This window comes from Streptomyces sp. MUSC 14 (genome assembly GCF_001866675.1).
Taxonomy (GTDB): domain Bacteria; phylum Actinomycetota; class Actinomycetes; order Streptomycetales; family Streptomycetaceae; genus Streptomyces.
In genome coordinates, this window is sequence record NZ_MLYN01000078.1 from 1 (window position 1) to 100,938 (window position 100,938).

At 72.5% G+C, this 100,938-nt stretch carries 97 protein-coding genes, 7 tRNA genes and 4 pseudogenes; 37 read left to right on the forward strand and 71 right to left on the reverse strand.

Annotation, left to right across the window (positions count from 1 at the left end; translation table 11 throughout):
• From BIV25_RS40130 to pgsA, 3 genes are all read right to left on the reverse strand, one after another.
• On the reverse strand, positions 1–1,107 hold a 1,107-nt coding region (locus BIV25_RS40130), incomplete at its 3' end, for a glycosyltransferase family 4 protein (RefSeq protein ID WP_071377508.1).
• Positions 1,104–2,012 carry a phosphatidylinositol mannoside acyltransferase gene (locus BIV25_RS40135; RefSeq protein ID WP_071377509.1) on the reverse strand — a complete coding sequence of 303 codons (909 nt, stop codon included), beginning with the start codon at positions 2,010–2,012 and terminating at the stop codon, positions 1,104–1,106. The genes BIV25_RS40130 and BIV25_RS40135, both read right to left, overlap by 4 nt.
• Positions 2,009–2,728: a phosphatidylinositol phosphate synthase gene (gene pgsA / locus BIV25_RS40140; protein WP_079177198.1), complete on the reverse strand. Its 720-nt coding sequence runs from the start codon at positions 2,726–2,728 to the stop codon at positions 2,009–2,011. The genes BIV25_RS40135 and pgsA overlap by 4 nt, the downstream gene beginning before the upstream one ends.
• A 240-nt stretch (positions 2,729–2,968) precedes the next feature.
• Between pgsA and BIV25_RS40150 the strand changes: the two genes are divergently transcribed.
• Positions 2,969–5,170 (forward strand): elongation factor G-like protein EF-G2, encoded by a 2,202-nt coding sequence (locus BIV25_RS40150; RefSeq protein WP_071377512.1) that lies wholly within the window; start codon positions 2,969–2,971, stop codon positions 5,168–5,170.
• A gap of 156 nt (positions 5,171–5,326) precedes the next feature.
• Positions 5,327–6,979 (forward strand): hypothetical protein, encoded by a 1,653-nt coding sequence (locus BIV25_RS40155; RefSeq protein WP_071377513.1) that lies wholly within the window; start codon positions 5,327–5,329, stop codon positions 6,977–6,979.
• Positions 6,980–7,031: 52 nt separating this feature from the next.
• Here the strand turns inward: BIV25_RS40155 and BIV25_RS40160 are convergent, their stop codons facing one another.
• A complete protein-coding gene (locus BIV25_RS40160; protein ID WP_071377514.1) occupies positions 7,032–7,592 on the reverse strand; it encodes an HIT domain-containing protein in 561 nt (186 codons plus the stop codon).
• Positions 7,593–7,659: 67 nt separating this feature from the next.
• On the opposite strand from BIV25_RS40160, the gene BIV25_RS40165 reads away from it, so the two are divergent.
• Entirely contained in the window at positions 7,660–8,316 is a 657-nt protein-coding gene (locus tag BIV25_RS40165; RefSeq protein ID WP_071377515.1) for a potassium channel family protein, read from the forward strand.
• A 37-nt stretch (positions 8,317–8,353) separates the two neighbouring features.
• Here the strand turns inward: BIV25_RS40165 and thrS are convergent, their stop codons facing one another.
• The 3 genes from thrS to BIV25_RS40180 form a co-directional block, all read right to left on the reverse strand.
• Positions 8,354–10,330 carry a threonine--tRNA ligase gene (thrS, locus tag BIV25_RS40170; protein WP_071377516.1) on the reverse strand — a complete coding sequence of 659 codons (1,977 nt, stop codon included), beginning with the start codon at positions 10,328–10,330 and terminating at the stop codon, positions 8,354–8,356.
• Positions 10,331–10,428: 98 nt separating this feature from the next.
• Positions 10,429–11,673 (reverse strand): hypothetical protein, encoded by a 1,245-nt coding sequence (locus tag BIV25_RS40175; RefSeq protein ID WP_071377517.1) that lies wholly within the window; start codon positions 11,671–11,673, stop codon positions 10,429–10,431.
• Positions 11,670–12,236, reverse strand: a complete 567-nt coding sequence (locus BIV25_RS40180) for a DUF4365 domain-containing protein (RefSeq protein WP_071377518.1) — start codon at positions 12,234–12,236, stop codon at positions 11,670–11,672. Before BIV25_RS40180 ends, BIV25_RS40175 begins: the two co-directional genes overlap by 4 nt.
• A 168-nt stretch (positions 12,237–12,404) precedes the next feature.
• On the opposite strand from BIV25_RS40180, the gene BIV25_RS40185 reads away from it, so the two are divergent.
• Positions 12,405–13,130 (forward strand): 3'-5' exonuclease, encoded by a 726-nt coding sequence (locus tag BIV25_RS40185; RefSeq protein ID WP_071377519.1) that lies wholly within the window; start codon positions 12,405–12,407, stop codon positions 13,128–13,130.
• Positions 13,131–13,184: 54 nt separating this feature from the next.
• Here BIV25_RS40185 and BIV25_RS40190 read toward each other — a convergent pair.
• The 8 genes and pseudogenes from BIV25_RS40190 to BIV25_RS40220 all read right to left on the reverse strand — a co-directional run bounded on the left by BIV25_RS40190 (position 13,185) and on the right by BIV25_RS40220 (position 17,596).
• Positions 13,185–13,256 (reverse strand) — tRNA-Val (locus tag BIV25_RS40190).
• A 39-nt stretch (positions 13,257–13,295) separates the two neighbouring features.
• Positions 13,296–13,742, reverse strand: a complete 447-nt coding sequence (locus BIV25_RS40195; RefSeq protein WP_071377520.1) for an SRPBCC family protein — start codon at positions 13,740–13,742, stop codon at positions 13,296–13,298.
• Between the two features lie 123 nt (positions 13,743–13,865).
• Positions 13,866–14,105 (reverse strand): hypothetical protein, encoded by a 240-nt coding sequence (locus BIV25_RS53740; RefSeq protein WP_256257125.1) that lies wholly within the window; start codon positions 14,103–14,105, stop codon positions 13,866–13,868.
• Positions 14,079–14,562: pseudogene (locus tag BIV25_RS53745) on the reverse strand (Tat pathway signal sequence domain protein); the annotation flags it as partial. The gene BIV25_RS53740 and the pseudogene BIV25_RS53745, both read right to left, overlap by 27 nt.
• Positions 14,561–15,060, reverse strand: a pseudogene (locus BIV25_RS40200) (ABC transporter substrate-binding protein); the annotation flags it as partial. The pseudogenes BIV25_RS53745 and BIV25_RS40200, both read right to left, overlap by 2 nt.
• 223 nt (positions 15,061–15,283) lie before the next feature.
• Positions 15,284–16,648, reverse strand: a complete 1,365-nt coding sequence (locus BIV25_RS54785; protein WP_371273127.1) for an alpha/beta fold hydrolase — start codon at positions 16,646–16,648, stop codon at positions 15,284–15,286.
• A 315-nt stretch (positions 16,649–16,963) separates the two neighbouring features.
• Positions 16,964–17,035, reverse strand: a tRNA-Val gene (locus tag BIV25_RS40215).
• Positions 17,036–17,119: 84 nt separating this feature from the next.
• Complete coding sequence (locus tag BIV25_RS40220; protein WP_071377521.1) at positions 17,120–17,596, reverse strand: TIGR02611 family protein; 477 nt, start codon at positions 17,594–17,596, stop codon at positions 17,120–17,122.
• 191 nt (positions 17,597–17,787) lie between these two features.
• Here BIV25_RS40220 and BIV25_RS40225 point away from each other — a divergent pair, with 191 nt between their 5' ends.
• Together BIV25_RS40225 and BIV25_RS40230 are read left to right on the forward strand one after the other, a co-directional pair.
• Positions 17,788–18,201, forward strand: coding sequence for an SsgA family sporulation/cell division regulator (locus BIV25_RS40225; protein WP_004002642.1), 414 nt, complete (start codon positions 17,788–17,790; stop codon positions 18,199–18,201).
• Between the two features lie 323 nt (positions 18,202–18,524).
• Entirely contained in the window at positions 18,525–19,085 is a 561-nt protein-coding gene (locus BIV25_RS40230) for a CGNR zinc finger domain-containing protein (protein ID WP_071377522.1), read from the forward strand.
• Between the two features lie 102 nt (positions 19,086–19,187).
• Here BIV25_RS40230 and BIV25_RS51740 read toward each other — a convergent pair whose 3' ends face one another.
• Positions 19,188–19,343: a hypothetical protein gene (locus tag BIV25_RS51740; RefSeq protein ID WP_177235594.1), complete on the reverse strand. Its 156-nt coding sequence runs from the start codon at positions 19,341–19,343 to the stop codon at positions 19,188–19,190.
• 199 nt (positions 19,344–19,542) lie between these two features.
• The gene (locus BIV25_RS40235) at positions 19,543–19,992 is read right to left on the reverse strand and encodes a hypothetical protein (protein WP_071377523.1); all 450 of its coding nucleotides are present in this window, start codon (positions 19,990–19,992) and stop codon (positions 19,543–19,545) included.
• A 293-nt stretch (positions 19,993–20,285) separates the two neighbouring features.
• Between BIV25_RS40235 and BIV25_RS40240 the strand changes: the two genes are divergently transcribed.
• Positions 20,286–20,813, forward strand: a complete 528-nt coding sequence (locus BIV25_RS40240) for a DsbA family protein (protein WP_071377524.1) — start codon at positions 20,286–20,288, stop codon at positions 20,811–20,813.
• A 15-nt stretch (positions 20,814–20,828) separates the two neighbouring features.
• On the opposite strand, the gene BIV25_RS40245 is transcribed toward BIV25_RS40240, so the two are convergent.
• From BIV25_RS40245 to BIV25_RS40255, 3 genes are all read right to left on the reverse strand, one after another.
• Positions 20,829–21,653, reverse strand: a complete 825-nt coding sequence (locus BIV25_RS40245) for a GNAT family N-acetyltransferase (protein ID WP_071377525.1) — start codon at positions 21,651–21,653, stop codon at positions 20,829–20,831.
• A gap of 85 nt (positions 21,654–21,738) precedes the next feature.
• Positions 21,739–22,560 carry an aminotransferase class IV gene (locus BIV25_RS40250; protein ID WP_071377526.1) on the reverse strand — a complete coding sequence of 274 codons (822 nt, stop codon included), beginning with the start codon at positions 22,558–22,560 and terminating at the stop codon, positions 21,739–21,741.
• Complete coding sequence (locus tag BIV25_RS40255; protein WP_071377527.1) at positions 22,557–23,621, reverse strand: chorismate-binding protein; 1,065 nt, start codon at positions 23,619–23,621, stop codon at positions 22,557–22,559. The genes BIV25_RS40250 and BIV25_RS40255 overlap by 4 nt, the downstream gene beginning before the upstream one ends.
• Before the next feature lie 178 nt (positions 23,622–23,799).
• Here BIV25_RS40255 and BIV25_RS40260 point away from each other — a divergent pair.
• The 5 genes from BIV25_RS40260 to BIV25_RS40280 all read left to right on the forward strand — a co-directional run bounded on the left by BIV25_RS40260 (position 23,800) and on the right by BIV25_RS40280 (position 24,276).
• A tRNA-Gly gene (locus BIV25_RS40260) sits at positions 23,800–23,872 on the forward strand.
• Positions 23,873–23,910: 38 nt separating this feature from the next.
• A tRNA-Cys gene (locus BIV25_RS40265) sits at positions 23,911–23,984 on the forward strand.
• Position 23,985: 1 nt separating this feature from the next.
• A tRNA-Val gene (locus BIV25_RS40270) sits at positions 23,986–24,057 on the forward strand.
• Positions 24,058–24,103: 46 nt separating this feature from the next.
• Positions 24,104–24,175, forward strand: a tRNA-Val gene (locus BIV25_RS40275).
• Positions 24,176–24,204: 29 nt separating this feature from the next.
• Positions 24,205–24,276, forward strand: a tRNA-Val gene (locus tag BIV25_RS40280).
• A gap of 62 nt (positions 24,277–24,338) precedes the next feature.
• Here the strand turns inward: BIV25_RS40280 and BIV25_RS40285 are convergent.
• The 3 genes from BIV25_RS40285 to BIV25_RS51745 all read right to left on the reverse strand — a co-directional run bounded on the left by BIV25_RS40285 (position 24,339) and on the right by BIV25_RS51745 (position 26,223).
• Complete coding sequence (locus BIV25_RS40285) at positions 24,339–24,647, reverse strand: zf-TFIIB domain-containing protein (protein WP_079177199.1); 309 nt, start codon at positions 24,645–24,647, stop codon at positions 24,339–24,341.
• Positions 24,648–24,727: 80 nt separating this feature from the next.
• Entirely contained in the window at positions 24,728–25,711 is a 984-nt protein-coding gene (locus BIV25_RS40290; RefSeq protein WP_071377529.1) for a phosphotransferase family protein, read from the reverse strand.
• 335 nt (positions 25,712–26,046) lie between these two features.
• Positions 26,047–26,223 (reverse strand): hypothetical protein, encoded by a 177-nt coding sequence (locus BIV25_RS51745; protein ID WP_177235595.1) that lies wholly within the window; start codon positions 26,221–26,223, stop codon positions 26,047–26,049.
• A gap of 601 nt (positions 26,224–26,824) precedes the next feature.
• Between BIV25_RS51745 and BIV25_RS40295 the strand changes: the two genes are divergently transcribed.
• Complete coding sequence (locus BIV25_RS40295) at positions 26,825–28,246, forward strand: serine/threonine protein kinase (protein ID WP_071377530.1); 1,422 nt, start codon at positions 26,825–26,827, stop codon at positions 28,244–28,246.
• A gap of 47 nt (positions 28,247–28,293) precedes the next feature.
• Here the strand turns inward: BIV25_RS40295 and BIV25_RS40300 are convergent, their stop codons facing one another.
• The 9 genes from BIV25_RS40300 to BIV25_RS40340 all read right to left on the reverse strand — a co-directional run bounded on the left by BIV25_RS40300 (position 28,294) and on the right by BIV25_RS40340 (position 40,645).
• Complete coding sequence (locus BIV25_RS40300) at positions 28,294–29,112, reverse strand: RNA methyltransferase (protein ID WP_071377531.1); 819 nt, start codon at positions 29,110–29,112, stop codon at positions 28,294–28,296.
• A gap of 88 nt (positions 29,113–29,200) precedes the next feature.
• Positions 29,201–30,433 carry a uroporphyrinogen-III C-methyltransferase gene (gene cobA / locus BIV25_RS40305; RefSeq protein ID WP_071377532.1) on the reverse strand — a complete coding sequence of 411 codons (1,233 nt, stop codon included), beginning with the start codon at positions 30,431–30,433 and terminating at the stop codon, positions 29,201–29,203.
• A gap of 141 nt (positions 30,434–30,574) precedes the next feature.
• Positions 30,575–34,405 (reverse strand): nicotinate-nucleotide--dimethylbenzimidazole phosphoribosyltransferase, encoded by a 3,831-nt coding sequence (cobT, locus tag BIV25_RS40310; protein ID WP_071377533.1) that lies wholly within the window; start codon positions 34,403–34,405, stop codon positions 30,575–30,577.
• 346 nt (positions 34,406–34,751) lie between these two features.
• On the reverse strand, positions 34,752–36,020 hold the full coding sequence (cbiE, locus tag BIV25_RS40315) for a precorrin-6y C5,15-methyltransferase (decarboxylating) subunit CbiE (RefSeq protein WP_071377534.1): 1,269 nt from the start codon (positions 36,018–36,020) through the stop codon (positions 34,752–34,754).
• Positions 36,021–36,141: 121 nt separating this feature from the next.
• Entirely contained in the window at positions 36,142–36,780 is a 639-nt protein-coding gene (locus BIV25_RS40320; protein WP_071377535.1) for a GNAT family N-acetyltransferase, read from the reverse strand.
• Positions 36,781–36,950: 170 nt separating this feature from the next.
• Complete coding sequence (locus BIV25_RS40325) at positions 36,951–37,787, reverse strand: MetQ/NlpA family ABC transporter substrate-binding protein (protein ID WP_071377536.1); 837 nt, start codon at positions 37,785–37,787, stop codon at positions 36,951–36,953.
• Between the two features lie 79 nt (positions 37,788–37,866).
• On the reverse strand, positions 37,867–38,604 hold the full coding sequence (locus BIV25_RS40330) for a methionine ABC transporter permease (RefSeq protein ID WP_071377537.1): 738 nt from the start codon (positions 38,602–38,604) through the stop codon (positions 37,867–37,869).
• A complete protein-coding gene (locus BIV25_RS40335) occupies positions 38,601–39,650 on the reverse strand; it encodes a methionine ABC transporter ATP-binding protein (protein WP_071377538.1) in 1,050 nt (349 codons plus the stop codon). Before BIV25_RS40335 ends, BIV25_RS40330 begins: the two co-directional genes overlap by 4 nt.
• Positions 39,651–39,994: 344 nt before the next feature.
• Positions 39,995–40,645, reverse strand: a complete 651-nt coding sequence (locus BIV25_RS40340) for an HAD family hydrolase (RefSeq protein WP_071377539.1) — start codon at positions 40,643–40,645, stop codon at positions 39,995–39,997.
• A gap of 69 nt (positions 40,646–40,714) precedes the next feature.
• Between BIV25_RS40340 and BIV25_RS40345 the strand changes: the two genes are divergently transcribed.
• A complete protein-coding gene (locus tag BIV25_RS40345; RefSeq protein WP_071377540.1) occupies positions 40,715–41,074 on the forward strand; it encodes a hypothetical protein in 360 nt (119 codons plus the stop codon).
• On the forward strand, positions 41,055–41,495 hold the full coding sequence (locus BIV25_RS40350; protein ID WP_177235596.1) for a hypothetical protein: 441 nt from the start codon (positions 41,055–41,057) through the stop codon (positions 41,493–41,495). The genes BIV25_RS40345 and BIV25_RS40350 overlap by 20 nt, the downstream gene beginning before the upstream one ends.
• On the opposite strand, the gene BIV25_RS40355 is transcribed toward BIV25_RS40350, so the two are convergent.
• The 3 genes from BIV25_RS40355 to BIV25_RS40365 form a co-directional block, all read right to left on the reverse strand.
• A complete protein-coding gene (locus tag BIV25_RS40355; protein WP_071377542.1) occupies positions 41,485–41,982 on the reverse strand; it encodes a GNAT family N-acetyltransferase in 498 nt (165 codons plus the stop codon). The genes BIV25_RS40350 and BIV25_RS40355 overlap by 11 nt on opposite strands.
• 44 nt (positions 41,983–42,026) lie before the next feature.
• A complete protein-coding gene (locus BIV25_RS40360) occupies positions 42,027–42,533 on the reverse strand; it encodes an RNA polymerase sigma factor (protein WP_071377543.1) in 507 nt (168 codons plus the stop codon).
• Positions 42,534–42,653: 120 nt separating this feature from the next.
• On the reverse strand, positions 42,654–43,844 hold the full coding sequence (locus BIV25_RS40365) for a glycerophosphodiester phosphodiesterase (RefSeq protein WP_071377544.1): 1,191 nt from the start codon (positions 43,842–43,844) through the stop codon (positions 42,654–42,656).
• Positions 43,845–44,160: 316 nt separating this feature from the next.
• Here BIV25_RS40365 and BIV25_RS40370 point away from each other — a divergent pair, with 316 nt between their 5' ends.
• Positions 44,161–44,832 (forward strand): 1-acyl-sn-glycerol-3-phosphate acyltransferase, encoded by a 672-nt coding sequence (locus BIV25_RS40370; protein ID WP_071377545.1) that lies wholly within the window; start codon positions 44,161–44,163, stop codon positions 44,830–44,832.
• A gap of 85 nt (positions 44,833–44,917) precedes the next feature.
• On the opposite strand, the gene BIV25_RS40375 is transcribed toward BIV25_RS40370, so the two are convergent.
• The 5 genes and pseudogenes from BIV25_RS40375 to BIV25_RS40395 form a co-directional block, all read right to left on the reverse strand.
• Positions 44,918–46,441 (reverse strand): MFS transporter, encoded by a 1,524-nt coding sequence (locus BIV25_RS40375; RefSeq protein ID WP_071377546.1) that lies wholly within the window; start codon positions 46,439–46,441, stop codon positions 44,918–44,920.
• Positions 46,438–46,989 carry a TetR/AcrR family transcriptional regulator gene (locus tag BIV25_RS40380; protein ID WP_071377547.1) on the reverse strand — a complete coding sequence of 184 codons (552 nt, stop codon included), beginning with the start codon at positions 46,987–46,989 and terminating at the stop codon, positions 46,438–46,440. The genes BIV25_RS40375 and BIV25_RS40380 overlap by 4 nt, the downstream gene beginning before the upstream one ends.
• 84 nt (positions 46,990–47,073) lie before the next feature.
• Complete coding sequence (locus BIV25_RS40385) at positions 47,074–48,045, reverse strand: aldo/keto reductase (RefSeq protein ID WP_071377548.1); 972 nt, start codon at positions 48,043–48,045, stop codon at positions 47,074–47,076.
• Positions 48,046–48,102: 57 nt separating this feature from the next.
• The gene (gene argH / locus BIV25_RS40390) at positions 48,103–49,530 is read right to left on the reverse strand and encodes an argininosuccinate lyase (RefSeq protein WP_071377549.1); all 1,428 of its coding nucleotides are present in this window, start codon (positions 49,528–49,530) and stop codon (positions 48,103–48,105) included.
• A 90-nt stretch (positions 49,531–49,620) separates the two neighbouring features.
• A pseudogene (locus BIV25_RS40395) lies at positions 49,621–49,998 on the reverse strand (argininosuccinate synthase domain-containing protein); the annotation flags it as partial.
• Between the two features lie 175 nt (positions 49,999–50,173).
• Between BIV25_RS40395 and BIV25_RS40400 the strand changes: the two are divergent.
• The 3 genes from BIV25_RS40400 to BIV25_RS40410 all read left to right on the forward strand — a co-directional run bounded on the left by BIV25_RS40400 (position 50,174) and on the right by BIV25_RS40410 (position 52,463).
• On the forward strand, positions 50,174–51,016 hold the full coding sequence (locus tag BIV25_RS40400; protein WP_177235597.1) for a hypothetical protein: 843 nt from the start codon (positions 50,174–50,176) through the stop codon (positions 51,014–51,016).
• A 133-nt stretch (positions 51,017–51,149) separates the two neighbouring features.
• Positions 51,150–51,737: a pyridoxamine 5'-phosphate oxidase family protein gene (locus tag BIV25_RS40405; protein WP_071377551.1), complete on the forward strand. Its 588-nt coding sequence runs from the start codon at positions 51,150–51,152 to the stop codon at positions 51,735–51,737.
• 3 nt (positions 51,738–51,740) lie between these two features.
• Positions 51,741–52,463: a L,D-transpeptidase gene (locus BIV25_RS40410; protein WP_071377552.1), complete on the forward strand. Its 723-nt coding sequence runs from the start codon at positions 51,741–51,743 to the stop codon at positions 52,461–52,463.
• A gap of 13 nt (positions 52,464–52,476) precedes the next feature.
• Here the strand turns inward: BIV25_RS40410 and BIV25_RS40415 are convergent, their stop codons facing one another.
• Positions 52,477–53,958, reverse strand: a complete 1,482-nt coding sequence (locus tag BIV25_RS40415; protein WP_071377553.1) for a cell wall metabolism sensor histidine kinase WalK — start codon at positions 53,956–53,958, stop codon at positions 52,477–52,479.
• Positions 53,958–54,698, reverse strand: a complete 741-nt coding sequence (locus BIV25_RS40420; RefSeq protein ID WP_071377554.1) for a response regulator transcription factor — start codon at positions 54,696–54,698, stop codon at positions 53,958–53,960. The genes BIV25_RS40415 and BIV25_RS40420 overlap by 1 nt, the downstream gene beginning before the upstream one ends.
• Positions 54,699–54,933: 235 nt before the next feature.
• Between BIV25_RS40420 and BIV25_RS40425 the strand changes: the two genes are divergently transcribed.
• The 5 genes from BIV25_RS40425 (at position 54,934) to BIV25_RS40445 (ending at position 59,877) form a co-directional block, all read left to right on the forward strand.
• Positions 54,934–56,286, forward strand: coding sequence for a ferric reductase-like transmembrane domain-containing protein (locus tag BIV25_RS40425; RefSeq protein WP_071377555.1), 1,353 nt, complete (start codon positions 54,934–54,936; stop codon positions 56,284–56,286).
• 10 nt (positions 56,287–56,296) lie between these two features.
• Positions 56,297–56,776 carry an FMN-binding protein gene (locus BIV25_RS40430; RefSeq protein ID WP_071377556.1) on the forward strand — a complete coding sequence of 160 codons (480 nt, stop codon included), beginning with the start codon at positions 56,297–56,299 and terminating at the stop codon, positions 56,774–56,776.
• 80 nt (positions 56,777–56,856) lie between these two features.
• A complete protein-coding gene (locus tag BIV25_RS40435) occupies positions 56,857–58,239 on the forward strand; it encodes a ferric reductase-like transmembrane domain-containing protein (protein WP_071377557.1) in 1,383 nt (460 codons plus the stop codon).
• 17 nt (positions 58,240–58,256) lie between these two features.
• Positions 58,257–59,081, forward strand: coding sequence for an FMN-binding protein (locus tag BIV25_RS40440; protein WP_177235598.1), 825 nt, complete (start codon positions 58,257–58,259; stop codon positions 59,079–59,081).
• 4 nt (positions 59,082–59,085) lie between these two features.
• A complete protein-coding gene (locus tag BIV25_RS40445) occupies positions 59,086–59,877 on the forward strand; it encodes an FAD:protein FMN transferase (RefSeq protein ID WP_071377592.1) in 792 nt (263 codons plus the stop codon).
• A gap of 66 nt (positions 59,878–59,943) precedes the next feature.
• Here the strand turns inward: BIV25_RS40445 and BIV25_RS40450 are convergent, their stop codons facing one another.
• The 6 genes from BIV25_RS40450 to BIV25_RS40475 all read right to left on the reverse strand — a co-directional run bounded on the left by BIV25_RS40450 (position 59,944) and on the right by BIV25_RS40475 (position 65,499).
• The gene (locus BIV25_RS40450) at positions 59,944–60,489 is read right to left on the reverse strand and encodes an arginine repressor (protein WP_071377558.1); all 546 of its coding nucleotides are present in this window, start codon (positions 60,487–60,489) and stop codon (positions 59,944–59,946) included.
• Positions 60,490–60,496: 7 nt separating this feature from the next.
• Positions 60,497–61,702: an acetylornithine transaminase gene (locus BIV25_RS40455; RefSeq protein WP_071377559.1), complete on the reverse strand. Its 1,206-nt coding sequence runs from the start codon at positions 61,700–61,702 to the stop codon at positions 60,497–60,499.
• Entirely contained in the window at positions 61,699–62,601 is a 903-nt protein-coding gene (gene argB, locus BIV25_RS40460) for an acetylglutamate kinase (RefSeq protein WP_071377560.1), read from the reverse strand. Before argB ends, BIV25_RS40455 begins: the two co-directional genes overlap by 4 nt.
• Entirely contained in the window at positions 62,598–63,776 is a 1,179-nt protein-coding gene (argJ, locus tag BIV25_RS40465) for a bifunctional glutamate N-acetyltransferase/amino-acid acetyltransferase ArgJ (RefSeq protein WP_071377561.1), read from the reverse strand. Before argJ ends, argB begins: the two co-directional genes overlap by 4 nt.
• Complete coding sequence (gene argC / locus BIV25_RS40470) at positions 63,773–64,801, reverse strand: N-acetyl-gamma-glutamyl-phosphate reductase (RefSeq protein ID WP_071377593.1); 1,029 nt, start codon at positions 64,799–64,801, stop codon at positions 63,773–63,775. Before argC ends, argJ begins: the two co-directional genes overlap by 4 nt.
• A 95-nt stretch (positions 64,802–64,896) precedes the next feature.
• The gene (locus tag BIV25_RS40475; protein WP_256257123.1) at positions 64,897–65,499 is read right to left on the reverse strand and encodes an ABATE domain-containing protein; all 603 of its coding nucleotides are present in this window, start codon (positions 65,497–65,499) and stop codon (positions 64,897–64,899) included.
• 98 nt (positions 65,500–65,597) lie between these two features.
• On the opposite strand from BIV25_RS40475, the gene BIV25_RS40480 reads away from it, so the two are divergent.
• Both BIV25_RS40480 and BIV25_RS54790 read left to right on the forward strand, forming a co-directional pair.
• Positions 65,598–66,830 (forward strand): cysteine desulfurase, encoded by a 1,233-nt coding sequence (locus tag BIV25_RS40480; RefSeq protein ID WP_071377562.1) that lies wholly within the window; start codon positions 65,598–65,600, stop codon positions 66,828–66,830.
• A complete protein-coding gene (locus BIV25_RS54790; RefSeq protein WP_371273128.1) occupies positions 66,827–67,150 on the forward strand; it encodes a hypothetical protein in 324 nt (107 codons plus the stop codon). Before BIV25_RS40480 ends, BIV25_RS54790 begins: the two co-directional genes overlap by 4 nt.
• A gap of 90 nt (positions 67,151–67,240) precedes the next feature.
• On the opposite strand, the pseudogene BIV25_RS54795 reads toward BIV25_RS54790, so the two are convergent.
• A pseudogene (locus tag BIV25_RS54795) lies at positions 67,241–67,747 on the reverse strand (alpha-N-arabinofuranosidase); the annotation flags it as partial.
• Between the two features lie 71 nt (positions 67,748–67,818).
• Here BIV25_RS54795 and BIV25_RS40490 point away from each other — a divergent pair.
• Entirely contained in the window at positions 67,819–68,274 is a 456-nt protein-coding gene (locus tag BIV25_RS40490; protein ID WP_071377564.1) for a DUF6314 family protein, read from the forward strand.
• On the opposite strand, the gene BIV25_RS40495 is transcribed toward BIV25_RS40490, so the two are convergent.
• Together BIV25_RS40495 and BIV25_RS40500 are read right to left on the reverse strand one after the other, a co-directional pair.
• A complete protein-coding gene (locus BIV25_RS40495; protein ID WP_071377565.1) occupies positions 68,256–68,849 on the reverse strand; it encodes a histidine phosphatase family protein in 594 nt (197 codons plus the stop codon). The two genes, BIV25_RS40490 and BIV25_RS40495, sit on opposite strands and share 19 nt — an antisense overlap.
• Before the next feature lie 114 nt (positions 68,850–68,963).
• Positions 68,964–69,401 carry a GNAT family N-acetyltransferase gene (locus BIV25_RS40500; RefSeq protein WP_071377566.1) on the reverse strand — a complete coding sequence of 146 codons (438 nt, stop codon included), beginning with the start codon at positions 69,399–69,401 and terminating at the stop codon, positions 68,964–68,966.
• Positions 69,402–69,450: 49 nt separating this feature from the next.
• Here BIV25_RS40500 and BIV25_RS40505 point away from each other — a divergent pair, with 49 nt between their 5' ends.
• On the forward strand, positions 69,451–70,062 hold the full coding sequence (locus BIV25_RS40505; RefSeq protein ID WP_071377567.1) for a DUF6461 domain-containing protein: 612 nt from the start codon (positions 69,451–69,453) through the stop codon (positions 70,060–70,062).
• Positions 70,063–70,071: 9 nt separating this feature from the next.
• Here the strand turns inward: BIV25_RS40505 and BIV25_RS40510 are convergent, their stop codons facing one another.
• Positions 70,072–71,508, reverse strand: a complete 1,437-nt coding sequence (locus BIV25_RS40510; protein ID WP_071377568.1) for a PLP-dependent aminotransferase family protein — start codon at positions 71,506–71,508, stop codon at positions 70,072–70,074.
• Here BIV25_RS40510 and BIV25_RS40515 point away from each other — a divergent pair.
• Both BIV25_RS40515 and BIV25_RS40520 read left to right on the forward strand, forming a co-directional pair.
• Positions 71,507–72,418, forward strand: coding sequence for a DMT family transporter (locus BIV25_RS40515; protein WP_079177200.1), 912 nt, complete (start codon positions 71,507–71,509; stop codon positions 72,416–72,418). The genes BIV25_RS40510 and BIV25_RS40515 overlap by 2 nt on opposite strands.
• Positions 72,419–72,436: 18 nt before the next feature.
• Positions 72,437–72,637: a DUF1918 domain-containing protein gene (locus BIV25_RS40520; protein ID WP_071377569.1), complete on the forward strand. Its 201-nt coding sequence runs from the start codon at positions 72,437–72,439 to the stop codon at positions 72,635–72,637.
• A 1-nt stretch (position 72,638) separates the two neighbouring features.
• Here the strand turns inward: BIV25_RS40520 and BIV25_RS40525 are convergent, their stop codons facing one another.
• Entirely contained in the window at positions 72,639–73,880 is a 1,242-nt protein-coding gene (locus BIV25_RS40525) for a glycoside hydrolase family 10 protein (protein WP_177235599.1), read from the reverse strand.
• Between the two features lie 169 nt (positions 73,881–74,049).
• Between BIV25_RS40525 and BIV25_RS40530 the strand changes: the two genes are divergently transcribed.
• Positions 74,050–74,925: a 3-hydroxybutyryl-CoA dehydrogenase gene (locus BIV25_RS40530; protein ID WP_079177201.1), complete on the forward strand. Its 876-nt coding sequence runs from the start codon at positions 74,050–74,052 to the stop codon at positions 74,923–74,925.
• Positions 74,926–75,117: 192 nt separating this feature from the next.
• Positions 75,118–75,375, forward strand: a complete 258-nt coding sequence (locus BIV25_RS40535; RefSeq protein ID WP_071377572.1) for a hypothetical protein — start codon at positions 75,118–75,120, stop codon at positions 75,373–75,375.
• Here the strand turns inward: BIV25_RS40535 and BIV25_RS40540 are convergent.
• The 10 genes from BIV25_RS40540 to infC form a co-directional block, all read right to left on the reverse strand.
• Complete coding sequence (locus BIV25_RS40540; protein WP_071377573.1) at positions 75,372–75,908, reverse strand: NUDIX hydrolase; 537 nt, start codon at positions 75,906–75,908, stop codon at positions 75,372–75,374. The two genes, BIV25_RS40535 and BIV25_RS40540, sit on opposite strands and share 4 nt — an antisense overlap.
• Before the next feature lie 76 nt (positions 75,909–75,984).
• On the reverse strand, positions 75,985–77,325 hold the full coding sequence (locus BIV25_RS40545) for a transcriptional regulator (RefSeq protein ID WP_071377574.1): 1,341 nt from the start codon (positions 77,323–77,325) through the stop codon (positions 75,985–75,987).
• Between the two features lie 101 nt (positions 77,326–77,426).
• Positions 77,427–78,497 (reverse strand): PP2C family protein-serine/threonine phosphatase, encoded by a 1,071-nt coding sequence (locus BIV25_RS40550; protein ID WP_071377575.1) that lies wholly within the window; start codon positions 78,495–78,497, stop codon positions 77,427–77,429.
• Positions 78,498–78,665: 168 nt separating this feature from the next.
• Positions 78,666–81,188, reverse strand: coding sequence for a phenylalanine--tRNA ligase subunit beta (gene pheT / locus BIV25_RS40555; RefSeq protein WP_071377576.1), 2,523 nt, complete (start codon positions 81,186–81,188; stop codon positions 78,666–78,668).
• Positions 81,188–82,309, reverse strand: a complete 1,122-nt coding sequence (pheS, locus tag BIV25_RS40560) for a phenylalanine--tRNA ligase subunit alpha (RefSeq protein WP_071377577.1) — start codon at positions 82,307–82,309, stop codon at positions 81,188–81,190. The genes pheT and pheS overlap by 1 nt, the downstream gene beginning before the upstream one ends.
• 138 nt (positions 82,310–82,447) lie before the next feature.
• Positions 82,448–83,590 carry an ATP-binding protein gene (locus BIV25_RS40565; RefSeq protein ID WP_071377578.1) on the reverse strand — a complete coding sequence of 381 codons (1,143 nt, stop codon included), beginning with the start codon at positions 83,588–83,590 and terminating at the stop codon, positions 82,448–82,450.
• A 50-nt stretch (positions 83,591–83,640) separates the two neighbouring features.
• On the reverse strand, positions 83,641–84,495 hold the full coding sequence (locus tag BIV25_RS40570) for an RNA methyltransferase (RefSeq protein WP_071377596.1): 855 nt from the start codon (positions 84,493–84,495) through the stop codon (positions 83,641–83,643).
• 192 nt (positions 84,496–84,687) lie between these two features.
• The gene (rplT, locus tag BIV25_RS40575) at positions 84,688–85,071 is read right to left on the reverse strand and encodes a 50S ribosomal protein L20 (protein ID WP_071377579.1); all 384 of its coding nucleotides are present in this window, start codon (positions 85,069–85,071) and stop codon (positions 84,688–84,690) included.
• Positions 85,072–85,176: 105 nt separating this feature from the next.
• Complete coding sequence (rpmI, locus tag BIV25_RS40580) at positions 85,177–85,371, reverse strand: 50S ribosomal protein L35 (RefSeq protein WP_071377580.1); 195 nt, start codon at positions 85,369–85,371, stop codon at positions 85,177–85,179.
• A 112-nt stretch (positions 85,372–85,483) separates the two neighbouring features.
• Positions 85,484–86,146 carry a translation initiation factor IF-3 gene (gene infC, locus BIV25_RS40585; RefSeq protein WP_030654735.1) on the reverse strand — a complete coding sequence of 221 codons (663 nt, stop codon included), beginning with the start codon at positions 86,144–86,146 and terminating at the stop codon, positions 85,484–85,486.
• Positions 86,147–86,519: 373 nt separating this feature from the next.
• On the opposite strand from infC, the gene BIV25_RS40590 reads away from it, so the two are divergent.
• Positions 86,520–86,876 (forward strand): DUF1844 domain-containing protein, encoded by a 357-nt coding sequence (locus tag BIV25_RS40590; RefSeq protein ID WP_071377581.1) that lies wholly within the window; start codon positions 86,520–86,522, stop codon positions 86,874–86,876.
• A gap of 157 nt (positions 86,877–87,033) precedes the next feature.
• On the opposite strand, the gene BIV25_RS40595 is transcribed toward BIV25_RS40590, so the two are convergent.
• Entirely contained in the window at positions 87,034–87,765 is a 732-nt protein-coding gene (locus BIV25_RS40595; RefSeq protein ID WP_071377597.1) for an SseB family protein, read from the reverse strand.
• A gap of 132 nt (positions 87,766–87,897) precedes the next feature.
• Between BIV25_RS40595 and BIV25_RS40600 the strand changes: the two genes are divergently transcribed.
• The gene (locus BIV25_RS40600) at positions 87,898–88,848 is read left to right on the forward strand and encodes a serine hydrolase (protein ID WP_071377582.1); all 951 of its coding nucleotides are present in this window, start codon (positions 87,898–87,900) and stop codon (positions 88,846–88,848) included.
• Between the two features lie 79 nt (positions 88,849–88,927).
• Here BIV25_RS40600 and mycP read toward each other — a convergent pair whose 3' ends face one another.
• Both mycP and BIV25_RS53750 read right to left on the reverse strand, forming a co-directional pair.
• On the reverse strand, positions 88,928–90,139 hold the full coding sequence (gene mycP, locus BIV25_RS40605) for a type VII secretion-associated serine protease mycosin (RefSeq protein WP_079177202.1): 1,212 nt from the start codon (positions 90,137–90,139) through the stop codon (positions 88,928–88,930).
• Positions 90,136–91,524: a hypothetical protein gene (locus BIV25_RS53750; RefSeq protein ID WP_256257124.1), complete on the reverse strand. Its 1,389-nt coding sequence runs from the start codon at positions 91,522–91,524 to the stop codon at positions 90,136–90,138. Before BIV25_RS53750 ends, mycP begins: the two co-directional genes overlap by 4 nt.
• 944 nt (positions 91,525–92,468) lie before the next feature.
• Between BIV25_RS53750 and BIV25_RS40615 the strand changes: the two genes are divergently transcribed.
• Positions 92,469–93,671, forward strand: coding sequence for an amino acid deaminase/aldolase (locus BIV25_RS40615; RefSeq protein WP_071377583.1), 1,203 nt, complete (start codon positions 92,469–92,471; stop codon positions 93,669–93,671).
• A gap of 7 nt (positions 93,672–93,678) precedes the next feature.
• On the opposite strand, the gene BIV25_RS40620 is transcribed toward BIV25_RS40615, so the two are convergent.
• The 3 genes from BIV25_RS40620 to BIV25_RS40630 are packed head-to-tail and all read right to left on the reverse strand — an operon-like array spanning position 93,679 to position 97,219.
• Positions 93,679–94,461 carry a 3-oxoacyl-ACP reductase gene (locus BIV25_RS40620; protein WP_071377584.1) on the reverse strand — a complete coding sequence of 261 codons (783 nt, stop codon included), beginning with the start codon at positions 94,459–94,461 and terminating at the stop codon, positions 93,679–93,681.
• Positions 94,458–95,831, reverse strand: coding sequence for an aldehyde dehydrogenase (locus tag BIV25_RS40625; RefSeq protein ID WP_071377585.1), 1,374 nt, complete (start codon positions 95,829–95,831; stop codon positions 94,458–94,460). The genes BIV25_RS40620 and BIV25_RS40625 overlap by 4 nt, the downstream gene beginning before the upstream one ends.
• 23 nt (positions 95,832–95,854) lie before the next feature.
• Positions 95,855–97,219, reverse strand: coding sequence for a glutamine synthetase family protein (locus BIV25_RS40630; RefSeq protein ID WP_071377586.1), 1,365 nt, complete (start codon positions 97,217–97,219; stop codon positions 95,855–95,857).
• Positions 97,220–97,326: 107 nt separating this feature from the next.
• On the opposite strand from BIV25_RS40630, the gene BIV25_RS40635 reads away from it, so the two are divergent.
• Both BIV25_RS40635 and BIV25_RS40640 read left to right on the forward strand, forming a co-directional pair.
• Positions 97,327–98,064, forward strand: coding sequence for a FadR/GntR family transcriptional regulator (locus tag BIV25_RS40635; protein ID WP_071377587.1), 738 nt, complete (start codon positions 97,327–97,329; stop codon positions 98,062–98,064).
• Positions 98,065–98,118: 54 nt separating this feature from the next.
• Positions 98,119–98,817, forward strand: a complete 699-nt coding sequence (locus BIV25_RS40640; protein ID WP_071377588.1) for a gamma-glutamyl-gamma-aminobutyrate hydrolase family protein — start codon at positions 98,119–98,121, stop codon at positions 98,815–98,817.
• On the opposite strand, the gene BIV25_RS40645 is transcribed toward BIV25_RS40640, so the two are convergent.
• Positions 98,792–99,763, reverse strand: coding sequence for an aminoglycoside phosphotransferase (locus BIV25_RS40645; protein WP_071377600.1), 972 nt, complete (start codon positions 99,761–99,763; stop codon positions 98,792–98,794). The genes BIV25_RS40640 and BIV25_RS40645 overlap by 26 nt on opposite strands.
• Before the next feature lie 82 nt (positions 99,764–99,845).
• Positions 99,846–100,769 (reverse strand): LysR family transcriptional regulator, encoded by a 924-nt coding sequence (locus BIV25_RS40650; protein WP_071377589.1) that lies wholly within the window; start codon positions 100,767–100,769, stop codon positions 99,846–99,848.
• Positions 100,770–100,938: the final 169 nt, after the last annotated feature.

Sequence of the window (100,938 nt, forward strand, 5' to 3'; positions counted from 1 at the left end):
AACCGCAGCCGCACCGGCCGCCACGGTCTCGTACACCGACAGGATGTCCGCACCGACCGTCGACCAGTCGAAACGCCGGACGTGGGCGCTGCCCCGCGCGCGCAGCTCCGCCAGCCTGGCCGGGTCCGACAGCAGCCGTACCGCCGTCTCGGCGAGCGCGCCGGCGTTCTCGTTGGCGAAGACCTCGCCCGCCGCGCCCTGGTCGAGGACCTGGACGAAGGCGTCCAGGTCGGAGGCGAGGACGGGGGCGCCCGCCGACATCGCCTCGACCAGGATGATGCCGAAGCTCTCACCCCCGGTGTTCGGCGCGACGTACAGGTCGACACTGCGCAGGAGACGCGCCTTGTCCACGTCGCTGACCATGCCGAGGAACTCCACGCGCGCGCGTGCCTCCTTCGGGAGGTCCGCAACGGCCGCTTCCTCGTCGCCCCGCCCGGCGACGAGCAGGCGGGTCTGCGGGCGGGCCGCCAGGATGCCCGGCAGGGCCTTCATCAGGACCGGCAGGCCCTTGCGGGGCTCGTCGATGCGGCCGATGAAGCCGATCGTGTCGCCCTGCCACTCCGGTTTCGGCTCGGCCTTGGCGAAGAAGTCCACGTCGACGCCGTTCGGGATGACCACCGCGTCCCCGCCGAGGTGCTCGACCAGGGTGCGCCGGGCGTACTCGCTGACCGCGATGCGCGCGCTGATCTTCTCCAGCGCGGCCTGCAGGATGGAGTACGCGGCGATCATCGCGCGCGAGCGCGGGTTGGAGGTGTGGAAGGTCGCGACGATCGGGCCCTGCGCCGCCCAGCAGGTCAGCAGCCCGAGCGAGGGCGAGGTCGGTTCGTGGATGTGGACCACGTCGAAGTTGCCCTCGTGCAGCCAGCGCCGTACGCGCGCCGCCGACAGGAAACCGAAGTTCAGCCGGGCCACGGAGCCGTTGTACGGCACCGGGACCGCGCGGCCGGCCGAGACGACGTACGGCGGCAGCGGGGTGTCGTCGTCGGCCGGGGCGAGGACGGACACCTCGTGGCCGAGCCGGATGAAGTACTCGGCGAGGTCGCGGATGTGGAACTGGACGCCCCCGGGCACGTCCCAGGAGTACGGGCAGACGATCCCGATTCTCACGACGGCCCCTTCGCCGGGTCGAGGTCGGCGAGCCACAAGCGCTGGAGCATGTGCCAGTCCTCCGGATGGTCGGCGATCCCGGTGGCGAAGGCGTCGGCCAGCGCCTGTGTCATCACAGACGTCTTCTCCGCGCGCGTGCCTGACTCGGGTACCTCTATCGGGGGATGCACCTGCCCCTTCATGATCGGCGAGTCGTCGTACCAGAGGGTGACCGGCAGCAGCAGCGCGCCGGTCTGCTGGGCGAGCAGGGCCGGGCCCGCGGGCATCCGGGTCCGCTCGCCGAAGAAGTCGACCTCGACGCCGGAGGCGGACAGGTCACGGTCGGCGACCAGGCAGACCAGGCCGCCGTCGCGCAGCCGCCGGGCCAGGGTGCCGAAGGCCGAGCCGCCGCTGTGCGGCAGGACCTCCATGCCGAGGCCCTCGCGGTAGGCGACGAAACGGTCGTAGAGCGTCTCGGGCTTCAGCCGCTCGGCGACCGTCGTGAACGGCGTCTCCAGCTTTGTGGTGACCCAGGCGCCGGCCAGGTCGTAGTTGGCCATGTGCGGCAGCGCGAGGACCACGCCCTGGCCGGAGGCGAGGCCGTCGGTGAGGTGGTGGATGTCCTTGGGGTCGAACCCGCTGCGCACCCGCTCGCGGCTCCAGGCCGGCAGCCGGAAGGACTCCATCCAGTAGCGCAGGTACGAACGCATGCCCGCGCGGGACAGCTCGGCGAGGCGCTCGGGCGAGGCGCCGGGCACCACGCGCGCGTAGTTGCTCTCCAGCCGCTGGACGCCCTTGCCGCGCCGCTTCCAGGTGAGGTCGGCGATGGCGCGGCCGAGCCGGACCGCGGCCGGTTCGGGGAGCTTCTTGACGGTGCTCCAGCCGAGGCCGTACAGCGCGTCGCTGAGCCGGTCGGCGGTGCTCACTTCGCCGCCTCGCTGGTGTCGCGCCCGGCCGCCGCCTCCGCCTCGGCGGACTCGCGGCGGACGGTGACGACCCGCTGGATCAGGGTGACCAGGCTGCCGGCGGCGACGATCCACAGGGCGACCGGCAGCAGCCACTGGATGCCCGGCACACCGAACGTGTGCAGGCCCGCGAGACCGGCCGCGACCAGCGAGATCACCAGCCGCTCGGCGCGCTCGACCAGCCCGTTGACGGCGACCGGCAGCCCGATCGACTCGCCGCGCGCCTTGGTGTACGACACCACCTGGCCGCTGGCCAGGCAGAAGATCGAGACGGCGCACAGGACGTTGTTGTTCCCGTTGCCCGCGTACCAGAGCGCGAAGCCGCCGAAGATCGCGCCGTCGGCGACCCGGTCCAGGGTGGAGTCCAGGAAGGCGCCCCAGCGGCTGGTGCGGCCCAGCTGGCGGGCCATGTTCCCGTCGACCAGGTCGGAGAAGACGAACAGGGTGATGACGACCGTGCCCCAGAAGAACTCGCCCCTGGGGTAGAAGACCAGCGCGCCCGCCACCACGCCGGCCGTGCCGATGAGCGTGACCGTGTCGGGGCTCACCCCCCGCCGGATGAGAAACGCGGCGAACGGTGTGAGGACACGCGTGAAGAATGCACGCGCGTACTTGTTCAGCATGGCCTTCCCGACGGTCGGTGTCGCCGCGGCCCTGGTGGCCTCCGGCTGGCCCATCGTAGTCACGCGCGCGCGTGCGTGGCGGGCGGGCACCCGCAGCCCGTGGCGTGAACCGGCGTACGCCGCCGCGCGCGGGCGTGCGTGGCGCGAACGGCGGCCGCGGCCGTCCTTCGTATGGACGCAGCGTGACGGGAGTGGAAAGCTCGAATAACCGCGGGCGTCGCCGGAGCCGCCACCACACGCGGATCCCGCGTGTCCGCGCCCACAGTGACCTCACCGTGCACGGGAGGCAGGATCATGGGCGACAAGGCACAAGCACACCACCCCGGGGCCGCCGGCAGGGCTCTTGAGGCCGACCGGCCCGCGTCTGTACGGAACGTGGTGCTGGTCGGCCACTCCGGTTCGGGGAAGACGACCCTGGTGGAGGCCCTCGCACTGACCGCGGGGGCGGTGAACCGGGCGGGCCGCGTCGAGGACGGCGGCACCGTCTCGGACTACGACGAGATCGAGCACCGGCAGCAACGCTCCGTACAGCTCTCGCTGGTGCCCGTCGAATGGAACGGCATCAAGATCAACCTCCTCGACACCCCCGGGTACGCCGACTTCGTCGGGGAGCTGCGGGCCGGTCTGCGGGCGGCGGACGCGGCCCTCTTCGTCGTCTCGGCCTCGGACGGGGTGGACGGCGCGACCCGGATGGTCTGGGAGGAGTGTGCGGCCGTCGGCATGCCCCGCGCGATCGTGATCACGCACCTGGAGTCCGCGCGCGCGGACTTCGAGGACATGACCCGGACCTGCGCGGAGGCCTTCGGCGGGGACGACCCCGACGCCGTGCTCCCGCTCTACACGCCGCTGCGCGGCCCGGAGGGACCCGACGGGCACGCGCCCGTGACCGGGCTGGTCGGGCTGCTGACGCAGAAGCTGTTCGACTACACGACCGGGGAGCGCAAGGAGTCCGAACCCGGCGCGGACCAGCTGCCGGACATCGAGGAGGCCCGCAACCGGCTCATCGAGGGGATCATCGCCGAGAGCGAGGACGAGACCCTCATGGACCGCTATCTCGGCGGTGAGCGGATCGACGTCAAGACCCTGATCGAGGACCTGGAGCGGGCCGTCGCCCGCGGCTCGTTCTTCCCCGTCCTGGCGGCCGCCCCCGCCGCCGAGGGCGCGAAGCAGGGACTGGGCACGGTCGAGCTGCTGGAGCTGGTCACCGGCGGCTGTCCGACTCCGTTCGAGCACGCGCTGCCCGAGGTCAGCAGCATCGACGGCAAACGACGCGAGCTGAAGCCGTGCGACACCGACGGCCCCCTGGTCGCCGAGGTCGTCAAGACCGCCTCCGACCCCTACGTCGGCCGCGTCTCCCTCGTCCGCGTCTTCTCCGGCACCCTGCGCCCCGACCAGACGGTGCACGTCTCCGGGCACGGGCTGGCTGACCGCGGGCACGAGGACCACGATGTCGACGAGAAGGTCGGCGCCCTGTCCATGCCCTTCGGCAAGCAGCAGCGACCGGTGACCCACGCCGTCGCCGGTGACCTGGTGTGCGTGGCCAAGCTGGGCCGCGCCGAGACCGGGGACACGCTCTCCGCGAAGGACGACCCGCTGCTGATGGAGCCCTGGCGGATGCCCGACCCGCTGCTGCCGCTCGCCATCCAGGCACACAGCAAGCCCGACGAGGACAAGCTCTCCCAGGGCCTTTCCCGGCTGGTCGCCGAGGATCCGACGATGCGTCTGGAGCAGAACCAGGACACCCACCAGGTGGTCCTGTGGTGCTTGGGCGAGGCCCACGCGGACGTGGCCCTGGAGCGGCTGCGCAACCGCTACGGCGTCCAGGTCGACGTCGTCCCGCACCGGGTCTCCCTCCGGGAGACGTTCGCGCACAAGGCGTCCGGGCGCGGCCGGCACGTGAAGCAGTCCGGCGGGCACGGGCAGTACGCGATCTGCGAGATCGAGGTGGAGCCGCTGCCCGGCGGCTCGGGCATCGAGTTCGTGGACAAGGTGGTCGGCGGTGCCGTACCGCGCCAGTTCATCCCGTCCGTCGAGAAGGGCGTACGGGCGCAGGCCGCCAAGGGCGTCGCCGCCGGATATCCGCTGGTGGACGTGCGGATCACGCTGCTGGACGGCAAGGCGCACTCGGTGGACTCCTCCGACGCCGCCTTCCAGACGGCGGGCGCGCTCGCGCTGCGGGAGGCCGCGGCCGACACCAGGATCCATCTGCTGGAGCCGGTGGCCGAGGTGTCGGTGCTGGTCGGCGACGACTACGTGGGCGCGGTGATGAGCGACCTGTCGAGCCGGCGCGGCCGGGTGCTCGGCACCGAGCAGGTCGGCGCCGGGCGGACCCTGATCCGGGCCGAGGTGCCCGAGTTCGAGATCGGCCGGTACGCCGTCGACCTGCGCTCGCTCTCCCACGGCACGGCCCGCTTCGACCGGAGCTACGTCCGGCACGAGCCGATGCCGCCGCAGGTCGCCGAGCGGATCCGCGAACTGGCGGACGAGACGGTGTAGTTCACGGCGGGACGCACCCCGATCGGGCGGACGGCTTCGGCCGTCCGCCCCCGTATGTCGGTGGCTGGGGATACGCTGATGACCTGATCAACAGGTGTGCGGAGTACGGAAGTCGGGAAGGCCGCAGGAGCGGGGCGGCGGCAAGTGGGGGCGGGAATGAGCTTCGAGGACTTCTTCGGGCCACAGGTGCCCAGGCCGGGCGGCGGTGAGCAGGCTCCGACCTTCGCCCTGGCCTCGGCGGCGTACCGGGACACGCCGATGGAGGAGATCAAGAAGGCCGACAACGAATGGCACCAGTCGACGGTCACCGAGCACCGCTCATGGGCGAAGATCTTCCGGCCCAACTTCGGTGAGGCGTACGCCCAGGCGGTGATCGACCGCATGCTGGGCGTCGACAGGAAGCCGCTCATCCAGTCCTTCGGCTGCGAGCCGCAGGTGGTCGTCGAGCACTGCCTCGCGGCCAACCGCATCCGCCGGGAGCGGGACACGAAGCTGACCGCCCTCATGGTGCTGTGCGGCCTGCTCTTCCTGCCCGGCCTGCTGGTGTGGCTGCTCGTCTTCCAGCTCCGGGCCCTGATGCTGAAGAACGACGACAAGCGGGTCTCGGGCCTCGGCACGCTCCTGCTGGCCGTCGTCGGTATCGGCACGGTGATCTTCCTGATCCGGACGCCGTTCACCGGCTTCTGGCAGTGGTACGCGCGCGGCTGCGCCGTGATCCCCGTCGCCGGCTGGTTCCTGGCCAAGCGGATCTGCGAGGGGACCGCGCAGGATCTGCGCGAGCGCTGGGGCGATCTGCTCTCCGGCGGCAGCGTCGGCGCGAAGGTCCCCGAGGCGGTGCCGACCAGCCCGGACCAGGCCGCGGCCGAGCAGCTGCGGCAGTCCCTGGCCCGGCTCAGCGCCGAGCAGCAGTCCAACTCGGTCTTCTACGCCGGTCCGAAGGGCATCCTCGGCATGGGCACCCGCTGGGGCTCCTGGCATCTCGCGGAGGAGCTGGTCCCCCTCGACGCGGTCAAGGGCATCCACGAGTTCCGCAGCTGGACGGTCGTCCGGGCGATCCACGACGAGCTGAGCGTGCTGGACCGGCAGCACCTGAAGACCGGCGGCTTCCCCAAGCCGCAGGTGAAGCACTGGATCGTCACGCACGTCGGCGAGGGCGCCAAGGCGGTGTCCCGGCCCGAGGGGACGGACGTCGAGGCCTACCAGGTCAAGCCGAAGGCCGTCGAGGACATCTGCAACAACCAGCAGTTCGACAGCGGCGACCGCCACTACCTGGGCATACAGTGGCCCCATCTGTGGAGCGGCGACCTGATCCTCACCATGATGATCACGGTGACCGTGCTGAAGGAGACCCTGCGGATCGAGGTCACCGGACACGCTCTCGGCCCGGTCAACGGCCTGTTCAGGGGCAAGCCCGAGGCGCCCGTCAAGAAGGTCGCGAAGACCGTGAAGTTCTGGGAGACCCGGACGATCAAGCTGCCGCTGGTCACCGCCGACGAGGTGGTGCGGCTCGCCGCGCGGGCCGCCATCGGCTGGTACCCGCCGCTGCTGAAGTGGCTCGGCGGCTCCATCGGTCTGCCGGAGCCCTTCGGTCTGCGGCACGCCTGGGCCGATCAGCCCTGGCGGCACCGCTTCATGGCCGACGACGCCCTGCGCGCGGCCACCCCGATCCTCCGCGCGGTGCACCGGGCCGTGATCAGGGTGCTCGCGGAACATGACGTCGACGTCGACAAGTTCAGCTCCAGGGCGGGCGCCCTGAGCGGGTCGGTGCAGGATGCCTCGCCCAAGAAGGCCGACACGTACGACGCGTGAGGATGCGCCCCTTCTCCGCCGTGCGGAGGCCGGAGGAGGGGCACCCGCAGGGTCAGACCGTCGGCCAGGCCTCCGCCAGCATCTTCCTGGTGTCGGCGAGCAGCTGCGGCAGCACCTTCGTGTGGCCGACGACCGGCATGAAGTTCGTGTCGCCGCCCCAGCGCGGGACGATGTGCTGGTGCAGGTGGGCGGCGATACCGGCGCCCGCGACCGTGCCCTGGTTCATACCGATGTTGAAGCCGTGCGCGCCGGACGCGGTGCGCAGCGCCGTCATCGCCTGCTTGGTCAGCTCGGCCAGCTCGGCGGTCTCCGCGCCGGTCAGCTCGGTGTAGTCGGCCACGTGCCGGTACGGCACGGTCATCAGATGGCCGCCGTTGTACGGGTAGAGGTTGAGCACGGCGTACACGTGCTCACCGCGCCGGACGATCAGCCCGTCCTCGTCGGACTTCGCCGGGAGCGAGCAGAACGGGCAGCCGTCGCCCTCCCCCGGGCCGGTCGGCTTGTTCTCGCCCTGGATGTACGCCATCCGGTGGGGCGTCCACAAACGCTGGAACGCGTCCTGCGTCCCCACCCCGATCTGCAGCTCCGGCTCACTCGTCATGCCATGCAGCATATGGCTTCGCCCGTTCCCGGCGTGTCGCCGGGGCAGCCGGGAGACGCCGTCCGGCCAAGCTGGGCCGGTGGACGACGACAGCCGTGCGGCGCGCTGGGAGCAGCGCACCGAGATCCCTCTCTTCGTGGCGGCGCTGGTCTTCCTGGCCCTGTACGCCACGCGCGTCCTGGCCACGGACCTGCCCGTGTTCTGGCGGCACCTGAGCACGTACCTGCTGCTCGCGCTCTGGGCGGTGTCCGCCGTGGACTACGCGGTGCACTGGCGGCTCAGCGGGCAGGGACTGCGCTTCGTGCCGGCGCATGTGCTGCACACTCTGGTGCTCGTCCTGCCGCTGTTGCGCCCGCTGCGGATCGTCCCGCTGTACGAAGCGGTCCTGCACCGGTCGGGACAGCCGCGGCTCTCGCTGTACGCGCGGGTGATCTCGTACGCCGGGCTGTCCGCCCTGCTGCTCGGCTTCGCCGGTGCCCTCGCGGTCTACCAGGTGGAACGCGGGAAGCCCGGCACCACCATGCACACCTTCGGGGACGCCGTCTGGTGGGCCGCCTCGACGCTCAGCACGGTCGGCTACGGCGACGTGGTGCCGGTGACCTTCTTCGGCCGGCTGATCGCGATGGTGATGATGGCCGGCGGCCTCGCCCTGCTCGGCGCGGTGACAGGGTCGTTCTCGTCCTGGCTGATGCGGTCCTTCTCCCGGGAGGGCGACGAAAGGCCCCCGGGGCGGTGAAGCTCCCCGGGGGCCTTCGTGCGCGGCGGATGCCGGATCAGACCTGAGCCCGCTCCTCGACGACCTGGGCGATCTTCGCGATGGCCTCGTCGAACGGGATGCCGTTCTCCTGCGAGCCGTCGCGGTAGCGGAAGGACACCGAGTTGTTCGACATGTCCTCGTCGCCCGCGATGACCATGAAGGGCACCTTCTGCTTCTGGGCGTTGCGGATTTTCTTCTGCATCCGGTCCGAGGAGGAGTCCACCTCGACGCGCAGACCCTTCCTGCGGGCCGCCGCCGCGAACTTCTCCAGGTACTCGACGTGGGCGTCACCGATCGGGATGCCGAGCGCCTGGACCGGGGCCAGCCACGCCGGGAAGGCGCCCGCGTAGTGCTCCAGGAGCACCGCGAAGAACCGCTCGATGGAGCCGAACAGGGCGCGGTGGATCATGACCGGGCGCTGCTTGGAGCCGTCCGGGCCCGTGTACTCCAGGTTGAAGCGCTCGGGCAGGTTGAAGTCGAGCTGGATGGTCGACATCTGCCAGGTCCGGCCGATCGCGTCCTTGGCCTGGACGGAGATCTTCGGGCCGTAGAAGGCGGCGCCGCCCGGGTCGGGGACGAGGGGCAGGCCCTGCTTCTCGGCGACCTGGCGCAGCGTCTCGGTCGCCTCCTCCCAGACCTCGTCGGTGCCGACGAACTTCTCCGGGTCCTTGGTGGACAGCTCCAGGTAGAAGTCGGTCAGGCCGTAGTCGCGCAGCAGGCCGAGGACGAAGGTGAGCGTCTTGTCCAGTTCCTCGGACATCTGCTCACGGGTGCAGTAGATGTGCGCGTCGTCCTGCGTGAAGCCGCGGGCACGGGTGAGGCCGTGCACGACGCCCGACTTCTCGTACCGGTACACGGTCCCGAACTCGAAGAGGCGCAGCGGCAGTTCGCGGTAGGAGCGGCCGCGCGCGTCGAAGATCAGGTTGTGCATCGGGCAGTTCATGGGCTTGAGGTAGTAGTCCACGCCCTCGTCGAGCTGCATGGGGGGGTACATGCCCTCGGCGTACCAGTCCAGGTGTCCGGACGTCTCGAAGAGCTTCCCCTTCGTGGCATGCGGGGTGTAGACGAACTCGTAGCCCTCCTCCTCGTGGCGGCGGCGCGAGTAGTCCTCCATCGTGCGGCGGACGATGCCGCCCTTGGGGTGGAAGACGGCGAGGCCGGAGCCGATCTGCTCGGGGATGGAGAAGAGGTCCAGCTCGGAGCCGAGCTTGCGGTGGTCGCGCTTCTCGGCCTCGGCGAGGAAGTCCAGGTACGCCTTCAGCTCGTCCTTGGACGGCCAGGCGGTGCCGTAGATGCGCTGGAGCATCGGGTTCTTCTCGCTGCCGCGCCAGTAGGCGGCCGCGTTGCGCATCAGCTTGAACGCCGGGATGAGGCGGGTGGAGGGCAGGTGCGGACCGCGGCAGAGGTCCTTCCAGCACAGCTCGCCGGTCTTGGCGTCCAGGTTGTCGTAGATCGTCAGCTCACCGGCGCCGACCTCGACGTCCGCGCCGTCGTCGCTGGACGCGGAGCCCTTGAGGCCGATCAGCTCCAGCTTGTACGGCTCGTGCGCCAGCTCCTCGCGGGCGGCCTCGTCGGTCACCACGCGGCGGGCGAACTTCTGCCCGCGCTTCTGGATCTCCTGCATCTTCTTCTCGATGGCCTTGAGATCCTCGGGCGTGAACGGCTTCTCGACGTCGAAGTCGTAGTAGAAGCCGTCCTTGACGGGCGGGCCGATGCCCAGCTTCGCCTCGGGGAAGATCTCCTGCACGGCCTGCGCCATGACGTGCGCGGTCGAGTGGCGCAGGATGTTCAGACCGTCCTCGGAGGCGATCTCGACGGCCTCGACGGTCTCGCCGTCCTGGACCGCGTAGGCGAGATCCTTCAGCTCGCCGGCCACGCGCGCGGCGATGATCGAGCGCTCGCCCGCGAAGAGGTCGGCGGCCGTAGTGCCCGTCGTCACCACGCGTTCTTCCCGCTCGGAATCGCGTTGGATGATCACACGGACGTCTGACACCGGTCTCTCCTGACTGAAGGTGGGTGCGGCGCCATACCAGGAGCGCGCGCACAGGCGATCGTACCGACCCGACCGTACCGACCGCTAAACGGTCACCCTCAGTCCCCGTCCCCGTACTCTCCCGGTCCCCCCTCCCCGCAGGCCTCCTCGAAGAAGTCGAGATTCTCCTGGAGGGCCTTCATCAGCCGGTCGCGCTCGGCCTCGTCGACCTGGACGGGGACGACCCCCGAGGCTCCGGTGAGCCGGCGGAAGCCGCCCCGGCGCTCCAGCCGCCCGTGCACGCGCACCGGCAGGCCGACGAGATGGGCGTGGCCGGCGATGCGGTAGTCCTCCTCGTCCAGCGTGACGCGGAGGTGCGGGACCTCGGCGCCGGCGAGGACGCGCAGCCGTACGGTGCCCTCGCCGCCGGGGCCGGAGCGGCGCATGCGGACCACGGCCCCGGTGATCCGGACCGGCACGGAGGGTTCCTCGCGCAGATAGCGGGCGGCGGCCTCGCGCAGCACGGGCAGATCGCCCGGGGAGAACTCGACGGGTTCGGCGGCGGGGGCGCAGCCCTCCGGGACACCGGCGCCCGGCGACCAGGCGACGGCGATCCGGGCGCCCTCGGTGCCCCGGACCAGCATGGCGAGCGCCTCGGTCAGCTCGCGGCTGACCCCGGCCTCGACGGCGCCGTCGAAGGCGTCCATGCCGCCGGTGGCCCGCTGGTAGTCGATGGCCTCGCGGGCGGCGTACAGCGCCTGGTGGAGGCGGACGGCAAGGGGCCGGCCGGCCGGGACGGGCGCGAAGGCGGTGAGGGTGCGGCCCTCGGCGGCGGGCCCGACGAGGACGTGTTCCAGCAGGGCGGCGGCCGCGCGGCGGTGACGGGCGCCGTGATAGCCGGCACGCGCGCGCGTGGCGAGCGCGGCGGCGAGCAGCATCTGCCGTGCGGCGCCGCGCAGTTGCTCGTCGGCGTTCCAGGGCGCGGCGCCGGCCGGCCCGGCCGGGGCGTCGCGCCACCAGCGGATCTCGTCGCTGGGCAGGGCGAGGGAGATCAGCACCTCGCGCGCCGCAGGCGTCTCGCTGCGGGCGAGCGCGTCGAGGGCCTCGCCGAGCAGGTCGTCGCTGTCGGGGAAGGCGCGGCTCTCCGGCACCAGCAGGCTGGTCGCGCCGGCGCCCGGTCCGGGCGGGGTCCAGCGGCCGTAGCGCCCCGGTGCTCCGCCGCGCCGCTGCCAGCCGTGCCGGCGCAGCAACGCGCCGAGCACCGCCGGGTCGACCCGGGCGGGGTCGGGTGGCTGCTGCCGGGCGAGGTCGTCGGGATGCGGCCGGACCTGGCGCGGCAGCTCCTCGTACGGACGGCTCCTCATGGTCTGCCTCCCGTCCCGACCCGCGTCATGATCTCGCACAGCGCCCGGTCGTCGAAGATGCGCGAAGTCGGGATCCGCACGGTGGTCCGGTGCCGGCCGGTGACCGGGTGGCCGGCGAGGTTGACCCAGTAGCAGCAGTGCCGCAGGTCGAGCCGGTCGTGACTGGCGCGCAGCCAGTCGTCCTGGGAGCGCGGGACGAGCATCACGACCAGGATCTTGTGCACCGAGACGGGTGTGCGGGCGAGCTTGCGCAGATGGTCGTTGTCGAGGGTGAAGGAGAAGGAGCGGCCCGGCGGGTTCGGCGGGATCTGGTAGGTGCACTTCAGCTGCACCTTGATGGTGACCTCGTCGTCGACGGTGTGTCCGGGCGCGCTGTGGCTGACGTGCCAGTCGATGCCGTTGTCCGGGAAGGGCTGGGACAGCGAGCATCCCGCCGCGGCGGCGACCGCGTGCAGATAGCCGACCTGCAGGGTCTCCATGCAGGCGGTGGTGGCGAGCGTGCCGCGGACGGTGCCCGGGCGATCGGGCAGCAGCCCGCCCCGCTCGGGCTGCGCTATGGCCATGACCAACAGCCTTCCAAGCAATGAGTGTCTCCGCTGCGGGCCGCTGAACTGCAAAGACCCGTACTCCTGTTGTCTCCTCGCGGCGTACGGCGCAAACAGCCCGGGTATCACCAAACAGGCAGAAGACGGAACGTCATCTGCGGTAGGTGAACGAGGAGTTGGGTTCGGATGACGACCTGGTACGAAGGGCCCCTCGCGGCCTTCGACACGGAGACGACGGGTGTGGACGTCGAGACCGACCGGATCGTGTCGGCCGCAGTCGTCGTCCAGGACGCCCCGGGCACCCGGCCCCGGATGTCCCGGTGGCTGGTGAACCCGGGGGTGCCGGTCCCGGAGGCGGCGACGGCGGTGCACGGGCTGACGGAGGAGCACCTCCAGCGCAACGGCCGCTGGCCGGCGCCGGTGATGTACGAGATAGCCGAGCAGCTGGCGGAGCACGCGGCGATGGGCCGTCCGCTGGTGGTGATGAACGCGCCCTTCGATCTGACGCTGCTGGACCGGGAGTTGCGCCGGCACCGGGCGTCGTCGCTGGACCGCTGGTTCGAGTCGGTGCCGCTCAGGGTCCTGGACCCACGGGTGCTGGACAAGCACCTGGACCGGTACCGCAAGGGCCGCCGCACGCTGACCGACCTGTGCGCGCACTACGACGTGACGCTGGAGGGCGCGCACGACGCGGCGGCGGACGCACTGGCCGCGCTGGACGTCGTACGGGCGGTGGGCCGCCGTTTCGCGACCCGGCTGGAGCGCCTGTCCCCCGCCGAGCTGCACACCCTCCAGGCCAACTGGCACGCGGCCCAGGCCCGTGGCCTCCAGGCGTGGTTCGCGCGCAGCGGCTCGCCGGAGATCGTCAGTACGGACTGGCCCCTGCGGCCGGAGCTGCCGGCGGCGGCATGAGCGCCCGGAGCACGCGAAAGACCGGTCCGCTGCTGCGGACCGGCCTTCTCCCGGTGGGCGATACTGGGTTCGAACCAGTGACCTCTTCGGTGTGAACGAAGCGCTCTCCCACTGAGCTAATCGCCCGGGAACGCACTGAACAATACAGGCCGAGACGCGGATCCTTCAAACCGCTTCGAGATACCTCAGCAGTCCCCGTCGTCCGGCGGCCATCATCAGCCGGTGGTTGACGCGGAAGACCGGGCGGCCGGGGACGGCGAGGCGCCGCAGCAGGGGCTTGTTCACGCCGACCACCTGGTCGTAGCGGGCGAGCGTGCCGGAGCCGTCGGCGGTGAGCGTCCAGCGGGCCCAGCCGTCGAGGTCGCCGGACATCGCGATCTCCAGGACCCCGGCGGCCTGGTCACGGCGTGTCTCGCGTGCGGTGACGTTCATGGCGTACGGCAGCACGGACCGGATGGTGAACACGCCGGTACGGTCGTCGAGCCGAGCCACCGTCCGTACCTGCGGCCACCAGCGGGGATAGTCCTCGGGCCGCTCCAGCACGGCGTAGACGGCCGCCGGCGGGGCGGGCAGGGACCACAGGGTGAGGAAGCGGTAGCGGTTCCAGTCCATGGGGGGAGTCTGCCCGCCGGGGCGCTCCGGTCCGAGTACGCGTACTCATGCGCCGCCTCGTGCGGCGGGGCAGACTCGGGGGGCGAGCGCCGCCGCCCGTGCGACGGCGCTCACCCAGCCCTGTTATCCGGGCATCCTGTCCCCGAGCAGCGCCGGGTTCTCGATGGCCGCGAGGCCGTAGAGCGCCACGTCGTTGCCGGACACCCGGACCGCTTCGCTCCCCTCCACCAGGGTGACCGGCCCGGTCAGCTTCTCGGTCCGCCACGGCGAGGACTCGGTGCAGCCGTCGGAGCCGTAGCACTTGCTCCAGGCACGCCGGGCGAGGGCCGCGTCCCCGGTCTGTACGGCGGCGTAGGCGTCCAGGCGGAGGGAGAACCAGCCAACTGCGCTTTCCCTTGAGGTGGTTGCCGTCGGCGGGGACGACGGCTCGGACGGGGCCGTCCTGCTCGACGGTGACCTCGCCGATGGTGCCGGCGAACCGCTCGGTCCGCACGGTGCCCTGGTCCTCGTCCTCGTCCTCGCCCTCGTCCCCGGGCCGGCGGAGGAGGACGAGGCGCCCGTCGCGGGCGATCTCCGTCGCACCCCGGGTGACGGACTTGATCAGGGTCGAGCCGTTCCTGCCGATCCTCGCGGTGGCCTTCTGGCCGGGGGCGGCGGGCGTCCCGGTGGTCAGCATGAGCTTGCCGCTGCCCCAACTCACTGCGTGGGCCGTCCACGTGAGCGAACCGTCGGGCCAGTAGGCGAGCGGCCAGGTCTGGACGGGGACGTCCTTTCCCGCGGCGTCCGTGAGCGCGAACGTCCGGTCCTCCCGGTGGGCGCCACTCTGTCAGATCGGCCCGGTCGAAGCCGAGTCCGTCCTTGGTGTGGAAGGCCTTGCCGTTCTGCCGGAGGTGGAGGTCGTACAGGTACATGATGGTGAAGCAGCCGGCGCCCCCGGAATCCTCGTCCTGTCGTGGATCGTCTTCAAGGCCTTGAAGTAGTCGTCCCAGGTCCAGCCGGCGTGCGGTTCGACGCCCGCCTTCCGGAACACCTTCTCGTCGACGACGAGCGCCATGGTGTTGGAACCGACTGGAATTCCGAGCCGCTTGCCGTCGCCCTGGCCGACCTTCGTGTCGCCGTGCCGGAAGTGAACCAGGCTCAGATTGCCAGCTTTCGCCTGGGAGTTGAGGTCGAGAAGAATTCCGCGCTTGTCGTACTTCCGAAGAAAATTGACGGCGTTCTGGAATACGTCCGGTGGATTTCCGCCGGCGGTCTGGGCCTGGAACTTCTCCCAGAAGTACGCATACGTCTGAAAGTCCGTCTTGACCTTGATCTTCGGGCGGGGTGGCGGGGCGGCCCGACCGGGAGCCGGCACGGCCGGGAGACAGCGGGACTGGGAGGGCGTCGGGGTGGCTGGGCGGGAGGCAGCCCTGCCGGGCGATGGCCCGGCGAAGAGGCGGCACGGGCGGGAGACGACGGGCCGAGAACTGGCCCGATCGGGAGGCGTCCTCGTCTCCCCCCTCCCCCTCCCCTCCCCCCGGCTCCCCCGGCGCGGCGTGGGATCAGACGGGCAGGGCCGCGAGCCAGTCGAGGAGGATGCGGTTGGTCTCCTCGGGGCGCTCCTGCTGGACGAAGTGGCCGCACCCGTCGAGGATGTGCGAGCCGAGCAGGCCGGGCAGGGTCTCGGGGTACGCCGTGACCGCGTCCGCCAGCCAGGCGAGCGAGGCGTCCAGGGCACCGCCGATGAACAGCGACGGCTGAGTGATCGGCGCACCCGCGTAACCGGCCAGGTCGGCCCAGTCCCGGTCCATGTTCCGGTATCGGTTCAGCGCCCCGGTCAGCCCCGTCCGCTCGAACTCCCCGGCCAGGACGTCGAGATCACGCTCGCGCAGCCAGGCCGGCCGCCGACCTGCGGGGAAGCGCTCGCGCAGGGTGCCGCCACGGGTGACGAAGTGCGGGTCGGGAGCGCCGGGTCCGGGCATGCTGTCGGCGGACAGGGCCGTGTAGAAACCCGCGAGCCACCCGCGCACATCGGGCTCGATCTCCGATTCCGCCCGGCCGGGCCGCTGGAAGTACGAGACGTAGAACTCGTCGTGCGGCACCAACTCACCTGCGGGGCCTGCCGATTGCGCAGGCCTCCCGGTCTCGTCGGCTCCGGCGCCCGGCCGCCCAGCCGCGCCGTCGCGCGCGCCGCCCTTCTCGACCCCGGTGCCACGGTCAGCGCCGGTTCCCGGGCCGATGCCGGTCGTTGCACGGTCGCCGCTCGCGGCACGACGGGTACCGGTCGCCGCACGGTCACCCGTCGACACGAGGTCGAGGTCACCGCTGGCGCCACCGACGCCACCCCGGTCGCCCACGGCGAGGGCGCCGGTACCGCCGCCCTCGCCGTCCCCGCCGGAACCCTTGTCGCCACCGCTCCCGATACCGACTTCGTGACCGCCGCTGTCACCGTCACCGACACCGCCACCGTTCCCGGCCATCCGCGCGAAGACCTCGCTGGGGCGTGGACCGCCGGGCGGGGTGTACGGCACTCCCAGCAGGGCCACGGCACGGAACACATCGGGCCTGGTCAGGGCGGAGGTTGCGGCGATCGTCGCGCCCCAGTCGTGGCCGACGACCACGGCGGACCGCTCCCCCAGGGCCTCCACCACGGCGACGTTGTCCGCGACCAGGTCGAGCATCCGGTACGCGTCCACGGCCGCCGGTGCGGAGGAGCGGCCATAGCCGCGGACGTCGACGGCCACGGCGCGGTAGCCCGCGGCGGCCAGCGCCGGCAGCTGGTGGCGCCAGGAGTACCAGGACTCCGGGAACCCGTGCACCAGCAGCACCAGTGGCCCTCGCCCCTGCTCCACGAGGTGAACGCGGCCCGCCGGTGAGGAGACGAGGCGGTGGGTCGGAGCGGAGGCGGGGACGGGGAGTTGGGGCATGACGGCTCCGGGAGGCTAGGGGTCAGCGGGGTGGGGCGAGGCCCGTCGCGGCGCCTCGGTCGCCGTTGTGGCGCCTCCCCCGATGCTCCTGTGAACCTCCTGCCGCGCACGAGGCTTGTTGCCGGTCCGGCAAAACGCGCCGGTCCTCGACCCTTCCTTTCCCCGTCCCCGCCTCATCGCCTCTCCGCCTCCCCGGCCGCAGCGCACCGGTCCCCGCCGGGCGTGGGAACAGACGCCGACACAGGCGTGGGCACAGACGTGGGTGCATACGCCGACGGCCCACCTGCTGTTCGGCAGGTGGGCCGTCGGTCCGGGTGGGCGATACTGGGTTCGAACCAGTGACCTCTTCGGTGTGAACGAAGCGCTCTCCCACTGAGCTAATCGCCCGGGCGCAGGAAGAACATTACCCCATGTCAGGGGGTGCCTCCGACCAGGGGACGGGCCGGCGGACGCCCGGGGCGACGAGCCCGCTCACTCCTGGTCGATCTTCCATGGCACGACGAGGCCGCACTTCCCCAGGTAGACGCCGGCCAGCGCGACGACGATCGAGAGTCCCACCGCGGTCAGCGTGATGTTGCGACGGCGCACCCTGGGGTCGAGGGCCCGCTGGGCCGCCTCGGTGACCTTGCGTTTGGTCCAGCGGAGCACGAGCTGGGCCCAGACGAACTCGGTCGCCCAGATCGCCATGCCGGCGAAGATCACCACCCAGCCGGGTCCTGGCAGCGGCAGCATGACGACGCCGGCCACGACGACCGCGAGGCCGATCACGAAGACGCCGACCTGCCAGCTCACATGCAGGACCGGGCGGGCCTTGACGAATTCCGGCGCCCGGGATCCGAGCCCGTCGCCGACCGGCTCTCCGGCGCCCCGCCCCGTCGTCCGCGGGCCGGTGCGCACCTCATCCGGTGCCACAGAGGTCTCGGCCGACTCGTCACTCCCCGTATTCATACGGACAAACCCTACCCGAGTGAATCCCGTCACTGAAATGGTCGTAGGTCAGGTAAGAGTTCTCGGCCGGAAGAGTTACGTAAAGACACGCAAAACGCTCAGAGGGGTTTACAACGGCACCGTAGGTGGCATGTCGATTTCGCCGACGTGCGAATCCCCGAGCGCACACTGAGCGAAAGGCCCTGGCGCTTATGAACACCACGGTCAGCTGCGAGCTGCACCTGCGCCTCGTTGTGTCGAGCGAGTCCTCCCTGCCTGTCCCCGCAGGCCTGCGGTACGACACGGCCGACCCCTACGCCGTGCACGCCACCTTCCACACCGGAGCCGAGGAAACCGTCGAGTGGGTGTTCGCCCGCGACCTCCTCGCCGAAGGGTTGCACCGGCCCACCGGGACCGGCGACGTCCGCGTCTGGCCATCGCGCAGTCATGGTCAGGGCGTCGTGTGCATCGCCCTCAGCTCCCCGGAGGGGGAGGCCCTGCTAGAAGCCCCGGCGCGGGCCCTGGAGTCCTTCCTGAAGCGAACCGACGCCGCCGTGCCGCCCGGCACGGAACACCGGCACTTCGACCTGGATCAGGAGCTGTCGCACATCCTGGCGGAAAGCTAGGCCGCGGCCATCGAAAGCAGCCCGGCGCCGTCCACTCGGGGAGACGGCTCGGGCCAGGACAACCGCATACGGCACAGCCCGGCGCCGTCACCGTGAGCGTTCACGGGGCGGCGTCGGCGCGTGTGTCCGCCCCCGCCCCCCGCTCCTCCTGCCCCCCTCGCCCCACTCGGACAGGGCGGGCCGGGGCCGGGAACCCTGTCGGGCGCGCGGGCGTTGTCCCGGCATGCCGAATCGGGCGGGGGCCGGTGCGCGTGGCACGGATGTCGCTACCATCGGCCAGCATCGGCGGGCGTCACCCGACCCCCCAGGCCAGGGAGCGAAACGTGCTGATCACCCACGACACCCGGCGGGCCCTCGACACCGCGGTCGATCTGGTGAACACCGCGCCGGAGGACGACGCGGCGGCGGACGGACTGCCCGATGTCGCGGCTCTCGCCGACTTCGTACGAAACCACGAAATCAGCGATGTCGGTGTGCTGTCGGACTTCGATCTGTCGGCGGTGCGCCGGGTGCGCGGGCGCTTCGCGGCGATCTTCGCAGCCCCGGATCCCCGGTCCGCCGCAGGTTTGATCAACGACCTGGTCGCAGCGGCCGGCACCACCCCGCGCCTGACGGACCACGACGGCTACGACTGGCATGTGCACTACTTCGCGCCGGGCGCCTCCGTGTCCGACCATCTCGCCGCCGACTGCGGGATGGCGTTCGCCTTCTTCGTGGTGGCCGGGGAGCAGGAGCGACTGCGGCGCTGTGAGGCGCCGGACTGCCGGCGCGCCTTCGTCGACCTGTCCCGCAACCGCTCGCGCCGCTACTGCGACAGCCGCACCTGCGGAAACCGGCTGCACGTGGCCGCCTACCGCGCCCGGCGCAAGGAGGCGACGGGCTGACACCAGCCGCGAGGCACCCGCTCGCCGTGCGCAGGCGAGATGCCCGGCGGGTCCGGGGCGACGTCGGTCCCGGCGGGTGGCGCCGGGACGGACGCGTACGGCTCACAGCAACAGCAGGTCGTGCAGCGCAGCCATGAGGATCAGACACCCGATCACCGCAAGGAAGATCATCAGCGGTGGCTGGGATAGGGCGAAGAGGCACCCGCGCGGCTCGTCCTTCGGTGGCGGCGCGGCCTCGCTCTGTGTCGTGTCCAGCATCTCGCGGCAGATCATGGCGCAGGAGAGGCACCGCACGCGATCAACATGCCACCTGGATGCGGGAGTTGCCGCATTCCGCGCCGTCCCGGCCGACTTGCTTCGTTTTGTGAACGGATCCGGACGCGGCCACGCCGCACTGTGTCATTTCGGTCCCGGCGGCCCGACGTGCCCTTATGCCGCCACGACCGTCATGCGGCCGTCATATGCCGTGCTTCTTGAGGATGGCCTCGATGTCGCTGAAGTCCTCGGCGGAGCCGGTGGCGCGCGAGGCGGTGGCTGATCCGGTCGCCTGCCGGGTCCCCTGGCCCAGGGACGGGGCGGAGGCCGCAGGGGCGACCGCGTCCGTCGCGCCGCCGCGGGCCGCTCTGCGCTCGGCCCGGGTGGCACCACCGCCGCGCCGGCGCTCGACGGCGCGCGTGCCCGCGAAGATCACCCAGGCGGCACCCAGCACCCCGAAGCCCGCCCAGGCGACAGGGCTGAAGGCGGTGTCGGCGAGCCAGCCGACGATCCCGGTCATCACCAGGCCGATCGGCACCAGTGAGTAGGCCGCGATGCGCGCCGCCGCCAGGAAGCGCTTGCGATAGGCCGTGACCACGGCGATGCCCAGGCCCGCCGCGGACGCGGCGGAGCAGACGGTCTCGGCAATCATCCGGTCCTCCTGGCGGGCTCGGTCGGGTGGAAGGCTCGACGCTGCCGGTGCCGACAGCTCAGTCGACGCGGACCCACGACGAACGCGAGGTACGCGAAGAACGCGGCACGCCGGGCCGGCGCGCTTCGTCCCTTCCATCCTGCACCGTCCCGTGCCCCCGATGCCATGCCCGCAGTGGACATCAGGGACATCTCCGGGTCGTCTCCTCCTGGGGTGCCGCACAGCCCGGCTCCCCTGAGGCGCCGTACGGTCCCGATTGGGTCGGCCGGGCCCGGCCTGGAAGACTGGGCGGCATGAGCGACTCCTCCCCCGCACGCGCCGACGCCGTCATCCTCGACGTCTGGTGCGAGCTTCAGTGCCCCGACTGCCGTACCGCCCTGGACGACGTCCGCGCCCTGCGCGCCCGCTACGGCGACCGGCTGGAACTGCGGCTGCGGCACTTCCCGCTGGAGAAGCACAAGCACTCCTTCGCCGCGGCCCAGGCCGCCGAGGAGGCGCTGGCGCAGGGTCAGGGCTGGCCGTACGTGGAGGCCGTGCTGGGACGGGTCGAGGAGCTGGACCGTGGGGGAGAACCCTTCCTGGTCGAGGTGGCCGGTGAACTCGGGCTGGACGCCGAGGAGTTCGACACGGCGCTGATCGACGGCCGGCACATCCTGATCGTGGACGCCGACCAGGCCGAGGGCAAGGCGATCGGGGTGACCGGCACCCCGACGTACGTCATCGGCGGCGAACGCCTCGACGGCGGCAAGAGCCAGGAAGGCCTGCGCGAGCGCATCGAGGAGATCGCCGACCGGCTGCTGGACGGGGGCGAGCAGGGCTAGAGCCCCCGGCATCTCCTACAGCAGAGGCTTGGCCAGGGCGCTGGACGTCGTCTCGTAGCCGAGCGACTCGTACAGCCGCTCCGCCGGGGTGTTGCCCGCGAACACGTTGAGGCCGAGGACCGGCCGGCCGGCCTCGATCGCCTGGCGCTCCGCCACCAGCATGAGCGTACGGCCGTGGCCCCGGCCGCGGTGGGCCGCCTCGGTCTCGACGCCGTACACGAACGCGCCGTCGTCCGTGAGCGCCAGCCACAGCATGCCCACCCGGGCCCCTTCGTGCTCCAGGACGCTGAAGCGCATGCCGTCGGTGGCGAGCCCGTGGGGCAGCAGCTGCTCGTGGTCGCGGCGCGCCTTGTCGCGGGCGACGGCCTCGGGGACGCCACGCTCGCTCCACGTGCGCGCGTACCGCTCCCTCTCGGGCTCCTGCCACGCCGCGAACTCGCCCTCCGTCATGGGCCGCGCGGCGCTGCCCGGCGGCAGCCCGGGCGGGACGGTGCCGAGCGGCTTGCGCATGCGGCGGTTGCGCAGGGTGTAGCCGAGGGTCCCGAACAACCGCAGGGCGATGTCCGCCGAGGCGGGGACGACGGTCTCGATCTGGGTACAGCCCCAGCCGCGCGCCACCTCCTCCGCGGCGAGCGCGGCCACCGTGGCCCGGCCGCGCCGCCGGTCGGGCTCGGCGATCCACAGCTCGTCGACGCTCGCCACCGTGTCCCCGAGGGACGGCGAGGTACGGAGGTGGATCTCGCCGACAGGGCGGCTGTTCACACACACCTGGTAGCGGCGCGAACGGGTGCCGTCGGGATGCTGCTGAAGCGGCTCGACCGGCCGCAGGGTCGTGGTCATCACAGGTGTTCTACCCGGGCCCGACCGCCGCGTCAGCCCGATTTCCCGCGCACCCGCACCCGGCGGCCGATGCCCCTTCGCCTGCTCAGGGGTCCAGGTCGTCGCCGGAGCGCTCGGCGAAGGTCTGCATCGCCTTGGCGGTCACCGGACCCGGGGTCGTGGGCAGTTCGCGGTCGTCGACGCGGTGCACGGCCTGGACGTCGCGCAGGGTGGAGGTCAGGAAGATCTCGTCGGCGCGCTCAAGGACGTCGAGCGGCAGGTCGGTCTCCCGGGCGCCGGTCCACTCGACCGCCAGGGCGCGGGTGATGCCGGGCAGACAGCCGGAGGCGACGGGCGGGGTGTGGATCTCGCCGCCCAGGACGACGAAGACGTTGGAGCCGGTGCCCTCGCAGAGCTCTCCCACCGTGTTGCCGAACAGCGCCTCGGAGGCGCCGTGTTCGTGGGCACGCGCGAGAGCGACGACGTTCTCGGCGTACGAGGTGGTCTTCAGGCCGGTCAGGGCGCCGCGTTCGTTGCGGGTCCAGGGGACCGTGATCACGGCGGTGGTGTCCGGGCGGCGGGTGGTCTCGCCGAGGGCGACCACGAGGGTCGGGCCGTGCTCGCCGCGGTCGGAGCCGAGCGGGCCGTGGCCGCCGGTGTAGGTGATCCGCAGCCGGCCGATCGGCATCGGATTGGCCGCCAGGACGGCGGCGCAGGCCTCGCGGATCTCGTCGTGGTCGGGGTCGGGCAGGCCGAGGCCCCGGGCCGAGCGGGTCAGCCGGTCGAGGTGCCGGGTGAGGGCGAAGGGGCGCCCGTCGGTGGCCTTCACGGTCTCGAAGATGCCGTCGCCGACCGTCAGTCCGTGGTCGAGGACGGAGACACGGGCGGATTCCAGGTCCCGCAGCCCGCCGTCCAGCCAGATCCTCATGCGCACACCCCTCCACTCGCCTCGTACGACCCCGACGCTACCGCGAGCAGCCGGGACGCCTTCAGCTCGGTCTCGCGCCACTCCCCCTCGGGGTCGGACCCCCAGGTGATGCCGGCGCCGGTGCCGAAGCGCAGCAGCGCCGTGCCGTCGCCCGGCCGGTCGATCCAGAAGGTGCGGATGCCGACGGCCAGCTCGCCCGTGCCCCGGTCGGCGTCCACCCAGCCGATTCCGCCGCAGTACGGCCCGCGCGGGGCGGTCTCCAGGGCCTCGATGATCCGCAGGGCGCTCGACTTCGGCGCGCCGGTCACCGAGCCGGGCGGGAACGCCGCGGCGAGGAGTTCCGGCCAGCCGGCATCGGCGCGCAGCTCGCCGCGGACCGTGGAGACCAGGTGGACCAGGCCGGGGTGCTTCTCGACGGCGCACAGGTCGGGGACGGTCACGGTGCCGGTCGCGCACACGCGTCCGATGTCGTTGCGCACCAGGTCCACGATCATCACGTTCTCGGCGTAGTCCTTCTCCAGGAGGTCCGCCTCCGTGCGCCCGGTGCCCTTGATGGGGCCGCTCTCGACGATCCGCCCCGCCCGGCGCAGGAACAGCTCGGGTGAGGCGGTGGCGATCTCCACGCCGTGCTCCGGCAGCCGGATCGTGCCCGCGTACGGCGCCGGGTTGCCGCGGGCCAGGGCGGCGGTCAGGGCGTCCACGTCGGCGTCGGGAGCCACGGGCGCGGTGAGGACCCGGCAGAGGTTGGCCTGGTAGACCTCGCCGGCCGCTATGTGCTCGCGAATCCGGTCGACGCCCGCCGTGTACGCCCGCCGGTCCAGGGAGGTGGTCCACTCCCCGACCGCCGGGCCGCGCCAGCCGCCCGGCACCGGCGTGGACACCGGCTCCTCGCGTACGTCCGCGAAGCGGGCGCAGGTCAGGCTGCCCTCGAAGTCCGCGCAGACGGCCCAGAAGCCGTCCGAGTCCAGGGCGGCCGGGTCGCTTGTGACGTCCAGGAGACCGGTGGCGACGCGGTCGCCGAAACGGGCGAGGGCAGGGGGCCGGGAAGCGAGGTGGGGCACGTGATCGAGTCTAGGTCTGGTGTCCGGCAGATGACTCCGGGATGTCCCCGGGGGACCCCTGACCGTGTCCTCCGTCGGGTGCACCGCAGCACGCTGCGCAAACGCGTTTTTGTGCTGGCCCGGGAATCCGCTAGAGTTCAACACGTCGCCGGGACGCGGAAGCGGACCGAAACGACAGGCGGACGTAGCTCAGTTGGTAGAGCGCAACCTTGCCAAGGTTGAGGTCGCGAGTTCGAGCCTCGTCGTCCGCTCGAAGGAAGAAGGGGTCATCCCGATCCCCTACACTCCTGGTGGAGTGGCCGAGAGGCGAGGCAACGGCCTGCAAAGCCGTCTACACGGGTTCAAATCCCGTCTCCACCTCCAAGGACGATTAGCTCAGCGGGAGAGCGCTTCCCTGACACGGAAGAGGTCACTGGTTCAATCCCAGTATCGTCCACTGGGTCTCCCCGGAGATCCTGCGGATCTTCTCGAAGATCCTCCCCGCGCGATTAGCTCAGCGGGAGAGCGCTTCCCTGACACGGAAGAGGTCACTGGTTCAATCCCAGTATCGCGCACCGACTGTGACCCTCGCGTCACAGCCTGCGGACGATTAGCTCAGCGGGAGAGCGCTTCCCTGACACGGAAGAGGTCACTGGTTCAATCCCAGTATCGTCCACACACCGAAGAAGCCCCCGGCCGTCTCGTACGGCCGGGGGCTTCTTCGTACGCCCGCCCTGCTCAGCTGGAGAAGAGCATGTGGGCCCAGCTCTTGTGGTGGTGGTCATGGTGATCGTGATGTCCGTGGCCGCCGTGGTGACCGCCGTGCGGGGCACCCCAGGCGGGCGCCGGCGGCGCCGGGTACGCCTGCGGGGCGGGCGGGGCCGGGTAGCCCTGCGGAGCGGGCTTGGGCCACTGGGCCTCCATCTGGGTCAGCGCCTCCAGCTCGCCGTAGTCGAGGAAGATGCCGCGGCAGCCGCTGCACTGCTCGATCTGGACGCCGCTGCGGTTGTAGGTGTGCATCGGCGCATGGCACTTCGGACAATGCATCGTCGGCTCAACTCCTCGCCGGTCGATCCCGCTTGGTGTTTCCCCGGGACAGACTCCGTGTGGTCCCGGGCGGTTGCAGCCTAGTTCAGGCGCCGGAGCGCCAACTGGTGTGGGATCGGCACCATTCGGGCACATGCGTCGATCAGTGCCTGCTCGATCTCGTCCGGCGCGCGGTTTCCGTCGAACGCCTTCGTGAGGGCGAGGGCCGCCGACTGCACGGTGAGCGCACGCGCCGGGACGTCCAGCGCGGACCAGGGGTCACCGCTCGCCGGTACGGCCGGTCCCCCGGCCCGCCGGTACGCGCCGAGGAAGCGGACCCACGCGTCGGGCGGAAGAAGCCCGCAGGCGTACCAGGCGGCGGGCCGTGCGAGGTCCCAGGCCGCGGCGCCGGCACCGAGGTCGTCGACGTCTATCAGCCGCCAGGAACCGTCCGGCGCCGGGTGCCGGACGAGCTGGCCGAGGTGCAGGTCGCCGTGGCAGAGGGCGGCGGGACCCGGCATGGGGGCTTCGGCACGCGCCCAGCCGGGAAGACCCGCCCAGGCGGCGAGGACGGGTGCGGCGGCTTCGGGACGCGGGGCGGCGCGCTCTGCGGCTTCGACATGATCTCCGGCTCCGCGGGCCAGGGCCGCGTGGAGTCGGTGGATGGCTCGGGCGGCCTTGGCGGGGCCGCGCATCGGGGGCAGACCGTCGGGTGGGGGTGTGCGGTGCAGGCGGGCGAGGAGGGTGGCCGTGGCTTCCCAGGGGGCCGCGTCGGGGTCGTCGGGGTCCACGGGGGTGCCGTACGGCCAGAAGGTGACGAGGCGGTCGTGCAGGGGGGCGGGGACCGGCGTGAGCGGGAGCAGGAAGACGTCCGACAGCCGCGCGGCCAGCGCGAGGCGGGGTGTCAGTCCGGCGGGGTCGGTGCCGGGGGCGTGGGCCTTCGCGACGGTGCCGCCGTGCCGGACGACGGTCGCGTCGGGGCGGTCGGCCAGGGGGGCGGGGGTGGCGCAGGCGCAGTCGGCGGCGCCGCGATCCGGGTGCGCGACGGCCCTGACCTCGGCGGTGAGCGCGGGAAGGAGAGTCAAGGGGGCCTCGGGGGATCGGGGTGTGGGGGGAGCGTACGACGGTGGCGCGGGCGGGCGTCGGCGGGATGTGCGGCGCGAGCCGTCACCACCGTCCTCCCTGCCTTGATGGCCCGCGCGACCGGCCCGGATCAGCGCCACTGGCGTGCGCTGCCTCGGCCGACTCCTCCGGCGGGCGGATCGTAGACGTACGTGCGAGACCCGTCCCGGAACGGCGCAATGCCGGCGCAGCTCCCCAGCTGCGCCGGCATTCGTGCCGTCCGCCGCACCCCCGTCCCCACGGGGTTTCCTGGATGGATGTCCCCGCCCGGACCGCTCTTCCGGGCCTGGGTCGCCGCTCAGCGCCCCAGCATCGCACCCACGGACGACGCCTGTGTGGCCACCGTCTCCCAGCCGTCGAAGACGAGCAGGAGCAGGGCCGCCAGGGGAAGGGCCATGAGCGTCGCCACCAGCGGGTGGCGACGGCCCGTACGACGGGGTGCGAACGACGTGCGCCGCGGTGCCGTGTGGGCCATGGTCCCTCTCCTGACCGTCTTGTGTTCTTCTCGGAGCGGCGGGTGTCTGACCTCGGGGGACGAGTGCTGCACCCGCCGCTTGTCCACAAATCTAGGCGCGCGGCCCACTGCGGGCGTCATGCCCTCGTACCGATTGCCGGGCCTCCCGGAGGATGAGCCGTGACCTGGGGAGTACTCCCCAGGGTGGAGACAGCGGGGCGGGTCTCGGGGTCTTCCCGGAGGGGACGTCCGCCGTATCCCGTCATTTCCGGAGCATCCGGGTGCAGAAGGAGTGACTTCGATCACTCGGACGACAGGCGGGAGGGTTGTCGCGCGCGTCCCGCCGTCCGCCCGGTCGGCGGTTGACCGGTCGGTGCGTGGTGGGCGTCCGGCGGGTTCACCGAACGGTGCGGGCTGCCCCGGTGCCGCTTCAACCCCCTTGTCCCGATTGCCGGTTGAGCGCCCGGGCCGCTCAAGGGCGCTGCCCGGCCGGGGGTGCTGACCCCGTCTCACATCAGGCGGACGGTCGGCACAATCCGTTCGGGCCGGAGGGCGCGGCCTCTGCGCGCCGACGGCCGTGGAAACGTAAGCTGTGCCACGTCACAGAGGCCGGGCAGCGGGGATGAACATGGCGATGATGCGCCTGAGGCGCGAGGACCCGCGCGTCGTCGGCTCGTTCAGGCTGCACCGACGGCTCGGCGCGGGGGGCATGGGTGTGGTCTACCTCGGCTCCGACAAGAAGGGGCAGCGCGTCGCGCTGAAGGTGATCCGGCCCGATCTGGCGGAGGATCAGGAGTTCCGGTCGCGGTTCGCCCGTGAGGTCTCGGCCGCCCGGCGCATCCGGGGCGGCTGTACGGCCCGGCTGGTCGCCGCCGACCTGGAGGCCGAGCGCCCCTGGTTCGCCACCCAGTACGTGCCCGGCCCCTCCCTGCACGACAAGGTCGCCGACGAGGGCCCGCTCGTCGCGGCCGACGCCGCCGCTATCGGCGCGGCCCTGTCCGAGGGCCTGGTCGCGGTGCACGAGGCCGGGGTCGTGCACCGGGACCTGAAGCCCTCCAACATCCTGCTGTCCCCGAAGGGGCCGCGGATCATCGACTTCGGCATCGCCTGGGCCACCGGTGCCTCCACCCTCACGCACGTCGGCACGGCCGTCGGCTCCCCCGGCTTCCTCGCGCCGGAGCAGGTGCGCGGCGCGGCCGTCACCCCGGCGACCGACGTCTTCTCGCTGGGCGCGACCCTCGCCTACGCCTCCACCGGTGACTCCCCCTTCGGACAGGGCAGTTCCGAGGTGATGCTGTACCGGGTCGTGCACGAGGAGCCGCAGCTGTTCGGCGTGCCGGACGCGCTCGCGCCACTGGTGCGGGCCTGTCTGGCGAAGGACCCCGAGGACCGGCCGAGCACGCTCCAGCTGTCGCTGCGGCTGAAGGAGATCGCCGCCCGTGAGGCACATGGCATGGAGGCCGGCGTACGGCCGCCCGCGCCGCGCGCCGCGGAGGCGGACCGGCCCACGGGCCGGCTCGTCGACACCTATCCCGAGCAGCAGCAGACCCAGCGGCGCCCGGCCGCCGGTACCCCGGCGCCGCGCGGCGGCGTCCCCTCCCGGGGCGGCGGTGTGCCGCCGCGGAACGGGGCGCCCTCGCGCAACGGCGGCAGCGCGCGCGGTGCGGGGGCCGGGGCGCAGCCGCGTACGGCTCGTCCGACACCGGCGCCGCGCGGCGGGGTCCCGCGCTCCGGCGGTGGCCGGCCCGCTCCGCGCAGCGGTACCGGGCGGCCGGGGCCGCGCGCTACGGGGACCGGGCGGCGGCCGGCCAATCCGCGGCTGCTGCGGCAGCGGCTGTTCGTGTTCGTCGTGGTGACGCTGCTCGTGGCGCTCGGGATCGCGCTGGCGCAGGGCTGCCAGGGTCCGGCGCGCGGACTCGGCGACGGCGACGGGCAGCACGCGCAGCAGCTACGGCAGCAGCCGCAGGCCGGGGGCCCGGCCGCGGACCGGGACGAGACGGCTCCGCGGTACGGAGCGGCTCCGGACCCGGACGCCGGCCGGTGAGCGCCCGGCCGTAGGCGCCCGGCGGTGAGCCTCGGCCGGAGCGGCCGTCAGGACTGCGGGCGGCCGGTCGCCACCGCGTAGAACGCCACCGCCGCGGCCGCGCCCACGTTCAGCGAGTCGACGCCGTGGGACATGGGGATGCGCACCCATTCGTCGGCGGCGACCAGAGCCTGTGTGGAGAGCCCGTCCCCCTCGGCGCCGAGCATCAGGGCCACCCGGTCCATCGTGTGGGGGGCCGCCTCGTCGAGGGAGCGGGCCTTGTCGTCCGGGGTGAGCGCGAGGAGCGTGAAGCCGGCCTCGCGGACCGACTCCAGGCCCTTGGGCCAGGTCTCCAGCCGGGCGTACGGCACCGAGAACACCGCGCCCATCGAGACCTTGACGCTCCGCCGGTACAACGGGTCGGCGCAGTCGGGCGACAGCAGGACGGCGTCCATGCCGAGCGCCGCGGCCGATCTGAAGATCGCGCCGATGTTCGTGTGGTCGTTCACCGACTCCATGACCACGACCCGGCGCGCGGAGCGCAGCAGTTCGCCGGCCGTGGGCAGCGGCTTGCGCTGCATGGAGGCGAGGGCGCCGCGGTGCACGTGGTAGCCGGTGACCTGTTCGGCGAGTTCGGGGCTCACGGCGTAGACCGGGGCGGGCAGTTCGTCGATGACGTCGCGCATGACGTCGATCCACTTGGCCGAGAGCAGCATGGAGCGCATCTCGTAGCCCGCTTCCTTGGCCCGGCGGATGACCTTCTCGCCCTCGGCGATGAACAGGCCTTCGGCGGGCTCGCGCTTGCGGCGCAGTTCGACGTCGGTCAGCCCGGTGTAGTCGGCGAGACGCGGGTCGTCGGGATCCTCGACGGTGATGAGAGAGGCCACAGGGTGATACTGCCTTGTCCTGGAGGTGCTGCCAACGGCTGGGGCGGGGTGCGTTACCCCGGGTTACGCGTGATCGAGCCATACATGGTCAGCAGGCCGGCGAGGGGCCGACCGTCACGACCTCGCCGATGACGATGACCGCCGGCGGCTTCACCTCCTCGGCACGCACGGTCTCGGCGACCGTGGCGAGGGTGGCGTCGACGCGGCGCTGCGCGGCCGTCGTGCCTTCCTGGACCAGCGCGACGGGGGTGTCGGGGGACTTGCCGTGCGCGACGAGCGTCTCGGCGATCTTCCCGATCTTGTCGACGCCCATCAGGATCACGAGCGTGCCGGTGAGCTTCGCCAGCGACGGCCAGTCAGCAAGGGAACGCTCGTCGTCGGGAGCCACATGGCCGCTGACGACCGTGAACTCGTGGGCGACGCCCCGGTGGGTGACCGGGATGCCGGCCGCGCCGGGCACCGAGATCGAGCTGGAGATACCGGGGACGACGGTGCACGGGATGCCGGCCTCGGCGAGCGCCTGGACCTCCTCCATGCCCCGGCCGAAGACGAACGGGTCGCCGCCCTTGAGCCGGACGACCGACTTGCCCTGCTTGGCGTGCTCGATCAGCGCGTTGTTGATGGCTTCCTGGGCCATGTAACGGCCGTACGGGATCTTCGCCGCGTCGATCACCTCGACGTGCGGCGGGAGTTCGGCGAGCAGGTCGCGCGGGCCGAGCCGGTCGGCGATGACGACGTCCGCCTCGGCGAGCAGGCGGCGCCCGCGGACCGTGATCAGGTCGGGGTCGCCGGGGCCGCCGCCGACCAGGGCGACGCCGGGCGTACGGGTGCGGTGGTGCGGTGCCACCAGGGTGCCGTCGCGCAGGCCTTCCACCACCGCGTCGCGGATGGCGGCGGTGTGCCGGGGGTCGCGGCCGCGCGCGTCCGTGGTGAGTACGGCGACCGTGACGCCCTCGCTGTGACCGGTCGCCGGGGTCCAGGCGGTCGCCCGGTCGGCGTCGTCGGAGCGGACGCACCAGACACGGTGGCGCTCGGCCTCGGCGGAGGCGGCGGAGTTGGCCTCCGGGTCGCTCGTGGCGATGAGGGCGTACCAGGCTTCGGCGAGGTCGCCGTCGGTGTAGGGCCGCCGCTCCCAGGTGATCTCGCCCGCGTCCGCCATGGCCTCGACCGAGGGGGTCGCCGCCGGCGAGACGACGGTGACATCCGCGCCCGCCGCGATGAGCGCGGGCAGGCGGCGCTGGGCCACCTGACCGCCGCCGAGGACGACCACGCGGCGGCCGGAAAGGCGGAGGCCTACGGGGTAGGCGGGGTGTTCGGCCATGAGGGGCGGCTCCTCGTGCAGCTGTGCGGTGGGGGCCCGCTGCACCTTCGGAGCGGCCCTGACGTGCGATTTTAGCTGTGCGCGGGACAGCGGGCACGGGCGGTCCGGCAGTTGAACACCGGACCGCCCGTGCCGTGCCGCCTACTTCTCGGTGACCCCTGCCGAGTCGAACGTCGCCACCTCGTGCATCGCCCGGGCCGTGCTCTGGACCAGCGGGAGGGCCAGGAGGGCACCCGTACCCTCGCCGAGGCGCAGGTCGAGGTCGACCAGGGGGCGCAGGCCCAGCTTGTTGAGGGCGGCCACGTGGCCCGGTTCGGCGCTGCGGTGGCCCGCGATGCAGGCCGCGAGCACCTCGGGGGCGATGGCGCGGGCGACCAGGGCCGCGGCGCCGGCGCTGACGCCGTCCAGGATCACCGGCGTACGCAGCGAGGCGCCGCCGAGGAGGAGGCCGACCATGGCCGCGTGCTCGAAGCCGCCGAGGGCCGCGAGGACGCCGAGCGGGTCGGCCGGGTCCGGCTGGTGGAGTTCCAGCGCCCGGCGCACGACCTCGGTTTTGCGGGCCAGCGTCTCGTCGTTGATGCCCGTGCCACGGCCCGTGACCTCCGCCGGATCGGCGCCGGTGTAGACCGAGATCAGCGCGGCGGACGCGGTCGTGTTCGCGATGCCCATCTCACCGGTGAGCAGCGCCTTGTTGCCGGCCGCGACCAGGTCGCGAGCGGTCTCGATGCCGACCTCGATGGCCGCCTTCGCCTCCTCGCGGGTCATCGCGGGGCCGGTGGTCATGTCGGACGTGCCGCCCCGGATCTTGCGGGGCAGCAGGCCGGGCGTGGCGGGCAGGTCGGCGGCGACACCGACGTCCACGACGCACACCTCGGCGCCGACCTGGGCCGCGAAGGCGTTGCAGACCGCTCCCCCGCCGAGGAAGTTGGCCACCATCTGGGCGGTGACCTCCTGCGGCCAGGGGGTGACGCCCTGGGCGTGCACCCCGTGGTCGCCGGCGAAGATGGCGACGGCAGCGGGCTCCGGGATCGGCGGCGGGCACTGCCGGGACAGCCCGGACAACTGCGCGGAGATGATCTCCAGCATGCCGAGCGCGCCGGCCGGCTTGGTCATGCGCTTCTGGCGCTCCCAGGCCTCGCCGAGGGCCTTGGCGTCGAGCGGGCGGATCTGGGCGACGGTCTCGGCAAGCAGGTCGTGGGGTTCCTCTCCGGGCAGGGCGCGGCGGCCGTACGTCTCCTCGTGCACCACCCAGGACAGCGGGCGTCGCTTGGACCAGCCGGCCTGCATCAGCTCGGGCTCGTCCGGGAACTCGTCGACGTACCCGACACACAGGTACGCGACGACCTCCAGGTGCTCGGGCAGGCCGAGCGCGCGGACCATCTCCCGCTCGTCGAAGAAGCTGACCCAGCCGACGCCGAGGCCTTCGGCACGGGCGGCGAGCCAGAGGTTCTCCACCGCGAGCGCCGAGGAGTAGGGCGCCATCTGCGGCTGCGTGTGACGGCCGAGGGTGTGGCGGCCGCCCCGGGTGGGGTCTGCGGTGACGACGATGTTGACCGGGGTGTCGAGGATGGCCTCGATCTTCAGTTCCTTGAACTGCTTGGCCCGGCCCTTCGGCAGCGACTTGGCGTAGGCGTCGCGCTGCCGCATCGCCAGTTCGTGCATCGTCCGCCGGGTGTCGGCGGAGCGGATGACGACGAAGTCCCAGGGCTGCGAGTGGCCCACGGAGGGCGCCGTGTGGGCGGCCTCCAGGACGCGCAGCAGCACCTCGTGCGGGATGGGGTCGCTGCGGAAGCCGTTGCGGATGTCGCGCCGTTCGCGCATCACCTTCAGGACGGCCTCGCGGTCGGCGTCGTCGTAGCCGGGCGCGGCCGGGCCGGCGGGCTGTCGTGCTTCCGCCACTGCGGCCGTGCCCTCTTCTCCGCCCTCTTCTTCCTGGTCGGCGGCCCTGGTCCGGAGGTCCTCCGCGTGCTGTACGACATCGGGGGCCTGCCCCGCGGCCGGCGCCGCCGGTGCGAGCGCCTGGCCGCCCTCGCGCGGTGCGGGCACCGTGGCCACCGGCCGCTCCGGCTCTTCCGTGGGCAGGACGAGGGCGTGCGGCGGGGTCGGCGCCAGGTGCGGGGTGGTGGGCACCTGCCCGTCGACGGGCACGAACTGTCCGAGCGGCTGCTCCGGCTGCGGCTCCGCCGGCACGTGCGAGGGCAGCGGCTCGGCCGGCTCGGCCTCGGTGGCGGCCGGGACCTGGACGTGGACCTGCGGCTCGGCGACGTCGCCGACGGGCTCGGGCTCCGCGGCGGCCGGGGCGGCGGGCGCTTCGGCGACGGCGACCGGCTCGGGAGCGACGACGTCCTGCGCCACCGGCTCGGGCCGCGGCTGCGGCTGCGACTCGACGGCGGCGGGCTGGGCCTGCTGCTCCGCGGCCGGCTGCGCTGCCTCGGGTACCGCCTGGGCCTCGGGCGCGGCGGACACGCGGGGCGGGACGGGTTCGGCCAGTTGCGGGCCCTGGGCCAGGTAGGGCTGCGGCTCGGGCGTCGCGGGAACGCCGGCGGCGGGTGCGGGGGCGGCGGGCGCGGGCGGCTGCTCGGGCGCCGGTACGGCCTCGACGGGCGGTACGACGTCGGCGGTGGGGGTGCTGGGTTCGGGCTGCGCCGGGGCGACGGCTTCCGGGGCGACGGCGGGAGCCGCCTCCGCCTCGGCAGGCACGGCGGGCGCGCCGGGCACGGCGGTGGCAACGGGGACCTCGGCGACCGGCGCGGCCTGCGCCTGTGCGCCCTGCTCCGGGGCCGCGGCCGGCTGGGCCGCATCGACGGTCGGTACGGGCTCGGCGCCCTCGACGGCCTGGACCTCCTCGGGCAGTTGCACCACCACGGCGTCGACCGGGGCGGCGGGCGGCGCGGCCTCGGCGACGACGGGTGCTGCCTCGGCGGGGGGCTGCTCGGCCGCGCCGTTCTCCGGTGCCACCACGGCGACCTCGACCTTCTCAGGAGCCGCGACGACGACCGGAGCCACGTAGACCCCGTCGTGGGCGGCCGCGGGCTGCACACCGTCGTGACCGTGCACGACCGGCGCGGCGGCGAGCGCTTCGTCGGCCGCCTGCGTCGGGACCGGGGCGACGGCGGCCTGGTCGGCGCCGGCCGAGTGACCCGCGGCCTCCACGGCAACGACCTCGCCCTCCGCGGCCACAGCGGCGGCCTCCACCGGAACCGTCGCTTCCGCCGGGACCACGGCCTCGACCGCAACGGCAGCACCCGCGGGCACGGCGTCGTTCGCCGGAGCCGCGGACTCGACCGGGACCGCTGTCCCGGCCTCCGCGTCCACCGCGACGGCGGCATCCGCCGCGACACCGGCGTCCGGTGCGACGACCGCCGGATCAACCGTTTCCGCAGCCGGGGCCGGTGCACCCGCCTGGGGCACCGGCTGGGGGGCCGGCACGGGCGCCGTACCCCAGGGGGCCGCGTTCTGCGGGGCCATCTCGCCCAGCTGCTGGGCGTCGAGGTACTCGGGGCCGGCCGGTGCCGGGGCGGGCCGCACCGGTGCGCCGGCCGGGCCGCGGTCGGCGAGGGAGCGGACCGGGCTGGCGGAGGCGTCCGGGATCGGCGGGCCGAGGTGCAGCGGGCGGCGCGGCGGCTGCGCGGCCGCCTGCGGATCCTGCGGTGCGGAGAAGACGGGGGCCTGCGGCGCGGACACCGGGGCCGGGTCGGGCAGACGGACGCCGCTGAGGTCCACGGAACCGCTGTCGCGGCCGGCCGTCTCGTGCGGACCCGGCTCGTGCACGGCTTCCAGGACCGGCTCCGGAGCCGGCGGCGGTACCTCGTTGCCCCACGCGCCCTGGGCGCCGGGCAGCAGCAGCTCTTCGTCCTCGGCGGGCGCTTCGGAGAGGTAGGTGTACGCACCGTGCGCGGCGACGCCCGGCTGCTCCACCATGCCTGCGCTCTCCGGCTGTCCCTCGCCCGGGACCTGGCCGGTGTCGGTCATGCGTACCCCTCGCCCATCGGTTAGTGCTCTCCTACGACCAGCTCATGCGGAACGGCGCACCGACCGCCCGCAGTGAAGAACGAGCGTCCGTGCCCAGCGGCACGAACGACCCGCCGGAAAAGGCGACAAAGCCATTCAGTGGCATTGTCCCGGCCGTTGCGCCGTCGCGACAGCATGATCCGCCACAGTCCGCTGTGGACTGCGCCACGTTGCGCGTCCTCCGGTTCCGCAGTACCACACCCACCCCAAAACGGGCGCGCTTTCCGGACATTGGCGAACGAAGTTCCGGGCCGCCCGGTGCGGTACAACGATCGGCCAGCCTACCGCGCGCGGTACGACAACAGGATCACGGGGCGCGATCCGGCAGCACCCCGCTGAGCAGGAAAGCCACGCTGCGCTCGGTCTCGGTCCAGGCGCGGGTGTCGAGGGCGACGGACTGGAGCAGGGCGCACTCGACCCGGTAGCCGTGCTCGGTCAGGTCACGGCCGACGAGTTCGGCGGCGTCGCGGGTCGCGGCGTGGGTCACGATGCGCTGCGGACGCCGGTCGGCGACCGCGGACACGACGGCCGCGCCGCCCCCGCCGACCCGTACGACATCGGGCTCGGGCAGGTTCTCCAGCACGTGCGGGGCGGTGCCCCGGACCACATGCAGTTGCACGCCGAAGCGGCGGGCGGCCGCGTCGGTGCGGACGCAGGCCGCCTGGTCCCGGTCGACGGCGATGACCGCGGCTCCGGCGCGCGCGGCCTCGGCGGCGAAGGCTCCGGAGCCGCAGCCGATGTCCCAGACGAGGTCGCCGACCCGGGGCCCGAGCCGGGCGAGTTGGGCGGCACGCAGCAGTTCCGTCTCCCCCTCGCCCAGACCACCGCCGGGACCTCGACCGGGCTCGCCACCGGGACCGCCCTCGGGCCCGCCGACGTAGAACTCGTCGGGCTGGACCCAGCCGCGCGGCCCGGTGCCGGGGTCGCGGCCGGCGATCCAGCCGCCGCTCTCCCCCGGGACACCTCCCGCGGCGGGCCCGCCGATGACGATGACGACGTTGGGGTCGCGCCAGGTGTGGTCGGCGGCCTTGTCGGAGGTGACGACGCTGACCTGCTCGCGTTCGGTGCCGAGTTCCTCGCAGATGACGAAGGTGCGGTGGACGCCGTCGAGCAGCAGGCCGAGTTCGGCGGGTCCGGCGCCGGGCGAGGTGAGGACGGCGACCTTGGTGTGGGCGCGGCAGACGTTCACGGCGCGGCGCAGGGTGCGCCGGTGGGCGACGACGACCTGGGCGTCGTCCCAGGGCATGCCGGCACGGGCGAAGGCGGCGGCGACGGAGGAGACGGCGGGGACGACCTCGACCTCCAGGCCGTACTCCGGGGCGCGCAGGGTGCGCACGACGCCGAAGAAGCCGGGGTCGCCGTCGGCGAGCACGACGGCGGTGCCGCGGTGGGCGGCGATGCGACGGGCGGCGAGTGCGACGCTGCCCAGGCGGATGCGTTCGGCGGCGAGCGGGACCTCGGACAGGGCCAGATGGTGGGCGGCGCCCGCCACGAGCGTGGCGGCGCCGAGCGCGGCGCGTGCCGTCGCGGTCAGTGGCGAGCCGTCCCAGCCGATCACCGTCACCCGGTCGGCCATCGTCGTCAATCTCCAGGTTTTCGCAGGTCGTCAGGGGTACGGGCCCATGGTCGGGCTGGTTGAGACTACCCGGTGGAGCTGTCGGACGCGCGTCGGGGCGAGCCCGCCCACCGCCCGGACGTCAGTTCCAGTCGGCGTACGTCGCGAATCCGCCGGTGTCGGCGAGCTGCTCGTCGGCGCCTTCGAGGTCCTCCGGGAGGAGGCTCCAGACGATGTAGTCGCTGCGGACGTCGCTCCAGGTGTCGTCGTCGCCGCGGACGTGGACTATGCAGGCGTTGCGCAGGACGCCCTCGCTGACGCAGCCGATCTTCTGGGCGACCTGCTGGGAGGCGGTGTTGTCGGCGGCGGTGCGCAGCTCGATGCGCTCGAACTTCCGGTCGTCGAAGAGCCAGTGCGCGGTGGCGAGCGCGGCCTCGGACGCGTAGCCCTCGCCGCGGGCCCAGGGCGCGATGATGTACGACATCTCCGTGGAGCGTACCTGCCAGTTGGTCCGGGCGAGCTGGACGATGCCGACCAGTCGCTGGGTGAGGAACTCCGTGACGGCGAGGTCGAGGCCGCGGCCGGCGATGCGTTCGGCGGGGGCGTAGCGGGTGATCCAGTGGCGGGCCTGGTCCTCGCCGTACGGCTGCGGAACGGCGGTCCAGGCGCCTACCTGCTCGTCGTTCATCATCTCGGCCAGCGCGGGCGCGTCGTCCGCGTCGAGGGGACGCAGCACCAACCGCTCCGTGCTGATGGAGATGTTGGGGAAGGTGCTAGTCATGCGCCACTCCGTAACCTTCGGAAGACTTGAGAGACCGTCAGGACCGTCCGGGCCGGGCCTGCTGAACTGCCCAGCATGCAGCATGAAACCACTCAACCGCACGACGGGGTCCACTCCCGCGGCGATGCGGGAGCGGACCCCGTGCGGGTCGCGGCGGCGCGGACGGACCGTCAGCCCTGGGTCACCGGAAGGACGGAGCCCTGGTACTTGTCCTCGATGAACTTCCTGACCTCGGGCGAGACGAGGAGCTTGGCGAGCTTCTTGACGCGCGGGTCGTTCTCGTTGCCCTTCTCCACGGCGAGGAAGTTGGCGTACGGGTTGTTCTTCGTCGACTCCAGCAGGATCGCGTCCTTGGCGGGCTTGAGACCGGCGGAGATGGCGTAGTTGCCGTTCACCACGGCGGCGTCCACGTCGTCCAGGGAGCGCGGGGTCTGGGCCGCCTCGACCTCCTTGAACTGGAGGTGCTTGGGGTTCTTCGCGATGTCCTGGGGGACGGCCTCGTTGCCGGTGCCGGGCTTGAGGGTGATGAGCCCGTTGTCGGCGAGCAGCTTGAGGGCGCGGCCCTCGTTGACGGCGTCGTTCGGGACGGCGACGGTCGCACCGCTCTTCAGCGCGTCGGCCTTCTTGACCTTGTGGGAGTACAGGCCGAGCGGCTCCAGGTGCACCGTGACGACGGGCACGATGTGGGTGCCGTGCTTCTTGTTGAAGTCGTCCAGGTACGGCTGGTTCTGGAAGTAGTTGGCGCCCACCGAGCCGTCCTCGGTCGCCGTGTTCGGCGCGATGTAGTCGGTGAACTCCTTGACCTCCAGATCGAGGCCCGCCTTCTTCGCCAGGTTCTTCTTGACGAAGTCGAGGATCTCGGCGTGCGGGGTCGGGCTCGCGGCGACGACCAGCGGGCCGCTGTAGTCGTGGGAGCCGGAGGAGCTGCCGGAGCCGCAGGCGGAGAGCCCGAAGGTGAGGGCTCCGGCGGCGAGGACGGCGGTGGTGAGCTTGGCGGTGTTACGCACGAAAAGTGCCTTTCCTTATGGGTGGTGCGACCCCGCCATGGGTGGGCGGGGGAACTCGGGGGAGTCCTCAGGGGACTGTTCAGGCGGCCTTGCTGACGTCGGCTGCCGCCGGCTCCTTCGCCTTCAGCAGGCGGAGCCTCGGCGCGGGGCCGGAGCGGGCACCGCGGCGGTACAGGGAGCGGGCCGCGAAGTCGCCGGCGAACTGGATGAGGGAGATGGCGACGGCGAGGATCGCGACGGTGATCCACATCATCTGGGTCTCGAAGCGCTGGTAGCCGTAGCGGACGGCGAGGTCGCCGAGGCCGCCGCCGCCGACCGTGCCGGCCATGGCGGAGTAGCCGATGAGGGCGATGACCGTGGTGGTGGTGCCGGCGATCAGCGAGGGCAGGGCCTCGGGGACGAGGACCTTGCGGACGATCGTCCAGGTGTTGCCGCCCATGGACTGCACGGCCTCGACGAGACCGTTGTCCACCTCGCGGACGGCTGTCTCGACCAGGCGCGCGAAGAAGGGGATGCCGCCGATGGCGAGCGGCACGATCGCGGCGGTCGTCCCGATCGTCGTCCCGGTGACCCAGCGCGTGAAGGTCATCAGCGCGACCATCAGGATGATGAACGGCATCGACCGGCCGACGTTCACGATCTGGCCGATCACCTTGTTGACGACGACGTTCTGCACCAGCCCGCCCCGGTCGGTGAGGACGAGGAGGACGCCGAACGGCAGGCCCACGGCGACGGCTATGAGGGTGGACCAGACCACCATCGTGAGCGTGTCGGTACAGGCCTGCGACAGCAGCGGCTGCATCTCGGACCAGGTCACTTGGCACCTTCCTTCACCAGCACGGGCTCCTGGCCCTGGCCCTCGGGGCCGACGACGTCGATCTGCAGGCCCCGTTCGCGCAGGAAGCCGATCGGCACCACGTTGTCCTCGTAGCGGCCGGGCAGTTCGATGCGCATACGGCCGATCTGGAGGCCGCCGACGGTGTCGATGGCGGCGCCGAGGATCGAGATGTCGACGTTGTAGGTGCGCGCCAGCTGGGAGATGACCGGCTGGGTGGCGGCGTCGCCGTGGAAGGTGACGTCAAGGACGGTGCGGTCGTCGCCCGTGCGCTCGCCGCTCACCGGGAACAGCGCCGCGGCCAGTTCGGAACCCGGGGTGGCCAGCAGTTCGCTGACCGTGCCGTGTTCCACGATCCGGCCGCGCTCCATGAGGGCGGCGGAGTCGCAGATCGACTTCACGACGTCCATCTCGTGGGTGATGAGCAGGACGGTCAGGCCGAGCCGACGGTTGAGGTCACGCAACAGCTGGAGGATGGAGCGGGTGGTCTCCGGGTCGAGGGCGCTGGTGGCCTCGTCGGAGAGCAGCACCTTGGGGTCGCCGGCCAGGGCGCGGGCGATGCCGACGCGCTGCTTCTGGCCGCCGGAGAGCTGGGCGGGGAAGGCCTTGGCCTTGTCGGCGAGGCCGACCAGGTCGAGGAGTTCGAGCGCCTTGCGGGAGCGCTCCTTGCCGGACCTGCCGAGGATCTCCAGCGGCAGCTCGACGTTGTCCTGCACGGTCCGTGTGGACAGCAGGTTGAAGTGCTGGAAGACCATGCCGATGCGGCTGCGCGCCTGGCGCAGTTCCCTGCCGGCGCGCGGGCCGCGGCCGGCCAGGGCGGTGAGGTCCTGTCCGGCGACGGTCACGGTGCCGGAGGTGGGGCGCTCCAGCAGGTTGACGCAGCGGATGAGAGAGGACTTGCCGGCGCCGGACTGGCCGATGACGCCGTAGACCTCGCCTTCGCGGACGTGCAGATCGACGCCGTCGAGGGCGGTGATTTCTCGGCCGCGGGAGCGGTAGACCTTGGTCAGGCCCGAGGTGGTGATCACAGGATTTCCGTCACTGTCGAGTGCGCGGGCGTGGGTGTGCCCGGGCACGGGTGCATGCGGTTTCGGCATGGCGGGTGGTCGTGCGTCCCGTACGGCCTACGGCGCACGGACATGCCACGGCTCTCGCTTCGGGGCGCGAGGCTCAGCTGATGCGGGGGCCCTCTAGAAGGCGCACATTCGACACATCAGGCGACACATACAACGAGCACCGGGCGTCATGGTCGCCTCGGTCGCAGGGGTGCGGCAGCTCGTCGTGGTCATGCGGCAAGTAAAGCAGACGGTCACTCCTGACCGGCCGCCGCCGTCCGTATGGTGGACAGCGGCGGACAGTGCGGGGCCGGGCCTCAGCCGCGGACGGAGATCTCCACGCCCGCGTCGGTGACCAGTGCGGACAAGGCCGACAGGTCGCGCACGACGAGGTCGGCGGCCAGCTCTTCGGCCCGGTGGGTTGTGGCCAACGCCACGGTGGTCATCCCGGCGGCGCGGCCCGCCTGGAGCCCGGCCGGGGCGTCCTCGAAGACGACGCAGCGGGCGGGGTCGACGCCCAGCTGCCGGGCGGCGAGGAGGTAGGGCTCGGGGTCGGGCTTGCCGCGCGTGATGTCGTCGGCGGCGATCAGCGTCTTGGGCAGGATGCCGACGGCGTCGAGCCGGGCCTCGGCCAGCCGCCGGGTGGCCGAGGTGACGACGGCCCAGCGCTCGGCGGGCAGACTCGCCAGAAACTCGCTCGTGCCGGGCAGCAGCCGTACGCCTCCGTCCGGCACGTCCTCGACCTCCAACTGCTCGACCCGGGCGACCGCTTCCGGCACGAGGCGGGCGGGCAGCAGGTCGGCGACTATCTCGGCGGCGGGCCGCCCGTGCAGTTCCACGCGCCCGAAGTCCTCGGCCGTGATCCCGTACTCCCGGGCCCAGCTGGTCCAGCAGCGCTCGACGGAGTCGAGGGAGGAGACGAGGGTGCCGTCGTTGTCGAAGAGGAGGGCCTGTGCGTGGATCGTCATGGTCTAGACCCTACGGCGTACGGCGGGGTCGGCGGCCGGCGCCCGTTTCGGCCGTAATAAGGTCTCCGCATGCTCAATGCCCTGACGCTGGTGACCGGGATCGCCGCGCTGCTGCTCGCCGCGTGGTGCGGCTGGGCCGCGTACCGCGACCAGCCGACCAAGGACTGGCACTTCATCGGCATGGCCGTGGTGTCGGTCCTGGCCGTGCTCCAGCTGGTGATCGGGATCGTGCAGCTGGCGCGGGGCGAGAAGCCGGAACAGGGTACGACGATCTTCGTGGCGTATCTGCTGGGAGCGTTCGCCTGTGTGCCGGCGGCGGGGATGATGTCGCTGGCCGAGCGGACCCGCTGGGGTTCGGTGACGGCAGCCGCCGGCGGTGTGGTGCTGGCCGTGCTGGAGGTGCGGCTCTATGACATCTGGGGAGGCTGACGTGACGGCGGTGCAGGAGAAGCCGGCCCGGCTGATCAGCGGGCCGGGCATGCTGCTCGTCTGGTTCTACGGCGTGATGGTCGTCGGCGCGGTGTCGCGTTCGGTGTTCCAGATCGCGACGGACTTCCAGCGGGCGCCGCTGGCCTACTCCCTGTCGGCCGTGGCGGGAGTCGTGTACGGGTTCATCACGTACTCACTCGTCCGGGGCGGAGAGACCGCCCGCAGGGCGGCGCTGGTGTGCTGCGCCGCCGAACTCGCGGGTGTGCTTCTCGTCGGCACGTGGACCGTGGCCGACAGCTCGGCCTTCCCGGACGCGACCGTCTGGTCCGACTTCGGGATGGGGTACGTCTTCATTCCCGTGCTGCTGCCGATCTCCGCGATGTACTGGCTGCGGAAGTCGCGCGACACCGTCACGCCGTAGCGGCGTACGCCCCCGCCTGCTTCTCCAGGATGATCAGCTCGACGCCGTCCGCGCCCTTGGAGCGGCCGACCGTCTCGTAGCCGGAGCGGCGGTAGAGGCGGAGGTTGCCCTCGCTGCGGTAGCCCGTGAAGAGGCGGAACCTGGTGGCGCCCCGCTCCTCCACCAGCGCGGCCTCGGCGGAGCGCAGCAGCCGCGCGCCGATGCCGTGTCCCTGCAGGCGGGGGTGGACGCAGAGCTTGGTGATGGCGGCCGCGCCGTCCTCGGTGACCCTGCCGCGCACGGAGCCGACCACCTCGTCACCGAGCCGGGCGACGAAGACGCAGTCGGAGGCGACTTCCGTCCGGACCGAGTCCAGGGTTTGGACGAGCGGGTCGATGCGGTAATTGCCGTACAGCGCCGCCTCGCTCTGGAAGCACAGGTACTGGAGCCTGAAGATCTGCTCCGCGTCCTGCTCGGTCGCCACCGAGATGGTCACGCTCATGCCCATGTGCGCACGCCTCCCGCTCACCTGATCACCTGTCGTTCCCACTCCTATCCCCGCGCTTCGCGTACCGCAACCTCCGGCGTGAGCAAACGCCGTAGACATCCCAGACATCTGGAGCGTTCCGGGCCAAGGCTGCCCTGTGAGATACCCAACTCCCCCGCGATCTCCCGGTATGTCAGGTCCTGGGGGGAGAGCAGGGCCTCGATCAGCCGGGGGCAGCGGCCGGGCAGCCGGCGGACCGCCTCGCGCAGGGCGCGGTGCCGGGCGGCGGTGACGGCGAGCTGCTCGGGACCGGGGCGGGTTTCGTCGGCCGGCTCGATGCCGTAGGGACGTTCGCGCCGGGTGGTACGGCGGCTGCGGCGGGCCTCGGCGCGGACGGCCTTGCGCAGCCAGCCCGCGGGGTCCGGCGGCGGCCCGTCGCGCTCCAGCCGCTCCAGCAGCCGGAGCCAGACGGCCTGTTCCAGGTCGCCCGGCTCGCTCCCGGCGGCATATGCCTCGGCCGAGGCCTCGGCGGTGAGCAGCGGGCTCAGGGTGGCTACGAGGTCGTACGTCATATGCGGAACGACGCGCCGCCCCGCGAGCAGGTTTCCGGAGCGGCGCGGAGTCAGCCCGAACGGGGCGCGACGGGCCGAACGGTTGACGGGGACTCAGGCGCCTGCCGGCCGGCTCACGGCTCAGCCGGCCAGGAAGTCGGCGCGGGCGAGCAGGCCGGTGTCGGCGTTGTCGGTGAAGACGCCGTCGATGCCGGTCGCGAAGTACGTCCTGAACGCGCCGAAGGGGTCACCGTAGGCGTCGGCCGCGCTGCCCTTGCGGTACTCGGCCGGCAGGAACGGGTTCTCGTTGCGCATGGTGTAGGGGTGCAGGACCAGGCCCACCTTGTGTGCGTCGCGGACCAGCGTGGTCGGCTCGCCCAGGGTGCCGTCGGCCTTCTTCGGTATCACCAGGTCCAGGGTCGGGCCGATGCCCTGGGCGTAACCGGCGAGCTCGCGCAGCCCCTTGGGCGTGATCAGGTCGGCGACCGTGCGCGGGTCGCCCGCCTCGACGAGGTCGTAGGGGCGGCTGTCGGCCGAGGACAGCAGCACGACGAGCGGATTGTCGACGAGCTGGTTCAGCCGCTGGATGCTGGTGGGCTCGAAGGACTGCAGGATGACTGGCGCGTTACGGCCGTCCTTGCCGTACTTGACGAGGAGCTTCGCCACCCGCTCCTCCAGGCCGAGGCCCAGCCGGCGGAAGTAGGTGGGGTGCTTGGTCTCGGGGTAGATCCAGACCTGCTTGCCGCGCTTGCGGGTCTGCTCGTCCTGCCACTTCAGGACCTCTTCGAACGTGGGGATCTCCCAGCGCCCGTCGTAGAGGGTGTTGTGCGGCCGGTTGGCCGGGATGCGCTCGATCGCGCGGAGCGTCTTCAGCTCGGCGAGGGTGAAGTCCTCGGTGAACCAGCCGGTGGTGGCGACCCCGTCCAGCGTCTTGGTGGTCCGGCGGCCGGCGAACTCGGGATGGTCGGCCACGTCGGTGGTGCCGCCGATCTCCGGCTCGTGCCGGCACACGAGGTGGCCGTCCTTGGTGGGCACCAGGTCACCGGCCTCGACCACGTCGGCACCCAGGTCCAGCGCCAGGTCGTAGGAGCCGAAGGTGTGCTCGGGGCGGTAGCCGCTGGCGCCCCGGTGGCCGATGATCGTCGGCACCGGCAGGCTCTTCAGGCCGCGGGCCGCGGGCCGCGCGCCGAGGGGCTGCGCCGCGGCCGCGGCGCCCGGCAGTCCGAGGACCGCCCCGCCCGCGCCGAACACGGCCGCGCCGAGGATCGCCCGCCGTCCGGTGCCCTGGGTCCGGGTGTCCTGAGTCTGCTCGTTCGCCTGGTCGCTGCCCATCGGCGTCTCCTGCCGTCTTCGTCCGCCCGTGGAGCCCGTGTGGCCCCGAGGCACGTGTCAACTCGTGAGGTCCGGCCGATCGTAGGGGCGTGGTCATGACCGAAGGGAGACCTGCGTCCGAACACCGGGGTGACGCCGTGTGACCTGTGCCGGCCGGCCGCCGGGGCGCCGCCGGGCGGACACCGTCGGTAAACCCACGTCAACACTTCGTAAGACCTGAGTGAACCGGGCTTCCCCGATGTGCGTTCGGCAGGGGCCCGCGAGTAATGTCCTCACCTGCACAGACTCATAACGCCCCTCGACATCGGAGGACCCGTTGTCCCGCTTCCGGCTCATCAAGGCAGTGCTCGGACCGATCATGCGCCTGATGTTCCGCCCACAGGTGGAGGGCGTGGAGCACATCCCCGGGGACGGGCCGGTGATCCTGGCGGGCAATCACCTCACGTTCATCGACTCGATCGTGCTGCCGGTGGTCACCAAGCGGCAGGTGCACTTCATCGGCAAGGACGAGTACGTCACCGGCAAGACCCTCAAGGGCCGGCTGATGGCCTGGTTCTTCACCGGCGTCGGCATGATCCCGGTGGACCGCGACGGCGGCCACGGCGGCGTCGCCGCGCTGATGACCGGGCGCCGGGTGCTGGAGGAGGGCAAGATCTTCGGGATCTACCCCGAGGGCACGAGGTCGCCGGACGGGCGGCTGTACCGGGGGCGCACCGGTATCGCGCGGCTGACGCTGATGACCGGTGCGCCGGTGGTGCCGTTCGCGATGATCGGCACGGACAAGCTGCAGCCGGGGGGTTCCGGCATTCCGCGGCCCGGCCGGGTGACGGTTCGTTTCGGTGAGCCGATGGAGTTCTCGCGGTACGACGGGATGGACCGGGACCGCTATGTGCTGCGGGCCGTGACCGACTCGGTGATGGCCGAGGTCATGCGGCTGGGTGGGCAGGAGTACGTGGACATGTATGCCACGAAGGCCAAAGCCGCGTAGCGCCACTGGCAGTTCGGCCGGCTTTCGGGTGCGGGGTGCGCTGTGGTCGTTCGCGCAGTTCCCCGCGCCCCCTGGGTTTCTCGGCTCACCCGGCGCTCTCCAGTTTCTGTCCCTTCAGCAGGAACCACGCCGCAAGAGCCGCGGTCAGGAGGACCACCGCTCCCGCGCCCGAGGCCAGGTGGAGGCCGTGGACGAAGGATTCGCGGGCGGCGTCCAGCATCTGCTGGGCCGTGTGCGGGGGCAGTTTCGCCGCCGCGTCCGCTGCCGCGCCCAGTGATTCACGAGCCGCTGCCGGAGTTCCCGCCGGGCCCGTGAAGTCACGGTAGACGCCCGTCACGATCGAGCCCAGCAGGGCGATGCCCAGGGCCGCGCCCAGTTCGTACGCCGTCTCGGAGACCGCCGAGGCGGCGCCCGCCTGTTCCTTGGGCACGCTGGAGAGGATCACGTCGGCCGTCACCGTGAAGGAGAACCCGGCCCCGACGCCGACGACCAGGAGTGCGGCGCCGAGGACCGGGTAGCCCGTCGACACGCCCAGGGTCGTCAGCGCGGCCAGGGCGAGGCCCACGGCGGCGAGACCACCGGAGACCACGGTGCGTACCGAGAAGCGGCGGGCGGCGCGGCCCGCGAGCAGGCCGGCCACCACCGCGCCGACGGCGGCGGGCAGCTCGGCGAGACCCGCCTCGAACGGACGCCTGCCCTGGACGAGTTGCAGGTACTGGGAGAGGAAGAACACCAGGCCGGACATGCCGAGCACGGTCAGCAGGTCGGCGAGGACCGCCCCGCTGAAGCCGCGCCGCCTGAACAGCCGCATGTCCAGCAACGGCACCGGCACGGTGAGTTGCCGGTGCACGAAGCCGTAGAGCGCGGCCGCGCCCAGCAGGCCCGCGGCGAGCGTGGGCCAGGTGAAGCCGTGGGTCGCCGCCTCCTTGACCGCGTAGACGACGCCGATCATGCCGACCAGGGACAGCAGGACGCCGGCCAGGTCCCAGGGGCCGGGGTGCGGGTTGCGGGACTCGGGCAGGGTGCGGATGCCGACGAGGACCAGGACGGCCATCACCGGCAGGTTGATGAGGAAGACCGAGCCCCACCAGAAGTGTTCGAGCAGGAACCCGCCCGCGATCGGGCCGACCGCCGTACCGGCCGAGGCGGTCGCGCCCCAGATGCCGACGGCGAGGCTGCGCTCGCGCGGGTCGTGGAAGAGGTTGCGGATCAGGGCGAGGGTGGCGGGCATCAGGGTCGCGCCCGCGACACCGAGCAGCGCCCGCGCCAGGATCATCAACTCCGGTGTCGTCGCATAGGCGTTGAGGACGGAGATCGCACCGAACGCGGTGGCGCCGAGGAGCAGCACGCGCTTGCGGCCGATGCGGTCGCCGAGGCTGCCCATGGAGACCAGCAGACCGGCGATGACGAAGGAGTAGACGTCGCCGATCCAGAGGAGCTGGGTGCCGGAGGGGTTCAGGTCCTCGCTGATGTAGGGGGTCGCCAGGCCGAGGACGGTGGCGTCGACGGCCACCAGCAGCACGGCCAGGACGAGGACGGAGAGCGCGAGCCAGCGGCCCGGGCGCTTCTCCAGCTCCGTCGCACCGGTCGGCTGCAGGGTGCTGGTCATAGTTCCTCTCTTCGTACGGCGCCGCCGAGCAACAGCTCGGCGACCATGGTCGGGAAGTCACGGGCGGCCACGCGGCCGTCCAGGGTGGCCCAGGCACACGAGGCGATCAGCCCGTACAGAGCCTCGGTGAGCCAGACAGGGGTGAGGTCGATGCGGAACTCGCCCTCGCGCTGGCCGCGTTGGAACAGGGCGCCGATGCGGGCGTCCAGCCGCTGCCAGCCGTCGTTCTGCCGGTCGCCCTCCCACAGCTGGCTCTCGCCGTAGAGGAAGGCGAGGAGTCCGGCGGCGGGCTGGATCTCGCCGACGAGTCTGCGGACGGCCTCGCCGGCGGGCCCGTCGTCCGGCCGGGCACGGTCCACGGCCGCCTCGCACTCCGCGATACCGAGCGCCTCCAGCGCCCGGACGAGCGCGTCGCGCCCGGCGAAGTGGCGGTGCAGCGTGGCCCGGCTGATCCCGGCGGCCTTGGCGACCTCGTCCATGGTCGCGGTGGGCTTACGGGTCAGCAGGGCGGCCGCGCTGCGCAGCACGTGGTCACGGTCCAAAGCCATGAGACAAGAATAGCCCACGTGAGACATTAATGTCTCACAATGGGCATGGGTGACTCAAAAAGGCTGGTCAGAGACGGTGTCGGATCAGTGCCAGGGCAGCTGTCCGCGATGCTCCCAGTAGGCGCGCGGGTCCTCGGCGAGCGTGGCGAGGCGGGTCATCTGGTCCGCGTCGAGGTCGACGGCGGGGGCGTGCAGGTTCGAGAAGAGCTGCGGGACGGTCGCCGCGCCGGAGAGGACGACGCCCGCCCAGGGCCGGCGCAGGATCCAGGCCAGCGCCACGGCGTCGCAGCCGAGGGAGGCCTCCCCGGCGACGGCCCTCAGCATCTCCGGAGCATGCGGCGCGGCGAGCCGGCCGTTGGCCATGCCCTCCTTGACGATCACGGTGAGCCCGGCGTCATGCGCTTCGGCGAGCGCAGGGGCGGCCGAGTGCTCCAGGAGGTTGTACGTCGACTGGACGGTACGGAAGAGAGGCTCGCCGTCGACGGTGATGGCGAGGGCGGCGCGGATGGTGTCGGCCTGGGCGGGGCCACTGGTGGAGAAGCCGACGCTCACGCCCCGGGCGGCCGCCTCCGCCAGCTTGGCGTGCAGGTCCTTGTCGGTGAGGGCCGGGCTGTCCGGGGTCAACGAGTGGATCTGGTAGAGGTCGAGCCGGTCGCCGAGCAGCGCGTCGGTCTCGGCGCGCTGGCGTTCGTAGGTCGCCAGGCCGTGGTCCTTCACCTCGTGCTTCTCGGCGTCCGTGGCCCAGCCGGCGGTGTAGGTGTAGCCCCACTTGCTGCCGACGACCACGTCGTCGATGTCGGGGCGGGCGTTCAGCCAGTCGGCGAGGAACTCCTCGGAACGGCCGTAGGAGCGGGCCACGTCGAAGTAGCGCACGCCCTGCGCGTAGGCGGCGTCGAGGAGTTCATGGGTGCGGTCGCGCAGGGCGTCGACGCTGCGGTTCTCCCCGAGGTCCTCGTCCCGGCCCAGGTTGATGTAGCCGGGACGGCCGACGGCGGCCAGGCCGAGGCCGATGTGGCACGTCGGCGTGGTGGCGGTGGCGAGGCGGGCGAAGGGCATCGCGGGCTCCGTTCGGTCGGCTGACTGACGACCAACGTAACCCGCGATGCCCTCACGTCACTTCTTTGCGTCGGCCCACGCGTGCTGCGTCGCCAGGTCCGCCTTGAGCTCCGCCAACTGGACGGCGACCGCGCCGGGCGCCGTACCGCCACGGCCGTCGCGGGAGGCGAGGGCGCCCGGGACGGTCAGCACGGACCGCACCTGCGGCGTGAGATGCGCGGAGATCTTCGCGAACTGTTCGTCCGTGAGGCCGTCCAGCTCCTTGCCCTCCGCCTCGGCGACCTTCACGCACTCCCCCGCGACCTCGTGCGCCACGCGGAACGGCACGCCCTGCTTGACCAGCCACTCGGCGATGTCGGTGGCGAGCGAGAAGCCGGCCGGGGCCAGCTCCTCCATCCGCTCGCGGTTGACCGTGAGGGTGGCCATCATGCCGGTGAAGGCGGGCAGCAACACCTCCAGCTGGTCGCAGGAGTCGAAGACCGGCTCCTTGTCCTCCTGGAGGTCGCGGTTGTAGGCGAGCGGCAGGGCCTTGAGCGTCGCCATCAGGCCGGTCAGGTTGCCGATCAGACGGCCGGACTTGCCGCGCGCCAGCTCGGCGATGTCCGGGTTCTTCTTCTGCGGCATGATCGACGAGCCGGTGGAGAACGCGTCGTGCAGGGTCACGAAGGAGAACTCCTTCGTGTTCCAGATGATGATCTCCTCCGCGATCCGGGAGAGGTTCACGCCGATCATCGCGGTGATGAAGGCGAACTCGGCGACGAAGTCACGGGAGGCCGTGCCGTCGATCGAGTTAGCGGCGCTGCCGTGCTCGAAGCCCAGGTCCTTCGCCACCGCCTCCGGGTCCAGGCCGAGCGAGGAGCCGGCGAGGGCGCCGGAGCCGTACGGCGACACGGCCGTGCGCTCGTCCCACTGGCGCAGCCGCTCGGCGTCCCGGGACAGGGACTGCACATGGGCCAGGACGTGGTGGGCGAAGAGCACGGGCTGGGCGTGCTGGAGGTGGGTGCGACCCGGCATCGCGACATCGGGGTGGGCCTCGGCGAGGCCGACGAGAGTGTCCTGGAGGTCGGCGATCAGGCCGCCGATGATGCGGGCGTGGTCCCTGAGGTACATCCGGAAGAGGGTCGCCACCTGGTCGTTGCGCGACCGGCCGGCGCGCAGCTTGCCGCCCAGGTCCGGGCCGAGACGCTCCAGCAGACCGCGCTCCAGGGCGGTGTGCACGTCCTCGTCGGCGATGGTGCCGGTGAAGGTGCCGGCGGCGACGTCGGCCTCCAGCCGGTCGAGCCCGTCGATCATGCGGGTCAGCTCGTCCTCGGTGAGCAGCCCCGCCTTGTTCAGGACGCGCGCGTGGGCACGCGAACCGGCGATGTCGTAGGGCGCGAGCCGCCAGTCGAAGTGGACGGACGCGGACAGCTTGGCCAGGGCCTCGGCGGGACCGTCGGCGAAACGGCCGCCCCAGAGCCGGACGTCACCGCTGTTGCTGCTCACTTGCGCTGCTCCTAGAGAAGGTGGCTGGGTCGGTTGTGGTGCGGGTCGTGCGTCAGGCTATGCCCGCAGGTCCCGCCGCGCGGCGATCCGCGAGGACAGCGGGAGCCGCTCGGCCTCGCGGAAGGCGATCGCCCTGTCCCGGGTCATCGCGTGGTCACGGACCGGGGCGACGCACTTCAGGCCGGGGGCGAGGGCGACGGTGGTGGCGCCGTGCTGCTGCGCGGCGGCGGCCAGGTGCTTGACGATGGCGGGCCGGGACAGCGCCGAGACCACGGGCAGCGGTCCATGCAGAGGGCGTTGGCCTTGACCGCCGGGAGGCAGTACTCGTCGGCGAACTCGCCCTTGGCAGGCGAGGGCGCGCTTGCGGATGACGTCCCGGTCCTCGGCGCCCGTCTCCTCGGCGATCCAGCCGATGGCGACAGAGGTGTCCAGGCCGCCCGAACAGGCGAGTACGCCGCACTCGGCCACGGGTCTCTCCCTCACACTGCAATCTTTGGTATGCATGAGTATGCAGACCTTTGCATGATTCGTCAATCGAGGGGAGTCCTGAACGCCGGCAACCGCTTTCCCGTACTTCCCTCCGAGCGCAGGCGCCGCGTCTCACTCACCGCTGAACCCACCCCCGACCAAGTGAGGCATCCGCATGTCCAGGGCTCTTCCGAAGTACAACAAGCGCCGTGTGGCCTTCATCGGGGGCGCTGCCGCCGTGGCGCTGTCCGGCGCCGTGATCGCGGGCTCGGCCCTCGCCGGAACGCCCGGCACGAGCGACGGCGCGACGAACGCCCGCACACTGGCGAGCCCCGGGACCATCACCTGCCCGGACGTCGCCTCGAAGCTCCCGGCCGTCCCCGCCTCCGCACAGGCCGAGGTCACCCGCAACCTCACCCTCCTCCAGACCCAGATCCAGGAAGCCGACAACCGACTGCGAACAACCGTCGGCCAAGGCGGACCCAACTTCGTCAACAACGCCATCCTCGGCCCCCTCAAGGACAAACGCGTCTCCACCATCGACCGCATCGCCACCGCCATCGGCCGCAAGGGCACCAAACCCACCGGCCTCGACCCCCTCGCCGCCTGCACGCTGAACGCGGGCGGCGTGAACAGCCGCGGCACGAACACCGGGGCCGGCGCCGCGCCGAGCGCCGCGGCCGGCCGGCAGTCCGGCGGCTCGGCGACGAGCGGCACCACGGACGCCGGGACGATCACCTGCCCGGACGTCGCCTCGAAGCTCCCGGCCGTCCCCGCCTCCGCACAGGCCGAGGTCACCCGCAACCTCACCCTCCTCCAGACCCAGATCCAGGAAGCCGACAACCGACTGCGAACAACCGTCGGCCAAGGCGGACCCAACTTCGTCAACAACGCCATCCTCGGCCCCCTCAAGGACAAACGCGTCTCCACCATCGACCGCATCGCCACCGCCATCGGCCGCAAGGGCACCAAACCCACCGGCCTCGACCCCCTCGCCGCCTGCACGCTCACGAAGTGAGGTAGCAGGCCCCCGGGGCCGCCCCGACAAGCGCCGGCCGGGGCGGCCCCGATACGCCGCCACGTCCCCACACCCCGCCGCATCCTCGCAATTCGTTAGACAGGCGAAGGATTTTCCTCAATAATCGTTAGACATGGGAAAGACCTATGAACGCATCGACGGCCGGCTCCGCACCTTCATCGAGGAGCAGCCTCTGTTCTTCACCGCGACCGCCCCGCTCTCCGGCGACGGCACCGTCAACCTCTCCCCCAAGGGGCTCCGGGGCTCCTTCGCCGTACTCGACGAACTGACCGTGGCCTACCTGGACTTCGCCGGGTCCAACGCCGAGACGATCGCCCACCTGCGGGAGAACGGGCGGATCACCCTGATGTGGTGCGCCTTCCAGGGCCCGCCGAACATCGTGCGCGTCCACGGCCGGGGCGAGCCGGTCTTCCGCGACGACCCGCGCTTCCCCGGGCTGCTCGCCCACTTCCCGGGCATCGACCCGACCCCGCACGGACTGCGCGCCGTCATCGTCGTCCACGCCGAGCTGGTGCGGGACACCTGCGGTTACGCCGTCCCCTTCATGGCGTACGACCAGGACCGCGACCTGCACGAGAAGCGCTTCGCACGCGAGGACGACGACTCCCTGAGCCGGTACTTCGAGAAGAAGGAGCACGTGGCGACTAGCCTGGACGGCCTACCCGGACTGCCGTTGCCGCTCCCCCCGTCTACCGTCTGAGCCATGCGCCCCGGTGTCGTCCTCGCCCTCGTCTCCGCGTCCTCGCTCGCCCTGCTCGGCGCCGCCCCGGCTCCCGGTGCCCGCCCCGGATCCGAGTCCGGTCCGCTGCCCGCGCAGATGGCGGACACGGGCGGCGGCACCCAGCTGATCACCGCTCAGGCACCGCGCACCGACTCGACGTCGGGCACGGTCACCTGGTGGGACCTGCGGGACGGAGCGTGGGTACAGGCGGGCTCGGCACCGGCACGGTTCGGAGCGAGCGGCCTGGCGGACGGCGCCACCCGCACGCAGGGCACGAACACGACCCCGACCGGTCTGTACGGCCTCCCCTTCGGCTTCGGCATCAAGGCGGCGCCGAACGGCACGACCGTCACGTACCGTGCGGTGAAGGACAGTTCGTGGTGGTGCCAGGACAACGACTCGTCGTCGTACAACCGGTGGGTCGACCCCCTGCCGGCCGACTGCCGGGCCTCCGAGTCCGAGCACCTGGTCTCCTACACGGCGCAGTACGCGTACGGCCTCGTCATCGGCTTCAACTACGACCGTCCGGTGCACGGACGCGGCGCCGGCATCTTCCTGCACGTCAACGGGCAGGGCGCGACGGCCGGTTGTGTGTCGGTGCCGGAGGACGCGATGCAGCGGATTCTTCGGTGGGCCAGGCCCGAGAAGTCGCCGCACATCGCCGTGGGGACCGACAGCGGCGCCACGGCGGTGACCCGGTACTGAGCCCCGGGCACCTTCAGGTCGGCAGGGTCACCCTGAACGTCGTACTCCCCGGTCTGCTCTCCAGCCCCACGCTCCCCCCGTGTGCCTCCGCCACCGCCGCCACGATCGACAGGCCCAGGCCCGCGCCGCCGCCGGAGGCGCCGGGGCGGCGGCGGTGTTCGGCCCGGGTGAAGCGTTCGAAGACGCCCGGCTGGACGTCCTCGGGGACGCCGGGGCCGTCGTCGTGCACCGAGAGGACGGCGGCGTCCGGGGCGCGTTCCAGGATGACCGTCACCTTGCTGCCCACAGGTGTATGCAAACGAGCGTTGGCCAACAGGTTGGCCAACACCTGGTGGAGGCGGTGGGCGTCGCCCGGGACCGTGACCGGGTCCTCGGGGAGGTCCATGGACCAGCGGTGGTCGGGGCCGGCGGCGCGGGCGTCGGTGACGGCGTCCAGCACCAGGTGCGTCAGGTCCACCGGCTGCCGCTCCAGCGGGCGGCCCGCGTCCAGGCGGGCGAGCAGGAGCAGGTCGTCGACCATCTCGCCCATGCGCGAGGACTCGGCCTTGATCCGCTCCAGGGCGCGGGTGACCTCGGGCGGCACCGGGCCGGGGTGGAGCAGGGCCAGTTCGGCGTGGCCGCGGACCGAGGCGACCGGCGTGCGCAGCTCGTGGCTGGCGTCGGCGGCGAAGCGGCGCAGCCGTTCCTCGCCGGCGTGCCGCTTCGTCAGGGCGTCCTCGACATGCCGCAGCATGCGGTTGAACGCCGCGGCGACCCGGCCGACCTCGCTGCGCGGGTCGTGGTCGGGGGCGCGCGGCGGGAGCACCACCTCGCCGGTGGCCAGCGGCAGCTCGCTGACCCGGGTGGCGGTCGCGGCGACCCGGCTCAGCGGGCGCAGCGACCAGCGGACCCAGAGCGCCCCGGCCACCCCGGCGGCGGTCAGGGCCAGGCCGAAGACGACCACCGCGACCAGTTCGAGGCGCTGGACCACGGCCCGCACCGGCTCCGTCGGCAGCCCCGTGATCAGCACGTCGCCGTCCCGGCCGCGCCACGCCATCATGCGGTAGTCGCGCAGGTGCGACAGGCACACGGTGTGGCCCGCGCCGTCCACCGGGATCCGGGCCAGGGCCGCGCGGTCGTGCGTGGTCAGCGTGATGCTGAGGTCCTGCTTGTCGCTGGCCGGTACGACGGCCGCGCTGGTGACCCGGCCGGCCAGCAGGCGGGCGCCGAACGTCTCGGCGGCCTGGCGGCGGGTGTCGCCGTGCTCGTCGCCGTCGTGGTCCGAGGGCTTCGAGGGCGTGTAGGTGCCGTGCTCCAGGCTCTGCGGGAAGGAGGTGCCGGCCTGCTGGAGCTGCTGGTCGAGCCGGCGGGTGAGGAAGCCGTCCAGTTCGACGACGGCCGCCACGCCGACCGCGGCGCAGCTGATCGCGAGCAGCACGACCAGCCCGGCGGTGAGCCGGGCGCGCAGGGTGCGGGGGCGGGGCAGGCGGCGCAGGAACCGTGGCAGCGACGACATCAGCGGGTCACCGGTTTGAGGACGTAGCCCGCGCCACGGACGGTGTGGATCATGGGCTCGCGGCCCGCGTCGACCTTCTTGCGCAGGTAGGAGATGTACAGCTCGACCACATGGGCCCGGCCGCCGAAGTCGTAGGACCAGACCCGGTCGAGGATCTGCGCCTTGCTGAGCACGCGGCGCGGGTTGCGCATGAGGAAGCGGAGGAGTTCGAACTCGGTCGGCGACAGTTCGACCAGTTCGCCGGCCCGGGTCACCTCGCGGGCCTCCTCGTCCATCACCAGGTCGCCGACGACCAGGCGCGGCCCGTCCTCCAGCTGGCGGGCCATGCCGGCGCGGCGCAGCAGTCCGCGCAGCCGGGCGACGACCTCCTCCAGGCTGAAGGGCTTGGTGACGTAGTCGTCGCCGCCCGCGGTGATGCCGGCGATCCGGTCCTCCACCGCGTCCCGTGCCGTGAGGAAGAGCACACAGACGTCGGGCTTCACCTCGTGCAGCCCGCGAAGCACGGTGAAGCCGTCGGTGTCGGGGAGCATCACGTCGAGGACGACGGCGTCCGGCAGCAGGTCGCGTGCGGTGCTGAGGGCCGAGGCGCCGTCGCCGGCGGCGCGCACCTCCCAGCCCTCGTAGCGCAGGGCGCCGGTGAGCACCTCCGCGAGGTCGGGGTCGTCGTCGACGACGAGGACGCGCAGCGCAGTGCCGTCGGGGCGGGTGAGGGCCGGGCGGCCGGAACGGGTCGTGTTCATCGCGCCTCCCAGCATCACCCCTGTCGGCGGGTGCGGTGTACCGCCCGACCTCTGAGTTTTCTGTGAGTGCGCTCACCGCCGCCCCGGTGCCGCCCGCCCCGCCCGGCTGAACGCCGGATGAGAAACCCCTCTGAGTCCGCTGTCGAAAGCCCTGGTCAGGAGGGTGGCTCAGAGGTGGCTCAGAGATTGGGCGGGCACAGTGGCCGGGCATGACGGACGAAAGGGCGTTGAACCTATGACCACGGTCGATACGCGACGGACGGCCCCGCCCGTGCCCGTGGCCGGCCGGCGCTCCCCCGCGGGACCCGTGCTGGCCGTGCTCTGGGCCGGTGCGGCGGGCGCGGTGGCGCTCTGGTGGACCGGTACCGGGTCCGTGGTCGGCTCGGCCGGCTGGCTGACCGGCGCCGGGCGGCTCGCCGGGCTGCTGTGCGGGTACGCCTGCGCGGTGCTGGTCGGTCTGATGGCGCGGGTGCCGCTGCTGGAGAGCCGGGTCGGCTCGGACCGGGTGGCCCGCTGGCACGCGATGGCGGGCCGGTACACGGTCTGCCTGCTCACCGTGCACATCGCTCTGATCCTCGCCGGGTACGCCGCCCAGGACCACGCCTCGCTGTGGCACGAGACGGTCACCGTCGTCCTGGACTACCCGGACATGCTCAAGGCCACCGCCGGCACGCTGATCCTCTTCGTGGTCGGCATCACCTCGGCCCACGCGGTGCGCCGCCGGACGAGCCACGAGTTCTGGTACTACGTCCACCTCCTCACCTACGCGGCCGTCTTCCTGGTCTTCTTCCACCAGGTGTCGCTGGGGAACGAGTTCAACGGGCAGCCGGTGCCGACGGCGCTCTGGTACGCGCTGTACCTCGGCGTCGCGGCCCTGGTGCTGTGGTTCCGGATCCTCGCCCCGGTGCGGCTCAACCGGCGTCACCAGCTGCGTGTGGACTCGGTCCACAAGGAGTCACCGGGTGTGTACTCGGTCGTCGTGCGCGGGCGGCAGCTGGACGAGCTCGGCGCGCGGCCGGGGCAGTTCTTCCGCTGGCGGTTCCTCGGCGAGGGCCTGGGCTGGACGTCGACGCCGTACTCCCTGTCGGCGCCGGCGCGCCCGGACCGGCTGCGGATCACCGTCAAGGCGCTCGGCGACCACAGTGCGGGCGTCGCCCTGCTGCGGCCCGGCACCCGGGTGTGGGCCGAGGGTCCCTACGGGTCCATGACCGCCGACCGCGCCACCAGCCACCACTCGCTGCTGATCGCGGCCGGGGTCGGTGTCACCCCGCTGCGGGCGCTGTTCGAGACGCTGCCCGGCGAGGTCACGCTGCTGTACCGGGCGCGCGGCTCCGAGGACCTGGCGCTGGGCGGCGAGCTGGAGGCGATCGCCCGCTGGCGCGGCGCGCAGGTGCTGTACGCGCTGAACGGGGCGGGCGGGGAGCGGCCGGACATCTCGGCCGGGTCGCTGCGCGCGACGTTCCCCGGGATCGCCGGTCACGACGTCTACCTCTGCGGCCCGCATCGCTTCATGCAGGACGTGTACGAGGCGCTGCGGGCGGCCGGGGTGCCGGACCGCCGCATCCACCACGAGTCGTTCGAGCTGTGAGGACCCTGACGTGCACGCCTTGAGGAAGAACCGTCCGCTGCGCCGGATCGTGCTGGCCGGTGCCGCGACGGTGTCCGGGATGGTGCTCCTGCTGTCGCTGAAGCCGCACACGAGTCCCACGCTGGCCCCGGCCGGCGCCAAGTCCCCTGCGGTGTCGAGCAGTTCGGCCCCCTCGGCGCCGTCGAGCGGCGCTGCCTCGGGCAGGAGCACCGGCACCAAGACCGTGACCGGCGAGACCGTCCAGACCCGCTGGGGGCCGGTCCAGGTGCGGGTCACGATCAAGAGCGGCCGGATCACGGACGTGACGGCCGTGCAGTACCCGCAGGACAACCCGCGCGACCAGGAGATCAACAGCTACGCGCTGCCCCAGCTGCGGCGCGAGGCGCTGGCCGCGCAGAGCGCGCAGATCGACATGGTGTCGGGCGCCTCGTACACCAGCACCGGCTACCGGCAGTCCCTCCAGTCCGCGCTGGACTCGGCGGGCCGCTGAGCACACGGATGAACACGCGGCGCATGCGGCACGTATCTGAGGGCCAAGGGCCGACTCCCCCGAGTCCCCACGGAGGAACCGTGAGCACCACCCTCGCCGGCGGCCGTGCCGCCCGCCGCCAGACGATGCGCCGTATCCGCCCGCGCCGCTCGCCGGCCGTCCCGCTGCTGCTCGCGGTGTGGGCCGGCGCGGCGGCGGTGCTGTGGCTGTGGTGGCACGACACGCCGTCCGTCGCCGACGACACCGGCCGCATCCTGAACGCGGGCCGGATCACCGGCCTGCTCGCCGGCTATCTGATGGCGCTGGTCGTGCTCCAGATGGCGCGCGTCCCCGCGCTGGAGCGGCGGGTCGGCTCGGACCGGGTCGCCCGCTGGCACGCGATGAGCGGCCGCTACACGCTCAGCCTGATCGTCGCGCACGTCTTCCTCACGATGTGGGGGTACGCGCGCCAGGCGGGCAAGTCGCTGAACGACATCGTCCAGCAGACGATCGACTCGATCAACCAGCTGCCCGACGTCGGCAAGGCGGCCATCGGCACCGGCCTGTTCGTGCTGATCGGGCTGACCTCGATCGGCCCGGTGCGCCGCCGGATGCCGTACGACACCTGGTACCACGTGCATCTGCTGTCGTACGCCGCGGTGTTCCTGACGTTCTGGCACCAGCTCACCACCGGCAACGACTTCGCGGTCCAGCCGATGGCCAAGACCTTCTGGTACGGCCTGTACGGCACGGTCACCGCGCTGGTGCTCTGGTACCGGGTGCTCATCCCGATCCGGCTGAACCTGAAGCACCGGATGCGCGTCGAGGCGGTCATCGAGGAGACGCCGGGCATCGTGTCGGTGCTGATCGGCGGGCGCAAGCTGCACCGGATGGGCGCGGAGGCGGGCCAGTTCTTCCGCTGGCGGTTCCTGGCGCCCGGGATGCGCTTCAGCTCGCACCCGTACTCCCTGTCGGCGGCGCCCCGTCCGGACATGCTGCGAATCACCGTGAAGGCGATCGGCGACCACAGCGAGCGGCTGCGCGAGCTGACGCCGGGCACCCGGGTGTGGGCCGAGGGGCCGTACGGGGCGATGACCGCGCAGCGCCGCAGCCGGGGCAAGGTGCTGCTGGTCGCGGGCGGGGTCGGGATCACGCCGATGCGGGCGCTGTTCGAGACGCTGCCGGGCGCGGCGGGCGACATCACCCTGCTGTACCGGGCCAACACGACCCGGGATCTGGCCCTGTGGGACGAGCTGGCGAAGATCGCCGACGAGCGGGGCGCCCGGCTGATGTACGCGGTGAACAGCCCGGAGGGCGAGCGCCCGGACATCTCCGCGGAGAACCTGGAGCGGAAGATCCCGGACATCGAGCGGCACGATGTCTTCATGTGCGGGCCGGCCGGGTTCGCGCAGTCGGTGTACGAGGCACTGCGCGGTGCGGGGGTTCCCGCCCGCCGCATCCATCACGAGTCCTTCGAGATGTGAGCGGGAGCTACGGAGACATGAGGAAGAGCCACCCGATCCGACGGGTCGTCCTGGCCACCGCCGCGACCGTGTCCGGTGTCGTGCTGCTGCTGTCGCTGAAACCGTCGTCGGATCCGACGGCGGCCGCGGCGGGCACGGCGCCGCAGCAGACCGCCGGGGCGCAGCAGTCGCCCCAGGGCGCCACCCGGCCGGCCGGTGCGGCCGGCGGCACGGTGACGGGGGACGCGACGCAGACGCAGTACGGCACCGTGCAGGTACGGCTGACCGTCGCGGGCGGGAAGATCGCCAAGGCGGAGGCGGTGCAGGCGCCCAAGGGCGGGCTCAGCGACCAGAAGACCGCGATGGCCGTCCCGAAGCTGAACCAGGAGGCCGTGGCGGCGCAGAGCGCGCGGATCGACGCGGTGTCCGGGGCGACGTACACGAGCAACGGCTACAAGAAGTCGCTCCAGTCGGCGCTGGACCGGATGAAGTCCGCTGCGGCGCCCGCGCCCTCGGCATCGTCCCCTGCCGCGTCGGGGTCCGGGGCCGGCTCCGGGTCGACGTCCGGTTCCGGTGCCGCGCAGGCCCGTTCGGTCACCGCCACCGGGAAGGTCGCGCAGACCCCGTACGGCCCGGTGCAGGTGCGGATCACGGTGAGCGGCGGCAGGATCGCGCAGGCGGCGGCGGTGCAGGCGCCCAAGGGCGGGCTCAGCGACCAGAAGACCGCGATGGCCGTCCCGAAGCTGAACCAGGAGGCGGTCGCGGCCGGGACCGCGCACATCGACGCGGTCTCGGGCGCGACCTACACCAGCACCGGCTACCGGCAGTCGCTCCAGTCGGCGCTGGACCAGGCCGGTGGCTGAGGCGATGACCGGGCCGGCCGAGGCTCCCACCGCGGTGCGTCACGCGGAGGAGGTCATGGGGACCGTCTTCTCCATCGACGTCCGCGGCGGGGAACCCGACGCGGTGCGGGCCGCGCTCGCCGAGGCGGTCGCGGGCCTGCACCGGGTCGACGCCCTGTTCTCCACCTACCGCGAGGGCAGCGAGGTCTGCCGGCTGGCCCGGGGCGAGCTGACCGTCGCGGACTGCGCTCCCGAGATGGCCGAGGTGCTGGACCTCGCGGCCGAGGCGGAGCGGGTGAGCGAGGGCTGGTTCAGCCCGCGCTACCAGGGCTCGCTCGACCCCACCGGCATCGTCAAGGGCTGGTCCGCCGAGCGGGCGGCGCGGTTGCTGGCGGAGGTGGAGGGGGTGTGCGGGGTCAGCGTGAACGGGGGCGGTGACGTACAGCTGCTCGGCGCTCCGGAGCGGGAGCGCCCGTGGCGGGTCGGGGTGGCCGATCCGCTCCGGCCGGGCGGGCTCGCGGCGGTGATCTCGACGACGGGGGTGGACGAACTGTCCGTGGCGACGTCCGGGACGGCCGAGCGGGGTGCCCACATCGTGGATCCGCACACGGGGCGGCCTGCGGTGACGGACCTGGTGGCGGTGACGGTCGTGGGCCCCTGTCTGACCTGGGTGGACTGCTGGGCCACGGCGGCGTTCGCGATGGGCTCGCGGGCCGGTCTGGCGTGGCTGGAGTCCCTGCCGGACGTCGAGGCCCTGCTGATCACGGCCGGCGACGAGGTGCGCTGCACCGGGGGGCTGGCGGCGAGGCTGGGCTGACGGCGGCGGCTGCTCCCGCCTGTCCGCCGCACCGGCTGTGTTCGGCCCCGCCGGCCGGTCCCCTGGTCAGTGCCCGTTCTGTGCCAGTTGCAGCATGTGGTCCGCCAGGGCCTGGCCGCCGGTCGGGTTGCGGCTGATCAGCATCAGGGTGTCGTCGCCGGCGATGGTGCCGAGGATGTCGTGCAGTTCGGCCTGGTCGATGGCCGAGGCGAGGAACTGGGCGGCGCCCGGCGGGGTGCGCAGGACCACGAGGTTGGCGGAGGCCTCCGCGGAGATCAGCAGCTCCTGGGACAGGCGCCGCATCCGCTCCTCCTTGGCGGACTCGCCCAGCGGCGCGCGAGGCGTGCGGAATCCGCCCTCGCTCGGCACCGCGTAGATCAGGTCGCCGTCGGTGTTGCGGATCTTCACCGCGTTCAGCTCGTCGAGGTCCCGGGAGAGCGTCGCCTGGGTGACGCTCAGCCCGTCGTCGGCGAGCAGCTTGGCCAGCTGGCTCTGCGACCGCACCGGCTGCCGGTTGAGGATGTCCACGATCCGGCGGTGCCGTGCGGTGCGGGTCTGCGGTACGGCGGGCCCGGCGCCCGCCGCCTGCTCGTGGTCCTGCGCCTCGCTCATGGTCGTCTCATTCTCCGGATCGTCCGTCCCCGTGCACCGGGTCCGCTGCGTCGAGGATGCCGGGCAGCGCCTGGAGCAGCGCACCCACCTCGTCGTCGCGGAGGTTCAACGGCGGCATCAGCCGTACGACGTCCGGGGCGGGCGCGTTCACCAGGAACCCGGCCTCCTGGGCCGCCTGCTGCACCTGCGGTGCGCGCGGCCCGGTGAGCACGATACCCAGCAGCAGCCCGGCACCCCGAACACAATCGATCAACGGGTGGCCCAGCGCCTCGATTCCCTCGCACAGCGCGGCGCTCTGCCGTTTGACGTTGTCCAGCAGGCCCTCGCCCGCGATGGTGTCGAGGACGGCCAGTCCGGCGGCGCAGGCGACCGGGTTGCCGCCGAAGGTCGTGCCGTGATGGCCGGGGTGGAGCAGTTCGGCGGCCCGGCCGAAGGCCACCGCGGCGCCGAGCGGGAGTCCGCCGCCGAGCTGCTTGGCCAGGGTGACGACGTCGGGGAGCACGCCCTCGTGGGCCTGGTACTCGAACCAGGTGCCGGTGCGGCCGATGCCGGTCTGCACCTCGTCGAGGACGAGCAGGGCGCCGGTGGCGGCGGTGATCGCGCGGGCGGCCTTCAGGTAGCCGGCCGGGGGGACGACCACGCCGTTCTCGCCCTGGATCGGCTCGATGACCACCAGGGCGGTCTCCTCGGTGACCGCGGCGGCCAGGGCCTGCGCGTCGCCGTAGGGGACGTGGGTGACGTCGCCGGGCAGCGGCCGGAACGGGTCCTGCTTGGCGGGCTGTCCGGTGAGCGCGAGGGCGCCCATCGTACGGCCGTGGAAGCCGCCCTCGGTGGCGACGACGTGGGTCCGCCCGGTGAGCCGGCCGATCTTGAAGGCGGCCTCGTTGGCCTCGGCGCCGGAGTTGCAGAAGAAGACCCTGCCGTCGCGGCCGAAGAGCTGGAGCAGCCGCTCGGCGAGCGCGACGGTGGGCTCGGCCATGAAGAAGTTGGAGATGTGGCCGAGGGAGCCGATCTGCCGGCTCACCGCCGCCACGATCGCCGGGTGGGCGTGGCCGAGCGCGTTGGTGGCGATGCCGCCGACGAAGTCGAGGTACTCGCGGCCCTCGGCGTCCCACACCTTCAGGCCCGCGCCGCGCACGAGGGGCAGCCGGGGCGTGCCGTAGTTGTTCATGAGCGCGCCCTGCCAGCGCGCGGTCAGCTCCTGGTTGCTCATGACTCCCCCTGTCCGTCCGGCACGACCATGGTGCCGATGCCTTCGTCGGTGAAGATCTCCAGCAGGATCGAGTGCTGGACCCGGCCGTCGATGACGCGGGCGGTCTGCACGCCGTTGCGCACCGCGTGCAGGCAGCCCTCCATCTTCGGCACCATGCCGGAGCTCAACTCCGGCAGCAGCTTCTCCAGTTGGGAAGCGGTGAGGCGGCTGATCACCTCGTCGGAGTTCGGCCAGTCCTCGTAGAGTCCCTCGACGTCGGTGAGGACCATGAGGGTTTCGGCGTCCAGAGCAGCAGCGAGTGCCGCAGCCGCCGTATCAGCATTGACGTTGTAGACATGTCCGTCGTCCTGACTGCGGGCGATCGAGGAGACGACCGGGATGCGGCCGTCGGCCAGCAGGGCCTCGATCGCGCCCGTGTCGATCGCGGTGATCTCGCCGACCCGCCCGATGTCGACGCGTTCGCCGTCGATCTCGGGGGTGTGCCGGGTCGCGGTGATGGTGTGCGCGTCCTCGCCGGTCAGGCCGACGGCCAGCGGGCCGTGCTGGTTGAGCAGGCCGACCAGCTCGCGCTGCACCTGGCCCGCGAGCACCATCCGTACGACGTCCATGGCGTCCTCGGTGGTGACGCGCAGGCCCGCCTTGAACTCGCTGACGATGCCGTGCCGGTCGAGGGCGGCGCTGATCTGCGGGCCGCCGCCGTGCACGACGACGGGCCTGAGGCCGGCGTGGTGCAGGAAGACGACGTCCTGGGCGAACGCGGCCTTCAGTTCCTCGTCGACCATGGCGTTGCCGCCGAACTTGATGACGACGGTCCTGCCGTTGTGCCGGGTGAGCCAGGGCAGGGCCTCGATGAGGATCTGGGCCTTGGGGAGCGCGGTGTGTCTGCGCGTCGTGGTCATGAGGAGTAGGCGCTGTTCTCGTGGACGTAGTCGGCGGTCAGGTCGTTGGTCCAGATGGTCGCGGTCTCGGCGCCCGCGGCGAGGTCGGCGGTGATGAGCACCTCGCGGTAGCGCATGTCGACCAGGTCGCGGTCCTCGCCGACGGAGCCGTTCTTGCACACCCAGACGCCGTTGATGGCGACGTTCAGCCGGTCCGGTTCGAAGGCGGCGCCGGTGGTGCCGATCGCGGAGAGCACCCGGCCCCAGTTGGGATCCTCGCCGTGGATCGCGCACTTGAGGAGGTTGTTGCGGGCGATGGAGCGGCCCACCTCGACGGCGTCCGCCTCGCTGGCGGCGTTGATCACCTCGACCTTGATGTCCTTGCTGGCGCCCTCGGCGTCGCCGATGAGCTGCCGGCCGAGGTCGTCGCAGACGGTCCGTACGGCCTCGGCGAACTCCTCGTACTCCGGGGCGATGCCGGAGGCGCCGGAGGCGAGCAGCAGCACGGTGTCGTTGGTGGACATGCAGCCGTCGGAGTCGACGCGGTCGAAGGTGACCTCGGTGGCGGCGCGCAGGGCGCGGTCCAGGGTCGCGCTGTCGAGGTCGGCGTCGGTGGTGAGGACGACGAGCATGGTGGCGAGGCCGGGCGCGAGCATGCCGGCGCCCTTGGCCATGCCGCCGACGGTCCAGCCTTCCTTCGTGGCGACGGAGGTCTTGTGGACGGTGTCGGTGGTCTTGATGGCGATCGCGGCCTTCTCGCCGCCGTGCTCGCTGAGCTGGGCGACGGCCTTGTCGACGCCGGGCAGCAGCTTGTCCATCGGCAGCAGAACGCCGATCAGGCCGGTGGAGCAGACGGCGACCTGGCCGGGGGCGTGGCCGCCGGTCCGGTCGTGCCCCGCGGTGTTGAGGGATTCGGCGACCTTCTCGGCGGTGGCGTGGGTGTCCTGGAAGCCCTTGGGGCCCGTACAGGCGTTGGCACCGCCGGAGTTGAGGACGACCGCGGTCAGCTCGCCCGCCTTGAGGACCTGCTCGGACCACAGCACCGGCGCGGCCTTGACGCGGTTGGAGGTGAAGACACCGGCGGCGGCGCGGCGCGGTCCGTCGTTGACCACGAGGGCCAGGTCGGGGTTGCCGTTCTCCTTGATCCCGGCGGCGATACCGGCCGCCGTGAAACCTTTCGCTGCCGTCACGCTCACGGCGCAACTCCGATCGTCGTAAGCCCGGTGGTCTCGTCGAGACCCAGGGCGATGTTCATGCTCTGGACGGCACCGCCCGCGGTGCCCTTGGTGAGGTTGTCGATGGCGCTGATCGCGATGATGCGGCCCATGGCCTCGTCGTACGCGACCTGCACCTGAACGGCGTTGGAACCGTAGACGGACGCCGTCGCGGGCCACTGGCCCTCGGGGAGCAGACGGACGAACGTCTCGTCGGCGTAGGCCTTCTCGTAGGCGGCCCGCACGGACTCCGCGGTGACACCGGGCTTCGCCGCGGCGTTGCAGGTGGCGAGGATGCCGCGGGGCATCGGGGCGAGGGTCGGCGTGAAGGACACCGCGACCCGCTCGCCCGCCACGCCGCTGAGGTTCTGGATCATCTCGGGGGTGTGCCGGTGGCCGCCGCCGACGCCGTACGGCGTCATGGAGCCCATGACCTCGCTGCCGAGCAGGTGCGGCTTGGGGGCCTTGCCCGCGCCGGAGGTGCCGGACGCGGCGACGATCACCGCCTCGGGCTCGGCGAGTCCGGCCGCGTACGCCGGGAACAGGGCGAGGGAGACGGCGGTGGGGTAGCAACCGGGCACCGCGATGCGCCTGGACCCCTCCAACGCGGCGCGGGCACCCGGCAGTTCGGGCAGGCCGTAGGGCCAGGTACCGGCGTGGGCGGAGCCGTAGAACCGCTCCCAGTCGGCCGGGTCCCTCAGGCGGAAGTCGGCGCCCAGGTCGACCACGAGGACGTCGGGGCCGAGCTGCTCGGCGACCGCGGCGGACTGCCCGTGCGGCAGCGCCAGGAAGACGACGTCGTGTCCGGCGAGCGCCTCGGCCGTGGTCTCGGTCAGGACGCGGTCGGCCAGCGGCAGCAGGTGCGGCTGGAGCACACCGAGCCGCTGGCCGGCGTTGGAGTTTCCGGTCAGGGCACCGATCTCGACCTCGGGGTGCGCGAGGAGCAGCCGCAGGACTTCTCCGCCCGCGTACCCGCTCGCTCCGGCCACCGCCGCACGTACCGCCATGTCCATCCTCCTCGTGATGGCATGACTATACGTAGCGACGCACGTTTATGCAATCACTTTCGCCGCCCGCGCGGGACCCGGCCGGTGCGGGCGCGTCATGGAGCCGCGCCCTTCCGGGCCGCGTAGGCGCGGGCCGCGCGGACGCGGTTGCCGCACTTGGTGGTGCACCAGCGGCGGGCGCCGTGGGAGCGCAGGAACCAGCGGGCGCAGCCCTGGGCGGCGCACTCGGCGAGCTGGCCCGCGTCGCCGCCGGTGAGCAGGTCGGTGGCGTCCTCGGCGAGGAGTGAGAGGGCGGCGGCGGCCGGGTTGCCGGTGTCGGGGACGGCGGCGCGGTGGGGGCCGTCGGCGGTCCAGGCGAGCCGGGGGGTGGCGGGGGCGGCCGCGAGGGCGGCGTTCAGGGTGTCGAGGGCGTCGGGCGCCGGAGGCGCCGCGGCGACGCGGGCCTGGAACAGGGTGCGCAGCGCCTCGCGGAGGGTGCGCAGCCGGCCGGACTGTCTGCCGTTCAGCTCCACCCGGTCGGGCAGCAGCGCGTGCCGGACGAGCCACAGATGGGCGGCCTCGGCGTCGTCGAGCAGGTCGACGCGGCCGTGGCTGACGGTGAACCGGGTGTTGACGAGCGCCAGCGAGACGTACCGGTCCTCACCCGGGACCGGGAGCTGGTGCAGATAGACGGGGGCCTCGTGATCCACGGCCCCCATCCTAGTCGACCCTCATGGCAATCCTTGCGATTCTCCATGAGACAGGGTTAGCGTGCCTCACGGAGAATCGAAACAGAAACCGTGAGAGGTGAACCGTCGTGGCCTTCGACGCGGACGCGCTGCGCAAGGACTTCCCGATCCTGGAGCGGACCCTGGACGGCGGTGTCCCGCTGGTCTACCTGGACTCCGGGGCCACCACCCAGAAGCCCCTCCAGGTCCTCGACGCCGAGCGGGACTTCGCCCTCACCCGCAACGCGGCCGTACACCGCGGCGCGCACCAGCTGGCGGGCGAAGCGACGGAGGCGTACGAGCAGGCCCGGGCGACCGTCGCCCGGTTCATCGGGGCCGCCACCGACGAGGTGGTCTTCACCCGGAACACCACCGAGGGCATCAATCTCGTCGCCTACGCGCTGGGCAACGCCGGCCGGCTCGGCCCGGGCGACCGGATCGTGGTGACCGAGATGGAGCACCACGCGAACCTGGTCCCCTGGCAGCAGCTCGCGGAGCGGACCGGGGCGCGGCTCGACTGGTTCGGGCTGACCGACGAGGGCCGCCTCGATCTGTCCCGGGCCGACGAGCTGCTCGCCGAGCGCACCAAGGTGCTCGCGCTCACCCACCAGTCCAACGTCCTCGGCACGCTCAACCCGGTGCGCGAACTGGCCGACCGCGCCCATGCGTTCGGCACCCTGGTGGTCGTGGACGGCGCCCAGTCGGTGCCGCACCGCCCGGTCGACGTCACGGAGCTGGGTGCGGACTTCCTCGCCTTCTCCGGGCACAAGATGCTCGGCCCGAGCGGGGTCGGCGTGCTGTGGGGCCGGGCGGAGCTGCTCGCGGACCTGCCGCCGTTCCTCACCGGCGGCTCGATGATCGAGATGGTGGAGATGGACCGCAGCACCTTCCTGCCGCCGCCCCAGCGCTTCGAGGCCGGTGTGCCGATGACCACCCAGGCGGTGGGCCTCGCGGCGGCGGTGGAGTACCTGGAGCGCCTCGGCATGGCGCAGGTGTCGGCGTACGAGGACGTGCTCACCGCCCGCGCCCTGGCCCTGCTCGCCGAGATCCCGGGCGTACGGATCGTCGGCCCCGCCGGGGTCACCGACCGGGGCTCGGCCGTCTCCTTCACGGTCGACGGCATCCACCCGCACGACGTCGGCCAGGTGCTGGACGACCGCGGCGTGGCCGTCCGCGTCGGCCACCACTGCGCCCGCCCGATCGTGCGGCGCTACGGCATCCCCGCGACGACCCGGGCGAGCTTCTACGTCTACAACACCCCGGCGGAGGTGGACGCTCTGGTGGAGGGTGTGCGGGCGGCTCAGGAGTACTTCGGCGGGTGAGCGCGGGCCGCGGCCGCTTCTGCTTGGTCCTGAGGGAGGTGACGGAGTTCGCCGGGAAGGTGTACGTGAACCGGCCGGCGATCCCGGTGACGGTGGACGTGACCGGCGTGGCCGCCGTGGCCGTCTCGCTGTTCACCGCGTCCGGCGCGGCGGCCGGCGTGGCCGCCCCGGCCTTGGAGGCGGCCTCGGCGCCGCCCGGGCCGATCGCCGCAGGGGCCGCCGAGGACTGGTCGTTGACGACCTTGCCGATCAGCTCAGCGGGCCGGCTTGTCGTCGAGCAGCTTGGTGGCTTTCAGTCGGCAGGCCGACGGCGCCGGTGACCAGCCGTTCTCGAAGGCGTTGCCCTGGGAGGCGTACCCGCCCATGAACACCTTGGGGCCGCTGCGGTCGTAGGAGTCGTAGTGGTCGTCGTTCTGGCCGCAGCCGGTCACCAGGGCCGGTGCGACGGGCAGCGGCATGGCGCCGATGCCCTCGGCGAAGCGGTCTGCTTGTAGCCCCGGAAGTCGGCGTTGGTGGCGCGCTGCTCGACCGGGCCGACGGTGTCCTTCCGCTGGTAGGCGCGCTCGCGCCGGTACCCGGAGGCCGCGCTGCAGTCCCGCATGGAGCCGGTGTCGACCGGACAGCCGCCGGGGAAGCGGCCGGCCGTGCTGCACCCGGACCCGCCGGGCGGTCGCGAGGGGGCCGCCCGCGTCCTGGAGGCGGACGGTGAGCGCGGTGCCGGTGCCGGCGCGGGCCCACACCGAGAAGTCGTACGTCGCGCCGTCCCGGACCGCGATGCCGGTGTTGTCGCGGTTGCGGTCGTTCAGCCGGCCGGAGTCGTCGGCGACCCGCGCGCTGCCGGTGACCGCCCAGGCGGTCACCGGGGTGTACGACGCGTTGTCGTCGGTGGAGTACCCGAAGGACCGGTTCTGGACGAGGTGTCCGAGGGACAGGGGCAGGGGTGTGAACACGTCAATGGCGTGGGCGTCGCCGGCCGTAAGCTCGGCGCATGGATGTGTGGCAGCGGTACTGGCCGGTCGCCGACGTGCTGGCCCATCTGGCCGGGCGCTGGCGCGTCGAGCGGAGCGTGCGGGATCTGACGAGCGGTGCCGTGGGGTACTTCTCCGGGGTGACCGTCTTCAGCGCACCGGACGGCGACGGCGGGCTGCTGCACGAGGAGTCCGGGGACTTCACCTGGCAGGGCACGACCCGGCCGGCGACCCGGACGCTGCGCTTCCTGCCGGGGGCGGCGCCGGGCACGGCGGACGTGCGCTTCGCCGACGGGCGCCCCTTCCACGAACTGGACCTCACGACGGGGCGGTTCGTCGCCGACCACCCGTGCGCGGCCGACCTCTACCGGGGCGAGTTCACCGTGCGGGACGCCGACCACTGGCGCACGGTGTGGCGGGTCGGCGGCCCCACGAAGGACCTGGAGCTGACCACCGACTACGCGCGAGAGGGCTGAGCGGCGACGCCGTCGAAGCGGAGGTTCCAGCGGCCCGCGCGGCCGGTGACGGTGGTCGTGGACAGCGGGCGCACGTCGATGTTCCAGTAGCTCGCGGGCGGCGCCTTCAGGGCGTACACCAGGGCCGCGCGGACGACGCCGGGTTCGGCGACGGCGACGATCCGGCCGCCGTCCTGCGCCGGCCGGGTGTCGAGCCAGCCGCCGACGCGGGAGATGAAGGCCAGCAGGGACTCCCCGCCGTGCGGGGTGGCACGCGGATCGGCGAGCCAGGCGTCCACCGCCGCCGGTTCGCGGGCCATCGCCTCGCCCAGGGTCAGCCCGCGCCAGCGGCCCATGTCGCAGTCCCGCAGGGCCGGCTGGACCAGCGGCGTGTACCCGAGCGCGTCGCCGGTGGCCCGGCTGCGCAGGGTCGGCGAGCAGTAGCGCAGCTCGGCGCCGGCCAGGGGCAGCAGCTCCCCGGCGGCGCGCTGCACCTCGTCCCAGCCGGACCGGTCCAGCGGCCGGTCGTCGTCGAACCGCTCCGCGAGCAGCGGGGCGCTGCGCGCGGCGGCGACGAACGTCACCCTCAGTGGCATGCGGTGATGGTGTGCCGCCAGGGAGAACGGGTCAAGGGGTGTTCCCTGTGAGTTACGACGACTGTGTGGATGCTCACGCCGGACTTCTTCACGGGAACCTCGCCCCGCGCATCCTCACCCGAGGGAGTGGAGCATCCACCTGTCGGGGTGCTCCAGCGGCCGGAAGCCCGCCTTCTCGTAGACCCCGTGGGCGTCCTCCGTGGCGAGCAGCATGCGTCGCAGCCCGTACGGCTTGAGGTGGTCGCGGATGCGGCAGACCAACGCCGTGCCGACGCCCTTGCCGCGCACCGACGGGTCGACGTACACATCGGCGAGCCACGCGAACAGCGCCTGATCGGTGACCACGCGCGCGTACGCCACCTGCTCCCCCGAAGTCCGCTCGTACACGCCGAAGTTCAGCGAACCCGCCATCGCCTGCTCGTGCTTCTCGCGGGGGCGGCCGACCGCCCAGTAGGCGTCGGTCGACAGCCACCGGTGGACGCGGTCGACGTCGACGCGGGCGGTGTCGGCCGAGAACTCGTAGCCGTCGGGGAGGTCGGGAGTGTCGCTCATCGGGGGATCATCGCAGAGTCGTCCGTGACGGCTGGCATGATTTTCGCCCATGAACGGGATCACGACGGCCGCGGACCACGGCTGGCTCAGGGAGCGGTACCAGAGCCTCCTGGAGGCCTACTGCCTCACGCTGGTCGAGGACATGACGCCCGAGCGGCTGCTCCGGGAGCTGGGGGCGGAGCCGGACGGGCAGGTGACCGGTGTGGCCGGCCTGGCCGAGCCGTCGTACGACGCGTGGGACGAGTACGAGGACGAGAAGCTGCTGGTCGGTGTCGCGGCCGTCGGCGACTGGACGCTGATGGTCGAGTACAACGGCTTCGTCGGGGGCACGGACGTGATGCTCCCGGTCCACCCCGGCCGCACGGTGGTCTCGCACTTCCGCAACGTCAACGCGGTGGACCACTTCTCCTGGTGGCAGGACGGGGACCTGCGTGTGCACTTCGAGCCGCTCTTCCCCACCCAGCGCGACGGCAGCCACCCCGACGAGCTGCTCAAGGAGATGGAGCAGGCCGGCTTCGACCTGCGCGAGGGGGACGACCGGGACTTCCGCCGGCACACCGAGGCCGCCTTCGCACTCGCCGAGCGCATCACCGGGGTCCGGCTGACCCCGCAGCTGTTCGAGCAGCTGGAGTTCACCTGCGGCCTGGTGCCCCTGCCCTAGAGCTCCTCGTCAGAACACCTCGTCGCACGCCGCCCGCAGCCGTCGTACTCCCTCCGTGATCTCCCCGGTGCCCGCGACCGCCGCGAAGCTCAACCGGAGGTGGGCGGCGGGGGGTTCGGCGCTGAAGTACGGGCGGCCGGGGGTGAGGGCGACGCCCGCGCGCAGGGCGGCCGCGGTGAGGGCGGACTCTCCCCCGGAGCCGTCGGGCAGGCGCAGCCAGAGGTGGTAGCCGCCGGACGGAATGTGCGGCAGGGCGAGTTCGGGCAGCCGCCGGGCCAGCTCGGCGGTCATCGCGTCGCGGCGCTCCTTCAACTCGGCGGAGATGAACCGCAGATGGCGGGGCCAGGCCGGGGAGCCCACGAGTTCCAGGGCCGCCTCCTGGAGCGGCCGGGGCACGAAGAAGCTGTCCACGACCTGGATGGCGCGCAGCCGCTCCAGCACGGGCCCGTGCGCGGCCAGGGCGCTGACCCGGAAGCTGGGCGAGGTCGCCTTGGTCAACGAACCGACGTGCACGACGACACCGTCCGGGTCGTCGGCGGCCAGCGGGCGGGGCAGGGGCCCCGCGTCGGCGTGCACGAGGCGCCGGACGAAGTCGTCCTCGACGACGAACGCGCCTGCCTCACGGGCGATGCGCAGCACCTCGGCGCGGCGCTCGGGGGCGAGCACGGCGCCGGTCGGGTTCTGGAACAGGGGCTGGCAGACGAACACCCGGGCGCCGCTGGCCCGGAAGGCGTCCGCGAGCAGTTCGGGCCGTACGCCGTCGGGGTCGACCGGCACCGGGACCGGGCGCAGTCCGGCGGCGCGGGCGAGGGCCAGCATGCCGGGGTAGGTCGGTGACTCCACGAGGACGGGGGCGCCGGGCGGGGCGAGCGCGCGCAGGGCGGTAGCCAGCGCGGACTGGCCGCCGGCCGCGATCAGCACCTCGGCCGCGGTGACCGCCCCGCCGATGCCGCGCGCGAACCACTCCCGCAGCTCCGGCAGCCCCTCCAGCGGCGGGCGCCCCCAGGCGCCCGGCCGGCGCCCGGCCCGTGCCAGGGCCGCCGCCATGGCGCGCTCCGGCTGGAGGGAGGGGTGCAGATAGCCGCCGTTGAACTCCAGCACGCCGGGCGGCGGGGCGGCCAGCGAGACCGTGACCCCGGAGGCGTCCACCGTGCGCGGTACGAGTTCCGGGGCGTTGTCGGCGCTCAGCGCGACCTCCTGCCAGGAGGTGTCCCCGGCCCGGGTCCCGGCCGCGCGGGGCCGGGCGCGGAAGGCACCGGCGCCGGGCCGGGTGACCACCAGGCCCTCGGCGGCGAGCTGGGCGAGGGCCCGCGAGACGGTCACCGGGCTCACCCGGAACCGCTCGACCAGGGCCCGGCTCGACGGGAGCTTTCCACCCGGAGAGTAGCGGTCGAGGTCCCGTCGAAGCGCTTCTGCCAATTCGGCGACACTGCTACGCTGGTCCATGAAGACACAGAGTAGCGCTACTACCTCCACCTCGATAGCGGTGGCCGCCCCGCAGGAGCGGGGTGGCGTCGGCACCGCCCTGGCCTTCCTCGGCGTCGCGGCCTTCTCCCTCACCTTCCCGGCCACCGCCTGGGGTCTGGAGGGGTTCGGCCCCTGGTCGCTGGTGGCCGCTCGGTGCGTCCTCGCGGCAATCGTCGCGGGCGGCTGTCTGCTGGCTCTGCGCGTACGTCTGCCGCAGCGGCGGCAGCTGCCCGGGCTCGCCGTCGTCGCCGCCGGTGTCGTGCTGGGCTTCCCGCTGCTGACCACGCTCGCCCTGCAGACCTCCACCACCGCGCACGCCGCCGTCGTGGTGGGGCTGCTGCCGCTGACCACCGCCGTGTTCTCGGTGCTGCGCACGGGCAGCCGTCCCTCGCGCCGCTTCTGGCTCGCCGCACTCGCGGGCGCCGCGGCCGTGGTCGCCTTCACCCTCGCCCAGAGCGGCGGCTCGCTCACCGTCGCCGACGGCTACCTCTTCGGAGCCCTGCTGGTGTGCGCGGCGGGATACACCGAGGGCGGGCGGCTGGCCCGGGTGATGCCGGGCTGGCAGGTCATCGGATGGGCGCTGGTGCTGTGCGCGCCGCTGACCGTCCCGGCCGCCGCGGTGGCGCTGGCGTACGAGCCCGTGCACCTCACCTGGCACGGGATCGCCGGCCTGCTGTGGGTGGCGCTGGGCTCGCAGTTCCTCGGCCTGGTCGTCTGGTACCGCGGCATGGCACTCATCGGCATCCCGCGGGCCAGCCAGTTGCAGTTGGCCCAGCCGCTGCTCACACTGGTGTGGTCGGCGCTGCTGCTGGGCGAGCACTTCACGGCCGCCGCTCCCCTGACCGCTGTCGCCGTGCTCGTGTGCATCGCCGTCACCCAGCGGTCGTGAGCGTGAGGAGGGCCCGACATGCGTGCTTCCAAGGGCGACAAACTGGTCCAGCACGGCAGAGTGGTCGGCCAGCACGACCAGGAGTCCGAGGTCGTCGAAGTCATGGGCGAGAAGGGCGAGCCGCCCTATCGCGTCCGGTTCCCGGACGGACACGAGGCGATCATGTCGCCGGGACCGGACTGCCAGGTCAAGCACAAGAAGAACGCGCGACAGCAGTGAGTCACCGCGGTGGTTTCGCCGATCGCCCGTAGTGATCGGCGACCACGCGCGCCATCGCGCCGATCGGGTCGTCCGCCATGTCCTCGGCGGCGAAGAACACATGCCCGCGGACCTGCGGGTGGCGTGCGGCGAGCGTGAGGTGCCGGGACAGCTCGGCGGGATCCTGCCAGGCCGCGGGCTGTCCGGCGGCGCCGGCCTTGTAGAGGGCCTCGCCGATGTAGAGCCGGGTGCCGGAGCCCTCGGCGACCGACGCCCACCAGTCGACCAGCTTCGCGTAGTCGGCGGCGGCAAAGCCGATGTTCCAGTAGATCTGCGGGACGACGTGGTCGATCCAGTGCTCGCGGACCCATCGGCGGGTGTCCGCGTACAGGTCGTCGTACGTCTGCGTGCCCGCCCGGGTGTCCGAGCCACGGGGGTCGGTCGAGGCGTTGCGCCACACCCCGAAGGGGCTGATGCCGAACCGGGTGCCGGGCCGCACCCGGTTGATGCCGGCGGCCGTCTCCCGCACCAGCCGGTTGATGTTGTCCCGCCGCCACTCGGCCCGGCTGCCGAAGGCGCCGCCGTAGCGGTCGAAGGCCGCGTCGTCGTCGAAGGGCTGACCCGCGACCGGGTACGGGTAGAAGTAGTCGTCGAAGTGGACGGCGTCGACCGGGTACTTCGCGACCGCGTCGAGCATCGCCCGCCGGACGAAGACCCGGACCTCGGGCAGACCGGGGTTGTAGTAGAGCCGGCCGCCGTAGGCCACCACCCAGTCGGGGTGCCGGCGGGCCGGGTGGGAGGGGGCGAGCCGGTCCAGGCCGGTGTCGAGCGCGATCCGGTACGGGTTGCACCAGGCGTGCAGCTCCAGCCCCCGGGCGTGGGCCTCGCGCACCGCCGTGCCCAGCGGGTCCCAGCCGGGATCGCGCCCCTGGGTGCCCGTGAGCCACGCGGACCAGGGCTCGTACGGCGACGGCCACAGGGCGTCGGCGGTGGGCCGCACCTGGAACATCACGGTGTTGAGCCGGTCCCGGGCCGCCTTGTCGAGATACGCGATCAGCTCCCTGCGCTGCACGGCGGCCGGCAGACCGGGCCGTGAGGGCCAGTCCCGGTTGGCGACGGTCGCGAGCCACACACCGCGCATCTCGGCGCTCCCGCGCGGCCGGCACCCATGGCTCCCGGCGCGCGGCAGAGCGGCCGCGCCGGGCGCCGTGGCCAGGGTCGACAGCGTCGCCAGGGCGAAGGCCCGGCGTGACACGTGCCCCATCCGCACACCCCCATACGCTCCGGATCCGTGGCGTCACGGATCGTCCCGCGCTCCAGGATGCTCCCACCCGGGCGATCGATCATCGATACTTGGCGGTAACGTGCACGATCGGAGCAGGCACCGAAACCCGGGGGTCCTGCGAGTGCCGTAGATCAGCGAAAGGGTCGATGTGACGGGCATCCCAGCGGGAGACATCGCACGCGTCGGAGTCGTGGGCTGCGGCCAGATGGGCGCGGGCATCGCCGAGGTGTGCGCCCGCGCCGGACTGGACGTGAAGGTCGCCGAGACGACGGGCGAGGCCCTGGAGATCGGCCGCACCCGGCTGTTCAACTCCCTGGCCAAGGCGGCCGAGCGCGGCAAGATCAGCGAGCAGGAGCGGGACGACACCCAGGCGCGCCTGAGCTTCACCACGGACCTCGGCGAGTTCGCCGACCGCGACCTGGTGATCGAGGCCGTGGTGGAGAGCGAGCAGGTGAAGACGGAGATCTTCCAGGTGCTCGACCAGGTGGTGACCCGCCCGGACGCGATCCTCGCCTCCAACACCTCCTCGATCCCGCTGGTGAAGCTGGCGGTCGCCACCTCCCGCCCGGACCACGTGGTCGGCATCCACTTCTTCAACCCGGCCCCGGTGCAGAAGCTGGTCGAGCTGATCCCGGCGCTGACCACCTCGGAGGGCACGCTCAGCCGCGCCCAGCTCTTCGCCGAGAAGGTGCTCGGCAAGCACGCCATCCGGGCCCAGGACCGCTCCGGCTTCGTGGTCAACGCGCTGCTCGTGCCCTATCTGCTGTCCGCGATCCGGATGTTCGAGTCGGGCATCGCGAGCCGCGAGGACATCGACAACGGCATGGAGATGGGCTGCGCGCACCCGATGGGCCCGCTGCGGCTGTCCGACCTGATCGGTCTCGACACCATCGTCTCGATCGCGGGCTCGATGTACGCCGAGTACAAGGAGCCGCTGTACGCCGCTCCCCCGCTGCTGCAGCGCATGGTCGAGGCGGGCCGGCTGGGGCGGAAGACCGGCTCGGGCTTCTACACCTACGGCTGATTACTGCCTGCGACGTTCATGGGCCCGGCACCGGGATGGGTGCCGGGCCCATGCGTTTCACACTCCGTGTGCACACCGGGCACGCATATGCCCTTCGCACACTCTCCCCACGCGCTCACCAGGCGAGTTCACTCATCAGCGCATGCACAGGGATGCGGAACGGCATCTTCGACTACGCAAAGGAGTGGACTCGTGGCCACCGATCAAGAGCATCCCGTGGTCCAAGGAGAACTCGCAGAGTTACGTCGTCGCCTCGATGTTGCCTACGCACAGGTCGAGGGAGGACTGAACCTGCTCACCCATCGCACCAAGGAGACGGCCAAGGAACTGGACGACCTGAACACCCGGCTCGCTTCGCTGGAGCACGCCCGCTGGCCCCTGCCCTCGCTCGCCGCGCTCACCGCACTGGGCGCCCTCGTCGTGACCGTCTGGCAGGCGCTGGCCCGCTAGCCGTCGGCGAGCCTGAGGTGATGCAGCAGCAGTAACGCGGCCGCCATGTTGGCGGCCGGGACCTCCCCACGGGCGATCAGGTCGGGGACGAGTTTGAGCGGCACCCATTCGCGCCGGTCCGACTCGAAGTCGTCCACGGGGTGTCCGACGTACTCGCCCCGGTCGGACCAGTAGATGTGGTGCCGGGCGTCGGAGAGGCCGTTGGACGGCTCCACGGTCATGAGGTGGTGCAGCGGTCCCGGCCGCCAGCCGGTCTCCTCCTCCAGTTCTCTGGCAGCCGCTATGGCGATGTCCTCGCCGTCCTCGACGACACCCGCGGGCAGTTCCCAGCCCCAGCTGTCGGTGATGAAGCGGTGCCGCCACAGCAGCAGCACCTCGTTGGACTCGTTGACGACCGTGGCCACGGCCACGGGCCGCAGCCGGATCAGGAAGTGGTCGAGATGCCGGCCGTCCGGCAGCTCGACATCAGCGAGATTGACGCTGAACCAGCGATTTGCATACACAGTCTGCTCGTTCTGTTTCGTCCACTGCACGGATCTGCCACCTTTCGATGAGTAAGTGGCAATATCGCAGCAGGGACGAGGTACCCACAGAGGGCCTGTGGAGGGCCTACAGCGGTACGCGCAGTGCCCCGTCGATGAGTTCGGCGGCCTCGGCGGTGCCGGCCGAGCCGCATCTCACCAGGTGCTCGCGTACCGCACGCAGTCTGTCGCGCAGGCGCTGGGACTCCATTCCGCGCGCCTGCTCGGCCATCTGCACCGCCGTGGCCACCGCCTTGTCGGCCTGGCCCTGGCGCAGTTCGATCGTGCAGAGCATGGCGAGCCGGTGCACCCTTCCCCGGTCGTGGGCCGGATTGCCGACGGCCGCCACCGCGTGCTCACGCGCGGCGGCGAGTTCACCGAGACTGAGGAGCGCCTCGGCCACCTGCACGTTGACCAGCCCCGGCTGCACATAGCCGGTCTCGTCGGGCTCGTACCCGCGCCGGATCCGGTCGGCGGCCGTCTCCGCGCGCCGGATGCACGCCAACGCGCTGCCGGCGTCGCCGAGATGGGCGTACGCCTTCGCCTGCATCGCGTACAGGTCGGAGGCGAGCGCCGGGGTGATGTGCTTGCCGGCGGCCCGCAGCGCCGACTCCGCGAAGGCGACCGCCTGCCGGTACTCCCGCATGAACAGCGACTGGTTGACCAGCAGGGCTATCACATACGCCCCAAGTCCCCTGTCTCCGCTGGCCTTCGCGAGTCTGAGCGCCTGATGGAAGTACCGCTGGGCGAGGCCGTGTGCGTCGGAGTCGTACGCGCAGATCCCGGTGACGGCCACCAGACCGCCCGTGGCCCGGTGCAGTTGGCGCCCCGTGGCGTCGGTGTAGCTGCCGCGCAGGAGCGGCGCCGCCTCGGCGTTGAGGAAGCCGACGATCCGGGTGCGGGTCGCGATACCGCCGGCCTTGCGGTACATCTGCTCGTAGTGGGTCCGCGCGGCCCGCAGCATCTCGATGTCGGCCGTGGTCACCCGGTGCCGGCCGCCCCGGGAGACGTCGACGTCCTCGGGCGGGTTCTCCCACTCCCACACCGGCATGACCGCCGGGGTCCCGGTGACGGCGGGGGCGCCCAGCACATGGGGCCGCTGCTGTTCGTCCGAGCGCCACAGGGCGGTCGCCCGCTCCACGAACCCGGACAGCGACCCGGCGTGCGGGGTGCTCGGCTCGCCCGGCACCCCGAGGCCGATGTCGTCGAGGGTCACCGGCCGCTGGAGCCGCCCGGCCAGCACCTCGCAGATCAGGTCGGGCACCTGACCGCGTGGCCGCTGGCCCTTCAACCAGCGCGCCACGGCGGTGTGTTCGTACCGGAGCACGAGGCCGCGTCTGCGCCCTGCCTGGTTGACGTGGGCGGCGAGCCCGGCGTGCGAGATCCCCGCCTCGTCCAGGATCGCGTCGAGCAGAGTGTTGGGCTGCATGGATGACCCCCGAGTGGCCTGGTGCCGTTCAGCGTAGTGTGTTCGGTTTCACACGGGGTGTGAACGGAACGCATGCATCCGCACCGTGCACGCGGTGTTGCTCAGCGTGATCTACCGGTTGACTGAGGTCCCGGCCAAGCCACCGGCTCCCCCTCGAACAGCGGTGGCTTGGCCGGGTCGACCGCCCCCGGCCGGGGAAGCGTGCCCCGCCTTCGGTCGTTGCGCAGGACCAGCAGGGCGATGTCGTCCGTCGGCCGCCCCGCCGTGTGGTGCAGGAGCGCCCTGAACACCGAACGCAGCACCGCCTGAGGGGACACCGGGTGATCGCGTACGGCCTCCCGCAGCACGGTGGGCAGCGAGAAGAACCGCCCCCGGGCGTCCCGGGCGTCCTCCGCACCGTCCGTGAAGAGGACCAGGGAGTCGTCCGGGAACAGGCGACCGCAGGCATGCGGTTCCAGCTCCGCCGGCAGCGGGAACAGGCCCAGCGGAGGCAACGGGTCGACGCGCGTCAACTGCTCGACGCTCGTGCCGCTGATCCGATACGGCCAGGGGTGGCCGCAGTTGAGGGCGCGCACGTCGCCGTCCCGGCCGATCTCCAGGAGCAGCAGGGTGACGAACTCCTCCGCGACCGGGTGTCCGGCGCGGGCCCGCTCGCGCAGATGACGGGCGAGGGCGCGGTCCAACCGGCGCAGTACACGGCCGAGTTCGGGCTCGTCGTGGGCCGCCTCGCGGAAGCTGCCGAGGACGGCGGCGACGGTACCGAGGGCGGCCAGCCCGTGGCCCCGCACGTCGCCCATCACCACGCGCACCCCGTGCTCGGTGGCGACCGCCTCGTACAGATCCCCGCCGACACAGGCGCCCCGGTCGGCGGACAGCTGGGCGGCGGCGACGTTCAGCCCGTCGAGGCGCGGGGGCGGCGGACGCAGGACGACACTCTGCGCCGCCCGCGCGACCCGGCGGGCCTGCCGCAGTTCCCGCAGCAGGGTGCGCCGGACATGGACGATGAGCCCGGTCCCGACGGCGAGGAAGACGGCGCTGGTGACGATGCGCGCACCGAGCCCGTCCTGCTGCGCGAGCGGGCAGCCGAACCGGTAGCCGACGGCCATACCACCCCACACCATGGGCAGTACGGCTCCCCGCGCGGTGGGTGCCCGTGCCTTCATACGGATCATGCCTCTGGATCCCCCATGTAGTCCCTGACAAAGCAGACGGACCGACCCCGAAAGGCCGGTCCGATTCTGTCGAGGGCATGGTCCGGACGGACCAGATCGCCGGCGATTCCCACCCGAATGAGTGAGTCTTCGCAGGCCAACCCGCATTTATGCAGTGAACGAAGGGCGCTAGCCCCGCAGCACCGCCCCGGTGCGCTCGCCCGCCAGGGATACCGCCGCATCCCGCGCGGCGGACGCCTCGTCCACGGTCAGCGTGCGGTCCCCGGCCCGGAAGCGGAGCGCGTACGCCAGCGACTTCCTGCCCTCGCCGAGCTGCTCCGCGTTCTCGTACACGTCGAACAGTCGGATGGATTCCAGCAGTTCACCGGCGCCTTCGCGCAGCGCCGCCTCGACCTCCGCGGCCGGGACGGGCAGGTCGACGACGAGCGCGACGTCCTGCGTGGCGACCGGGAACGCGGAGATGCCCGGCGCCTGCGGGACGCCGTCGCCGGCCGCCTCCATGGCGTCCAGGTCCAGCTCCATCGCGCAGGTGCGCTCCGGCAGCCCCAGGGCCTTCAGCACACGCGGGTGCAGTTCGCCCGCGTGGCCCACGACCTGCTCCGTACCGTCGACGACGATCACCAGCTCGGCGCAGCGGCCGGGGTGCCACGGGCCGTACTGGCCCTTGCGGACGGTCAGTTCGGCACCGGCCTCGCGGGCGACGGCGCGCGCCGCCTCCACCGCGTCGGCCCAGTCGGCCGGACGGCCCTTGCCCCACCAGCCGGCCTGCTCGCGCGCACCGGCGAGAACGGCGGCCACGTGCCGCGGCTGCTCGGGCAGCGCGGCGTTCAGCGCGGCGATCTCCTCGTCGGTCGGCCGCCGGTCGACGGGCAGATGGAAGGCGGCCTTCCGTTCCTCGCGCGGGTGGAAGACCAGTCCGGTCTCGAACAGCGCCAGGTCGTGGCTGCCCCGGCCGACGTTGCGGCGCAGCGCGCCGAGCAGGCCCGGCAGCAGCGTCGTACGGAGCGCGGGCTCCTCGTCGCTCAGCGGGTTGACCAGCTTGACGACGCGGCGGGCCGGGTCGTCGGAGTCCAGGCCGAGCTGGTCGAAGACCTGCTCGGCGACGAACGGGTAGTTCGGCGCCTCGACGAAGCCCGCGCCGGCCAGCGCGCGGCCGGCCCGGCGGTGCAGCCGCTGACGGTGCGTCAGCCCGCGCTGCGAGGGGAGCTTGGGCAGCGTGGAAGGCAGGTTCTCGTAGCCCTCCAGACGGATGACCTCTTCGGCCAGGTCGTTCGGGTCGACCAGGTCGGGCCGCCAGGACGGGACGGTGACGATCAGCTCGTCCTGCCCGTACACGTCGCAGCCGACCTGCTGGAGGCGGCGTACGACGGTCTCGCGGCCGTAGACGACGCCCGCGACCTTGTCGGGGTGGTCCGCCGGGACGGTGATGGTGTGCGGGGCCGAGGGTGCGATGATCTCGGTGACACCGGCCTCGGCCGTGCCGCCCGCGAGCAGGACCAGCAGGTCCACGGTGCGCTGCGCGGCGGCCGCGGCGGCCTGCGGGTCGACGCCGCGCTCGAAGCGGCGGGACGCCTCGGACAGCAGCTTCTGGCGGCGCGACGTACGGGCGATCGCGACGGCGTCGAAGTGGGCCGCCTCGATGACCACGTCGGTGGTGCCGTTGACGCCGTCCTCGGTGACCTCGTGATCCGCGATCTCGGTGTTGGCGCCGCCCATCACACCGGCGAGGCCGATCGGGCCGCGGTCGTCGGTGATGACCAGGTCCTCGGCGTGCAGCGTGCGCTCGACGCCGTCGAGGGTGACGAGCTTCTCGCCCTCCTGGGCGCGGCGCACGCCGATGGTGCCCTGGACCAGGGACCGGTCGTAGGCGTGCAGCGGCTGGCCCAGCTCCATCATCACGTAGTTCGTGATGTCGACGGCGAGCGAGATCGGGCGCATGCCGACCTTCTGGAGCCGGCGCTGGAGCCAGATCGGGGTGCGGGCCTCGGGGCGCAGGCCGGTGACGGTGCGCGCGGTGAAGCGGTCGCAGCCGAAGGGGTCGGTGACCTGGACCGGGTAGCCGTAGGCGTTCGGGGCCGGTACGTCGATCAGGGCCGGGTCGCGCAGCGGCAGGCCGTAGGCGATGGCGGCCTCGCGGGCGACGCCGCGGATGGACAGGCAGTCGCCGCGGTTGGCGGTGACGGCGATGTCGAGGACCTCGTCGACCAGCTCCAGCAGCTCGATGGCGTCCTTGCCGACCTCGGTCTCCGGCGGCAGCACGATGATGCCGTGGGTGCCGTCGTCGCCCATGCCCAGCTCGTCGGTGGAGCAGATCATGCCGTGGGACGTCTTGCCGTACGTCTTGCGGGCGGCGATGGAGAAGCCGCCGGGCAGGGTGGCGCCGGGGAGGACCACGACGACCTTGTCGCCGACCGCGAAGTTGCGGGCGCCGCAGACGATCTCCTGGGGCTCGCCCGTGCCGTTCGCCGCACCGACGTCGACCGTGCAGAAGCGGATCGGCTTCTTGAAGCCCTCCAGCTCCTCGATGGTCAGCACCTGGCCGACGACCAGCGGGCCCTTGAGGTCGGCGCCGAGCTGCTCGACGGTCTCGACCTCCAGGCCGGCCGAGACGAGCTTCTCCTGGACGTCGCGGCCGGATTCCGTCGCCGGCAGGTCGACGTACTCCCGCAGCCAAGAAAGCGGGACCCGCATCAGATCTCCATCCCGAACGGCCGGGTGAACCGGACGTCACCCTCGACCATGTCTCGCATGTCTTCGACGTTGTGGCGGAACATCAGCATCCGCTCGATGCCGAACCCGAAGGCGAAGCCGCTGTACTTCTCCGGGTCGACGCCGCAGGCGGTGAGCACCCGCGGGTTGACCATGCCGCAGCCGCCCAGCTCGATCCAGCCCTCGCTGGAGCAGGTGCGGCAGGGCCGGTCGGGGTTGCCGACGGACTCGCCCTTGCAGACGTAGCAGAGCATGTCCATCTCGGCGCTCGGCTCGGTGAAGGGGAAGAAGTTCGGCCGCAGCCGGGTCTTCATGCCCTCGCCGAACAGCGACTGGACCATGTGGTCCAGGGTGCCCTTGAGGTCGGCCATGGTGAGGCCCTCGTCCACGGCGAGCAGCTCGACCTGGTGGAAGACGGGCGTGTGCGTGGCGTCCAGCTCGTCGGTGCGGTAGACGCGGCCGGGGCAGATCACGTAGACCGGCAGCTCGCGCTCCAGCAGGGAGCGGATCTGCACGGGCGAGGTGTGGGTGCGCAGGACGACGCCGGACTCGGTGCCGCCCTGGGGACCCTCGACGAAGAAGGTGTCCGCCTCGCCGCGGGCCGGGTGGTCCGGGCCGATGTTGAGGGCGTCGAAGTTGAACCACTCGGCCTCGACCTGCGGGCCCTCGGCGACCTCGTAGCCCATGGCCACGAAGATGTCCTCGATGCGCTCGGACAGCGTGGTCAGCGGGTGCCGGGCGCCGGGCGGGACACGGTCGTACGGCAGCGTGACGTCGACCGACTCCTCCACGAGGACGCGGGCGTCGCGCTCGGCCTCCAGCTCGGACTGACGGCCTGCGAGGGCCTTGTTGACGGCGCCGCGGGCCATGCCCACGCGCTTGCCGGCCTCGGCCTTGGCGTGCGGGGGCAGGGCGCCGATCTCGCGGTTGGCGAGGGCCAGCGGGGAGGCCGGGCCGGTGTGGGCGACCTTTGCCTCGTGGAGCGCGTCAAGGGAGCCCGCTGCGGCGAAGGCGGCGAGCGCCTCGTCCCGCATGCGCTCGATCTCTTCCGGTTTCAACGCCTCGACCTCGACAGGGTCGTACGACTTATTGGGTGCCGACATCTCTTCCCGTGCTTCCGATTGGCTGGCGGATGGTCCCCGTCACCGACTCTCGGCTTCTGGATCGCCGCATGAAGGACACAAAGGTGCCAAAGGCCGAGTCTAACGGGGTGGAGGTATACGAAGAGCCCGTGGGCCGTCTCAGGCGAGATACGCCGGGGCCGCCACGGGCAACGTAAATCGGAACTCGGCGCCGCCGACGGCGGCGCGGCCGACCGTGATGGTGCCGCCGTGGGCCTCGACGATGCCCTTGACGATGTACAGCCCAAGCCCGGTGCCGCCGCGCTTGCTGCCCCGCCAGAAGCGGGTGAAGACGCGGTTCATGGATGCCTCCGGGATGCCGGGACCTTCGTCGCTCACCGTGACCGACGTGCCGGTTTCCTCGCCGTCGCGCGGGGATGCGCAGGGCGTGACGTCAATGGTGACGGTTCCCTCGCCGTGCCGCACGGCATTTTCGATCAGGTTGCTCAGCACCTGGTCGACCTTGTCGGGGTCGGCCCACAGGTCGGGCAGCGGCTGTTCGATGCGGAGCAGGAAGCGGTCGGCGGGCTGGCCGGCGGCGACGTAGGCCTGGATGTGCCGGGAGACGGCGGCCCCGATGTCGACGGGCTGCCGCCGCACCTCCAGGCGTCCGCTGTCGATCCGCGAGATGTCCAGCAGCTCGGCGATGAGGCGGGTGACCCGGTCGGCGTCGGCGTCGACGGTCTCCAGCATCAGCCGCTTCTGGTCGTCCGTGAAGCGCTCCCACTTGGCGAGGAGCGTGGCCGTGAAGCCCTTCACGGAGGTCAGCGGGGACCGCAGCTCGTGGGCGACGGTCGCTATCAGCTCGGCGTGGCTGCGCTCGGTGCGGCGGCGGGCCTCGGTGTCGCGCAGCGAGACGAGAACGCGCCGGACGGGCCCGAGGGGCTCGGCGCGGACGTAGCGGGCGGAGACGAGCACCTCCCGGCCGCCGGGCAGCAGCAGGTTCCGCTCCGGCTGCCGCACCCGGATGGCGAGCCCGCCGTACGGGTCGGTGAGCTGCCACCACCGGCGCCCCTCCAGGTCCTCCAGCGGCAGCGCCTTCTCCAGGGGCTGCCCGAGGGCGTCGGCGGCGCGTACGGCGGTGATCCGGCTGGCGGCGACGTTGAAGCAGACCACGCGTCCCTGCTCGTCGGCGATGACGAGGCCGTCGGGGAGCTGGTCGGGGTCGAGGGCCGCGTGATCGGCCCACCCGGGCACAGGCGCGCGTCGCGCGTCCCGTCCCTCCGGTCCCCCCGGCGCGGTGCTCGTGCCGGCCACACTCATCCCCGTACCCCACCTCTCAGACGGCGCAGGGCCCCGAGTTCGTCACCCTACTAGCTCTCGGTGACGGAGCGGCACCCTCCGGAGGCGCGCTGTGCACGGGCCGACGCGTAGAGACATACGGCGGCGGCCGTGGCGAGGTTCAGGCTCTCGGCCTTTCCGTGGATGGGGACGCGGACGACGGCGTCGGCGAGGGCGCGGGTCTCCTCGGGCAGCCCCCAGGCCTCGTTCCCGAACACCCAGGCGGTCGGCCCGCCCATGGTCCCCTTGTCCAGCTCCTCGTCGAGGTCGCGGTCCCCCGCGCCGTCGGCGGCGAGGATGCGCACACCGGCGTCCGTCAGCCCGCGCACGGCCTGCTCGACGGGGACGCCGACGGCGACGGGCAGATGGAAGTGGGAGCCCACGGAGGCGCGTACGGCCTTGGGGTTGTAGAGGTCGACGCAGGCGTCGGTGAGGATCACGGCCTCGGCCCCGGCGGCGTCGGCACAGCGCAGCACGGTCCCGGCGTTCCCGGGATCCCGCACATGGGCGAGCACGGCGACCAGCTTCGGCCGGGCGGCGAGGATGTCCTCGAACGGCGTGTCCAGGAAGCGGCACACACCGACCAGCCCCTGCGGGGTCACGGTGGTGGAGATGTCGGCGATGACGTCCTCGGAGGCGAGGTGCACCCGGGCGCCCACGGTCCGCGCCGCGCCGATGATGTCGGCGTACCGCTCCGCGGCCTCGACGGTGGCGAACAGCTCGACGAGGGTCGGCTCACCGCCGGCCCGATGCCCGGCCGCCTCCCTGACGGCCTGCGGCCCCTCCGCGAGAAACAGCCGGTCCTTCCCCCGGAAGTTCCGCTTCGCGAGCCGCCGGGCGGCAACGACACGGGCGGACCGCGGAGAGATCAGCTCGGGGGTGGGCATCTTGTCCTTCACCTTCAGAAAGTCTCATTTCGAGGCGCCGCCAAGCTGCAGCTCGCCCAGGAGCGCGGGGAACTGCGCGACCAGCCCCCACCGGCCCGCGGCCGAACGACTGCCGAGGCACCCCAACAGCAAGACCCGCAAGCCCAGAAGCCTGCGGGTCCTGAAGTCACGTCGGCTGAGGCCAGCGCAGCGTCACGCAGCCTTGGGCGCGTTGACGTCCGACGGCAGCGCCTTCTGCGCGACCTCGACGAGCGCCGCGAAGGCGTTCGCGTCGTTCACGGCCAGCTCGGCCAGGATCTTGCGGTCGACCTCGACGTTCGCGGCCTTCAGACCCTGGATGAAGCGGTTGTAGGTCATGCCGTTGGCGCGGACAGCGGCGTTGATGCGCTGGATCCACAGCTGACGGAAGTCGCCCTTGCGCTTCTTGCGGTCGTTGTAGTTGTAGACCAGCGAGTGGGTGACCTGCTCCTTGGCCTTGCGGTACAGGCGCGAACGCTGACCGCGGTAGCCGGAGGCCTGCTCGAGGATCGCCCGGCGCTTCTTGTGGGCGTTGACTGCCCGCTTGACGCGTGCCACTTGTTAACTCCTTGTAGCGGGGTCGTGGTGGTACTCACACGACCCGGAAACGACTGGGTCCCGGTCCTGACGTGCGGCGCTCAGTGGTGGCGAGCGCCGGTCACGTCACTTGCCGAGAAGCTTCTTGATCTTCGCGGTGTCGCCCGGGGCCATCTCGGCGTTGCCGGTGAGGCGACGCGTGACGCGGGAGGACTTGTGCTCGAGCAGGTGGCGCTTGCCGGCGCGCTCGCGCAGCACCTTGCCGGAGCCGGTGATCTTGAAGCGCTTGCTGGCACCGCTGTGCGACTTGTTCTTCGGCATAGCGCCGTTATCTCCTCGTCGGTGGCGCTCCGGTGCCCGGTCGTGAAACCGGGCACGGTGGAGCGTCGCTCTTCTTTCGGTTACATCCACTGGGGACTGCTGTCCCCCGGGATCACGCCTCGGCGGGCTCCTCGGAAGGTGCCTCGGCCTCGGCAGGGTTCTGCGACTTACCGGGGTTCGCCTTCGCCTCGGCCTTGCGGGCTTCCTGCGCCTGCCGGGCCTCGGCCATGGCCTCGGTCTTCTTCTTGTGCGGACCGAGGACCATGATCATGTTGCGGCCGTCCTGCTTCGGGTTCGACTCGACGAAACCGAGGTCCTGGACGTCTTCCGCGAGACGCTGCAGCAGTCGGTAGCCCAGCTCGGGCCGGGACTGCTCGCGACCACGGAACATGATCGTGATCTTGACCTTGTCGCCCTGCTTGAGGAACCGGACGACGTGACCCTTCTTGGTGTCATAGTCGTGCGGGTCGATCTTCGGCCGGAGCTTCATCTCCTTGATGACCGTGTGCGCCTGGTTCTTGCGCGCCTCACGGGCCTTCATGGCCGACTCGTACTTGAACTTCCCGTAGTCCATGAGCTTGCACACGGGCGGACGGGCGTTCGCCGCGACCTCGACCAGGTCCAGGTCGTACTCCTGCGCAAGCTCCAGTGCCTTAGCGAGCGGGACGATGCCCACCTGCTCGCCACTGGGACCGACAAGTCGCACCTCGGGAACGCGAATCCGGTCGTTGATGCGGGGCTCGGCGCTGATGGATCCTCCTCGGTAGCACCACACGGTTGTCTGGCGGACAGCCGCGTACGTCTCTTTTCGTTAGACCTAACCGCGCCGAAGCAAAGAAAATGCCCCGGACGATCACAGGCGGGGCTCCACAACACAACCGGAGCACCGCCGCGATGCCGCGGGGCGCGATTCGGGCGACTCCATCGTCCGTACGGAACGATGGTGGCCGCCTGACCGGATGACCCACCGTCCGTGAGGACGGTCAGGTGGGAGTTCGGAGCCTCCACTTGTGGGCCGGGAGCTCTGCTGCGAGCAGGGCACGTCCGGCCGGTCGTCCACCAGATTAGCAGGATCGCTTGACAAGGCCTAATCGGGAGCCCGCCATCCCGATGATCCCCGTGGTCACGGACCGCCTATCGTGTGGGGCATGAGTGAGACCCCTCCTGAGAACCCCGACTTCGACGCGATGACCCGGGACATCGCCGAGGTCCCCGCCGTCGAGGTGATCGTGACGGTCGCCGTCAACCTGATGAGCGCCGCCGCCGTGAAGCTCGGGCTGAGCGAGGAGGGCGAGAAGTACAAGGACCTGGACGAGGCCCGCAAGCTGATCACCGGTCTCGCCGGCCTGCTGGACGCGAGCGCGACCGAGATCAGCTCCTTCCACGCGGCCCCGCTGCGCGACGGCCTGAAGTCGCTCCAGCTGGCCTTCCGCGAGGCCTCGGTCGTCCCGGACGAGCCGGGCCAGGGCCCGGGCGAGAAGTACACCGGTCCCGTCTACGGCTAGGGGCTGTCGTCCGGGTCGGGCCGGCCGTCAGGAACGGCGCCTGCCGGCCCGACCCGAGCGGGGTCATGGGGCCCGCTCCGGGGATGCCCCCTCTGGGGGCGTGCGTGCCGGACCCCGCGACGCCGGGATGATCCGAACGACACCCACCGGAGCGGTCTCACCCTCGTACGTACAAGGGCTCGCCCGGAGGCGTCGCCTCGGCCGGCAGTACTGCCAGGTCGAGGCCGCGCACCAGGCGGGCCCTCAGTGTTTCGTCGGCGGCGAGGCGGCGGGCGACCTCGTGGACGCCCGCGTCGTGCGGCACGGCCGGCTCGAAGACCAGGGCGAGGGTGCCGTCGGCCCGGCCGCGGACCAGATGGGCACGGAGCACCGCGGGCACGTCGGCGACCACGGCGCGCACCGCGTCCACGACCGCCGGATCGGCGAGCGGATCCGTGCTGGTGCGGCCCTCGGCGAGGGCGAGCAGCGCGGCGCCGGTCAGCTCGAACGGCACCGGTCCGGCGAGGTCCAGCACGACGGTGTCGGCCTTCTCGTGCGCGGCGGCCTGGAGCGCCTGGTGCAGGGGTACGGCGACAGGGCGGGCCGCGGGGTCCCAGCGGGCGAGGGAGTCGGTGGAGGTGAAGGCGGGCAGCGCGGTGCGCCCGCCGGCCTTCAGCGTGGGTACGGCCATGTCGCTGGTCTTCTCGCGGCGCAGGCCGTTCTCGTCCTCCTCGACCTCGCCGAGCACGGCGACGACCGGGACGAGCAGGCGGGCGCCCTTCAGGGCCTCCAGGACGGGCCCGAGCGCACCGCGGTCCTCGGCCCAGGCGACGAGCGCGGCGCTCAGCCGGGGGTCGGCGGAGCCGTCGTCGTCGGAGAAGCCGGGGTCGGGAATGTTCTTGTTCGCCACGGTCACCGACCCTATCGGGGGGTCACCACCCGGCCGGTGCGGGGCCGCTCTCACGGGAATCCCAGGATGCGCTGACCGTCGTCTCACCCCGGTCCCACGGGGCGCACAGTCCGCGCCCCGAGCATCGCCGCCATGGAGTCCCCAGGAGCCCGTCGTGGCCGTCGTGCGCGTCCGTCCCGGCGCCGTCCGCTGCTGCACACCGCGCTCGCGGTGACGGCCGTCGTCAGGGTCACGGCCGGGGGCACGGCGTACGTGAAGGGGCGGGCGCACCCGGGGGCGGCAGCCGTATCGTCGGCGGCGACGGCCCCGGCCTCCTCCTCGGCCGGGGCGGGCGAGGAGGCGTCGGTGACGAAGGCGGCGGTGGACCGGGACGCGCGGCTGCGCGAGGCGATGGCGGCGGTGCGCGTGCCGGCGGGTGCCGAGGTCTCGGCGGCTGTTCTGGCGGTGGACTCCGGGGAGAGCGCGGGATACGGCGGGGCGGCCTTCGACACGGCGAGCATCGTCAAGGTCGACATCCTGGCCGCGCTGCTGCTCCAGGCGCAGGACGCGGAGCGGCGGCTGACGGCGGCGGAGCGGGCGTACGCGACGAAGATGATCGAGAACAGCGACAACGCGTCCGCGACGGAGCTGTGGCACTCGATCGGCCGGGCGGACGGCCTGGACGCGGCCAACCGGCGCTTCGGGCTGACGGGCACCTCCGGCGGCGACGGCGAGCTGTGGGGGCTGACCCAGACCACGGCGGCGGACCAACTCAGGCTGCTCCAGCAGGTGTTCGGCGACGACGAGGGGCAACTGAGCGCGGCTTCACGGGCGTACGTCCAGGGCCTGATGGCATCGGTCGAGGCCGATCAGCAGTGGGGGGTGTCGGCCGCCCACGACGACAACTCCTGTCCGCTGAAGAACGGTTGGCTGGCCCGCAGCACGACCGGTCTGTGGGACGTGAACAGCATCGGGCGGGTGACGGTGGACGGCACCGGCTATCTGGTGGCGGTGCTGTCGAAGGGCACCGGGACCCAGGCGGAGGGCATCGCACTGGTCGAGGCGGCAGCGAAGGCGGCGGTGTCGGCCTTCACCGGCAAGTGAACGGTGTGATCCGGAAAACGATCCGGCTCTTCACATCAAATGCCCTGGCCGGTGGCCGCCGCGGCCGCCTCTGACGCCCTCAGGCCGGCCGCCTGCGGCCCCGCCACAGGACGATGCCCGCCACCAGCAGCACCCCGCCGGTGCCGCCGGCCAGCGGGCCCGCCCAGTCGGCGGCCCGGGAGGTGGCCTTGGGGACGTCCGGGCCGGCTCCGAAGTACTTCTTGTCGTACGCCGTCACACGCAGGCTCTCGGGCTGGATCCGGTCGGCCGCCTTCAGCGCGGCGGCCGGATCGATCATGCCGAAGCCGCGGGAGTCGTCGCGGCCGCCGACCGGCGCGTCCTCGGCGGTGTCCTCCAGGAGCTTCTTGACCTGGGCCGGGGCCAGATCGGGGTGGGCGGCCTTGATCAGGGCCGCCGCGCCGGAGACGAAGGCGGAGGCGGCCGAAGTGCCCCAGCCCTCGTAGTACTTGTGGTCGGGGTCGGCGATGACCACGTTGACGCCGGGCGCGCTGACCGCGGCGTACCAGCGGCGGGTGGAGAAGGCGGCGCGGGTGCCGTAGCGGTCGACGGCGGTCGCGACGATGACGCCGGGGTAGGCGGCCGGGTAGGAGATGTGGTCGCCCTTCTCGCCGCCGTTGCCCGCGGAGGCGACGACGACCACGCCCTTCTTCAGGGCGTACTGCACGGCCTCGTCCTCGCTCGGTTCGGGGTGCGCGGAGTTCGAGTCGTCGCCGAGGGAGAGGTTGATGACGTCGGCGCCGTGGTCGGCGGCCCAGCGGATGCCGTCGGCGAGGGCGTCGCCCCGGGTGGTGCGGGCCTTGGTGCGGGCGGGGTCGCCGTCCTCCAGGATCACCCGGACGGGCAGGATCTTCGCCTCGGGGGCGACGCCCATGACGCCGGCGGAGTCGCCGGGTCCGTGTCCGTGCCCGGCGATGATGCCGGCCATGGCGGTGCCGTGCCGGGCCCAGGTGCGGTCGCCCTGCCTGGCGCCGAAGCCGATCATGTCCTGGCCGGGCAGGACGTTGCCGACGAGGTCGGGGTGGTCGGCCTCGACGCCGGTGTCCAGAACGGCGACGGTGACACCCTTGCCCTTGGTCGTCTGCCAGGCCTCGTCCAGGTGCAGGGCGTCGAGGCCCCACTGCTGGGCGCGGATGCCGTCGGCGTGGGCCGCGCCGGCCGGCAGCACGGCGAGGACGCCGGCGAGCAGCAGGCTCAGGGTGGCAGCGGCGGGGGCGCTGACGCCGCGCCGGTCGCGTATCGAGTGCCGCGCGGAGGTTCTCGCTCGCCTCATGAAGGGGTCTCCGTGGCCGTGCCGATGTGCTGGCGCAGGCGGCGTTCGATGCGGTCGGCCAGGCCCTGGGCCTCGTTGCCGAGACCGGCCTGGGCGGGTGCGGTGGTGGCACTCGGGTCGACCGCGTCGGCGGCGGGCTGGGGCGCGTCGGCCTCGCGGCCGTCGGCCCAGCCGGAGACGGCGTAGGCGACGACGGGGGCGTCGGTGAGGACGGAGACGGTCCAGGAGGCGCGCTGCTGGTCGCCGAAGCCGGCCGCGACGGTGCCCGCGGCGGCGTACGGCCGGGGCATCAGGTCGGTGCGCCGGTCCAGGTGCTCGGTGCGGAAGCGGGCGGCGAGCGCGGACATGGCGGCGGGGTCGGCGTCGGTGAACAGCAGGCCGACGGTGGTGACGTAGCTCTGGGTGGCGTCGGTGTAGGTGGCGCGCAGCAGCCGGCGGCAGCCGAGCGGGGCGAGGACCTTCTGGAGCAGCGGGTCGAAGGCGTGGGCGCAGCCGCTGTCCGGGGCCACGGCGATCCTGGTCCAGGTGCGGTCGGCGCCGCCGGGCCCGGCTCCGGTGCCCTGGACGGTGGGCGGGAACAGCTGGTCGACGGGCACGTTGTGCCAGAGCGCCGCGGCGGCGGTGAAGTGGTCGGCGCCGGTGTCGCCCCCGCCGTCGCCGGTGAGCCAACTCCCGGCCGCGGCACCGCCGATGAGGCCGAGACCGAGGACGAGACAGCCGGCGGCGACTGCTGTCCGCCGGCCCACGCGGAGCCGCGACGGCTCGCTGAAGGCCTCGGGCCGCCCGAACGACACGACGGGGCGCGCGGCGGCGCCGGCGCTCCAGGACAGCGCCGGGTCCGGCTCGGCAGCGGGCGGGAGCGGACCGGCGGGACGGTCGGCCGACAGGGGGCTCCAGCCGCCCGCCGTACCGGGAACGGCCGCGGAAGCCTGTGCGGACGCGGGCGTGGGTGTGGAGGCGGCGCGCGGCGGCTTCGAGGAACCGGGGTTCGACGCGGGAACCGGCCGGAGCCGGGTCGTGGTCTCCGCCGCCGCGGGTTCCGGGGCTGCGGGTCCCGGAGCCGTGGGACGCGGTGCCGGTGCGGTGGGTTCGGAGGCCGAAACCGGCCGGAGCCGGGTCGTGGTCTCCGCCGCCGTGGGACGCGGTGCCGTGGATCCCGGTGCCGGTGCGGTGGGTTCGGAGGCGGGTACCGGGCGGAGCCGGGTCGTCGTCTCCGAGGCGGTCTCGGCGGGGGCCACCAGTCGGCGGGCCCCCTGCCCGGGCCGCTGTGCGGAGCCGTCGCGCCGGGCGGGTCGGTTGTGGCGCCCAGGGCGCGGCGGCGCGTCGGGGAACCGGGCCGAGGCGGGGGGTGGCGGCGGGCTCACGGGGTCGGTGCCCTCGGGCACGACCGGCTTCGCCCCGGCGCCGCTCGCCTGTTCCCCGCCGGACGGCCGGCCGGCGGGCGGCGTGAAAACGGACGGCTCGTCGTCGGGGTCGTCGGCCGGGCCCGCGGGGCGGGGCGCACCGGCGGAACTCGCCGGACGCGTCGTGGCCGCCGGACGCTGCGGAGCCGAAGCCCCTCCCGGCCCACCGGAACCCGACGGACGCGGCGGGTTCGAAGGCACGGGTGGCGCCGACGGACCCGGCGCGGAAGACGACCGCGCCGACGTAAACACACCCTGCACACCCGACACACCGGACGACCCCGGCGCTGCGACAGACGTCGGCGCACCGGACGAACCCGGCAGGCCCGAAGGCACCGGCGGCGGCACCGACCGACCCGGCGCAGACGACGACCGTGGTGGTGCGACAGACGTCGGCGCACCAGACGAACCCGGCGGGCCCGAGGGCACCGGCGGCGGCACCGACCGACCTGACGCGGACGACGACCGTGGTGGTGCGGCAGACGTCGGCGGAGTGGACGGGCGTGGCGGGTTCGAAGGCACGGGTGGCGCCGACGGACCCGGCGCGGACGACGACCGCGGCGGTGCAGCGGACGAGCCCTGGGGAGAGGAGTGGCCGGGTGGGGTCGACGGTCGTGGCGGCACCGGGGCGTGGCGCGCTTCCGTGCTCATGCACCCCCCGTTTCCTCGTGCCCGGGCCGTCGTCACATACGCGGGCCGTTCCACTCCTCGGCCGCACCCGGTGCGCACAGCTCCGTCCGGGCACGCATACCCGTACGGCTGGACCGGCATCCCGGTTCAGGTGAAGCGGCCGGGCGTGTTCCGCCGTACGTGCGCGTCACTCTACGGGTTGTCCCTGAGGGAAAGAGAACCAGTACACGCGCCCGGGGGCATCTGCCCGGAACGTCCCCCTACCCCGCGGTAATCCTGTCTGGCAGGCTTCCGTCATGACTGCGCTCGCCGCTGACCGGGCCCGTTACGACCGGGCCACCGCCCATCTCGACGCCCCCCTCGCGATCGTGGACCTGGACGCCTTCGACGCCAACGCGGAGGATCTGGTCCGCCGTGCCGCCGGGAAGCCGGTCCGGGTCGCCAGCAAGTCGGTTCGCTGCCGGGCCCTGCTCGAACGGGTCCTTGCCAGGGACGGCTTCCGGGGCATCATGTCGTTCACCCTGGCCGAGTCCCTGTGGCTCGCGCGCTCCGGGTTCGACGACATCCTGCTGGCGTATCCGTCCGCCGACCGGACCGGCTTCGCGGAGCTGGCCGCCGATCCCAAGCTCGCCGGTGCCGTCACCGTGATGGTGGACGACGTCGCCCAGCTCGACCTCATCGACGCCGCCCGGGACGGGGGGCGTGAAGTGGTCCGGATCTGCCTGGAGTTGGACACCTCGCTGAAGCTGCTGGGGGGCCGGGTGCGAGTCGGTGCCCGGCGCTCTCCGCTGCACTCCCCCGGCCAACTCGCCGACCTGGCGAGGTCGGTGGCCCGGCGGCCGGGGTTCCGGCTGGTGGGGATCATGGCGTACGAGGGGCACATCGCCGGGGTCGGCGACTCCGTGGCCGGACGGCCGCTGCGGTCCCGCGCCGTGCGGCTGATGCAGGCGGCGGCCCGCCGGGAACTGGCCGAGCGGCGCGCCGCGGTCGTGCGCGCGGTACGGGCCGTCGTGCCCGGCCTGGAGTTCGTCAACGGCGGCGGCACGGGCAGTGTGCAGCACACCGCGGCCGAGGACGCCGTGACCGAGATAGCGGCCGGTTCGGGGCTGTACGTGCCACGGCTCTTCGACAACTACACGTCGTTCACCGGCCGGCCGGCCGCCCTGTTCGCCCAGCCCGTGGTGCGGCGGCCGGGCGTCGGGATCGTCACCGTGCTCGGCGGCGGCTATCCCGCCTCGGGCGCCGCGGGCCGGGACCGGCTGCCGGTGCCGTATCTGCCCGAGGGGCTGGCGTACGACCCGCAGGAGGGTCCCGGCGAGGTACAGACCCCGCTGCTCGGCTCGCCCGCCGACGATCTGCTCATCGGGGACAAGGTGTGGTTCCGGCACGCCAAGGCGGGCGAGCTGTGCGAGCGGTTCGCGGCCCTGCGGCTGATCGAGGGGGACACGGTCACGGCGACCGTGCCCACCTACCGGGGCGAAGGGCACACGTTCCTCTGACCGTCCCCTACATCGGTGTGACGTACGCGCCCGCGATGCCGCCGTCCACCAGGAAGTCGGCGGCGTTGACGAAGGAGGAGTCGTCGCTGGCCAGGAAGGCGACGGCAGCGGCGATCTCCTCGGCCTCGGCGAACCGGCCGAGCGGGATGTGGACGAGGCGGCGGGCCGCACGCTCCGGGTCCTTCGCGAACAGCTCCTGCAGCAACGGGGTGTTGACCGGCCCGGGGCAGAGGGCGTTCACACGGATGCCCTCGCGCGCGAACTGCACGCCGAGCTCCCGGGACATGGCGAGGACGCCGCCCTTGGAGGCGGTGTACGAGATCTGGCTCGTGGCCGCGCCCATCCTCGCCACGAAGGACGCGGTGTTGATGATGGAACCCCTGCCCTGGCGGCGCATGTAGGGGATGGCGGCCTTGCAGCACAGGTAGACGGAGGTGAGGTTGACCTCCTGGACGCGCTTCCAGGCCTCCAGGCCGGTCTCCAGGATGGAGTCGTCGTCGGGCGGGGAGATGCCCGCGTTGTTGAAGGCGACGTCGACGCTGCCGTAGGTGTCGTACGCGGTCTTGAACAGCGCCTCGACCTGCTCGGGGTCGGTGACGTCGACCTTGACGAAGAGTCCGCCGACCTCGTCGGCGGCGGCCTTGCCGCGGGCCTCGTCCACGTCCGCGCAGACGACGTGGGCACCCTCGGAGGCGAGCCGGCGGGCGGTGGCGAGGCCGATGCCGCTGCCGGCTCCGGTGACGACGGCGGTACGGCCGACCAGGCGGCGGCAAACAGATTCTGCGGTCACTGTGCGGGGCCCTCCGTGCTGATGAAGACGTTCTTGGTCTCGGTGAAGGCGGTCAGGGCGTCGGGGCCCAGTTCGCGGCCGAGGCCGGACTGCTTGTAGCCGCCGAACGGGGTCCAATAGCGGACGCTGGAATGGGAGTTGACGGACAGGTTGCCCGCGCGGACGGCCTGGGACACGCGCAGGGCGCGGCCGAGGTCCCGGGTCCACAGGGAGCCGGACAGGCCGTAGGGGGTGTCGTTGGCGAGGCGGATCGCGTCGGCCTCGTCGGTGAACGGCAGCAGGACGGCGACCGGGCCGAAGATCTCCTCGCGGGCCGCCTCGCCGTCGTGCCGTTCACCGGTGAGGACGGTGGGCGGGAACCAGAAGCCTGGGCCGCCCGGGGCGCTGCCGCGCAGGGCGGGCGCGTCGGCGCGGACGTACGACCGTACGCGCTCCAGCTGCTGACGGGAGATCAGCGGGCCCATCTGGGTCTTCTCGTCGGCGGGGTCGCCCACGACCACGGCGGCCAGCGCGTCGGCGAGGAACTCCCGGGCCTCCTCCAGCACCGCCTCCTGGACGAGGATGCGGGTGCGGGCGCAGCAGTCCTGGCCGGCGTTGTCCAGGAAGGAGAACGGGTCGAGTGCGGTGGTGAGGTCGGCGTCGGCGAAGACGATGTTGGGGCTCTTGCCGCCGAGTTCGAGGGTGACCGGCTTGACGAGCTTCGCGCAGCGCTCCATGACCTCGCGGCCGGTGCGGCTGGAGCCGGTGAACACGATCTTGGCGATGTCGGGGTGGTCCACCAGGGCGCGTCCGGCGGTGTGGCCGTGGCCGGGCAGCACCTGGAGGACGTGCTCGGGCAGGCCCGCCTCCAGGGCCAGTTCGGCCAGGCGCAGGGCCGTCAGCGGGGTGGTCTCGGCGGGCTTGAGGACGACCGTGTTGCCGGCCGCGAGGGCCGGGAAGGAGCCCCAGGCGGCGATCGGCATGGGGAAGTTCCAGGGGGCGATCACGCCGATGACGCCGAGCGGCTCCTGGAAGGTGACGTTCCAGCCGCCGGGGACCGGGATCTGCTTGCCGAGGAGGCGTTCGGCGCCGCCGGCCGCGTACAGCAGCAGGTCACGGGCGTTGCCGGCCTCCCAGCGGGCGTTGCCGACCGTGTGGCCGGCCTCGCGGACCTCCAGCTGGGCCAGTTCCTCGGTGTGGGCGTCGACCACGTCCGCGAAACGGCGCAGCAGCCGGGCCCGGTCGGCGGGGGCGAGGGCGGCCCACCGGGTCTGGGCACGCGCGGCCCGGGCGACGGCGGCGGCCACGTCCTGCCCGCTCGCGGCGGCAACGGTGGCGACGACCTCTTCCGTGGCGGGGTTGAGGACCTTCAACTCGTCCGCATCAGACACGATTCGGCCTTTCACAGTCTGGTTCACAGGCGTTCGAAGGAGCGGCGCAGCTCCCAGTCGGTGACCGCGGCGTCGAAGGCCGCCAGCTCGACGCGCGCCATGTTGCGGTAGTGGGCCACGACCTCGTCGCCGAAGGCGGCCCTGGCGATCGGGCTGTTCTCCCACAGCTCGGCGGCCTCGCGCAGGGTGGTCGGGACGTGCTCGAAGTCCGCGGTGTAGGCGTTGCCGGGGCAGGGCTCGGGCAGTTCCAGCTTCTGCTCGATGCCGTACAGGCCGGCCGCGACGAGTCCGGCGACGGCGAGGTACGGGTTGACGTCTCCGCCGGGCAGCCGGTTCTCGAAGCGCAGCGAGCGGCCGTGGCCGACCACGCGCAGCGCGCAGGTGCGGTTGTCGTGGCCCCAGGCGACGGCGGTGGGGGCGAAGGAGCCCGGCTGGAACCGCTTGTAGGAGTTGATGTTCGGGGCGTACAGGAGCGAGAAGTCACGCAGGGCGGCGAGCTGCCCGGCGAGGAAGTGCCGCATGACGTCGGACATTCCGCCGGGGCCGTCTCCTGCCATGGCGTTGTTCCCGTCCGCGTCGGCGAGCGAGAGGTGGATGTGGCAGGAGTTGCCCTCGCGCTCGTTGTACTTGGCCATGAAGGTGAGCGAGACGCCCTCCTGGGCGGCGATCTCCTTTGCGCCCGTCTTGTACAGGGCGTGGTTGTCGCAGGTGACGAGGGCCTCGTCGTAGCGGAAGGCGATCTCGTGCTGGCCGGGGTTGCACTCGCCCTTGGCGGACTCGACGGTGAGGCCCGCGCCCGCCATGTCGTTGCGCAGCCGGCGCAGCAGGGGTTCGACGCGGCCGGTGCCGAGGATGGAGTAGTCGACGTTGTACTGGTTGACGGGCGTGAGCCCCTGGTAGCCCGCGTCCCAGGCCGTCTCGTAGCTGTCCTTGAAGACGATGAACTCCAGCTCGGTGCCGACCTGGGCGGTGTGGCCGAGGCCGGCGAGCCGGTCCAGCTGGCGGCGCAGGATCTGGCGGGGCGCGGCGACGACCGGGGAGGCGTCGTTCCAGGCGAGGTCGGCGACGAGCAGGGCGGTGCCGGGGTGCCAGGGGATGCGGCGCAGGGTGGTGAGGTCGGGGTGCATGGCGAAGTCGCCGTAGCCGCGTTCCCAGGAGGACATCGCGTAGCCGTCGACGGTGTTCATCTCGGTGTCGACGGCGAGGAGATAGTTGCAGCCCTCGGTACCGTGGTGCAGGACTTCGTCGAGGAAGAAGCGGGCGGCGAACCGCTTGCCCTGGAGCCGCCCTTGCATGTCGGGGAAGGCCAGGACGACAGTGTCGATCTCACCGCTCGCGACGAGGGCGTGCAGTTCCTCGACGCCGAGCGGGGGTGTGCGGTCTGCCACGGGAAAGCCTCCTTGGGAGCCTTCGCGCTTCCTTCGCGCTTTTTCGGCCGGGCCGGGAGCCATAAGGTATTGCCCAGAACCATTGCTTGGGAAGGGGGTAAGGCCGGATGTCCTGGGAGAGTGAGACGCAGGGGGTGGGTGACCGGCTCGCTCCGGTGCTGCGGCCGGTGCGGGCGGGCAACGGCTTCGAGGAGGCGCTGGAGCAGGTCCTCCAGGTCGTGCGGCTCGGCCTGGTGCCGGGCGGGGAGCGGCTGCCGGCCGAGCGGGAACTGGCGGAGCGGCTCGGGATCAGCCGGGTGACGTTGCGCGAGGTCCTGAAGGTGCTCCAGGACCAGGGGCTGGTGGAGGCGCGGCGCGGGCGGTACGGCGGAACGTTCGTGCTGCCCCGCGCGGACGCCGGCGGCGAGCACGAGCTGCGGCGGCGGATCGCCGAGGTCGACATCGAGGACGTGTTGCGCTTCCGCGAGGTGCTGGAGGTGGGCGCGGCGGGGCTGTGCGCGGCGTACGGGCTGACACCGGAGCAGGCGGACCGGCTGCGCGAGGCGCTGGCCCGCACGCACGACGCCCCGCTCGCCGACTACCGGCGCCTGGACACGCTGCTGCACCTGACGCTGGCCGAACTGTGCGGCTCTCCCTCCCTGACCGCGCAGTACGCGGCGGTGCGGGCCACGGTCAACGACCTGCTCGACTGCATCCCGCTGCTGGTGCGCAACCTGGAGCACTCCCAGCGGCAGCACACCGCGCTGGTGGAGGCGGTGCTGGACGGTGACGCGGACGGCGCACGGGAGATGATGCGCGAGCACTGCGCGGGCACGGCCGCGCTGCTGCGGGGCTTCCTGGCGTAGCGACAGGTGATGTAAAGGTATCCTCGTAAACCTTTAACCTCCGGGGAGGGCGGTATGACGACCGTACGACCGCTGATCGGCATCAGCACGTATCTGGAGTCCGGGGCGCGCTGGGGCGTGTGGGAGCTGGACGCGGTGCTGCTGGCTGCCGGTTATCCGCGGCTGGTGCAGCGGGCCGGCGGACTGGCCTGCATGCTGCCGCCGGACGACCCCGGGCGCGCGGCCGAGGCGGTGGCCCGGGTGGACGGGCTGGTCGTCGCCGGCGGCCCGGACGTCGACCCCGCCCGCTACGGCGCCGCGCGCTCGCCGCGCACGGGGCCGCCCGCGCCGGAGCGGGACGCCTGGGAGCTGGCGTTGATCGACGCGGCGCTGGCGGCGGGCGTGCCGATGCTCGGGGTCTGCCGGGGCATGCAGCTGCTCAACGTCGCCCTCGGCGGGACGCTCGTCCAGCACCTCGACGGGCACACGGAGGCGGTCGGTGTCTTCGGCCGCCATCCGGTCAAGCCGGTGCCGGGCACGCGCTACGCCGGCATCGTCCCGGAGGAGACGGCCGTACCGACCTACCACCACCAGGCCGTCGACCGGCTCGGCCGGGGCCTGGTCGCCTCGGCGTACGCGACGGACGGCACGGTCGAGGCACTGGAACTGCCGTCGGCGGCAGGGTGGGTGCTCGGGGTGCAGTGGCATCCGGAGATGGGCGAGGATCCGCGGGTGATGCGGGCGCTGGTCACCGCTGCCGCAGCCGCCGCCTGAGCCAGGCCGAGGCCGCGTCTCCCTGGGCCCGCTGGAAGGGGCGCAGGGTGGGCAGACCGGGCGGGGCGGGGTTCAGGGAGCTGCGCAGGAAGTAGCCCGTGAGGGCGGCGAGCGCGGCGGTCACCGCGTCCGGGTCGGCGTCCCGGCCCAGCGGGTGCGCGGTGAACACCTCCTCGGGATCGGGGCCGCCCTGCGCCCGCACGCACGGCAGCATGACGAGCAGGTCGAACCAGGGCGCGGCGCGCAGCGCGTGCGGCCAGTCCACGAAGGCCACCCTCCCGTCGGCCGTGAGCAGCACGTTGTCCGCGCGCACGTCGGCGTGGGCCAGGGTGTCCCCCGCGGCGCCCTCGGACCAGCGGGCCTCCAGCGCGGCGAGCTCGGGCAGCTGGTCGGCGGCCCACGCGCCGAGCCGGTCGCGCACGCCGCCGACGCCGCCGGCCTCGCCGTCGAGGAGCCGGCGCCAGCCGCTGAAGGCCTCTGCCAGGTCCTCGGCGACGGGCGGCACGTCCAGGGTGCACGGTGTGCCGGTGCGGGCGAGCACGGTGAGGGCGTCGAGCACCCGGCGCAGCTCGTCCGGCCGCCAGGGCACGTGCGGCTGGCGTCCCGCCACCTCCTCGAAGACCAGCGCCACCCAGGTGCCGTCGTCGTACGTCCCGAGCAGGCGCGGCGCGGGTACGGCGGCCGGGAGCGCGGCGGCGACACGGGCCTCCCGGCGGTGCAGAACGGGGCTGTGCGGGTTGGCCTCGGCGCTCACCGCCTTGACGAAGCCGGTGCCGCCGGCGGCGGTGCGCACGCGCGCCGCGACGCCGGGCGAGAAGCCGCCGCGCTGTGTCTGCGACCGTACGACCGGCGCGCCGAGCGTCTCGCCGACCGCGTCCCGGACGGCGGCGGGGAGGGCTTCCCAGGGGGTACGGACGCCCGTGGCGGGCGGGGCGCTGGTGGTCATGCGGATCATCGTGCCGTGCCCTGCGGGCGGCCGGCCACGGAATTTCGCCGCTGAGCCCGGGGCTGTGCGCCGGGTGCGGGTGTCATCCCCGGGTCAGCGACAGCAGCTCCCGCGCGGGTCCCGTCGGCCGGTGTCCCGTCGGCCAGACCGCCCGCAGCTCCCGCTGCAACGAGACGCCCTCCACCGGAATGCTGACCAGGCGGCGCATCGCCAGCTCCTCCCCCACCACCAGCTCGCTCAGGACCGAGGGACCCGCTCCGCTGACCGCCGACGCCTTGACCGCCGTGGTGGACGACAGCTCGATCAGGGGCCGGGCGAGGCCGCCGAGTGCCGCGTCGAGGACCTGCCGGGTGCCGGAGCCCCGCTCGCGCAGGATCAGCGGGGTCTCCGCCAACTCCCGGGCCGCGAGCGGGCGTCGGCGGCGGGCCCAGGGGTGGCCGGGGGCGGTGACGACGATCAGCCGGTCGCGGGCGATGACCGCCGTGTCCAGGCCGCTCGGCACCGTCAGCCCCTCCACGAAGCCGAGGTCCGCCTCGCCGGACAGCAGCAGTTCCGCGACCTTCGTGGAGTTGCCGGCGAGCAACGAGACGGCCGTGTCGGGGCGTTCGGCGTGCAGGGCGAGGAGCCAGCCGGGCAGCAGGTACTCGGCGATGGTCATGCTCGCCGCGACCCGCAGGCGCGAGTCCCGGCGGTCCCGCAGCGCCCGCGCGCCCGCGTCGAAGGCGGCCGCCGCCTCCACCACCCGGCGGGCCCAGTCCGTCACGAGGGCCCCGGCGTCGGTGAGCCGGGAGCCGCGCGGCGAGCGGTCGACCAGGGCCACCCCCAGCTGCCGTTCCATGGAGCGGATCCGGCTGCTGGCGGCGGGCTGGGTGATGCCGACCTCGCGTGCCGCCGCGCCGAGACTGCCCAGCCGGGCCACCGCCAGCAGCAGTTCGAGTGCGGCCAGGTCCGGCACCCGGTGCGCCAGGGACGCCGTGCGCTCGCGCTGCCCCTCCGCCTCAGCCATAAGACACCTCGCTCATAAGACCAGCTTATGCCCTCATAGAGAGGAACTCCCTGGTCAGGGGCGGATCCCAGCGGGACGGTGGAGTCATGGTCATCGCAGCCCCTCCCGCGCCCGCCCCCGCCGTCCTACCCGACGCCCGTCTCCGGCACCTCGGTCCGAACTGGTACGC

Bases quoted from the DNA above. Each gene is read 5' to 3' on its own strand.
- pgsA (WP_079177198.1), bottom strand. From the start codon at position 2,728: ATGGGCCAGCCGGAGGCCACCAGGGCCGCGGCGACACCGACCGTCGGG.
- BIV25_RS40150 (WP_071377512.1), top strand. From the start codon at position 2,969: ATGGGCGACAAGGCACAAGCACACCACCCCGGGGCCGCCGGCAGGGCT.
- BIV25_RS40155 (WP_071377513.1), top strand. From the start codon at position 5,327: ATGAGCTTCGAGGACTTCTTCGGGCCACAGGTGCCCAGGCCGGGCGGC.
- BIV25_RS40160 (WP_071377514.1), bottom strand. From the start codon at position 7,592: ATGCTGCATGGCATGACGAGTGAGCCGGAGCTGCAGATCGGGGTGGGG.
- BIV25_RS40175 (WP_071377517.1), bottom strand. From the start codon at position 11,673: ATGAGGAGCCGTCCGTACGAGGAGCTGCCGCGCCAGGTCCGGCCGCAT.
- BIV25_RS40180 (WP_071377518.1), bottom strand. From the start codon at position 12,236: ATGGCCATAGCGCAGCCCGAGCGGGGCGGGCTGCTGCCCGATCGCCCG.
- BIV25_RS40185 (WP_071377519.1), top strand. From the start codon at position 12,405: ATGACGACCTGGTACGAAGGGCCCCTCGCGGCCTTCGACACGGAGACG.
- BIV25_RS40195 (WP_071377520.1), bottom strand. From the start codon at position 13,742: ATGGACTGGAACCGCTACCGCTTCCTCACCCTGTGGTCCCTGCCCGCC.
- BIV25_RS54785 (WP_371273127.1), bottom strand. From the start codon at position 16,648: ATGCCCCAACTCCCCGTCCCCGCCTCCGCTCCGACCCACCGCCTCGTC.
- BIV25_RS40220 (WP_071377521.1), bottom strand. From the start codon at position 17,596: ATGAATACGGGGAGTGACGAGTCGGCCGAGACCTCTGTGGCACCGGAT.
- BIV25_RS40225 (WP_004002642.1), top strand. From the start codon at position 17,788: ATGAACACCACGGTCAGCTGCGAGCTGCACCTGCGCCTCGTTGTGTCG.
- BIV25_RS51740 (WP_177235594.1), bottom strand. From the start codon at position 19,343: ATGCTGGACACGACACAGAGCGAGGCCGCGCCGCCACCGAAGGACGAG.
- BIV25_RS40235 (WP_071377523.1), bottom strand. From the start codon at position 19,992: ATGATTGCCGAGACCGTCTGCTCCGCCGCGTCCGCGGCGGGCCTGGGC.
- BIV25_RS40240 (WP_071377524.1), top strand. From the start codon at position 20,286: ATGAGCGACTCCTCCCCCGCACGCGCCGACGCCGTCATCCTCGACGTC.
- BIV25_RS40245 (WP_071377525.1), bottom strand. From the start codon at position 21,653: ATGACCACGACCCTGCGGCCGGTCGAGCCGCTTCAGCAGCATCCCGAC.
- BIV25_RS40250 (WP_071377526.1), bottom strand. From the start codon at position 22,560: ATGAGGATCTGGCTGGACGGCGGGCTGCGGGACCTGGAATCCGCCCGT.
- BIV25_RS40285 (WP_079177199.1), bottom strand. From the start codon at position 24,647: ATGCATTGTCCGAAGTGCCATGCGCCGATGCACACCTACAACCGCAGC.
- BIV25_RS51745 (WP_177235595.1), bottom strand. From the start codon at position 26,223: ATGGCCCACACGGCACCGCGGCGCACGTCGTTCGCACCCCGTCGTACG.
- BIV25_RS40295 (WP_071377530.1), top strand. From the start codon at position 26,825: ATGAACATGGCGATGATGCGCCTGAGGCGCGAGGACCCGCGCGTCGTC.
- cobA (WP_071377532.1), bottom strand. From the start codon at position 30,433: ATGGCCGAACACCCCGCCTACCCCGTAGGCCTCCGCCTTTCCGGCCGC.
- cobT (WP_071377533.1), bottom strand. From the start codon at position 34,405: ATGACCGACACCGGCCAGGTCCCGGGCGAGGGACAGCCGGAGAGCGCA.
- cbiE (WP_071377534.1), bottom strand. From the start codon at position 36,020: ATGGCCGACCGGGTGACGGTGATCGGCTGGGACGGCTCGCCACTGACC.
- BIV25_RS40320 (WP_071377535.1), bottom strand. From the start codon at position 36,780: ATGACTAGCACCTTCCCCAACATCTCCATCAGCACGGAGCGGTTGGTG.
- BIV25_RS40340 (WP_071377539.1), bottom strand. From the start codon at position 40,645: ATGACGATCCACGCACAGGCCCTCCTCTTCGACAACGACGGCACCCTC.
- BIV25_RS40345 (WP_071377540.1), top strand. From the start codon at position 40,715: ATGCTCAATGCCCTGACGCTGGTGACCGGGATCGCCGCGCTGCTGCTC.
- BIV25_RS40350 (WP_177235596.1), top strand. From the start codon at position 41,055: ATGACATCTGGGGAGGCTGACGTGACGGCGGTGCAGGAGAAGCCGGCC.
- BIV25_RS40355 (WP_071377542.1), bottom strand. From the start codon at position 41,982: ATGGGCATGAGCGTGACCATCTCGGTGGCGACCGAGCAGGACGCGGAG.
- BIV25_RS40360 (WP_071377543.1), bottom strand. From the start codon at position 42,533: ATGACGTACGACCTCGTAGCCACCCTGAGCCCGCTGCTCACCGCCGAG.
- BIV25_RS40365 (WP_071377544.1), bottom strand. From the start codon at position 43,844: ATGGGCAGCGACCAGGCGAACGAGCAGACTCAGGACACCCGGACCCAG.
- BIV25_RS40375 (WP_071377546.1), bottom strand. From the start codon at position 46,441: ATGACCAGCACCCTGCAGCCGACCGGTGCGACGGAGCTGGAGAAGCGC.
- BIV25_RS40380 (WP_071377547.1), bottom strand. From the start codon at position 46,989: ATGGCTTTGGACCGTGACCACGTGCTGCGCAGCGCGGCCGCCCTGCTG.
- BIV25_RS40385 (WP_071377548.1), bottom strand. From the start codon at position 48,045: ATGCCCTTCGCCCGCCTCGCCACCGCCACCACGCCGACGTGCCACATC.
- BIV25_RS40400 (WP_177235597.1), top strand. From the start codon at position 50,174: ATGTCCAGGGCTCTTCCGAAGTACAACAAGCGCCGTGTGGCCTTCATC.
- BIV25_RS40405 (WP_071377551.1), top strand. From the start codon at position 51,150: ATGGGAAAGACCTATGAACGCATCGACGGCCGGCTCCGCACCTTCATC.
- BIV25_RS40410 (WP_071377552.1), top strand. From the start codon at position 51,741: ATGCGCCCCGGTGTCGTCCTCGCCCTCGTCTCCGCGTCCTCGCTCGCC.
- BIV25_RS40415 (WP_071377553.1), bottom strand. From the start codon at position 53,958: ATGTCGTCGCTGCCACGGTTCCTGCGCCGCCTGCCCCGCCCCCGCACC.
- BIV25_RS40420 (WP_071377554.1), bottom strand. From the start codon at position 54,698: ATGAACACGACCCGTTCCGGCCGCCCGGCCCTCACCCGCCCCGACGGC.
- BIV25_RS40425 (WP_071377555.1), top strand. From the start codon at position 54,934: ATGACCACGGTCGATACGCGACGGACGGCCCCGCCCGTGCCCGTGGCC.
- BIV25_RS40440 (WP_177235598.1), top strand. From the start codon at position 58,257: ATGAGGAAGAGCCACCCGATCCGACGGGTCGTCCTGGCCACCGCCGCG.
- BIV25_RS40445 (WP_071377592.1), top strand. From the start codon at position 59,086: ATGACCGGGCCGGCCGAGGCTCCCACCGCGGTGCGTCACGCGGAGGAG.
- BIV25_RS40450 (WP_071377558.1), bottom strand. From the start codon at position 60,489: ATGAGCGAGGCGCAGGACCACGAGCAGGCGGCGGGCGCCGGGCCCGCC.
- BIV25_RS40455 (WP_071377559.1), bottom strand. From the start codon at position 61,702: ATGAGCAACCAGGAGCTGACCGCGCGCTGGCAGGGCGCGCTCATGAAC.
- argB (WP_071377560.1), bottom strand. From the start codon at position 62,601: ATGACCACGACGCGCAGACACACCGCGCTCCCCAAGGCCCAGATCCTC.
- argC (WP_071377593.1), bottom strand. From the start codon at position 64,801: ATGGCGGTACGTGCGGCGGTGGCCGGAGCGAGCGGGTACGCGGGCGGA.
- BIV25_RS40475 (WP_256257123.1), bottom strand. From the start codon at position 65,499: ATGGGGGCCGTGGATCACGAGGCCCCCGTCTATCTGCACCAGCTCCCG.
- BIV25_RS40490 (WP_071377564.1), top strand. From the start codon at position 67,819: ATGGATGTGTGGCAGCGGTACTGGCCGGTCGCCGACGTGCTGGCCCAT.
- BIV25_RS40495 (WP_071377565.1), bottom strand. From the start codon at position 68,849: ATGCCACTGAGGGTGACGTTCGTCGCCGCCGCGCGCAGCGCCCCGCTG.
- BIV25_RS40500 (WP_071377566.1), bottom strand. From the start codon at position 69,401: ATGAGCGACACTCCCGACCTCCCCGACGGCTACGAGTTCTCGGCCGAC.
- BIV25_RS40505 (WP_071377567.1), top strand. From the start codon at position 69,451: ATGAACGGGATCACGACGGCCGCGGACCACGGCTGGCTCAGGGAGCGG.
- BIV25_RS40515 (WP_079177200.1), top strand. From the start codon at position 71,507: ATGAAGACACAGAGTAGCGCTACTACCTCCACCTCGATAGCGGTGGCC.
- BIV25_RS40510 (WP_071377568.1), bottom strand. From the start codon at position 71,508: ATGGACCAGCGTAGCAGTGTCGCCGAATTGGCAGAAGCGCTTCGACGG.
- BIV25_RS40520 (WP_071377569.1), top strand. From the start codon at position 72,437: ATGCGTGCTTCCAAGGGCGACAAACTGGTCCAGCACGGCAGAGTGGTC.
- BIV25_RS40525 (WP_177235599.1), bottom strand. From the start codon at position 73,880: ATGGGGCACGTGTCACGCCGGGCCTTCGCCCTGGCGACGCTGTCGACC.
- BIV25_RS40545 (WP_071377574.1), bottom strand. From the start codon at position 77,325: ATGCAGCCCAACACTCTGCTCGACGCGATCCTGGACGAGGCGGGGATC.
- BIV25_RS40550 (WP_071377575.1), bottom strand. From the start codon at position 78,497: ATGATCCGTATGAAGGCACGGGCACCCACCGCGCGGGGAGCCGTACTG.
- pheT (WP_071377576.1), bottom strand. From the start codon at position 81,188: ATGCGGGTCCCGCTTTCTTGGCTGCGGGAGTACGTCGACCTGCCGGCG.
- pheS (WP_071377577.1), bottom strand. From the start codon at position 82,309: ATGTCGGCACCCAATAAGTCGTACGACCCTGTCGAGGTCGAGGCGTTG.
- BIV25_RS40565 (WP_071377578.1), bottom strand. From the start codon at position 83,590: ATGAGTGTGGCCGGCACGAGCACCGCGCCGGGGGGACCGGAGGGACGG.
- BIV25_RS40570 (WP_071377596.1), bottom strand. From the start codon at position 84,495: ATGCCCACCCCCGAGCTGATCTCTCCGCGGTCCGCCCGTGTCGTTGCC.
- rpmI (WP_071377580.1), bottom strand. From the start codon at position 85,371: ATGCCGAAGAACAAGTCGCACAGCGGTGCCAGCAAGCGCTTCAAGATC.
- BIV25_RS40590 (WP_071377581.1), top strand. From the start codon at position 86,520: ATGAGTGAGACCCCTCCTGAGAACCCCGACTTCGACGCGATGACCCGG.
- BIV25_RS40600 (WP_071377582.1), top strand. From the start codon at position 87,898: ATGGAGTCCCCAGGAGCCCGTCGTGGCCGTCGTGCGCGTCCGTCCCGG.
- mycP (WP_079177202.1), bottom strand. From the start codon at position 90,139: ATGAGGCGAGCGAGAACCTCCGCGCGGCACTCGATACGCGACCGGCGC.
- BIV25_RS40615 (WP_071377583.1), top strand. From the start codon at position 92,469: ATGACTGCGCTCGCCGCTGACCGGGCCCGTTACGACCGGGCCACCGCC.
- BIV25_RS40635 (WP_071377587.1), top strand. From the start codon at position 97,327: ATGTCCTGGGAGAGTGAGACGCAGGGGGTGGGTGACCGGCTCGCTCCG.
- BIV25_RS40640 (WP_071377588.1), top strand. From the start codon at position 98,119: ATGACGACCGTACGACCGCTGATCGGCATCAGCACGTATCTGGAGTCC.
- BIV25_RS40645 (WP_071377600.1), bottom strand. From the start codon at position 99,763: ATGACCACCAGCGCCCCGCCCGCCACGGGCGTCCGTACCCCCTGGGAA.
- BIV25_RS40650 (WP_071377589.1), bottom strand. From the start codon at position 100,769: ATGGCTGAGGCGGAGGGGCAGCGCGAGCGCACGGCGTCCCTGGCGCAC.